This window comes from Campylobacter sp. CFSAN093260 (assembly GCF_012890095.1).
Taxonomy (GTDB): domain Bacteria; phylum Campylobacterota; class Campylobacteria; order Campylobacterales; family Campylobacteraceae; genus Campylobacter_D; species Campylobacter_D jejuni.
Genome location: NZ_CP040618.1, coordinates 517,686 through 633,028 on the forward strand (window position 1 = coordinate 517,686; position 115,343 = coordinate 633,028).

115 protein-coding genes, 2 tRNA genes and 6 pseudogenes (2 of these 123 cut by a window edge) are annotated in these 115,343 nt (G+C 30.1%); 82 read left to right on the forward strand and 41 right to left on the reverse strand.

Features of this window, described 5'->3' with window-relative positions; genetic code table 11:
* From FBF22_RS02695 to FBF22_RS02715, 5 genes are all read left to right on the forward strand, one after another.
* On the forward strand, positions 1-339 hold the end of the coding sequence (locus FBF22_RS02695) for a DUF969 domain-containing protein (protein WP_002884510.1). 354 nt of this gene lie to the left of the window's left edge; 339 of the gene's 693 nt are visible here — the last part of the coding sequence; its start codon lies off the left edge, out of view; the stop codon is at positions 337-339.
* The gene (locus FBF22_RS02700) at positions 326-1,279 is read left to right on the forward strand and encodes a DUF979 domain-containing protein (RefSeq protein WP_002859936.1); all 954 of its coding nucleotides are present in this window, start codon (positions 326-328) and stop codon (positions 1,277-1,279) included. Before FBF22_RS02695 ends, FBF22_RS02700 begins: the two co-directional genes overlap by 14 nt.
* 9 nt (positions 1,280-1,288) lie before the next feature.
* Positions 1,289-2,293 carry a DUF2891 domain-containing protein gene (locus FBF22_RS02705; protein ID WP_002884505.1) on the forward strand — a complete coding sequence of 335 codons (1,005 nt, stop codon included), beginning with the start codon at positions 1,289-1,291 and terminating at the stop codon, positions 2,291-2,293.
* Positions 2,294-2,408: 115 nt separating this feature from the next.
* On the forward strand, positions 2,409-3,701 hold the full coding sequence (locus tag FBF22_RS02710) for an SLC13 family permease (protein WP_079264881.1): 1,293 nt from the start codon (positions 2,409-2,411) through the stop codon (positions 3,699-3,701).
* A gap of 10 nt (positions 3,702-3,711) precedes the next feature.
* Positions 3,712-4,509 (forward strand): amidohydrolase, encoded by a 798-nt coding sequence (locus FBF22_RS02715; protein WP_002884503.1) that lies wholly within the window; start codon positions 3,712-3,714, stop codon positions 4,507-4,509.
* Here FBF22_RS02715 and FBF22_RS02720 read toward each other — a convergent pair.
* Together FBF22_RS02720 and FBF22_RS02725 are read right to left on the reverse strand one after the other, a co-directional pair.
* Complete coding sequence (locus FBF22_RS02720; protein ID WP_002859081.1) at positions 4,506-5,591, reverse strand: FUSC family protein; 1,086 nt, start codon at positions 5,589-5,591, stop codon at positions 4,506-4,508. The genes FBF22_RS02715 and FBF22_RS02720 overlap by 4 nt on opposite strands.
* Positions 5,588-6,820, reverse strand: coding sequence for a glutamate-5-semialdehyde dehydrogenase (locus tag FBF22_RS02725; RefSeq protein WP_002884502.1), 1,233 nt, complete (start codon positions 6,818-6,820; stop codon positions 5,588-5,590). The genes FBF22_RS02720 and FBF22_RS02725 overlap by 4 nt, the downstream gene beginning before the upstream one ends.
* A gap of 70 nt (positions 6,821-6,890) precedes the next feature.
* Here FBF22_RS02725 and FBF22_RS02730 point away from each other — a divergent pair, with 70 nt between their 5' ends.
* Together FBF22_RS02730 and FBF22_RS02735 are read left to right on the forward strand one after the other, a co-directional pair.
* Positions 6,891-7,826, forward strand: a complete 936-nt coding sequence (locus tag FBF22_RS02730; RefSeq protein ID WP_052777689.1) for an NAD(P)-binding domain-containing protein — start codon at positions 6,891-6,893, stop codon at positions 7,824-7,826.
* A gap of 180 nt (positions 7,827-8,006) precedes the next feature.
* Complete coding sequence (locus FBF22_RS02735) at positions 8,007-9,335, forward strand: MATE family efflux transporter (protein WP_002859084.1); 1,329 nt, start codon at positions 8,007-8,009, stop codon at positions 9,333-9,335.
* 47 nt (positions 9,336-9,382) lie between these two features.
* Here FBF22_RS02735 and FBF22_RS02740 read toward each other — a convergent pair whose 3' ends face one another.
* Positions 9,383-10,312, reverse strand: coding sequence for a DUF2860 domain-containing protein (locus FBF22_RS02740; RefSeq protein ID WP_002859085.1), 930 nt, complete (start codon positions 10,310-10,312; stop codon positions 9,383-9,385).
* A 153-nt stretch (positions 10,313-10,465) separates the two neighbouring features.
* Here FBF22_RS02740 and FBF22_RS02745 point away from each other — a divergent pair, with 153 nt between their 5' ends.
* The 8 genes and pseudogenes from FBF22_RS02745 (at position 10,466) to FBF22_RS02785 (ending at position 18,422) form a co-directional block, all read left to right on the forward strand.
* Positions 10,466-11,842, forward strand: coding sequence for a replicative DNA helicase (locus FBF22_RS02745; protein WP_165433252.1), 1,377 nt, complete (start codon positions 10,466-10,468; stop codon positions 11,840-11,842).
* 62 nt (positions 11,843-11,904) lie between these two features.
* A complete protein-coding gene (locus tag FBF22_RS02750; protein WP_079463169.1) occupies positions 11,905-12,507 on the forward strand; it encodes a hypothetical protein in 603 nt (200 codons plus the stop codon).
* Positions 12,498-12,703 (forward strand): annotated as a pseudogene (locus FBF22_RS02755) (hypothetical protein). Before FBF22_RS02750 ends, FBF22_RS02755 begins: the two are co-directional and overlap by 10 nt.
* Positions 12,704-12,781: 78 nt before the next feature.
* Positions 12,782-13,258 carry a DUF3944 domain-containing protein gene (locus FBF22_RS02760; RefSeq protein WP_015016437.1) on the forward strand — a complete coding sequence of 159 codons (477 nt, stop codon included), beginning with the start codon at positions 12,782-12,784 and terminating at the stop codon, positions 13,256-13,258.
* Positions 13,259-13,527: 269 nt separating this feature from the next.
* A pseudogene (locus tag FBF22_RS08445) lies at positions 13,528-14,994 on the forward strand (hypothetical protein).
* A 10-nt stretch (positions 14,995-15,004) separates the two neighbouring features.
* Positions 15,005-16,477, forward strand: a complete 1,473-nt coding sequence (locus FBF22_RS02775) for a hypothetical protein (RefSeq protein ID WP_038816745.1) — start codon at positions 15,005-15,007, stop codon at positions 16,475-16,477.
* An 8-nt stretch (positions 16,478-16,485) separates the two neighbouring features.
* On the forward strand, positions 16,486-17,553 hold the full coding sequence (locus FBF22_RS02780; protein WP_052777688.1) for an HP0729 family protein: 1,068 nt from the start codon (positions 16,486-16,488) through the stop codon (positions 17,551-17,553).
* Complete coding sequence (locus tag FBF22_RS02785) at positions 17,550-18,422, forward strand: YafY family protein (RefSeq protein WP_038816743.1); 873 nt, start codon at positions 17,550-17,552, stop codon at positions 18,420-18,422. Before FBF22_RS02780 ends, FBF22_RS02785 begins: the two co-directional genes overlap by 4 nt.
* A gap of 21 nt (positions 18,423-18,443) precedes the next feature.
* Here the strand turns inward: FBF22_RS02785 and FBF22_RS02790 are convergent.
* Positions 18,444-18,519 (reverse strand) — tRNA-Met (locus tag FBF22_RS02790).
* A gap of 33 nt (positions 18,520-18,552) precedes the next feature.
* Positions 18,553-18,627: transfer RNA gene (locus FBF22_RS02795), tRNA-Gln, on the reverse strand.
* A gap of 92 nt (positions 18,628-18,719) precedes the next feature.
* Between FBF22_RS02795 and FBF22_RS02800 the strand changes: the two genes are divergently transcribed.
* Genes FBF22_RS02800 through lpxD form a run of 5 tightly spaced genes read left to right on the forward strand, consistent with a single transcriptional unit; the run spans position 18,720 to position 23,335 of the window.
* On the forward strand, positions 18,720-19,739 hold the full coding sequence (locus FBF22_RS02800) for a bifunctional 3,4-dihydroxy-2-butanone 4-phosphate synthase/GTP cyclohydrolase II (RefSeq protein ID WP_002852104.1): 1,020 nt from the start codon (positions 18,720-18,722) through the stop codon (positions 19,737-19,739).
* An 11-nt stretch (positions 19,740-19,750) separates the two neighbouring features.
* Positions 19,751-20,194 carry a GatB/YqeY domain-containing protein gene (locus tag FBF22_RS02805; protein WP_002852081.1) on the forward strand — a complete coding sequence of 148 codons (444 nt, stop codon included), beginning with the start codon at positions 19,751-19,753 and terminating at the stop codon, positions 20,192-20,194.
* A 17-nt stretch (positions 20,195-20,211) separates the two neighbouring features.
* Positions 20,212-21,912: an acetolactate synthase large subunit gene (locus FBF22_RS02810; RefSeq protein WP_002852093.1), complete on the forward strand. Its 1,701-nt coding sequence runs from the start codon at positions 20,212-20,214 to the stop codon at positions 21,910-21,912.
* Positions 21,909-22,373, forward strand: a complete 465-nt coding sequence (gene ilvN, locus FBF22_RS02815; protein ID WP_002852211.1) for an acetolactate synthase small subunit — start codon at positions 21,909-21,911, stop codon at positions 22,371-22,373. The genes FBF22_RS02810 and ilvN overlap by 4 nt, the downstream gene beginning before the upstream one ends.
* Entirely contained in the window at positions 22,370-23,335 is a 966-nt protein-coding gene (gene lpxD, locus FBF22_RS02820; protein ID WP_002852180.1) for a UDP-3-O-(3-hydroxymyristoyl)glucosamine N-acyltransferase, read from the forward strand. Before ilvN ends, lpxD begins: the two co-directional genes overlap by 4 nt.
* Here lpxD and queA read toward each other — a convergent pair.
* The 4 genes from queA to hemW are packed head-to-tail and all read right to left on the reverse strand — an operon-like array spanning position 23,324 to position 26,616.
* The gene (gene queA, locus FBF22_RS02825; RefSeq protein WP_002884491.1) at positions 23,324-24,352 is read right to left on the reverse strand and encodes a tRNA preQ1(34) S-adenosylmethionine ribosyltransferase-isomerase QueA; all 1,029 of its coding nucleotides are present in this window, start codon (positions 24,350-24,352) and stop codon (positions 23,324-23,326) included. The two genes, lpxD and queA, sit on opposite strands and share 12 nt — an antisense overlap.
* The gene (gene tatC, locus FBF22_RS02830; protein WP_002856930.1) at positions 24,345-25,082 is read right to left on the reverse strand and encodes a twin-arginine translocase subunit TatC; all 738 of its coding nucleotides are present in this window, start codon (positions 25,080-25,082) and stop codon (positions 24,345-24,347) included. The genes queA and tatC overlap by 8 nt, the downstream gene beginning before the upstream one ends.
* On the reverse strand, positions 25,083-25,490 hold the full coding sequence (tatB, locus tag FBF22_RS02835; RefSeq protein WP_002870117.1) for a Sec-independent protein translocase protein TatB: 408 nt from the start codon (positions 25,488-25,490) through the stop codon (positions 25,083-25,085).
* Between the two features lie 58 nt (positions 25,491-25,548).
* On the reverse strand, positions 25,549-26,616 hold the full coding sequence (hemW, locus tag FBF22_RS02840) for a radical SAM family heme chaperone HemW (protein WP_002870118.1): 1,068 nt from the start codon (positions 26,614-26,616) through the stop codon (positions 25,549-25,551).
* A gap of 100 nt (positions 26,617-26,716) precedes the next feature.
* Between hemW and FBF22_RS02845 the strand changes: the two genes are divergently transcribed.
* The 10 genes from FBF22_RS02845 to cmoA are packed head-to-tail and all read left to right on the forward strand — an operon-like array spanning position 26,717 to position 35,881.
* On the forward strand, positions 26,717-27,187 hold the full coding sequence (locus FBF22_RS02845; RefSeq protein ID WP_002854797.1) for an RNA pyrophosphohydrolase: 471 nt from the start codon (positions 26,717-26,719) through the stop codon (positions 27,185-27,187).
* Position 27,188: 1 nt separating this feature from the next.
* Positions 27,189-28,391, forward strand: coding sequence for an aspartate kinase (locus FBF22_RS02850; protein ID WP_052777685.1), 1,203 nt, complete (start codon positions 27,189-27,191; stop codon positions 28,389-28,391).
* Positions 28,392-28,928 (forward strand): HobA family DNA replication regulator, encoded by a 537-nt coding sequence (locus tag FBF22_RS02855; protein ID WP_002852154.1) that lies wholly within the window; start codon positions 28,392-28,394, stop codon positions 28,926-28,928.
* A gap of 5 nt (positions 28,929-28,933) precedes the next feature.
* On the forward strand, positions 28,934-29,533 hold the full coding sequence (locus FBF22_RS02860) for a DNA polymerase III subunit delta' (RefSeq protein ID WP_002872578.1): 600 nt from the start codon (positions 28,934-28,936) through the stop codon (positions 29,531-29,533).
* A 1-nt stretch (position 29,534) separates the two neighbouring features.
* Positions 29,535-30,677, forward strand: coding sequence for a dihydropteroate synthase (folP, locus tag FBF22_RS02865; RefSeq protein ID WP_002894426.1), 1,143 nt, complete (start codon positions 29,535-29,537; stop codon positions 30,675-30,677).
* On the forward strand, positions 30,678-32,621 hold the full coding sequence (gene ligA, locus FBF22_RS02870) for an NAD-dependent DNA ligase LigA (RefSeq protein WP_052777683.1): 1,944 nt from the start codon (positions 30,678-30,680) through the stop codon (positions 32,619-32,621).
* Complete coding sequence (locus FBF22_RS02875) at positions 32,602-33,606, forward strand: hypothetical protein (RefSeq protein WP_165433258.1); 1,005 nt, start codon at positions 32,602-32,604, stop codon at positions 33,604-33,606. Before ligA ends, FBF22_RS02875 begins: the two co-directional genes overlap by 20 nt.
* Positions 33,603-34,364 (forward strand): TlyA family RNA methyltransferase, encoded by a 762-nt coding sequence (locus FBF22_RS02880; RefSeq protein ID WP_002854799.1) that lies wholly within the window; start codon positions 33,603-33,605, stop codon positions 34,362-34,364. Before FBF22_RS02875 ends, FBF22_RS02880 begins: the two co-directional genes overlap by 4 nt.
* Positions 34,330-35,184, forward strand: coding sequence for a bifunctional riboflavin kinase/FAD synthetase (locus FBF22_RS02885; RefSeq protein ID WP_052777681.1), 855 nt, complete (start codon positions 34,330-34,332; stop codon positions 35,182-35,184). Before FBF22_RS02880 ends, FBF22_RS02885 begins: the two co-directional genes overlap by 35 nt.
* Complete coding sequence (gene cmoA, locus FBF22_RS02890; RefSeq protein WP_002859101.1) at positions 35,171-35,881, forward strand: carboxy-S-adenosyl-L-methionine synthase CmoA; 711 nt, start codon at positions 35,171-35,173, stop codon at positions 35,879-35,881. Before FBF22_RS02885 ends, cmoA begins: the two co-directional genes overlap by 14 nt.
* Here cmoA and FBF22_RS02895 read toward each other — a convergent pair.
* The 5 genes from FBF22_RS02895 to nth are packed head-to-tail and all read right to left on the reverse strand — an operon-like array spanning position 35,871 to position 38,497.
* Positions 35,871-36,092: an EexN family lipoprotein gene (locus tag FBF22_RS02895; RefSeq protein WP_002859102.1), complete on the reverse strand. Its 222-nt coding sequence runs from the start codon at positions 36,090-36,092 to the stop codon at positions 35,871-35,873. The genes cmoA and FBF22_RS02895 overlap by 11 nt on opposite strands.
* Entirely contained in the window at positions 36,089-36,523 is a 435-nt protein-coding gene (locus FBF22_RS02900) for an EexN family lipoprotein (RefSeq protein ID WP_002884104.1), read from the reverse strand. Before FBF22_RS02900 ends, FBF22_RS02895 begins: the two co-directional genes overlap by 4 nt.
* A gap of 57 nt (positions 36,524-36,580) precedes the next feature.
* Positions 36,581-37,213 carry a trimeric intracellular cation channel family protein gene (locus tag FBF22_RS02905; protein WP_002852232.1) on the reverse strand — a complete coding sequence of 211 codons (633 nt, stop codon included), beginning with the start codon at positions 37,211-37,213 and terminating at the stop codon, positions 36,581-36,583.
* Positions 37,214-37,223: 10 nt separating this feature from the next.
* Complete coding sequence (locus tag FBF22_RS02910; RefSeq protein ID WP_002852117.1) at positions 37,224-37,874, reverse strand: DNA/RNA non-specific endonuclease; 651 nt, start codon at positions 37,872-37,874, stop codon at positions 37,224-37,226.
* The gene (gene nth, locus FBF22_RS02915) at positions 37,871-38,497 is read right to left on the reverse strand and encodes an endonuclease III (protein WP_002852225.1); all 627 of its coding nucleotides are present in this window, start codon (positions 38,495-38,497) and stop codon (positions 37,871-37,873) included. The genes FBF22_RS02910 and nth overlap by 4 nt, the downstream gene beginning before the upstream one ends.
* Positions 38,498-38,577: 80 nt before the next feature.
* Here nth and peb4 point away from each other — a divergent pair, with 80 nt between their 5' ends.
* The 5 genes from peb4 to FBF22_RS02940 all read left to right on the forward strand — a co-directional run bounded on the left by peb4 (position 38,578) and on the right by FBF22_RS02940 (position 43,812).
* Positions 38,578-39,399 carry a peptidylprolyl isomerase PEB4 gene (gene peb4, locus FBF22_RS02920; protein ID WP_002852119.1) on the forward strand — a complete coding sequence of 274 codons (822 nt, stop codon included), beginning with the start codon at positions 38,578-38,580 and terminating at the stop codon, positions 39,397-39,399.
* Positions 39,399-40,463 (forward strand): class II fructose-bisphosphate aldolase, encoded by a 1,065-nt coding sequence (fbaA, locus tag FBF22_RS02925; protein WP_002852272.1) that lies wholly within the window; start codon positions 39,399-39,401, stop codon positions 40,461-40,463. The genes peb4 and fbaA overlap by 1 nt, the downstream gene beginning before the upstream one ends.
* A gap of 94 nt (positions 40,464-40,557) precedes the next feature.
* Complete coding sequence (locus tag FBF22_RS02930; protein WP_165433251.1) at positions 40,558-42,000, forward strand: MotA/TolQ/ExbB proton channel family protein; 1,443 nt, start codon at positions 40,558-40,560, stop codon at positions 41,998-42,000.
* Positions 41,997-42,950, forward strand: a complete 954-nt coding sequence (locus tag FBF22_RS02935; RefSeq protein WP_002852313.1) for an OmpA family protein — start codon at positions 41,997-41,999, stop codon at positions 42,948-42,950. Before FBF22_RS02930 ends, FBF22_RS02935 begins: the two co-directional genes overlap by 4 nt.
* Positions 42,937-43,812, forward strand: a complete 876-nt coding sequence (locus tag FBF22_RS02940; RefSeq protein ID WP_002864519.1) for a 1-aminocyclopropane-1-carboxylate deaminase/D-cysteine desulfhydrase — start codon at positions 42,937-42,939, stop codon at positions 43,810-43,812. The genes FBF22_RS02935 and FBF22_RS02940 overlap by 14 nt, the downstream gene beginning before the upstream one ends.
* Here the strand turns inward: FBF22_RS02940 and FBF22_RS02945 are convergent.
* The 3 genes from FBF22_RS02945 to FBF22_RS02955 are packed head-to-tail and all read right to left on the reverse strand — an operon-like array spanning position 43,804 to position 47,566.
* Positions 43,804-45,147: a sodium-dependent transporter gene (locus FBF22_RS02945; protein WP_002864520.1), complete on the reverse strand. Its 1,344-nt coding sequence runs from the start codon at positions 45,145-45,147 to the stop codon at positions 43,804-43,806. The genes FBF22_RS02940 and FBF22_RS02945 overlap by 9 nt on opposite strands.
* A gap of 50 nt (positions 45,148-45,197) precedes the next feature.
* Complete coding sequence (locus tag FBF22_RS02950; protein ID WP_002864521.1) at positions 45,198-45,866, reverse strand: MOSC domain-containing protein; 669 nt, start codon at positions 45,864-45,866, stop codon at positions 45,198-45,200.
* Positions 45,863-47,566: a protein-disulfide reductase DsbD gene (locus FBF22_RS02955; RefSeq protein WP_002864522.1), complete on the reverse strand. Its 1,704-nt coding sequence runs from the start codon at positions 47,564-47,566 to the stop codon at positions 45,863-45,865. The genes FBF22_RS02950 and FBF22_RS02955 overlap by 4 nt, the downstream gene beginning before the upstream one ends.
* Before the next feature lie 94 nt (positions 47,567-47,660).
* Between FBF22_RS02955 and ppk2 the strand changes: the two genes are divergently transcribed.
* The 5 genes from ppk2 (at position 47,661) to FBF22_RS02980 (ending at position 54,289) form a co-directional block, all read left to right on the forward strand.
* Positions 47,661-48,542, forward strand: coding sequence for a polyphosphate kinase 2 (gene ppk2, locus FBF22_RS02960; RefSeq protein WP_002884106.1), 882 nt, complete (start codon positions 47,661-47,663; stop codon positions 48,540-48,542).
* Positions 48,543-48,550: 8 nt separating this feature from the next.
* Complete coding sequence (locus tag FBF22_RS02965) at positions 48,551-49,741, forward strand: M20 family metallopeptidase (protein ID WP_002864524.1); 1,191 nt, start codon at positions 48,551-48,553, stop codon at positions 49,739-49,741.
* Positions 49,742-49,819: 78 nt separating this feature from the next.
* Complete coding sequence (locus FBF22_RS02970; RefSeq protein ID WP_165433250.1) at positions 49,820-50,992, forward strand: efflux RND transporter periplasmic adaptor subunit; 1,173 nt, start codon at positions 49,820-49,822, stop codon at positions 50,990-50,992.
* Complete coding sequence (locus FBF22_RS02975; RefSeq protein ID WP_002852201.1) at positions 50,992-52,917, forward strand: ABC transporter permease; 1,926 nt, start codon at positions 50,992-50,994, stop codon at positions 52,915-52,917. Before FBF22_RS02970 ends, FBF22_RS02975 begins: the two co-directional genes overlap by 1 nt.
* Before the next feature lies 1 nt (position 52,918).
* Complete coding sequence (locus FBF22_RS02980; protein ID WP_002875371.1) at positions 52,919-54,289, forward strand: TolC family protein; 1,371 nt, start codon at positions 52,919-52,921, stop codon at positions 54,287-54,289.
* A 2-nt stretch (positions 54,290-54,291) separates the two neighbouring features.
* On the opposite strand, the gene FBF22_RS02985 is transcribed toward FBF22_RS02980, so the two are convergent.
* From FBF22_RS02985 to ctf, 4 genes are read right to left on the reverse strand one after another with little or no spacing between them, the layout of a single operon-like run.
* A complete protein-coding gene (locus FBF22_RS02985; RefSeq protein WP_002858547.1) occupies positions 54,292-55,470 on the reverse strand; it encodes an SGNH/GDSL hydrolase family protein in 1,179 nt (392 codons plus the stop codon).
* Positions 55,457-56,467 (reverse strand): GDSL-type esterase/lipase family protein, encoded by a 1,011-nt coding sequence (locus tag FBF22_RS02990; protein ID WP_002859968.1) that lies wholly within the window; start codon positions 56,465-56,467, stop codon positions 55,457-55,459. The genes FBF22_RS02985 and FBF22_RS02990 overlap by 14 nt, the downstream gene beginning before the upstream one ends.
* On the reverse strand, positions 56,468-57,844 hold the full coding sequence (locus FBF22_RS02995; RefSeq protein WP_002858515.1) for an MBOAT family protein: 1,377 nt from the start codon (positions 57,842-57,844) through the stop codon (positions 56,468-56,470). It abuts the gene before it with no gap.
* Positions 57,845-57,886: 42 nt separating this feature from the next.
* Positions 57,887-58,390, reverse strand: coding sequence for a non-heme ferritin (ctf, locus tag FBF22_RS03000; protein WP_002852256.1), 504 nt, complete (start codon positions 58,388-58,390; stop codon positions 57,887-57,889).
* Between the two features lie 179 nt (positions 58,391-58,569).
* Here ctf and FBF22_RS03005 point away from each other — a divergent pair, with 179 nt between their 5' ends.
* From FBF22_RS03005 to FBF22_RS03075, 16 genes and pseudogenes are all read left to right on the forward strand, one after another.
* Positions 58,570-59,565: a substrate-binding domain-containing protein gene (locus FBF22_RS03005; protein WP_002859112.1), complete on the forward strand. Its 996-nt coding sequence runs from the start codon at positions 58,570-58,572 to the stop codon at positions 59,563-59,565.
* A gap of 9 nt (positions 59,566-59,574) precedes the next feature.
* The gene (pstC, locus tag FBF22_RS03010) at positions 59,575-60,489 is read left to right on the forward strand and encodes a phosphate ABC transporter permease subunit PstC (protein ID WP_002776292.1); all 915 of its coding nucleotides are present in this window, start codon (positions 59,575-59,577) and stop codon (positions 60,487-60,489) included.
* Entirely contained in the window at positions 60,486-61,574 is a 1,089-nt protein-coding gene (gene pstA / locus FBF22_RS03015; RefSeq protein WP_002885789.1) for a phosphate ABC transporter permease PstA, read from the forward strand. Before pstC ends, pstA begins: the two co-directional genes overlap by 4 nt.
* Entirely contained in the window at positions 61,571-62,311 is a 741-nt protein-coding gene (gene pstB / locus FBF22_RS03020) for a phosphate ABC transporter ATP-binding protein PstB (protein WP_002776307.1), read from the forward strand. Before pstA ends, pstB begins: the two co-directional genes overlap by 4 nt.
* Positions 62,312-62,371: 60 nt before the next feature.
* A complete protein-coding gene (locus tag FBF22_RS08595) occupies positions 62,372-62,953 on the forward strand; it encodes a DUF2920 family protein (protein WP_165433249.1) in 582 nt (193 codons plus the stop codon).
* A gap of 7 nt (positions 62,954-62,960) precedes the next feature.
* Positions 62,961-63,608 carry a DUF2920 family protein gene (locus tag FBF22_RS08600; protein ID WP_002858554.1) on the forward strand — a complete coding sequence of 216 codons (648 nt, stop codon included), beginning with the start codon at positions 62,961-62,963 and terminating at the stop codon, positions 63,606-63,608.
* 88 nt (positions 63,609-63,696) lie between these two features.
* On the forward strand, positions 63,697-65,013 hold the full coding sequence (locus FBF22_RS03030; protein ID WP_002816766.1) for an MATE family efflux transporter: 1,317 nt from the start codon (positions 63,697-63,699) through the stop codon (positions 65,011-65,013).
* The gene (locus FBF22_RS03035) at positions 64,989-65,636 is read left to right on the forward strand and encodes a M48 family metallopeptidase (protein ID WP_002852366.1); all 648 of its coding nucleotides are present in this window, start codon (positions 64,989-64,991) and stop codon (positions 65,634-65,636) included. The genes FBF22_RS03030 and FBF22_RS03035 overlap by 25 nt, the downstream gene beginning before the upstream one ends.
* Positions 65,637-65,677: 41 nt before the next feature.
* Positions 65,678-67,198 (forward strand): hypothetical protein, encoded by a 1,521-nt coding sequence (locus tag FBF22_RS03040; RefSeq protein ID WP_002885455.1) that lies wholly within the window; start codon positions 65,678-65,680, stop codon positions 67,196-67,198.
* Complete coding sequence (gene hypF / locus FBF22_RS03045) at positions 67,179-69,368, forward strand: carbamoyltransferase HypF (RefSeq protein ID WP_002885456.1); 2,190 nt, start codon at positions 67,179-67,181, stop codon at positions 69,366-69,368. The genes FBF22_RS03040 and hypF overlap by 20 nt, the downstream gene beginning before the upstream one ends.
* A gap of 77 nt (positions 69,369-69,445) precedes the next feature.
* Entirely contained in the window at positions 69,446-70,189 is a 744-nt protein-coding gene (gene hypB / locus FBF22_RS03050) for a hydrogenase nickel incorporation protein HypB (RefSeq protein WP_165433248.1), read from the forward strand.
* The gene (locus tag FBF22_RS03055; RefSeq protein ID WP_002776342.1) at positions 70,189-70,470 is read left to right on the forward strand and encodes a HypC/HybG/HupF family hydrogenase formation chaperone; all 282 of its coding nucleotides are present in this window, start codon (positions 70,189-70,191) and stop codon (positions 70,468-70,470) included. Before hypB ends, FBF22_RS03055 begins: the two co-directional genes overlap by 1 nt.
* Positions 70,454-71,545 (forward strand): hydrogenase formation protein HypD, encoded by a 1,092-nt coding sequence (gene hypD / locus FBF22_RS03060; RefSeq protein ID WP_145620925.1) that lies wholly within the window; start codon positions 70,454-70,456, stop codon positions 71,543-71,545. Before FBF22_RS03055 ends, hypD begins: the two co-directional genes overlap by 17 nt.
* Positions 71,542-72,516, forward strand: coding sequence for a hydrogenase expression/formation protein HypE (gene hypE, locus FBF22_RS03065; protein ID WP_002776344.1), 975 nt, complete (start codon positions 71,542-71,544; stop codon positions 72,514-72,516). Before hypD ends, hypE begins: the two co-directional genes overlap by 4 nt.
* Complete coding sequence (gene hypA, locus FBF22_RS03070; RefSeq protein ID WP_002826529.1) at positions 72,516-72,860, forward strand: hydrogenase maturation nickel metallochaperone HypA; 345 nt, start codon at positions 72,516-72,518, stop codon at positions 72,858-72,860. Before hypE ends, hypA begins: the two co-directional genes overlap by 1 nt.
* A 359-nt stretch (positions 72,861-73,219) precedes the next feature.
* Positions 73,220-76,568: pseudogene (locus tag FBF22_RS03075) on the forward strand (autotransporter outer membrane beta-barrel domain-containing protein).
* 230 nt (positions 76,569-76,798) lie between these two features.
* Here FBF22_RS03075 and holA read toward each other — a convergent pair.
* Complete coding sequence (holA, locus tag FBF22_RS03080) at positions 76,799-77,764, reverse strand: DNA polymerase III subunit delta (protein WP_002884141.1); 966 nt, start codon at positions 77,762-77,764, stop codon at positions 76,799-76,801.
* Positions 77,757-79,691 (reverse strand): ribonuclease R family protein, encoded by a 1,935-nt coding sequence (locus FBF22_RS03085; RefSeq protein WP_002884143.1) that lies wholly within the window; start codon positions 79,689-79,691, stop codon positions 77,757-77,759. Before FBF22_RS03085 ends, holA begins: the two co-directional genes overlap by 8 nt.
* Positions 79,692-79,809: 118 nt before the next feature.
* On the opposite strand from FBF22_RS03085, the gene ilvC reads away from it, so the two are divergent.
* The 5 genes from ilvC to FBF22_RS03110 are packed head-to-tail and all read left to right on the forward strand — an operon-like array spanning position 79,810 to position 83,929.
* Positions 79,810-80,832, forward strand: coding sequence for a ketol-acid reductoisomerase (ilvC, locus tag FBF22_RS03090; protein WP_002858483.1), 1,023 nt, complete (start codon positions 79,810-79,812; stop codon positions 80,830-80,832).
* Positions 80,833-80,835: 3 nt separating this feature from the next.
* Positions 80,836-81,918, forward strand: coding sequence for a divergent polysaccharide deacetylase family protein (locus FBF22_RS03095; RefSeq protein ID WP_002874286.1), 1,083 nt, complete (start codon positions 80,836-80,838; stop codon positions 81,916-81,918).
* Positions 81,908-82,681, forward strand: coding sequence for a DNA-processing protein DprA (locus FBF22_RS03100; RefSeq protein ID WP_002859984.1), 774 nt, complete (start codon positions 81,908-81,910; stop codon positions 82,679-82,681). The genes FBF22_RS03095 and FBF22_RS03100 overlap by 11 nt, the downstream gene beginning before the upstream one ends.
* Complete coding sequence (gene ruvX / locus FBF22_RS03105) at positions 82,678-83,061, forward strand: Holliday junction resolvase RuvX (protein ID WP_002852281.1); 384 nt, start codon at positions 82,678-82,680, stop codon at positions 83,059-83,061. The genes FBF22_RS03100 and ruvX overlap by 4 nt, the downstream gene beginning before the upstream one ends.
* Before the next feature lie 28 nt (positions 83,062-83,089).
* Complete coding sequence (locus tag FBF22_RS03110) at positions 83,090-83,929, forward strand: RsmB/NOP family class I SAM-dependent RNA methyltransferase (RefSeq protein ID WP_002866496.1); 840 nt, start codon at positions 83,090-83,092, stop codon at positions 83,927-83,929.
* A gap of 175 nt (positions 83,930-84,104) precedes the next feature.
* Here the strand turns inward: FBF22_RS03110 and msrA are convergent, their stop codons facing one another.
* Genes msrA through aspS form a run of 4 tightly spaced genes read right to left on the reverse strand, consistent with a single transcriptional unit; the run spans position 84,105 to position 87,498 of the window.
* A complete protein-coding gene (gene msrA / locus FBF22_RS03115; RefSeq protein ID WP_002875505.1) occupies positions 84,105-84,602 on the reverse strand; it encodes a peptide-methionine (S)-S-oxide reductase MsrA in 498 nt (165 codons plus the stop codon).
* Positions 84,603-84,643: 41 nt separating this feature from the next.
* Positions 84,644-85,162, reverse strand: a complete 519-nt coding sequence (ppa, locus tag FBF22_RS03120; RefSeq protein ID WP_002867724.1) for an inorganic diphosphatase — start codon at positions 85,160-85,162, stop codon at positions 84,644-84,646.
* A 9-nt stretch (positions 85,163-85,171) separates the two neighbouring features.
* On the reverse strand, positions 85,172-85,750 hold the full coding sequence (locus tag FBF22_RS03125) for an adenylate kinase (RefSeq protein WP_002859580.1): 579 nt from the start codon (positions 85,748-85,750) through the stop codon (positions 85,172-85,174).
* On the reverse strand, positions 85,747-87,498 hold the full coding sequence (gene aspS, locus FBF22_RS03130) for an aspartate--tRNA ligase (protein ID WP_002875506.1): 1,752 nt from the start codon (positions 87,496-87,498) through the stop codon (positions 85,747-85,749). The genes FBF22_RS03125 and aspS overlap by 4 nt, the downstream gene beginning before the upstream one ends.
* A gap of 90 nt (positions 87,499-87,588) precedes the next feature.
* Between aspS and FBF22_RS03135 the strand changes: the two genes are divergently transcribed.
* From FBF22_RS03135 to mrdA, 12 genes are all read left to right on the forward strand, one after another.
* Positions 87,589-88,449, forward strand: a complete 861-nt coding sequence (locus FBF22_RS03135) for an NAD(+) kinase (RefSeq protein WP_002859582.1) — start codon at positions 87,589-87,591, stop codon at positions 88,447-88,449.
* Positions 88,449-89,972 carry a DNA repair protein RecN gene (locus tag FBF22_RS03140; RefSeq protein WP_002884144.1) on the forward strand — a complete coding sequence of 508 codons (1,524 nt, stop codon included), beginning with the start codon at positions 88,449-88,451 and terminating at the stop codon, positions 89,970-89,972. Before FBF22_RS03135 ends, FBF22_RS03140 begins: the two co-directional genes overlap by 1 nt.
* Before the next feature lie 105 nt (positions 89,973-90,077).
* Positions 90,078-91,322 (forward strand): bile resistance response regulator CbrR, encoded by a 1,245-nt coding sequence (cbrR, locus tag FBF22_RS03145; RefSeq protein ID WP_002870095.1) that lies wholly within the window; start codon positions 90,078-90,080, stop codon positions 91,320-91,322.
* Complete coding sequence (locus FBF22_RS03150) at positions 91,313-92,128, forward strand: TatD family hydrolase (protein ID WP_002852210.1); 816 nt, start codon at positions 91,313-91,315, stop codon at positions 92,126-92,128. Before cbrR ends, FBF22_RS03150 begins: the two co-directional genes overlap by 10 nt.
* Positions 92,128-93,246: a lytic transglycosylase domain-containing protein gene (locus FBF22_RS03155; RefSeq protein WP_002874294.1), complete on the forward strand. Its 1,119-nt coding sequence runs from the start codon at positions 92,128-92,130 to the stop codon at positions 93,244-93,246. The genes FBF22_RS03150 and FBF22_RS03155 overlap by 1 nt, the downstream gene beginning before the upstream one ends.
* Positions 93,206-94,033, forward strand: coding sequence for a septal ring lytic transglycosylase RlpA family protein (locus tag FBF22_RS03160; RefSeq protein WP_002852227.1), 828 nt, complete (start codon positions 93,206-93,208; stop codon positions 94,031-94,033). Before FBF22_RS03155 ends, FBF22_RS03160 begins: the two co-directional genes overlap by 41 nt.
* A 5-nt stretch (positions 94,034-94,038) precedes the next feature.
* A complete protein-coding gene (locus FBF22_RS03165; RefSeq protein ID WP_002872380.1) occupies positions 94,039-94,527 on the forward strand; it encodes an HAD-IIIA family hydrolase in 489 nt (162 codons plus the stop codon).
* Positions 94,518-95,033, forward strand: coding sequence for a hypothetical protein (locus FBF22_RS03170; protein WP_002859585.1), 516 nt, complete (start codon positions 94,518-94,520; stop codon positions 95,031-95,033). Before FBF22_RS03165 ends, FBF22_RS03170 begins: the two co-directional genes overlap by 10 nt.
* A complete protein-coding gene (locus tag FBF22_RS03175; protein ID WP_002859586.1) occupies positions 95,015-95,476 on the forward strand; it encodes an LptA/OstA family protein in 462 nt (153 codons plus the stop codon). The genes FBF22_RS03170 and FBF22_RS03175 overlap by 19 nt, the downstream gene beginning before the upstream one ends.
* Positions 95,473-96,069, forward strand: a complete 597-nt coding sequence (gene yihA / locus FBF22_RS03180; RefSeq protein ID WP_002859990.1) for a ribosome biogenesis GTP-binding protein YihA/YsxC — start codon at positions 95,473-95,475, stop codon at positions 96,067-96,069. The genes FBF22_RS03175 and yihA overlap by 4 nt, the downstream gene beginning before the upstream one ends.
* Complete coding sequence (locus tag FBF22_RS03185; protein ID WP_002859588.1) at positions 96,066-96,560, forward strand: hypothetical protein; 495 nt, start codon at positions 96,066-96,068, stop codon at positions 96,558-96,560. The genes yihA and FBF22_RS03185 overlap by 4 nt, the downstream gene beginning before the upstream one ends.
* The gene (gene mrdA / locus FBF22_RS03190; RefSeq protein WP_002875511.1) at positions 96,561-98,366 is read left to right on the forward strand and encodes a penicillin-binding protein 2; all 1,806 of its coding nucleotides are present in this window, start codon (positions 96,561-96,563) and stop codon (positions 98,364-98,366) included.
* Positions 98,367-98,486: 120 nt separating this feature from the next.
* Here mrdA and FBF22_RS03195 read toward each other — a convergent pair whose 3' ends face one another.
* The 14 genes from FBF22_RS03195 to FBF22_RS03255 form a co-directional block, all read right to left on the reverse strand.
* Entirely contained in the window at positions 98,487-100,277 is a 1,791-nt protein-coding gene (locus tag FBF22_RS03195; RefSeq protein WP_002884147.1) for an aminopeptidase P family protein, read from the reverse strand.
* A 15-nt stretch (positions 100,278-100,292) separates the two neighbouring features.
* Positions 100,293-101,846 carry a peptide MFS transporter gene (locus FBF22_RS03200; RefSeq protein WP_002867729.1) on the reverse strand — a complete coding sequence of 518 codons (1,554 nt, stop codon included), beginning with the start codon at positions 101,844-101,846 and terminating at the stop codon, positions 100,293-100,295.
* Positions 101,847-102,043: 197 nt separating this feature from the next.
* The gene (locus FBF22_RS03205) at positions 102,044-102,466 is read right to left on the reverse strand and encodes a hypothetical protein (protein WP_032582494.1); all 423 of its coding nucleotides are present in this window, start codon (positions 102,464-102,466) and stop codon (positions 102,044-102,046) included.
* Entirely contained in the window at positions 102,409-102,723 is a 315-nt protein-coding gene (locus FBF22_RS03210; RefSeq protein WP_002859995.1) for an amino acid transporter, read from the reverse strand. The genes FBF22_RS03205 and FBF22_RS03210 overlap by 58 nt, the downstream gene beginning before the upstream one ends.
* A gap of 38 nt (positions 102,724-102,761) precedes the next feature.
* Positions 102,762-102,962, reverse strand: a complete 201-nt coding sequence (locus tag FBF22_RS08455; RefSeq protein ID WP_032596815.1) for a hypothetical protein — start codon at positions 102,960-102,962, stop codon at positions 102,762-102,764.
* Between the two features lie 11 nt (positions 102,963-102,973).
* On the reverse strand, positions 102,974-103,114 hold the full coding sequence (locus FBF22_RS08460) for a hypothetical protein (RefSeq protein WP_237914546.1): 141 nt from the start codon (positions 103,112-103,114) through the stop codon (positions 102,974-102,976).
* A gap of 8 nt (positions 103,115-103,122) precedes the next feature.
* A complete protein-coding gene (locus FBF22_RS03220) occupies positions 103,123-103,533 on the reverse strand; it encodes an amino acid transporter (protein ID WP_032596812.1) in 411 nt (136 codons plus the stop codon).
* A gap of 126 nt (positions 103,534-103,659) precedes the next feature.
* The gene (locus tag FBF22_RS03225) at positions 103,660-104,208 is read right to left on the reverse strand and encodes a hypothetical protein (RefSeq protein ID WP_002885598.1); all 549 of its coding nucleotides are present in this window, start codon (positions 104,206-104,208) and stop codon (positions 103,660-103,662) included.
* Entirely contained in the window at positions 104,201-105,307 is a 1,107-nt protein-coding gene (locus FBF22_RS03230; RefSeq protein WP_079264895.1) for a hypothetical protein, read from the reverse strand. Before FBF22_RS03230 ends, FBF22_RS03225 begins: the two co-directional genes overlap by 8 nt.
* On the reverse strand, positions 105,294-106,169 hold the full coding sequence (gene era / locus FBF22_RS03235) for a GTPase Era (protein WP_002867648.1): 876 nt from the start codon (positions 106,167-106,169) through the stop codon (positions 105,294-105,296). The genes FBF22_RS03230 and era overlap by 14 nt, the downstream gene beginning before the upstream one ends.
* Positions 106,166-107,485, reverse strand: coding sequence for an ATP-dependent protease ATPase subunit HslU (hslU, locus tag FBF22_RS03240; RefSeq protein WP_002875198.1), 1,320 nt, complete (start codon positions 107,483-107,485; stop codon positions 106,166-106,168). The genes era and hslU overlap by 4 nt, the downstream gene beginning before the upstream one ends.
* Entirely contained in the window at positions 107,482-108,024 is a 543-nt protein-coding gene (gene hslV, locus FBF22_RS03245) for an ATP-dependent protease subunit HslV (RefSeq protein ID WP_002781630.1), read from the reverse strand. Before hslV ends, hslU begins: the two co-directional genes overlap by 4 nt.
* On the reverse strand, positions 108,024-108,467 hold the full coding sequence (gene rplI / locus FBF22_RS03250) for a 50S ribosomal protein L9 (protein WP_002875197.1): 444 nt from the start codon (positions 108,465-108,467) through the stop codon (positions 108,024-108,026). The genes hslV and rplI overlap by 1 nt, the downstream gene beginning before the upstream one ends.
* 12 nt (positions 108,468-108,479) lie before the next feature.
* Positions 108,480-109,700 (reverse strand): argininosuccinate synthase, encoded by a 1,221-nt coding sequence (locus FBF22_RS03255; protein ID WP_002867646.1) that lies wholly within the window; start codon positions 109,698-109,700, stop codon positions 108,480-108,482.
* A gap of 154 nt (positions 109,701-109,854) precedes the next feature.
* Here FBF22_RS03255 and FBF22_RS03260 point away from each other — a divergent pair, with 154 nt between their 5' ends.
* From FBF22_RS03260 to kdpA, 9 genes and pseudogenes are all read left to right on the forward strand, one after another.
* The gene (locus FBF22_RS03260; protein ID WP_002860004.1) at positions 109,855-110,100 is read left to right on the forward strand and encodes an RNA-binding S4 domain-containing protein; all 246 of its coding nucleotides are present in this window, start codon (positions 109,855-109,857) and stop codon (positions 110,098-110,100) included.
* Positions 110,097-110,504: a tRNA (adenosine(37)-N6)-threonylcarbamoyltransferase complex ATPase subunit type 1 TsaE gene (tsaE, locus tag FBF22_RS03265; protein ID WP_002858585.1), complete on the forward strand. Its 408-nt coding sequence runs from the start codon at positions 110,097-110,099 to the stop codon at positions 110,502-110,504. Before FBF22_RS03260 ends, tsaE begins: the two co-directional genes overlap by 4 nt.
* Positions 110,497-111,225 (forward strand): LPS export ABC transporter ATP-binding protein, encoded by a 729-nt coding sequence (lptB, locus tag FBF22_RS03270; RefSeq protein ID WP_002855252.1) that lies wholly within the window; start codon positions 110,497-110,499, stop codon positions 111,223-111,225. The genes tsaE and lptB overlap by 8 nt, the downstream gene beginning before the upstream one ends.
* On the forward strand, positions 111,225-112,475 hold the full coding sequence (locus FBF22_RS03275) for an RNA polymerase factor sigma-54 (protein WP_002885600.1): 1,251 nt from the start codon (positions 111,225-111,227) through the stop codon (positions 112,473-112,475). Before lptB ends, FBF22_RS03275 begins: the two co-directional genes overlap by 1 nt.
* Positions 112,476-112,638: 163 nt before the next feature.
* A pseudogene (locus tag FBF22_RS03280) lies at positions 112,639-114,059 on the forward strand (anaerobic C4-dicarboxylate transporter).
* 141 nt (positions 114,060-114,200) lie between these two features.
* Positions 114,201-114,384: pseudogene (kdpF, locus tag FBF22_RS03285) on the forward strand (K(+)-transporting ATPase subunit F).
* A gap of 9 nt (positions 114,385-114,393) precedes the next feature.
* A complete protein-coding gene (locus FBF22_RS08605; RefSeq protein ID WP_002864731.1) occupies positions 114,394-114,597 on the forward strand; it encodes a potassium-transporting ATPase subunit KdpA in 204 nt (67 codons plus the stop codon).
* Positions 114,598-114,622: 25 nt separating this feature from the next.
* Positions 114,623-114,910 carry a potassium-transporting ATPase subunit KdpA gene (locus tag FBF22_RS08610; protein WP_250499438.1) on the forward strand — a complete coding sequence of 96 codons (288 nt, stop codon included), beginning with the start codon at positions 114,623-114,625 and terminating at the stop codon, positions 114,908-114,910.
* Positions 114,910-115,343, forward strand: a pseudogene (gene kdpA, locus FBF22_RS03290) (potassium-transporting ATPase subunit KdpA) (it continues 757 nt past the right edge of the window). The gene FBF22_RS08610 and the pseudogene kdpA overlap by 1 nt, the downstream one beginning before the upstream one ends.

The window sequence follows — 115,343 nt, forward strand, 5'->3', positions numbered from 1 at the left end:
CAGATGATAAGACCTTTAATAGCCCCTATGGCAGAAGCTGCAGCTAAGCTTAAATTTAAAAACTTAACACATAAAGATAGTCAAAAAATCAAAGCTTTTTCTGCGGGAACGGATAATATTGCTGTATTTTTTGGAGAGGATATTTTTATAGCCGTGCATTCTATTTTATTTATTAAAGCTTTTTATGAGAGCAATGGTATTATTGTTGAGCCATTGCATTTATCAGTTTGGGCTATACCAACTGGAATTTTGGCTTTAATTATCCATTGCTCTAGACTTTATTTATTTGATAAAAGATTGGAAAAAACTTATAAAGGGTTGAGTGATGATAAGTCTTGATTTACTTTATTATATTGTAGGAATTTTATTTTTAGTTTTTGGAATTTTAAGTTTTTCTAATCAAGCTAAAGATATAAAATCAAGAATAAGCGGCGGGGTATTTTGGATAAGTTATAGTTTTACTTTTTTACTAGCAGGAGTTTTGCCTCATTTTGTGATGGGTTGTATAGTGATTTTACTAGCACTTATAGCAGGGTTTAATTTATTAAAACCAGCAAAGATCGAAGTTAGCAAAGAAGAAAAAGAATACGAGATAAAACATGCAAATATTTATAAAAATAAACTTTTTATTCCTGCTTTAATGGTTCCTTTGATTACGCTTATTGGGACTTTTTTATTTCCCCATTTGAGTTTTTTTGAAAATAAAAATGCTACATTGATGGCTTTGATTATAGGTATAATTATTTCTTCAATAGTTGCTTGTTTTATGTTTAAGGCTTCTCCTAAAAGAGCTGTTAAAGATGCAGCACATACTATGGATCACATTAGTTGGGCGGCGCTTTTACCGCAAATTTTGGCTACACTTGGGGTAGTTTTTGTTTCTACAGGAATGGGCGATCAAGTATCTAAACTTTTATCTAGTTATATTAGTTTGGATAATGCTTTTATTGCAGTAGCTGTGTATTGTATCGCTATGGCGCTTTTTACTATAGTAATGGGCAATGCTTTTGCAGCTTTTCCTGTGATTACTGCTGCTATTGCTTTGCCGATTTTAATCATACAAATGCATGCAAATCCTGCTATTATAGGTGCGATTGGAATGCTTAGTGGATTTTGCGGAACTTTAATGACGCCTATGGCTGCAAATTTTAATATAGTTCCTGCGGCACTTTTAAATTTGGATGATAAAAATGGCGTAATTAAAGCCCAGTTTATGTCAGGACTTGTTTTGCTTGTAGCTAATATCTTTTTAATGTATTTTTTAGCTTTTAGATTTTAAGGAGAAACAATGGAAAAATTTATAAAACAATTTAGCTTTATTGCACTAGAAAATATTTTTAGAGAATTGCCAAATAAAATCACACATTCTTTTAATGATATTAATGATATTAAACCGCCAAAACTTATGTATCCTATATTTTATGGTTCTTATGATTGGCATTCTAGCGTGCATTCTCATTGGCTTTTGGTGAAAATTTTAAAAGATTTTTCTCATTTTGCTCCAAAGGATGAAATCATCAAAGCTCTAGATTCTCAATTTAGCAAAGAAAAAGCAGAAGGAGAGCTTAAATATCTTCAAAACCCTGCACACAAAGGTTTTGAAAGACCTTATGGATGGGGATGGTTTTTAAAACTGACTTTGGAGATAAATTTACTTGCTAAAGAAAATGACAAAGCTGAAATTTGGGCTAAAAATTTAGAAGGCATAGCTGATTTTTTTGTTAAAGAATTTAAGGAGTTTTTGCCTAAGATGGATTATCCTATACGAGTTGGAACTCATTTTAATAGCTCTTTTGCTTTGTATTTTGCTTTAGAATATGCAAGATTTAAAAAAGATCAAGAATTGGAGTATTGCATCATCCAAAGTGCTAAAAAGTGGTTTTTAAATGATAAAAACATGCAAGCTTTAGAGCCTTGTGGAGATGAGTTTTTATCTCCTGTTTTGATGGAAGCGGTGCTTTTAAGTGCTGTTTTACCTAAAAATGATTTTGTAAAATTTTTTAAAGCATATTTGCCAAATTTAGAAGCAAAAGAGCCTGCAACTTTATTTACCCCTGTGAGTGTGAGTGATAGGAGCGATGGTAAAATAGCACATCTAGATGGGCTAAATTTAAGTCGCGCTTGGTGTTTTAAAATACTTTCAAATTTTTGCGATGAAAATTTAAAAATTCTTTTAAGAAACAATGCTACAGAGCATTTTGATAAAGCTATAGCTCATATAGAAGATGATTATCTTGGGTCGCATTGGCTAGGAAGCTTTGCCTTGCTTGCTATGGATGTGGATATTTTATAAAAATTTCATAAGATGAGTAAATTTGTTGCTAAATAGATATTTTTTAAATTTAGATTTTGTTTTTATGCTTTGAAAAATATATTTTTTGATATTAAGCCCTATAATATTTTAAAGGATGATAATGGTTTTTTTAATCATCTCTAGTATTATAGTGGCTATTATTTTGGGCTATATTACTAGACATAATGTTGGAATTTTTGCTATGATTTTTGCTTATATTATAGGAGCTTTTTTTATGGATTTAGCTCCTAAAAAAATCATAGCTTTTTGGCCTATTTCTATATTTTTTGTTATTTTTGCTGTCTCATTGTTTTATAATTTTGCAACCGTAAATGGAACTCTTGAAAAATTAGCTGGACATTTGATGTATCGTTTTGCTAATCATCCTTATTTACTTCCTTTTGTTATTTTTGTGGTTAGTGCTATTATAGCTGCTTTAGGAGCAGGTTTTTATACAGTTTTAGCTTTTATGGCACCACTTACTTTTTTACTTTGCGATAAAATCGGTTTAAGCAAAATTGCTGGAGCTATGGCTATAAATTATGGTGCTTTGGGAGGAGCAAATTTTATGACTTCTCAAAGCGGGATTATTTTTCGAGGATTGATGGAAAATTCAGGTATTGAAGCAAATGAAGCTTTTGCAAATTCTAGTATTATTTTTGCTTTTACTATAATCTTGCCTATTGTGGTATTATCTTTTTTTGTGTTTAATGCTTTTAAAAATAATATAAAAATTAGTGTTATTTCAAAACCTGATCCATTTGATTATAAACAAAAAACTACTTTAATTCTCATGTTTATGATGATTGTTGTTGTTTTAATCTTTCCTGTGCTAAATATTATTTTTCCACATAATGAGACAATTAGTTATTTTAATAAAAAAATAGATATAGCCATGATAGCCATGATTTTTGTTGCCATTGCTTTATTTTTAAAATTGGCCGATGAGAAACAAGTTGTTGCTTTAATTCCTTGGGGAACCTTGATAATGATTTGTGGAGTAGGGATGTTAATTAGCATAGCAGTTGAAGCAGGGGTTATAAAATTATTTTCAGATCTTGTAGAAAATGAGATTAATGTGATTTTTATTCCGTTAATAATGTGTGCTATTGCAGCTTTTATGTCGCTTTTTTCAAGTACTTTGGGTGTGGTTACTTCAGCGCTTTTTCCTATAGTTCCAAGCATTGCTGCAAGCAGTGGATTAAGCGAGGCATTGCTTTTTTCTTGTATTGTTGTAGGGGCTCAAGCTTCTGCTATTTCTCCTTTTTCTTCTGGAGGAAGTCTAATTTTAGGATCTTGCCCTGACAAATATAAGGAAAAATTATTTAAAGATTTACTTATTAAAGCTGTGCCTATAGGATTTATAGCGGCGATTTTAGCTACTATTATAATGAGTTTTATTTTATAAGGATAATTTAATGAAGATTGATACTCACGCACATATATTTTTGAAAAAGTTAAATACGGTTGCAAATGCAAGATATAAGCCTGATTATGACGCTAGTTTTAAAGATTATAAAGCAAATTTAGATCATTATGATTTTAATAAAGGGGTTTTAGTTCAGCCAAGTTTTTTAGGTATTGATAATGAATTTTTGCTTCAGAGTATAGAAAAAGATGAAAATATAAAAGCTATAGTTGTGGTTGATGAAAATATTAAATTTGATGAGCTTAAAAAACTAAAAGAAAGAAAAGCTTGTGGAGTTAGATTAAATTTAATTGGCAAAGAATTGCCAAATTTTAAAAGTATGGTTTGGACTCAATTTTTTGAAAATTTAAGTAAGCTTAAAATGCAAATAGAAATTCAAAGAGATTTAGATAATAATCTTGTTGATATTGTTGAAAATTTAATTCCTTATGGTTGTAATATTGTTATCGATCATTTAGCAAGAGCTAATGCAAACTTAACAAATTTAGAGGATTTAATTTGCTTAAAAAACTCTAGAATATTTTTTAAAATTAGCGGTTTTTATAGAGCAAAAATAGATTATACTAATAATGAACAAGCTGTAAAATTTGCAAAGAAAATATATGAAATTTTAAAAGAACATTTTCCACTTAGCAATTTTGTTTTTGGAAGCGATTGGCCACATACAAATTTTGAAGCAAATATTAATTTTTCATCGGCTCTAGTGGCTTTTAATGAAGTTGTCGTATCTAAAAAAGAACAAGAGCAAATTTTAGGGGATAATGCTTGTGCTTTATTTGGCTTTTAAGCTTTTTGTTTTATCCTAAAGATGTATTTTGCAATGCGTTCAAAATGCACTCTTAGATAAGGTTTGTAAATCACAAAACCACCTAAAAGCCCTAAAATGCTTCCTATTACAACATCAATTAAACGAGCGAGTATTAATTTATCTGCATTTTCACTCATAAAATTAGCTGCTTCCGAAAGATAAGTAGCATAAGGAGTAAAGAAAATCATAGCTAAAGCATAGTTTCGATTGACTAAAAATTGTCCTATAAAAAACAAAGACATCATAAGTAAAATAAGCTCTATATCGTGAAATTGTTTAGATAAAAGCCACCATGCAAAACATACTCCTAAGGCCGTTCCTATGATGCGCTGAATTTGTTTAATCCATATAGAATTTAAAGTTACACCTTGCATAATAGCTGTGCAAGAAATGGCTATCCAATAACTTCTTTCAAGTTCTAAAAAAGTTCCTATAAATATAGAAAAAGCCACAAAAGAACCCATGATCAAAGAATCCACAAAAACTGCATCAAAACCTATGTATTCTCTAGGTGGAATTTCGCTAGGTAAAGCATTTTTAAATCCATAAATCACAACGATAGAATATAACAAAGCCATTAAATTAGCTACCATTGCTCCAAGAAAAACAAGACCTACTAAAAAGATAAAATCCTTAGCTTCAAAAGGAGAATAAGCTCCTAAAACACAAGAAAATACAAAGAAAAAATATCCAGGTGCACCAATGTTATAGTATCTAATTAAAATAGAACTTCCCATGGCCATAATTCCTATAGGGATGAAGGCAAAAATTGCAGGCAAAAAATGAGTTAAAATTCCTAAGAAAAAACTAGAAACTATGCCAAAAGAACAGCACATCACAACAGCCATTCTATGATATAAAGGAGTGTTTGGAACATATAAAAAAGACAAAGCTCCTATCATGGCAATGAGTCCATAGTTTAATTTTCCAAAAAATACACTAAGCCCTAAAACTATACCCACGCCTAAAGCCGCAAAAAAAGGCATTTGCCAAACTTGTTCGCTTGAATTTAATTTAGCAATTTCTTTAAAGTGTTGCTTTAGTATTTCTATTTTATTCACTCTCGAATTTGTCCTTCCCCATTGATTATATATTTATAAGTGCAAATATCTTCAACCCCCATAGGACCTCTTGCATGCAATTTGCTGGTTGAAATTCCAACTTCTCCACCAAAGCCAAATTCTCCTCCATCGCTAAAACGCGTTGAAGCATTAGCATAAATACAAGATGAGTTTATAAGGCGTTGAAATTTAGCGATATTTGAAGCATCATTTGAGATAATGGTTTCAGAATGCAAGGAGCTGTGTTTATTGATATGCTCTATAGCTTCATCGCAATCTTTTACTAATTTTACACTTAAAGCAAAATCAAGCCATTCTGTATCAAAGGTATTTTCATTTGCTTTAAAAATTTTTAAATTTGAGTTGTTAAAATAAGCCAAAGCATTTTCATGGGCGTGAATTTTTACCTTAAATTTTTCAAATTCAGGTATTAAAAGACTTATAAAATTTTTAGCAATTTTTTCATGGATTAAAAGCGTTTCTAAAGCGTTACAAACACTTACTCTTTGACACTTTGCATTAAGGATTATTTTTAAAGCCATATCTAAGTTAGCACTTTGATCTACAAAAGCATGACACAAGCCTTTATTTTGCTTAATGAGAGGAATTTTGGTATTGTTTGCAATTTCTTGTATCATATTTGAACTTCCGCGAGGTATGATCACATCGATTAAATCATCAAAGGCTAGAATTTGCAAGATTTCATCTCTTTGGGTAAACATAGCAAAACAATCTTGCAAATCAAATTCCTTAAGTACTTTATTAACAAGAGTAAATATAGCCTCATTTGTAAATTTTGCTTCACTTCCGCCTTTAAATACACAAGCATTGGAACTTTTTATCATTAAAGCTGCGATTTCAGCGCTAAGACTAGGCCTTGCTTCGTAAATAACACAAATGAGTCCTAAAGGAATACTTATTTTTTGTATGTTTAAACTCGCATAATTTTTCCAGCCTTTAGAAATTTTGCCTATAGGATCTTCGATGTAAGCGATTTTTTCTAGGCCTTCGCAAAGAGCTAAAATACGTTTTTCATCTAACAAAAGCCTATCTTTCATTGCTCCGCTTTTTGTGAAATTTGCCATATCTTTTTTATTTGCTTCTAGGATAATTTTGAAATTTTCTCTTAAAATTTGAGCTAATTTTAGAATAATTTTTTCTTTATCTTTGGGCGTTAAGTTAAGTAGTTTTTGAGAATTTTTCTTAATATTTTCAAGCAAATTTCGCATTTTTAATCCTTTATTTACAAAAAACTTGATAAATTATACAAAAAAATTTAGAATTGAAAGGTAAATATAAATGAAAAAAATAGATTTAATTGTAGTAGGTGCAGGTCCAACAGGGATAGGCTGTGCAGTTGAAGCCAAGCTTAAAAACAAAGAAGTTTTGATACTAGAAAAATCAAATAACATTTGTCAAACTTTAATGCAATTTTATAAGGATGGCAAAAGAGTAGATAAAGCTTATAAGGGATGCGAAGGAACCAATCACGGACATGTTCCTTTTGAAGATGGCACCAAAGAAAGCACTATAGAAACTTTTCAAAACGCTTTAAAAGAGCACAATATAGAAGTTGAATTTGGTTCTGAAGTTGAGAGCGTTAAAAATGAAAATGGAGTTTTTTTAGTAAGTACAGCTAAAGGTGTTTATGAGTGTAAAAACATTATTGTTGCTATAGGTAGAATGGGTAAACCTAATAAACCTGATTACAAACTTCCTATGACTTTAACAAAAATCATTAATTTTAATGCCAATTCAGTTTTGGGAAATGAAAAAATTCTTGTTGTAGGTGGCGGAAATTCAGCAGCAGAATACGCTGTGGATTTGGCAAATTCAAATCAAGTTAGCCTTTGTTATCGTAAAAAAGAATTTACAAGATTAAATGATATAAATCTTAAAGATATTCATGAAGCTGGAAATTCGGGTAAGGTAGAGTTAAAACTAGGAATTGACATTAATGAAGTAGAAGATGATAATGGCAAAGCTAAAGTAAATTTTACCGATGGTACAAGCGATATTTATGATAGAATCATTTATGCTATTGGTGGTTCTACTCCACTTGATTTTTTACAAAAATGTGGGATTAATGTTGATGATAAAGGCGTGCCTTTAATGGATGAAAATAAACAAAGCAATGTTAAAGGCATCTTTCTAGCAGGAGATATTGCTACTAAAAATGGAGCAAGTATAGTTACAGGGTTAAATGACGCTGTGAAAATTCTTTCTGTGCTTTAAAATTTAGCCTTTGGGCTAAATTTTTATTTTAGTTTAATCTAGAAAATTCATATGCAAAATAAAATAAATATTAATAAACTTATTGCGAAATTACTTTATTTAAATTCTTACATACTAGGACTTTTGGCATTTTATTAGCGGTTTAAAATATTTTTAATTTTAAATATTTTAAGGATTATTATGTCAAGTATTTTTAGCACCTTAAGCCCTTTTAGGCTTTTTGTAAAATGTGCCGTGCCAAATGTTATAAGCATGGCTTTTATTTCTTTTTATTATATAGTTGATGGAATTTTTGTTGGAAAATATCTAGGAAGTGATGCTTTAGCGGCACTAGCCTTGATTATTCCCTTTATCATGATGTCTTTTGCTTTGGCTGATATGATAGCCATAGGATCAGCAGTGCAAATTTCTATGCATTTAGGTTTAGGCAAGAAGAATTTAGCTAGAAAGATATTTAGCTCAAGTATGTTGATTATCTTTATAATCTCTTGTTTTATCGGAATTTTGGAGTATTTTTTAGGACCTGTTTTGATTGATTGTTTAAATGTTAGCGATGAGATTAAAACGATGGCTAAAGAATGTATGTTTGTTTTTGCTTTGTTTGCACCCTTTACTATGCTTTCTTTTGCTTTGGATAATTATTTAAGAATTTGCGGAAAAACTGCTTATAGTATGGTAATGAATGTGATTATAGCATTAAGCAATATAGTGCTTGATTATATTTTTATAGTCGAGTTGGGTTGGGGCTTATTTTCAGCTGCTCTTGCAACTTGTTTGGGGCTTGTTTTAGGTGGTATTTTTGGAATTTTTCCTTTCTTGTTTCAAAATTTAGAGCTTAAAATTTCAAGCCTATACATGAATTTAAAAATTTTTAAAAATATTCTTTATAACGGAAGCAGTGAGTTTTTTGGCAATATTTCAGGATCTTTATATAGTATTTTTGCAAATTTTGTTTTATTAAAAATTTCTGATACTCAAGCCGTGGCAGCCTTTTCTATAGTTTTATATATTGATAGTTTTATTATAATGCTTATTATTGCTATGGGTGATGCAATGCAGCCTGCGCTTAGTTACAACTATGCTAAAAAAGATTTTTCAAGAATCAAAGCTATTGTAAAAGTGGTATTTTTTGCAGGGGGATTTTTATCTTTATTCTCTATAGTGCTTATATTGATATTTGGAGAAAATTTAATCACGCTTTTTACAAAAGAAAACAATCAAGAATTTAAAACTTTTGCTTATACAGCTTTGATGCTTTTTGCTTTTAATTATTTTTTTGCATGGTTTAATGTTCTAAGTGGTTCTTTTTTGACAGCTTTTAATAAGGCAAGCTTTTCTTTGGTTTTAAGTTTGGCGCAAAATTTATTTATACCTTTGTTTTTTCTTTTGTTTTTATCTTGTTTTATGGGTTTAAATGGAGTATGGCTAAGTCCATTTTTTGCTGAATTTTGTGTTTTGATTTTAGCTTGGATTTTTCTTAAAAGAATTTTTAAAGATCTATCTTTATAGGAGATAGATCTTTTTTAAATTTTATCAAAGGAGCTTTTTTATAATTTTTAGAATTTATATCCTATACCAGTTAGGACAATTTGATAGGTTTCATCATAAAATCCTATATCGCTATTTCTTTTTTCTATGCCATAATTTGCAAAACCATAAAGTCCGTTATAACCCAAAAATTGATTTTTAACAACTTTTAGATTAAGCTTAACTATATTACCATCTTGTTTTTTGTGGAAGATAGGATCAGTTCCTACTGCTTCATATTTGCTAAGATTTAAATTTGGAGTGAAGATGTAATCATTAGCAAAAGCCAAATTTGTTCCTATACTAAAACCATATCTTGAATAGCTTTGAGCTTTTCCGTCTGCATCATTGTAATCATAATTTAGTCCTAGGTTTAATAAGCTATAATTATAGTTTAATTCAATTTCGTGATAATATCCCTCCCTTTTTAAAGAGCTTTGTGCGATAGTGTCTTTATCATATTTGTTTTTGCTAAATAAATATGAAGTGGTAAATTTCCCAAAATCACTTTCATAAAGTTGAGAGATTTTAAAACCATATCTATCAACATCAGTTTCTTCTCTATTTCCTATTACATAAGGATTTGCATAAGCTTTTTCTCTTAAAGAGGAAATTACAGAAAAAGAAGTGCTAAAACGCTCTAAATAAGCTCTTTCGTAGCCTAAAGCTATACCGCTGATATCTCTTCCATTGTAGTTTTTAATAAAAATTCTATCATTATCTATAAGATTACCATAGTAAAGTTCTGCACCGATAAAAGGAATGAAAGAGGAGTCTGAATTATCAGCATTGTGACTGCTTAGATAATCACTGTTTGCCAAGGTTGAAATATTACTTTTAATATCCCTTGCACCCACACCTATGCTTAAATTTCCACTAAAACCTTCTTGAAATTCTACAGCCGTAGCTGATTGGGTTAAAATGGAGGCTAAAACACAGGAAAATAAATATTTTTTCAAATGTTCTCCTTGAAATGTTTGTTGTTTGTAATTAAATTACATTTATAATTGTAACTAATATTACATTAAATATTTATAAAAAAATTAAGTTTTATAATTTAAGTTTTTTTAGATAGAATTTTTAGAATTAATTTATATTTATAAGGAAATTTAGTGCAGCAAGAGTATTATGACTTGGATTTAGAACGAGCTATTTTAAGCAGTTGTATCATGAGTGAAGAAGCTTATGCTAGTATAGCAGGTGATATTAGCCCAAAAGATTTTAGTCTTAAAGCTCACCAAGATATTTTTAAAGCGGTTATAGCTTGTAGTAATAACAAAGAGCCCATTTCTGTAAGTTTTTTAAGAAAACATAAAAAAATAGATGAGCAAATTTTAGCAGAAATTCTTGCCACTCCTTCTATGATAGATTTGCCTGCTTATGTAAATGAACTTCACGAAAAGTCCGTAAAAAGACAACTCTTGAGTTTTGCACATCTTTTGCCAACTCGTATCAATAAAGATCGTGCTGTAAGTGAAATCGCAGATGAAATTGGTAAAGAAATTTTTAGCATTACAAATCGTGTGAATTCTAGAGATATTAAAGATGTTGATATGGTAATATCAGAACTTTTTGAAGAATTTAAAAAGCAAAAAACTTTAGAAAATAAAGGTATTATAGGGCTTGATACAGGTTTTGAAGGTCTAAATAAAATGACAAAAGGTTTTAAAGGGGGTGAACTTATAATAATCGCTGCGCGCCCAGGTATGGGAAAGACAACTCTTTGTTTAAATTTCATTGACAAGATTTTAAGACAAAAAAAAGGCGTGGCTTTGTTTTCTCTTGAAATGCCTGCAACTCAAATCATGCAAAGAATGCTATCTTCCAAAACTTCCATTCCTTTGCAAAAAATTTTAACTGCAGATTTAAATGATGATGAATGGGAGCGTTTAGGAGATGCTTGTAATGATTATAGTCAAAAGAAATTATATATTTACGATAGTGGTTATGCAACTATTGCTGATGTAAGGGCTATTTTAAGGCGTTTAAAATCTCAAGATGAAAGTATAGGACTTTGTGTGATTGACTATATAGGGCTTATGATGAGTAATTCAAATTTTAATGATAGACATTTGCAAGTTAGTGAAATTTCAAGAGGACTTAAGCTTTTGGCTAGGGAGCTTGATATACCTATTATCGCACTTTCACAACTTAATCGTGGCTTAGAGCAAAGGGCAAATAAGCGTCCTTTGATGAGTGATTTGCGAGAAAGTGGAGCTATAGAGCAAGATGCGGATGCTATTTTGTTTGTATATCGCGATGAGGTTTATAGAGAACAAGAAGAAAAAGAAAGAGAGAATAAAGCTAAAGCTGAAGGCAAAGCTTATCAAAGGCTTTTTATACCAAATCCTATGCAAGAAAATGCTGAAATTATTGTTGGAAAAAATAGAAATGGACCTGTTGGAACTATAGAAGTTGTATTTTTAAAAGAAAAATCTTGTTTTGTAGATAAACCTATAGGCTATGAAACTACTGAATTTACAGGCTAGCTTTAATAAAATAAGTTTTTAATATTTTAAAGTTATTTTTTACGACACAACCTGTCGCAAGGGTGTTTTATACTTTCTTTGTTATTTTAAAACAAGGAGAGAAAATGTTAAAACAAATCGCATTTGGTAGTATAGCTCTTACAGCTACAGGATATGGCATAAAAAAATTATACGAAAAATTATCCAAGCCAGAAAGAAAATTTGATACACATGCTATTGTTCCAAGCTGTAAGGATGTAATCAACACCGAAGAATATAAACTCAAAAGAGAGCTTGAAGTCGAACAAAAGAAAAATCAAATTCAAGAATTTCTTTGTGAATGCATGGAGTGTTATAGCGGCTTTTCAAAATATTTTAATTCTAAGGAATTTTTAGAATTTGAGCAAAATTTTACCTCTAAAAATAATCACAAAACAGAATTTCTTTTGTCGTCTTATAAAGATCAAATGATAAAAGTGATCGACTATGCTAAAAAATTTGAATGCTTAAGTGCTTTTTTGGAAACACAAAGCGAAAAAAATGACTTAGCGGTTGTAAAAATGATAAGTGAAAGCATGGAGAGAAAAACACAGAGATTTTATTTGCAAACAAAATTTCAAACTTTTCCTCAGTATATTTTTCCTTCTGTGTGGAGTTCTCCTATGTGGAATAAACAATGGGAATAATGCTTGGAATTTTAAGCCTTATAACTGGCTTTGTTGCCATAGTGTTGATGTGTAGTTTGTATTTTATAGCGTTTATGGTTTTTGTTGGCATAGCGATACTTATTTTTTTTCTATGCAACCTTATCCTTATAATATAATATTTTGTGCTATATATTTAATCACAATTTTAGCGCTAGTGCTATGGCGTAAAACTTAAAAATTTCACTTCTCCCTTGACTGGGGGGGGGGATTTGATAAAATACAAAGTTAAAAATTTTAAAAACAAGGAGAAAATATGGCCTACAGATATGATAAAGATTTAGAATTCTTAAAAGAATTAAGCAGTCCAGAACTCGATGAGCTTGTAAAAATTTTAACTCATGATAAAGACGGGAAAGTTCGTTTTACTGAAGAGTTAACCAATAATGATCTTTATAAAAAACATTATCCAGATCATAAAGAATATATCGAACTCATTTTAGAAGAATTTCAAAAATTTGGAGGAAATAGTATTCTTAATATATTTCGAGGTGGTGGAGTTTTATATAATGAAATTCTACGCGATGTTGCAAAAAAATTTGATGTAAAATTTGATGAAAATGAAAGCACAAACTCCATAGAAATATCACTTTTATGCAAATTAATAGAAGAAGAGTTAAAAAATTCTCAAGATGAAAATACATTAAGAGAACTTGTAAATATTTTCGAACTTGGCATTTCTAATATTAATAAACAAACAGTTGTAATGGGATTGCAATCTCTTATAAAATAGGTGGATTTAAAAGCTATCAAATTGCAGTAATAGTTGCAAATCAAGTTATGAAAGTTTTACTAGGAAGAGGTTTATCTCTTGCGGCAAATGCAACACTTACAAGAGCTTTAAGTCTTTTTTCTGGTCCGGTAGGTTGGACAATTATGACCACATGGACTGCATTGGATTTAGCTAGCCCAGCCTATAGGGTTACTATACCAGCAGTACTTCAAATTATAATTTTAAGACTAAAACACAATACAAAAAACTAAACACAAGGAAATGCATTAATGGAAAATATTTGCCAATTTATCATAGAAAATATTGATAAAAATTCATTAAATACAAAAAAATAAAACTTGTTTTCAATATGCAAGAGCAAGAAATTACAACAATTTCGAAGATATTTAAGGTATCTTCGGAACACATTATTGCTTTTTATGATACCTCAACATCCTTTAATTATTTTAGCAAAACTACCGGAATATGTTTTACTGGCAAAGAAGTTATCTTTAAAAGAAAAGAAGATGAAGTTTTAATGAAAATCAACTATGAAGATTTCAAAGAGGCAAATAAATCCTTACCTGAAAAAACAACAACTCTTCAAGACATCAAATTTCCCATATCTTTTCATAATCTTGGAACATCTTATCTTTCATTTGATGATTTCAAAAAGAAAAACTACATAGAAGAAAATGATGAGCTTATAATAAATTTTTTACACATCTTAACTTCAAAAAATAACATAGAAAGTTTTAAAAATGAAAGTATGTTTCCACAAGCCTTAGAAAAAACAAACGAAAGTATTAAAGAAAACTATATAAAAGTTATCATTAAAATAATATTAGATCAATACGGTTTTTTAGGATGAAAAAAGATCAATCAAATTTTTTGCTCTAATGAATAAAATTAATGTTGCTTCAGAAACAAGGTATAAAATACAAGATTTTTTACATAATAAACATTCTAGTTTTGAAGATTTGCTAAACATCATAAAACAAGAATCTAGATTTATGCAATTCAAATATATTTTAATTTCACTAATAAAAGACTTAATTGATATAGATTTTGAAGATAATAAAATTTATAATTTTTTGTATGAAAACAAAGACATTTTTAAAATCAAAGACCTTAAAGAAATCTATTGGATAAAAGAAATCATTAAAAAAGAATATCAAATAATATTAGACGATAATAAAGAAATTCAGCAAATTTTTAACTTTATATCCGAAACAGCTACAAAAAATAATATATCATTAAACGGTTTATATCTTTCAGGAATGACAATTGGCATGTCTGTATCAATTATGGAGTTACTAGGATTTGGGGAATTAATAAAATTACCACTAATTGATTCTTCAAAAAAATATCACAATAAAAACAAACAACAATTACGTCTTTTTATTATTCAAGAAATTCTCAAAGAAAATCAAAAAACAATTACCCAAATTATTGATATCATCAATAATTTAATTGAGCAATGTAATACAAATACACAAAATTTACAAGAATTAATAAAATTATTAAAATTGGCTTCAAAAAATAATGAAACTTTTAAAGAAAGGGAAAAACTTTTATATTGCCCAGAAACGCTTTCATTGATAACAATAAATAATCATCTAAAAGAAGATGATATTCAATTTATAGAACAATACTATACCTATAATCAAAATACTCATGAGTATGAGCGCAATGACAATCTTTCTTCGTCAGATTTAGAAAAACTTTCAAATTTTTTTAAATTAAAAAATCTATAAGGATAATTTTATGGATAAAATACAAGAAAACACCAAAATAGAAAAGGCTATATTAGCCGAAAAACAACAAATCTTTTTAATACAAAATAAATTATCCGAAATTGAAAAAAATATCAAAGAACAATGTTTAACCATAGAACAGATTCAAAATAGTATCACAGAAAAAAATCAAAATTTGAGCAATATAGAATATAAGGAAAATCAATCAATCGATTCATTGGAAAATTTTTTTAACACTTATAGCAATTGGGAAACATATTGTCAAGAAATTGAAAAATATTTAAACTTAAAAAAAATAAACTCAAATGAAGATTCTTTAAAATTTTTGATCACTTATTCAAATTTATCAGATGTTAAAAAAAGAATTGAAGATGAATTTACCCATAGAAATGCAGAGTGCGATAAGTATGATTATTTAATAGCAATAACATGTGGAGCAATAGCTGGCATTATGGACATTTTTTTAGTTGGAAATCCTAAAGATAGCTATCTAGGAAAAAAGGTAGATAAGACGGTAGAAAAAATGACTCAAAAATTTGCACAATTATGTGGTTGGGATAAGCAAAAAGCATTAGACAAAAACAAAGATTTAACTAAAAGTGCTATAGCGTTTTTGGAAAACAAATTTAAAATTAATTATGATCAAACTACTACAAACGGAAGAAATGGAACAAATGGAAAAGTAGATAATTTAAGTATGAAAAATCATCATTTAAAAAGCATAGGTCACTCTCCAGATATTTTCGGGTTATTTGTATCTATAGTAAATCAATTTACCAATACTTCAACTTTTGTTAGCAACGGAAAAATCATAACCATAGATACAAATACTTTTGAATTACAAGGGGGAAATTTTATTGCTAAAATATTTTGTGGATTTTTTAATTGGTTTGGACATTTAGCATCTGATTGGTGTGGATCTAGTGGAGGAAAGGAAAGAGGTGCAGGCATTCCTATGCCTTTTTATAATTTATTTTTACTTTGTGATTTTGGAAATTTTGGACAACATAGACAAACACTAGCACAAATTGCAACCCAAGTTTTTGAACAAGGATATGATCTTAGGCATGGAGTTACTATGTCTATTCCTGTTATGATTAATGAAATGCTAATTCGTTTTATGTATATAATAAAAGCTAAATTTTACCACAAAAAAGAATGGAAAGAATGTATACCAAAAGATGACATACCTGAATTAAATAAAATGCTTTTAATAGGATCTGGTACTTTTTTATTAATTGATACTGGTGGTGCATGGATAAAAAGTAAAAATCCTATAACAAATCCGGTAGTTTTCCTTTCTGAAATCAATTTAATTAATGTTATAAGATTTAGCACTTTAATTCTTAAAGAAATTTATATATTATATAATAATGGAAAAATAGATAATAAAAAATTAGAAAAATATCTAGATGACACTTGTAAAATTTTATTAATTGAAGCTCATAATAAATCTAAGCCTTTTAAAGAAATCCTAAAATAAGGCAAAGCATGAACCACCTTTTAATCCTTTATAATCCCTACTATCAAGAAGATGTCATCAAGCAACATTTAAGTATTTTACAAGAAAAATCCCAAGTTGCCTTTGGCAAAATCAAATCAAAACTCAACGATCAAGAAAAGCAAAATTTCTTAGAAGAAATTTACCAAAGTACAAATGAAGAAAATTTCTTGCAACTTTTTTTAAGCAATTATGCTAATTTATTTGTCGCTAAGGTGGTAAAAATTTCTAAAAATGTCGATGAAAGTTTGATCCCTAGTTATTATAAAGAAAAAAATTTAGAAGTGGAAGACTTTTTTATCATCAGTGATTTAAGAGAATTAGTCAGGGAAGATTTTAGTCTTTTAAGAGATAAATTTTTAGCCAATTTCATCACCCCAAACGATCACACCTATGCCATTTATGGCAATAATTACACCTATCCTTTGCCTGTGAGATTAAAAGAAGAGTGTTTTTATTTTTTAGGAGATGAAAAGCATTATCTAAGCGTGTATAAAAGCAAAGAATACCTAGCCATGCAAGAAAATTTCATACGCTTTGTTTTTGGCAAAAGGATTTTTTATCTCTTGCACCCTGATAGCATAAGCAATATCATTCATGCAGAATTAGAGCTTTTACAAAGCGAAAACGATCTTTTAAATGATTTTACAAGCATTGTAGTCAAATACTCCAAAACCTTAGAATATGAAATTTACGCTTTTGCCAAAAAAGTTCTTTTAAAAGCTTGTATGAAAGATCCTAGCCTTTATGATTTAACTTATAATGTCCAAGGCAAATCTTTTATGCTTAAAGATTTTTTTACCCAAAAACCCAATCTTGGAAGTATTAAATTTCTACTTAGACATGAAAATATCCAATATCATTTAGGAAAAAGTTTAACTCAATTTATCAATTATCCTTTTTCAAAAAGTCTTACTATCATTCAAGAAATCCGTAATGAAGCCGTTCATGCAAAAGCCCCAAGTTTAAATGAAGTCAAAAAACTTAGAAATGAAATTTTAGGCATAGAAGGCGTAAGTTTGTTAAAAAGAATTTTAACCCACAAGGAAATTTCATGAAAGAATACGACAAATTAAGCATACGCTTGGTGCAGATTTTATCAAAATTTAACAATGGGGAAAGTCTAAGCGCCCAAGAGCTTGCACAAGAGTTTAATGTCGATACAAGAACCATACAAAGGGATCTTAACGAAAGACTTACTTTTATGCCTATTAAAAAAGAAAATGGAAGATATGTTTTAGAAAGCTTTGCTTTGGAAAAATTAAGCTTTAAAGATATACAGAATTTCGCCACCTTAAGTGGCATTGCTGAGCTTTATCCAAAACTCGATCAAGGCTTTATAGTTGATCTTTTAAGCCATAGGGTAAATAAAGTTTTGATGGTAAAAAATGAAGGTTTTCAAAAGGTGGATTATGAGCTTTTTAAAGATCTTAGTGTGGCTATACTCAAACACAATGTATTAAATTTTTTCTATAAGGAAAAAGAACGCCAAATCAAACCTTACAAACTCGTAAATTACAAGGGAATTTGGTATCTTTTAGGGGATGAAAACGATAAATTAAAACATTTTAATTTAGATAAAATTTCAAAACTTCACACTAAAAATGAAAATTTTATCCCCGATGAAAAACTTGAGGAACAAATCCAAAATGATCCTAATATCTGGCTTGGAGAAAGCAAAGAAGTGATTTTAAAGCTTGATAAAAATGCTAAGGAATATTTTTTTAGAAAAGAAATACTAAGCAATTGTCAAATCATTGATGAAGATGAAACAAGCTATACTTTAAGCACTCAAGTTTCCTATGAAGATGAAATTTTACATTTGGTTAAACAGTGGATCCCCTATATAAAAATTCTAGCTCCTATAGAACTGAAAACACGGCTGGAGAATATTTTAAAAAGTTATTTAAACAATCTATCTAAATAAAATTTATTTTAAATCCATAACTGGTTGCGAAGGGGAGATTTGAACTCCCGACCTTCGGGTTATGAGCCCGACGAGCTAACCACTGCTCTACTTCGCGGCATATAAGATCTTTGAAATATAAAATAAGAAGTGGATGGGGTAAAGGGATTCGAACCCCTGAATGACAGGACCAAAACCTGTTGCCTTACCGCTTGGCGATACCCCAATAAATATTTTTTAAAAGTGTGATTATAATGAATTTTAATTTATTTGTCAAGCAATTTAAGTTATAATTTTAAAAATTTTGAGGAAATAAAAATGAAATTTGTTAGCGTAGAACAAGCGATTAAGGATTTACAAGCAGGAAAAATGCTTGTTATGGTAGATGCAGAAGATAGAGAAAATGAAGGCGATTTAATCTTTCCTGCGCAATTTAGCACTCAAGAAAAAGTAAATTTCATGATAAAAGAAGCTCGTGGTGTGGTTTGTGTAGCCTTAGATGAAACTTTGGCAAAAAAATTTGAACTTCCTTTAATGGTGCCTAAAAATACTTCAAACCACGAAACTGCTTTTACTATAACCGTAGATGCAAAAGATGCTACAACGGGAGTTAGCGCCTATGAAAGAAATATGACTATACAAATTTTTGCCGATGATAATGCTAAAGCGAGTGATTTTGTAAGACCAGGACATATCAATCCTTTAATCGCAAAAAAAGGTGGGGTTTTAGAACGCACAGGTCATACAGAAGGCACGGTTGATCTTTGTAAATTAGCAGGATTAAAAGGTGCTTGTGTGATTTGTGAAATTGTAAAAGATAATGGAGATATGGCAAGAAGAGAAGATCTAGAAATTTTTTGCCAAAAACATGATTTAAATATGATAGCCGTAAGCGATCTTATAGAATATCGCCTAAAACATGAAAGCCTTATTAAGCTTGAAGAAAAAAGTCAAAGTGTTTTAGCAGGCTTTAAAGCAGAAAAATTTATCTTTAGTGATCATAATCAAACCCAACACATAGCTTTTTGCTTTAAAGATATCAAAAAATGTGAAAATGTTAAATTTCATATCAGTGGTAGTGATTTTGAGCTTTTAACTTCAGATAAATTTTCAAAACTTTTAGAGCAAATCAAATTTCTTAGTGAAAATGGTGGCGTTATAGTTTTCATGCAAGGAGAAAAATCCAGTACTACTCAATACAAAAACTATGGTATAGGAGCACAGATTTTAAGATATTTTGGTATAGAAGAAATTAAACTTTTATCTCAAAGTTGTGATAAAGACTATATAGGCTTAGAAGGTTTTGGTTTAAATCTTAAAGCTTGTAATTTTAACTAAAAAGGAAAAAAATGACTTTAAAAGAACAAATTTTAAACGATATCAAAGAGGCAATGAAACAAAAAGATGATTTTAAAAGAGATAGTTTAAGAACTCTAAATGCAGCTTTTAAGCAAATAGAAGTGGATGAAAGAATAGAGTTGGATAATGAAAGAATTTATAAAATCATTGCAAGTGAAATCAAAAAACGCAAAGACGCAATCGAACTTTATCTTAAGGCAAATCGTGAAGATTTAGCACAAAAAGAACAAAATGAAATAAGTCTTTTTGAAATTTATCTGCCTAAACAACTAAGTGATGAGGAGTTAACTTTAGCCTTAAAACAACTTATAGAAGAATTGGGCGTAAGTTCACTAAAAGAACAAGGTTTGGTAATGAAAGAAGCTAAAATAAAATTAGGTGCGAGTGTTGATGGCAAAAGACTTAATTTAGCACTTAAAGAGCTTTTACAATAATTTTTTGGAGTGTTATTATGAAAGAGTTAAGCGGTTCGGCAATGATTTGCGAGGCTTTAAAAGAAGAAAATGTTAAAATTGTTTTTGGTTATCCTGGAGGCGCTGCGCTTAATATTTATGATGAAATTTACAATCAAAAGTATTTTAAACATATTTTAGTGCGTCATGAACAAGCGGCTTTGCATGCTGCTGATGCTTACGCAAGAATGAGCGGAGAAGTGGGCGTAGCTATAGTTACAAGCGGACCAGGTTTTACAAATACTATTACAGGTCTAGCTACGGCTTATAGCGATTCTATCCCTTTGGTGTTGATTTCAGGGCAGGTGGCAAATTCTCTTATTGGTACAGATGCTTTTCAAGAAATTGATGCAGTAGGCATTTCAAGACCTTGTGTAAAGCATAATTATTTAGTTACTTGTATAGAAGAGTTTCCACGCATTTTAAAAGAGGCTTTTTATATAGCAAGAAGTGGTAGACCTGGGCCTGTGCATATAGATGTGCCAAAAGACGTAAGTGCAACTTTGGGACTTTGGGAATACTCTAAAGAAATTTCCATGAAGACTTATAAGCCCGTTTATAAGGGTAACTCAAAGCAAATTAAAAAATTTGCAGAGCTTTTAAAAGAAGCAAAAAGACCTTTGTTTTACTTAGGTGGAGGTTGCATCAGTTCTAATGCAAGCGAGCAAATCAGAGAGCTTATAAAATTTACAAAAATTCCAGCAGTTGAAACTTTGATGGCGCTTGGAACTTTAAGAAGTGATGATGTTTTTAATCTTAAAATGGCAGGCATGCATGGAAGCTATGCTGCTAATATGGCTTTAAGTGAGTGTGATTTGCTTGTGAGTGTAGGAGCGAGATTTGATGATAGGATTACAGGAAAAACAAGTGAATTTGCTAAACATGCGACTATAGTTCATGTTGATATTGATCCTAGTTCTATTTCAAAGATTATCAATGCGCATTATCCTATAGTAGGAGATATTAAAGAAGTTCTTAAAGAGCTTTTAGAAGAGCTTAAAAAGGAAAATTTCAACACAACTTTTAAAGAATGGCACGAAACTTTAAAGCGTTATAATGAACTTTATCCGCTTTCTTATGAAGATAGCAATGAGATTTTAAAACCGCAATGGGTGATTGAAGAATGTGCGAAAATGGCTCCAGATGCAAGGATTATTACCGATGTGGGTCAGCATCAAATGTGGGTAGCGCAGTTTTATCCTTTTAATTATCCAAGACAACTTGCAACAAGTGGAGGGCAAGGAACTATGGGATATTCTTTACCTGCTGCTTTGGGTGCAAAGCTTGCTGTGGGTGAAGAAGTGGTGATTAATTTCGTAGGTGATGGATCGGTTTTAATGAATATCCAAGAGCTTATGACTGCTTATGAGTATGGTATAAAAGCTATAAATATTATTTTAAATAATGCCTTTTTAGGTATGGTAAGACAATGGCAAAGTATGTTTTATAAAGAGCATTTTTCACAAACTGATTTAAGCACTCAGCCTGATTTTATCAAAATAGCTCAAGGTTTTGGTTGTGAAGGTTATGAAATTTCAAACAAAGAAGAATTCATTCAAGCTTTTAGCCAAGCTTTAAAAAGTGATAAAACCTCTCTTTTAAATGTAAAAATTGATCGCTTTGAAGATGTTTTACCTATGGTGCCTGCAGGAGGTGCGATTTATAATATGATTTTACCAAAGGCAAAGGATAGACAATGAGAAGGGTTTTATCAGTAATTGTTTTAAATGAGCATGGGGTTTTATCTCGTATAGTAGGACTTTTTTCAGGAAGAGGTTATAATATTGACTCGCTTACAGTAGCGCCTTTGGAAAATAAAGAATTTTCTCGTATTAATATAGTCACCTCAGGAAATGAAAGAACTTTTGAGCAGATAGTCAAACAACTTCATAAGCTCATTCCTACTTATAAAGTGATAGAAAGTGAAGAATTTATTGACAAAGAAATGGCTTTGGTGAAAATTCCTTTAAATGAAAATTTAGGTGGACTTGATGCCGTTTTGAAAGCTTATAATGGTACTATTGCAAATAGCAATGAGAATTTTTTGTTTTTAATGGTTGCTGATGATGCAAATCGCATTGATAATTTTTTAAAAACAATTAAAAAATACAATCCTAGTGATATAGTTCGCAGTGGATCTGTTTTGATGGAGATTAAATGAAATTAAGTGAAATAGCAGAATTTTTAAGCTTGGAATATAAAGGCGAGGATATAGAAATCAGTGCTTTAAATTCTTTATTGAAAGCAAATTTTACAGAGCTTACTTATTGTGATGGTGAGAAAAATACCAAAGATATACCTCACACAGGAGCTGCTGCTATTTTAGTATCTAAAGAATATGAAAATTTAGTACCTAAAGATACTAAAGCTTTGATTACTCAAAGTCCACATTTGAGTTTTGCTTTTTTAAGCAAGCTTTTTGCTAAACCTTTGATAAGCACAGCTAAAGAAAAAGTACAAAATATCGCAAAAAGCGCAAGAATCATGCCTAATGTTTATATAGGTGATAATGTAAATATCGGTGAAAATGTAATCATTATGGCAGGAGCTTATATAGGCGATAATGTCAGCATTGGTGATGAGAGTATTATTCATCCTAATGTAGTGATTTATAATGATACTAAAATCGGTAAAAAATGTCATCTGCTTGCTAATTGTGTAATAGGAAGTGACGGTTTTGGTTATGCGCACAATAAAAACGGCGAACATTATAAAATTTATCATAATGGCAACGTGGTTTTAGAAGATTTTGTAGAAGTGGGGGCTTGTACAACTATAGATAGAGCAGTTTTTGATAGTACTATTATCAAAGCAGGTACTAAGGTAGACAATCTAGTTCAAATCGGACATAATTGCAATATAGGTCAAAATTGTATCATTGTGGCGCAAACTGGAATTTCAGGTTCAAGTGAGTTAGGACGCAATGTTATTATGGGTGGTCAAAGTGCAACGAGTGGACATTTAAAAATAGGCGATTTTAGCACTATAGCTGCAAGAGGCGGTGTGAGTAAAAATTTAGAAGGCGGGCGTGTTTATGGAGGTTTTCCTATCATGCTTCAAAAAGATTGGCTAAAACTTCAAGCTAAAATAGCAATAAATTTTAAAGAAAAATCACAAGATTAGCATCGCATCGCCATAAGAGTAAAAGCGATATTTTTCTTTTATGGCGAGTTCATAAAGTTTTAAACACTGTTCTCTACCGATAAAAGCTGAAACTAGCATGATAAGAGTAGATTTTGGTAAATGAAAATTGGTTAAAAGATGATTTTGTCTTATAGGTGGATTTTGCGGGTGTAAAAAAAGATCACAAAAACCATTTTTTGTTTTAGTTCTTGTATAATATTCTATGGTTCTTGTTACCGTTGTTCCTACGCCTAAAATAGCTTGTTTAGAATCTATAATTTCACATGCTTGCTGCGGAATATTAAAAAATTCGCTATGCATTTTATGCTCTTGTATATTTTCACATTCCACGCTTTTAAAGGTTCCAGCTCCTACATGCAAGGTTAAATGATAAATTTCGTGTTTTTTTCTTAAATTTTCAAGCATAGTCTCACTAAAATGTAAACTTGCAGTCGGAGCAGCCACTGCGCCTAAATTTTTTGCAAAGATACTTTGATAATCTTTCAAATCACTTTTTTCATCCTCCCTTTTAATATAAGGAGGCAAGGGTATATGTCCTATCTTGTCAAGCAGGTTGTAAAGATTTGAGGTGTCTAAGGTTTTATCATTTTGAAAAAATTGAACTTTTCGAAGACCATCATTTAAAAGTTCTACAACGCGTACTTTTAAATCATCTTTAAAATATAAGATTTCATCTTTTTTAACACGCCCTTTAATTTGAGCTAGAAAAAGCGGATCGTGAGAATTTAAAAAAGGTTGATGCAAGAAAAGCTCTATTTTTCCTCCGCTTGCTTTATTGCCATAAATTCTTGCTTTAATAACTTTGGTATCATTGAAAAAAATCGCGCAGTTGGGTAAAAAGTCTTGTAAATTTTTAAAAGTAGTATGAAAAATTTCTTTGTTTTTGCGATCAAAAACCAAAAGCCTAGCATCTTCTTTTGGATTTGTAGGATAGTTGGCTATGAGTTCATTAGCTAGAGTGTAATCATAGCTTGAAAGAAGTAAGTCTTTATTCATCACTTTCTTTATCTTTTGGAGCAGGATTTACCTTTTGAACAATTAAAATAGAAAGTCCATAAAGTCCGCAAAGTGGTCCTGCCATTAAAAATTGAGATAAAACATCAGGTGGAGTCATAAAGGCTGAAAAAACAAAAATAACTAAAACAGCTATGCGAAAATGGCGTTTTAAAAAACTATCATCTATAAGTCCGATTTTAGCAAAGAAAAAGGCAATTACAGGCATTTCAAAAGCTAAGCCAAAAGCCACAACAACTTTCGTAAAAAAATCTACATAAGTTCCTATGGTAATCACAGGATTAAAATCTTCATTTAAACCAAAATTAATTAAAAATTTAAAAGCCAAAGGCACTACAACAAAATAGCAAAAACAAGCCCCCAAGGCAAACATAATGCTTGCAAAGCTAACAAAAGGCACCACAAGGCGTTTTTCATTATCATAAAGTCCTGGAGCTACAAATTTCCAAAATTGCCAAAAAATTACAGGTAGAGAAAAGATAAAGGCTGCAAAAAAACTAACCTTCATTGCGGTAAATAAGGCTTCTTGTACTTCAATTACATTCACATGTTTGGCTACTTCGGGTAAAACAGCTATAAGTGGAGCTTTTAAAATATCTAAGATATAGCTTCGTAGAGCAAAACATACAATAAACATAACTACAATGCAAGCAACGCTTATAAAAAGGCGTTTTCTAAGTTCTATTAAATGAGGTCTTAATTCTTCAAACATTTATTTTTCCGTTTTATCTTGTGTTTCTAATTTGCTAAGATTTGGTTTTTCCTCTGTATTTAAATTTTGTCCGCTAAGGTTATTTTTTACTTTATCATCTCTGCTATCAAAGGTTAAATCTACCTTTGTTTTATCTAAAATATCTCTTTTAAGGTCATCAAATTCTTCAAAACTGAGTTTTTTGCGTATATTTTCATTAGTGCTTGAAAATTCATCTTTGTATTTCTTAGCTTCTTCTTTTAAGTCATTGATGCGTATTTCTTTTTCTATGCTTGATTTTGCATCATCTATGTTGCGTTTTACAGCCTTTAGAATTTTTGCTATTTGTACTATAGCTTCTGGAAGTTTATCAGGCCCTAAGACTAAAATCGCTACAACTAAAATAACTATAATTTCACCAAAACTCATTAATCGTTACTCTTTGATTTGATATTTTAAATAAATATTTTACTTAAAAAACTTAAATTTAAGATGAGAGATATAAAGCAAGTTCGTCGCTAATGAGAAAATTAGGATTAAAATATCTTTTATTTTTGTAAAAGAGTTTTTTTTCTTTTAATAATATATTTATTTTGTCTTTTTGCCATTGATTGAGTTTTGTTTCATCAATCCCTACTATACTTCTAAGTCCTAAAAATAGGTGTTCTAAATTCAAGTCTTTAGAGCTTAGTTGCTCTATAGATCTAAAAGTGGGATTTTCTATGTAATTTTTTAAATTTTTTGCTGTATAAAAACGCTTATTTTCATAAAATCCTACCGCACTTAATCCACAAGCTAGGTAGTTTTTTCCTTGCCAATAAGCAAGATTATGTTTGCAAATTTGGGCTTTGGTTTTTGAAAAATTGCTGATTTCATATTGAAAAAAGTCAAGCTCTAGAAGTTGTTTGATAAAAAATTTCATTAAATTAGGAGCATTTTTTTTGAAATGTTCTTTTTTGGCAAAGGCTGTGTTTGATTCTATGGTTAAATTATAAGCACTAAGGTGTGTGATTAAAGCCTTGATTTGTTTTAAGTGTAAGAGTTCAAATTCAAGCATTTTTTTATTGTCTAATTTTGTATCATAAATAAGATCTAAATTGATATTTTTAAAACCTACTTTATTTGCATTTTCTAATGCTTTGATAATCATTTCTTGATTGTGAATTCTTCCAAGAAAGTGAAGTTTTTTAGGATGAAAACTTTGAGCTCCAAAAGAAATGCGATTAACTCCTAGATTTTTCATATTTTTAAGCCAATTTAATGTTGCTGAGTTGGGATTAGCTTCGCATGAAATTTCTACATTTTTATCTAGTAAGGGATATAAAATTTTAAAAATATCTTCATAATTATACGCATCGACACAACTTGGTGTTCCTCCGCCTATGAATAAGGTTTTAATTTGATTTGATTGAATGTTAAATTGTTTTAATTGAAAAACAATATCTTCTTTTAAAGCCTGAAAATAGGCTTTTTCATAATCATTTTTTTTCAAACTTGTAAAAGCGCAATAATTACATTTGCTTTCACAAAATGGAATATGGATATAAAAATGCATAAAAACCCTAAAATATTTTATTAAATTTTTAATGTATTTTAATAAAAATTTGATTTGATTTAGGTTAAAATTATATCCTTGAGATTTAAGGAAAAATATTGTGGAAAACGAGAAAAATTATAGACCAAATGTTGCAGCTATTGTTTTATCAAGTTCTTATCCTTTCGAGTGTAAGATTTTTATAGCTAAAAGAAGTGATATGGATAATATTTGGCAATTTCCACAAGGAGGCATTGATAAAGGCGAAAGTGTCAAAAACGCTTTATTTAGAGAATTAAAAGAAGAAATAGGCACTGATGAGGTTGAAATCATTGCTGAGTATCCAGAATGGTTGAGTTATGATTTTCCGAGTAAAATTGTTAAAAAAATGTATCCTTATGATGGGCAGATTCAAAAATATTTTTTAGTGCGTTTAAAGCACGGTGCTACAATCAATATCAATACCAAGCATCCTGAATTTGATGATTATCAATTTGTGAGTGTTAAACAAATTTTTGAAATGATTAATCATTTCAAAAAAAATATTTATGTTAAAGTGATCAAATATTTTGAAGAGAAAGGTTATATCTAAAATGCTTATAGTTCAAAAATATGGTGGAACAAGCGTTGGAACACTTGAGCGTATCGAAGCAGTAGCCAATAGGGTTATCCAAAGTGTGCAACAGGGTGATCAACTTGTTGTTGTAGTATCTGCAATGAGTGGGGTGACAAATACTCTTATCGAGCAAGCTGAATATTTTAGTAAAACTCCTAATGGTAAAGATATGGATATGCTTTTAAGCAGCGGAGAGCGTGTAACAAGCGCTTTACTTTCTATCGCTTTAAATGAAAAGGGTTGTCCCGCTATATCGTTTTCTGGGAGAAAAGCAGGAATTATTACAGATAGTGTTTTTACAAAGGCAAGAATTCATCATATTGATACAAAAGCGATAAAATCAGAACTTCAAAATGGTAAAATAGTTGTTATAGCAGGTTTTCAAGGTGTAGATGAGGAAGGTAATGTAACTACCTTAGGGCGTGGTGGAAGCGACTTAAGTGCTGTGGCGGTAGCAGGTGCCTTAAATGCGGATTTGTGTGAAATTTATACCGATGTTGATGGGGTTTATACAACAGATCCAAGAATTGAACCAAAGGCAAAGAAATTGGATAAAATTTCTTATGAAGAAATGCTTGAACTTGCAAGTTTGGGTGCAAAAGTTTTGCAAAATCGCTCTGTAGAGCTTGCAAAAAAATTAAATGTTAACTTAGTAACTAGAAGTAGTTTTAACAATAACGAAGGAACAATGATAACAAAGGAAGATGGAATGGAACAAGCTTTAGTAAGTGGTATTGCTTTGGATAAAAATCAAGCAAGAGTGACTTTAAGAAATGTAGAAGATAAGCCTGGAATCGCAGCTGAAATTTTTTCTGTTTTAGCAAATGAAAATATTAATGTAGATATGATTATACAAAATGTTGGAGTTGATGGTGCTACAAATTTGGGTTTTACGGTTCCTCAAAATGAACTTGAATTAGCCAAAAATGCTATGCAAAAAATTTTAAGCTCAAAAACAACTATAGAAAGTGATAGTGCTGTAGTAAAAGTTTCTATAGTCGGCGTAGGTATGAAATCACATTCAGGAGTGGCAAGTAAAGCTTTTAAAGCTTTAGCTGATGAGGGGATTAATATCGGTATGATTTCTACTAGTGAAATAAAAATTTCAATGATAGTTCATGAAAAATACGGAGAACTTGCAGTTAGAGCACTACATGAGTGCTACGGACTTGATAAATAAATGAGTGATTTTTTAAGTTTTACTCTTGAAAATATTCGCAATGGCGGAGCTTTTATGGCATGGTTGGAGTCGCGTCGTTTAGAATGGGCTCCTTTGATGGCTGCAAGACTTAAATATCTTTTAGAAGGACGCACTTTTGTATTAATGTGTGATGAACAAAGATCTTGGTATGAAGAGTATTTTTTAAAAAATATAAATTCAAAAGCCACTCGTCCCATGCTCCCTTTTGTGTCGTTAAATTCTTTATGTAAGAAGAAAGTACAAAGTTCAGAAGATATAGCTTTACTTAATGACTTGCTTGACATTTCTTTTCCTAATGGTTATGTATATTTTTATATAGGAAGTGCTTCTGATAATAAATCTTTAATCGCTAAATCAAGAGATGATAGTTTATTGTGGCTTTTTGATGAGCAGTTACAAGATAGTTTTTATTTAAATTCTAAAGATAAAGACTTGGATATCAAGCTTATTAGTTTATATCAACTTTTTGATGTAAGTTTGGATGCAATATTATTTTCCAAGGTGCAATTAGGATAAATATTTTGTTTATTAGTAAGATTATTATCAGTGAAGATTTTTTAGGTATTAAGGAAGAAATGATTAATAATTTTGGTATTAAAAAATTAAGATTTTTTATACCACAAAATGAATTTTTACTTGATGATGCAAGAGCGGTTGAAAAAGAAAGCTATATCGCAGAAACTGAAGAAAAAATTATTGTTTTAATGGCGGATTCTTATAGGATAGAAGCGCAAAATTTTTTACTTAAACTTCTTGAAGAACCTCCAAAAAATATTAAATTTCTTATCGTGGTACCTTCTAAAAATTTACTTTTACCTACCATAAAATCGCGTCTTATTTGTGAAAAAAGAAAAGTTGAAAAGGAGGTTAAAAAACTTGATTTAGACCTTAAAAGAATGGATTTAAGAATGCTTTTTGATTTTTTGCAAAAAAATGAAAATTTGGATAAAAATGAACTTATGGATCAAATTGCATTACTTGCTAAAGAATGTGTAAAATATAAAGATTTTAATGCTGAAGAATTAGAGTTCTTTTATGAAAGTTATGAGCTTGCAAAATTAAATTCTAAAAGTGGGGTACTTTTGGCTACTCTTTTATTAAATTACTATACAAAGAAATAAAATGAAATTTTTTAAAATCAATCCAAATACCGATTTTAATTTACTTTGTTCTTTCATAAATCCCCATAAAATGGGGCAAAAGATCATGAGTGAAAAAACAAAAACTCATTTTATTTTTATCAAAGATATTTCTACTCCTGCAGCAAATATTTTAAAGCAAGATGCTTTAAGAGTAGGAGCTGAACTCATCACCCATAAAGAAGTAATTACTGCCAAAATTACTCATTCAAATGCGCTTTTAATGGCAAGTAAAGAGCAAATTCAAAAGCTTATTGTCAAAGAAAAACTTCAAGATTTTGGACTTAAAAATTTGGCTCTTTTTTTGCAAAAAGATTTTTTAAAACCGAAAAAAGCCGAGCTTATGGCAGTAATTAATGTCAATGAAGACAGTTTTAATGCAAAAAGTCGTGCGAGTGAAGAAGACTTTGAAAAAAGGCTTAATGACTTTCTTGCTTTAAAGCCTGAATATATCGATATAGGTGCGGTAAGTTCAAGACCTGGGAGTGAGTATTGTGGTAAGGAAGAGGAATTTAAAAGACTGAAAAAAGTACTTGACTTAATTTATGAGAAAAATTATTACGAACAAGCGATTTTTAGTTTAGATAGTTTTGATGAATATTGTCTAGAATATGCTTTAAATAAGGGTTTTAAACTCATTAATGATATTACAAGTTTAAGAAATCTTAATCTAGCCAAACTTGCAAGTAAATATGAGGCAAAATATTGCTTAATGCACATGCAAAACAATCCAAATAATATGCAAGATAATCCTTTTTATGAAGATTTGCTTGATGAGATGACTTTATTTTTTAAAGAAAAACTTGAACTTTTAGAAAGTTTTGGAGTAAAAGAAAGTATTTTAGATGTAGGTATTGGTTTTGGAAAGAGTGCGGGGCATAATATGATTTTAATCAAACACTTAGAACATTTTTTGCAATTTAATAAACCTTTACTTATAGGTGCGAGTCGCAAAAGTGTGATTAATGCGTATTTTCAAAGCGAGATTAAAGATCGTTTAGCAGGAACTTTGTATTTGCATTTAAAAGCTTTTGAAAATGGTGCTAGTATTATAAGAGTGCATGATTTATACGAGCACAAACAACTTTTTGCTTTAGCGCAGGCAATGGATAATATAGGAGTTTAGATGAAAAAAGAAGAGTATTTAGAAAAAGTTGCTTTAGCAAATTTGTGGATGAGGGTATATTATGAAAAAGATGAACCCTTGGCTAGCGATGAAGAATACGATGCTTTAATTAGAGAATTAAGAGCTTTTGAAGAACAAAATAAAGATGAAATTTCAAAAGACTCTCCAACACAAAAAATAGCTCCTATCATACAAAGCGAGTTTAAAAAAATAGCTCATTTAAGGCGTATGTGGTCGATGGAAGATGTGTTTGATGAGAGTGAGCTTAGGGCTTGGGTAAAACGCGCAAAATGTGAAAAAAACTTTTTTATAGAGCCTAAATTTGATGGAGCGAGTTTAAATTTACTTTATGAAAATGGTAAATTAGTAAGCGGTGCCACTAGGGGCGATGGCGAAGTGGGTGAGGATATAACGCTTAATGTTTTTGAGATAGAAAATATACCTAAAAATATAGCCTATAAAGAAAGGATAGAAATTCGTGGAGAAGTGGTGATTTTAAAAGATGATTTTGAGAAAATCAACGAAAAAAGAGCCCTTTTAAATCAAAGTTTATTTGCTAATCCACGCAATGCTGCAAGCGGGAGTTTAAGGCAGCTTGATACAAGCATCACTAAAGAAAGAAATTTGAAATTTTATCCTTGGGGAGTAGGGGAAAATACCTTAAATTTCACCAAACACAGCGAGGTGATGCAATTTATCAGAGAGCTTGGTTTTTTAAAGGATGATTTTGTAAGACTTTGCGCTAATTTAGACGAAGTTTTAAAAGCTTATGATGAGCTTTTAGTTCTAAGAGAAAAAAAATCTATGATGATGGATGGAATGGTGGTAAGAGTTGATGATCTTGCACTTTGTGAAGAATTAGGCTATACGGTAAAATTTCCAAAATTTATGGCAGCTTTTAAATTTCCTGCACTTGAAAAAACCACGCGTTTAATAGGGGTAAATTTACAAGTAGGAAGAAGTGGAGTGATCACTCCTGTGGCGGTTTTAGAACCTGTAAATTTAGATGGGGTTGTAGTAAAATCAGCCACCCTTCATAATTTTGATGAAATTGCAAGACTTGATGTTAAAATCAATGATTTTGTAAGCGTGATAAGAAGTGGTGATGTTATTCCTAAGATCACTAAGGTTTTTAAAGAGCGTAGAGAAGGTTTAGAGATGGAAATTTCACGCCCTAAACTTTGTCCTACTTGCCAAAGTGAGCTTTTGGATGAAGGAACTTTAATAAAATGTCAAAATATAGATTGTGAAGATAGACTTGTAAATTCTATCATTCATTTTGTTTCTAAAAAATGTCTTAATATCGACGGACTTGGAGAAAATATAGTAGAACTTTTATACAAGCACAAAAAAATCACTACGCTTGAGAGCATTTTTCATTTAAAATTTAGTGATTTTGAAGGTTTGGAAGGCTTTAAAGAAAAGAAAATCAACAATCTTTTAAATGCCATAGAGCAAGCCAGAGAATGTGAGCTTTTTCGTTTTATCACGGCTTTAGGGATAGAGCATATTGGCGAGGTTGCGGCTAAAAAATTAAGTTTAAGTTTTGGTAAAGAGTGGCACAAGCAAAGCTTTGAAGCTTATGCCAATTTAGAAGGTTTTGGAGAGCAAATGGCCTTAAGTCTTTGCGAATTTACGCGTGTTAATCATACAAGAATTGATGAATTTTACAAGCTTTTAAATTTGAAAATAGAAAAACTTGAAATCAAAAGTGATAGTATGATTTTTGGTAAAACTTTTGTGATTACAGGTACTCTTTCACGTCCAAGAGATGAGTTTAAGGCTTTGATAGAAAAGCTTGGGGGTAAGGTAAGCGGCTCTGTTTCTAAAAAGACTGACTATGTGCTTTTTGGAGAAGAGGCAGGTTCTAAACTTAGCAAGGCTAAAGAGCTTGAAGTAAAATGTATAAATGAAAGTGCTTTTAATGAGCTTGTTAAAGAATAGTTCTTATATTTTAACGCTTTTAAGCCTTTTTGGCTTTTTGCTAACTTGGCAAAGGAGTGCTTTTTCTTTATTTTTTTTAATTCCTATTTTTTTAACACTTTTTTGGGAATTCTTTTTATTTTTAAAGCTTAGAAAAAATATTATAAAAGAAGCTACTTTGATTAAGGGAAGTTTGTTTTATCGTATTAGTATGAGGGATTTTTATCTTTATATTTTTAGCTTTTTTTTGGCGATTTTTGGACTTGTTTCTTTATTTTTAAATTTTTTAAATCTTGAAAAAATTGATTTTGTTTTTATATTTATAATTTTACCTTTATTGATGATATTTTTAAAAAAAGAATTGCATTTGCAATTTGTAGATAATGCTTATAATGATTTTAGAATAGTTGTTATCGCTAGTTTTTTTACTGCTTTATTTTATGCATTTTATGGGTTTTTTTTTACTTACAATGAACTTTTAAATTTAGAACTTTTTTCTAGGAAAATCATTGCCTATAAGAGTGCTTCTTTTGTTTATTTTGATTTTTTATCTGAATTTTTACATTTTGTTTCAAATTTAAAATTTTTTATTTTTTCTTATTTTGGATATTTGGGGTTTAGGGCTTTAAATTTTATTTTTGATTTTTTTAATTTTTTTATGTTTTGTTCTCTTTTGGCTTTTGTTTTTAATTTTGTTTTGAAAATAAACATAAAAATAATTGTTTTATTTTTATGTTTTATCATGGTTTTAGGAAATTATTTTTTAAAAGAGCAAAGAAATAATGCCTTAAAATCCGAACAAGAGCAAATACTTTTATGGATGAATAATTTTAATTTTTTAAAAGATAATAACTTAAGTTTAATTCAAAAAGAAAAAGATCTTTTTGAAAAAGATCTTAAAGATCTTAGAGAAATTTTTAAAAAAAATGCTTTTGAAATAGGTATTTGGTGGTTTTCTAAAGAAAAAGAAGACTTAGAAAAAAGAATAAATGAGAGTTTAAAATGAGATTTGATTTTTTTGTTTCAAAGCGTTTAAATATCAGTAGAAATAAAGCCTTAGAGCTTATAGAAAATGAAGAGATTTTACTTAATGGTAAAAGTTTTAAAGCTTCTTTTGATGTGAAAAATTTTTTAGAAAATTTAAAAAAAACGCAAGATTTAAATCCTGAAGATATACTTTTAGCCAATGAGTTAAAATTGGATCTTTTAAGTGAAATTTATGTTTCAAGAGCAGCTTTGAAATTAAAAAAATTTTTAGAAGAAAATGATATTGAAATAAAACATAAAAATTGTCTTGATATAGGATCTAGTACGGGCGGTTTTGTTCAAATTTTACTTGAAAATCAGGCTTTAAAAATCACTGCTCTTGATGTGGGTAGTAATCAACTCCATCCAAGTTTAAGAGCAAATGAAAAAATTATCTTGCATGAAAATACAGATCTTAGAGCCTTTAAAAGTGAAGAAAAATTTGAACTTGTTACTTGTGATGTGAGTTTTATTTCTCTTATTAATTTACTTTATTATGTCGATAATTTAGCTTTAAAGGAAATTATTTTACTTTTTAAACCTCAGTTTGAAGTGGGAAAAAATATCAAAAGAGATAAAAAAGGTGTTTTAAAAGATGACAAGGCAATCTTAAAAGCAAGAATGGATTTTGAAAAAGAATGTGCTAAGTTAGGTTGGCTTTTAAAAAATACGCAAAAATCAAGCATTAAAGGAAAGGAAGGTAATGTTGAATATTTTTACTACTATATCAAAAATTAATATTACTTCTTTAGCCATAGGTTGTTTTGATGGTATGCATTTAGGACATCTAAAACTTGTAAAATATTTAGATGAGAATGGGGCTTTGCTAGTTATTAATAAATTTAAAGGTCAATTTCTTTGTTCAAATCGTCAAAAAGAAGAAATTTCAGGAAAAAAAGTTATAGAAGTGGATTTTGAAAGTATAAAATCTTTAGATGGTAAAGATTTTTTAAGCTTTTTGAAAAAAGAATTTGTCAATTTAAAATTTATAGTGGTGGGATATGATTTTTCTTTTGGGAAAAATAGAGCTTATAATGCTAAAGATATTGAGTCTTTAAGCGGGATAAAAACTATAATAGTTGATGAATTTAGCATAGACGGAATAGGTGTTCATGCAAGTTTAATTAAGGATTTTTTATCAAGAGCAAATTTGCAAAAAGCAAAAGAATTTTTAGGGAGAAATTATAGCATCAAAGGAAAGGTAATTAAAGGACAAGGCTTAGGTTCTAAAGAACTTTTTGCAACTATAAATTTAGATTGCGAAGGTTATTTTTTGCCTCAAAATGGTGTTTACGCTACTTTGTTAAAAAGTCAAAGAAAAACTTATAAAAGTGTGAGTTTTTTAGGTGTAAGATCAAGCGATGAAAATTTTGCTATAGAAAGTCATATTTTAGAAGAATTGGGTGAAAATTTCACGCAAGGAGAGTTTTTTGAACTCGAGTTTATATCTTTTCTAAGAGAGAATCAAAAATTTCAAGATCTAAAAAAACTTAAAAATCAAATTACTAAAGATATAGAACAGGCTAGAGAATTATTAAGGAAAAATGATGAAAGATGAACTTTTTAAACAAAGCCCTAAAAAACAATTTGAATTTGATAAAAGCGTGGCTAGTGTTTTTGATGATATGATCAATCGTTCTGTACCATTTTATAGAGAAAATTTAGAACTTTGTGGCAATTTATTGGCTAAAATTTTACCTACAAATGCAAGTGTTTGCGATTTGGGCTGCTCAAGTGCTAATTTTTTGATTTTTTTGGCAAATCTAAGAAAGGATTTTAAACTTTTTGGCGTGGATAATTCTGCTTCCATGCTTGAAGTTGCAAAATCAAAAGCTAAAGCTTATGGGCTTGATATAAGTTTTTTTGAAGCTAATTTATGCGAATTTGATTTTTTTACTTGCGATGTTTTTGTAGCAAATTATACCATGCAGTTTATTCGTCCTCCTAAAAGACAAGAATTGCTTGATCAAATTTATAAAAATTTAAACTCTAAAGGCATTTTGATTATGAGTGAAAAAATCCTTTATGAAGATGCTTTTTTGTCTAAAAATATCATAGAACTTTATGCTGATTATAAAGAAAAACAAGGCTATTCTAAGTTTGAAATCGCAGCTAAAAGAGAAGCTTTGGAAAATGTTTTAATTCCTTATAGTCAAAAAGAAAATTTAAATATGCTAGAAAAGGCAGGTTTTAAGAAAATAGAAAGTATTTTTAAATGGGCAAATTTTGAAACTTTCATAGCTTTTAAGGATTAGAAATATTTTCATCTTCCCATTCATCTTTTGGAAAACCTATCTTATATGCATTAACACAATCTTGACTAATGATAGCTTTGTGTCTGCATTCTAAACTTCTTTTTTTTGCTTCCTCGGGGTGATTTTGATAATATTCTACACTTTTGGTTTGTTCGCATGCTGCAAAAAATATACCAATAAGGCTTAAAAAAAGAGTTATTTTCATGGTCATTTTTCCTGTGTCATATTAACATCATCGCTAAAGATAGAACTTTGATTGTTTTCTGTTGTTTTGGAAGGATAAATTTCAGAAGGTGTTTCTGCTATAGGTGGTATTATAATACTTTCATTATTTTCTGAACTTTGGTTAATATCTTTTGTGGTTTTTTCTTTTTTTAAATCATTTTGTTTTAAAGCTTCTAATATTTGATTATCAGATTTTTTCGGTGTGTTTGGACTGTATTTACCCTCTTCATTTGTTGGTTTAACACCAACTTTTAATGCATTAATACAATCTTCGCTAAGAGTTCCGCTTTCTTTGCATTCTTTCGCTTTTTCTTTTGCTTCGCTAGGAAGATTTTTGTAGTAATTTTCTGTTTTACTATCACAAGCTGTTATATTAATAACTATTAAAATTGTAAGTAAAATACTTAGTCTTCGCATTTATCAATCTCCTAAAATTTTTAATATCTTAGCAAACTTGTATAAAGCAACGATAAATTATTTTTCTTCATTGTAAGAAAAAATAGGTAAAGACCATTGATATTTGATAGCTAAAAGCCTTGCAAAAACTCCTATAAAAAGAGTTAAAAGTGTGCAAACTAGGGCATTAAGCTCAAGCCAAATTATTAGAGAATAATAGATTGCTCCTGCAATTATGGCAATTCCTGCATAAATTTCTTTTTGAAACACCAAGGGGATTCTCATACATAAAATATCTCTTAAAATTCCACCAAAAACACCGGTAATTACAGCGGCAGCAACGGCTATGATAAAGCCATGGTTTTGATCTATAGCTATTTGAGCTCCAAGTATGCTAAAAACAACAAGTCCTATAGCATCAAGAGTTAGAAATAAAGTTTCAAGTTTGGTTACTACGCGCGGAATTTTTGTGGCTACAAGGGCGCAAAAACAGATTAAAATAATATATTCAGGATGTTTAACCCAAGTTAAAGGATAATGTCCTAAAAGCACATCTCGTATGCTTCCGCCTCCAATTGCTGTTACGAGAGCAATAAAAATAACTCCAAAAAGATCCATTTTGTGGCGTCCTGCAGCTAAAGCTCCTGTCATTCCTTCTGCGGAAATACCTATGATATAAAGAGTGGTTATCGTAAGAGCATTTATCTCCATAATTTATACCTTAAAATTTATCACAATTTATTTGATACTGTTTAATATTTTCATCATTTACTTCGTGGTTTGGTGCTTGATAGCATTCTTTAAATTTCGGAGTTTTAATAATTTTCACATAAAAACTTGGTATAGCAATACGGTTTTTAATGTATTGTGGTTCTTTATCGTAAAGTACTAAATTTAAAACTTCGATACTTTGAAATTCTAAAGCTAAATTTCTTTCTCTTTGTTCGATTTCATTCCAAATTTTATTATTTATTTGTGCATTTTGTGGGGTAATATTACTCATTAAAAATACTGAATTTTGAGCAGCTTTACTAAAGCTAAAAGAAGCATTGGGTGCAGTGTGTCCTCGTGTGTAACCACTGTTTTTATAATTACTCCAAGTAGTGCGGTATTTTTTAGGAATATTTGTATCATCTTCAAAGCGAGGGCGTTTTTTGATTTGTCTATCTTTCAAATTTGAAGCTTCTACCTTATAAGCAACAGCTTTTGTGCCTTTGAGTTTATAATCATAGCAATTTAGATAAAAAAACTTATCTAAGATTTGCGAGCAATTTATATTGTTAAAATAAGAAGAAAAATCAGCACTAGGCTTGTAAGGTTCTAAGGCAAAAATATTAAGAGATATAGTGAGTAAAAAGATGAAAATTTTCATTTAAGTTCCTTATCTTTACTTTTGCAAAGATGATTTAAAAAGCATTCTTTACATAAAGGTTTTTTAGCTTTACAGGTGTAACGTCCAAAAAGAACCATGGCTTGATGAAGATAGTTAAGATTATCTTTAAATGTGCGTGTTAAATCTTCTTCTGTAGCTTCTGGAGTTTTTGCTTTGCTAAGTCCTAAGCGGTGAGAAACTCTAAAAACATGAGTATCTACAGCCATGAAATTTGCTCCGCACCATTCTATTAAAACTACATGAGCGGTTTTTTGTCCTACGCCTGCTAAGGATTTTAAATTTTGTTCATCAAGGGGAATTTCTCCGTCAAAATTTTCACAAACTGCTTTTGCCATTTTTATAAGATTTTGTGCTTTATTATTAAAAAATGAACAAGTTTGTATATAGGTTTTAAGACTTGATAAATTTGCATTTGCAAGGGATTTAATATCAGGATAAGCTTTAAAAAGATCAGGAGTGATGAGATTAACTCTTTTATCAGTGCATTGGGCTGAAAGCATTACGCAGACTAAAAGCTCATATAAATTTGAAAATTTAAGCTCTGTTACAGGCTTGTCAAAATGTTTTAAAAAAAGTTCTTTGATTTCTAAATTTCTTTTCATTTTTTAATTTTAGTTAATTAGCTTTAAACCAAGTTTAGATATAATTGATTTTATATACATTTTATTAAAAAGGAAACCTAATGAAAAAATTTTCTTTAGTCGCAGCAACTTTGATTGCAGGTGTAGTTTTAAATGTAAATGCAGCTACAGTAGCTACTGTTAATGGCAAGAGCATTAGCGATACAGAAGTAAGTGAATTTTTTGCCCCTATGCTTAGAGGACAGGATTTTAAAACTTTGCCAGATAATCAAAAAAAAGCTCTTATTCAGCAATATATTATGCAAGATTTAATTTTGCAAGATGCTAAAAAACAAAATTTAGAAAAAGACCCTTTATACACAAAAGAACTTGATCGTGCAAAAGATGCAATACTTGTTAATGTTTATCAAGAGAAAATTTTAAATACTATTAAAATTGATGCGGCTAAAGTTAAAGCTTTTTATGATCAAAATAAAGACAAATATGTAAAACCTGCAAGAGTGCAAGCAAAACATATCTTAGTAGCGACAGAAAAAGAAGCTAAGGATATTATTAACGAACTTAAAGGTTTAAAAGGTAAAGAACTAGATGCTAAATTTAGCGAGCTTGCTAAAGAGAAATCAATTGATCCAGGTTCAAAAAACCAAGGTGGTGAGCTTGGTTGGTTTGATCAATCAACTATGGTAAAGCCTTTTACAGATGCTGCTTTCGCGCTTAAAAATGGTACTATTACTACAACTCCGGTAAAAACGAATTTTGGTTATCATGTAATCTTAAAAGAAAATTCGCAAGCTAAAGGTCAAATCAAATTTGATGAAGTAAAACAAGGTATTGAAAACGGACTTAAATTTGAAGAATTTAAAAAAGTTATCAATCAAAAAGGCCAAGATCTCTTAAATAGTGCTAAAGTGGAATATAAATAATGGGTGTTTTAGACATTGTAAAAGCAGGGGTGATTAGCGGAGATGAGCTTAATAAAATTTATGACTATGCTAAAGCAGAGGGTTTTGCTATCCCTGCTGTTAATGTTGTAGGAACTGATTCTATTAATGCAGTTTTAGAAGCTGCAAAAAAAGTTAACTCTCCAGTTATTATCCAGTTTTCAAATGGTGGGGCAAAATTTTATGCAGGGAAAAATTGTCCTAATGGAGAAGTTTTAGGTGCAATTAGTGGGGCTAAACATGTACATTTACTTGCTAAAGCTTATGGTGTACCTGTGATTTTACACACTGATCATGCTGCAAGAAAACTTTTGCCTTGGATTGATGGGCTTATTGAGGCAAATGCACAATATAAAAAAACCCATGGACAAGCTTTATTTAGTTCTCATATGCTTGATCTTAGCGAAGAAAGTTTAGAAGAAAATCTTAGCACTTGTGAAGTTTATCTTCAAAAACTTGATGCTTTAGGTGTCGCGCTTGAAATAGAATTAGGTTGTACAGGTGGCGAAGAAGATGGAGTGGATAATACAGGTATTGATAATTCCAAGCTTTATACCCAACCAGAAGATGTAGCTCTTGCATATGAAAGACTTGGAAAAATTAGTGATAAATTTTCAATCGCAGCAAGCTTTGGAAATGTACATGGAGTTTACAAGCCAGGAAATGTTAGCTTACAACCTGAAATTTTAAAAAATTCGCAAAAATTTGTAAAAGATAAATTTGCTTTAAATAGCGATAAGCCTATAAATTTTGTATTTCATGGCGGTAGCGGTAGTGAGCTAAAAGATATTAAAAATGCAGTAAGCTATGGCGTAATTAAGATGAATATTGACACAGATACTCAATGGGCTTTTTGGGATGGGGTGCGTGAATATGAACTTAAAAATAGGGCTTATTTGCAAGGACAAATTGGAAATCCAGAAGGTGATGACAAGCCAAATAAAAAATACTATGATCCGCGTGTTTGGTTAAGAAGCGGTGAAGAAAGCATGATAAAACGTCTTGAAATCGCTTTTGAAGATTTAAACTGTATAAACAAAAACTAAGCATTTTAAAAGCTTAGTTTTATTTTGTTTTAAAAATTTTTATCAAATTAAGTAGCAATCTTTAAAATAAAATTTTTAATGAGGTATTGGTTTCATGGATATTAAATCAGATGAAATTTCAGAACTTGTTTTGCCTGAAGGCAAAGATGCAAGAGGTTCTTTGGTTTATTTTAAAATTATTTTTATTCCAGCTTTTCTTTATATTTTGATTTTATTGGGTTATTTTAATGTAATTGACTTTAAGGTCGAATTACATACGGTTATTATGACAGGTGTGATTTTTTTTACAGCATTGATTTTTGCTAGACATAGTGCTGAGTATGCGTATAGTATTTTTGAACAACAAAAAGATGAATTTAAACAGGCTTTAAAAAGACATATTATGAGGCATTTTCTTGCCATAGGGAAAGACACGAAATCAAATGCCAATTTTGATGACTTTGCTTATACATATATTAAGGGTGCAAGAAATGAGAATTTTGCTAGTATAGGTTCGGCAATTTTTCCAATGATGGGAATTTTAGGAACTTTTATCAGTATAGCTTTTTCAATGCCAAATTTTAGTTCTAGTGATACAGCCGCTTTAGAACAAGAAATTGCAGATTTGTTAAGTGGAGTGGGAACTGCTTTTTATGTTTCAATTTATGGAATTTTTCTTGCATTATGGTGGATGTTTTTTGAAAAATATGGTAAAAGCAAAATAGATCGTTTGCTAAATCGTCAAAAAAACGCTACAAGTGGATTTTTTTGGACAAAAGAAGAGCTTGATCAAAGATATTTAACTGAAAGTTTGCAACATTTTGAAAAAATTGGAGCAATTTTTAAACAAGTTAGTAATGATGATTTTTTTGCAGAGCTTGATCATGCTATTGATAGAAAATTTGGTATTTTCCAAGATATGCTAAATGTAGAAGAAAAGGCTATTAGATTAAGTAGTGAACATATCAAACAAACCATGGGTGAGCTTAGTAAAGCACAAAGAGATCAACGCGATCTTGGAAAGCTTTATAGTGAAATGTTAAATGGTATAGGTTTGCTCAATCAAAATTTAAAAGAAATCAATACAAGAATGTCAGAACAATATAATCGCTTGCTTGATATCAGTAGTGATAAAATTCATCATCTTGATAAGACACTAAGTGCATTCGATGAAAAAATAGAGCGTTTTGGTAAAAATTTTGAACTTTATGAAAAAGCAATGTTGGAAAGTCAAGAAAAGGTTTTTGAGGGATTTAAAGCAAGCTTGTTTGAAGGTATGCATAAATTTAAAGAAGTATATGAAGAAGAAAAAAGTATTGATGCTAAAATCAAAATGATGGATGAGCTTAAAAAAGAAATGAAAGCACTTGATGAAGAAACAAGTCAAATGATGAGCAAGCTTTCTAGGGATGAAAATCAGAATAAAGAAAATGAAACCAAACAAATAGAAGATTTTTCAGAGTCTAAGACTGAAGAAAATCAAGATGAAATTCAAGCAGAAATATCTAAGCAAGAAAGCAATGATGAGCTAAAAAATGAAGATAAAGAAAATAAATGAAAAATGAGTCAAAAGAAGATAGCAATTTTTGGATAGCTTATGCTGATTTAATGGCAGGATTGCTGTTTGTTTTTATTTTGCTAATAGGTGCTATTGTTGTAAAATATGTTTTAACTCAAAGTGATTTAAAAGAAATCAAAGATAATCTCAATAAACAAGAGGCACGCTTAGAGGAGAGTAAAGAAGAGCTTAGAAATAAAGAAGCCATAGTGTTTAAACTAAGTTCTGATTTAAACAATGCTTCTAGTGCTTTAAATCTTGCTAATTCTCAAAAAGCAGAATTAGAGGCTAATATTACAAATTACAAGCAGTTAAGTAAAGATTTAAACTCAACTTTAGATAATAAAGATAAGCAAATTTTGATTTTACTAGGTCAACTAGAGAAAAAAGATGAAGAGCTTAAAAATTTACAAGAAGATTTTCAAAAAGCTAAAGAAAAGGTGCAAAATCTTGGTTTGATTCGTGAAAATTTAAGCAAGGAATTACAAAGTAAGCTTGATAATAATATCACTATAGATGAAAAGACAGGATCTATTTCTTTGCCCGCTGAAGTACTTTTTGATAAAGATTCTTATGTGTTAAAAAATGAGGCAAAGGCAAGTTTGAGAAAAATCTTAAGCGAATATTTTGATGCTATTCTTGAAGATCCAAAAATTTTTTCTAACATTGAAAATATCATTATTGAAGGACATACTGATAGTGATGGATCTTATATTTATAATTTAGATTTGTCGCAAAAAAGAGCTTATGAGGTGATGAATTTTATCTATACTTTTTATAAGAGTGATAAGCTTCAAAAGCTTTTAATGGCAAGTGGACGTTCTTTTTCAGATCCTGTGTTTGTCAACGGAGTTGAAGATAAGGATAAGAGTCGTCGCATAGAAATAAAATTTAGCATTAAAAATGATAATGCTTTAAAGGATGTAGAAAAATTCTTTGAATTTCATTAAAACAATTAGTCCTGTACAAAAAATCAATTTTAACGGATTTGAATTTTATATTAAAAGAGATGATTTATTAGGGGAAATTAATGGAAATAAAGCTAGGAAACTTGCTTTTTATATCCATCAAAGATATCCTAAAAATCAATCTTTTGTAAGTTATGGAGGAAGCCAAAGTAATGCTTTGGCGGCATTAAGTATTTTTGCTAAACAAAGATCATATAAGCTTGTTTTTGCTTGTGAAAAAATTTCTACTTTTCTTAAGAATAATCCTTGTGGAAACTATGCTTTAGCTTTAGAAAATGGTGTTGATTTTGTAGAAAATATCCATTCTTTATCCTTAAAGCAATTTGCTTTGTCTTTGTGTAAAAAAGATGATGTTTTTATAGAACAAGGTATAGCTAATTTAGAAGCTCAATATGGCTATATGGAACTTGCTCAAGAAATTCAAATGCAAAGTCAAAGTTTAAAGCTTGATTTTGATATTTTTTTACCTTCGGGTACAGGCACTTCGGCAGCTTTTTTGGCAAAGTATTCTAAATTTAAAGTATTTACTTGCGCTTGTGTAGGTGATATTAAATATCTTAAAAAACAAATTTTAACATTAGATCCAAGCTATGATTTTTCAAATTTAGAATTTTTAACAAGTGATAAAAAATATCACTTTGCTAAGCCGTATAAAGAATTTTATGAGCTTTATATGGATTTAAAGTTAAAGTGCAATATAGAATTTGACTTGTTGTATGATATTTTAGGATTAAGTATAGCATTAAAACAAGAGTGGAAAAAACCATTGCTTTATATACATCAAGGTGGAATTTTAGGAAATTCCACTATGTTAGAGAGATATAAATTTAAAAAATCAGTTTAAAATTCCATAGATAAAAATGATTAAAATAATCAAAGGTACTATATATTTTACATAATAAAACCAAATTCCAAACCATGAACTTTTAAGTGTATTGTTATTGCTAAGTTCTTTTAGACTTTCTTGTTTGCCTAAAATCCAACCTACATAAATACAGCAAAAAAATGCAGTTAAAACAAACAAAATATTTCCACTAATGAAATCAAAACTATCAAAAATGTTTTTTCCTTTGATGATAACAATATCACGCCAAGGCCCATAAGTTAGAATACAAGGAAGATTGCCAAGTATGAAGATAAACCCTAGAGTTAGGTTAATAGAAAGATTTTTAGAATATTTAAATTTTTCTTCTAATACGCTAATAATAACTTGATAAATTGGCAAGCTTGTGGTTAAAGCTGCAATCAAGAGTAAGACAAAAAATAAAATACACACAATAGTGCCAAAATGGATATGAGAAAATGCTATAGGTAAAGTTTCAAAAACCAAAGAAGACCCGCTATCTGGAGCAAGTCCCGCTGAGAAAAGTGCTGGAAAAATCATAAAACCAGCCAAAACAGCTATGATAGTATTTAAAACCCCTGTATAAATAGCGGTTTTTGCCATATTTTCATTTTTATTAAGATGAGATGAAAGTGTTATCATTACCCCAAAACCTAGGGATAAAGCAAAAAAGACTTGTCCTAAAACATCGATTAAAAGTTTTGGTGATAAAATTTTACTAAAATCAGGTTCAAGATAAAATTTAACTCCAGCCATAGCTCCATCAAGGGTTAAATTGCGTCCTACAACAATAATAAGACAGATAAATAATAAAGGCATTAAAAATTTTACGGATTTTTCTATACCATCTATAATGCCTCTTTTTAAAATAATATAATTAATAATTACAAAAACAGTGGTAAAAATACCAACTCCTAAAGGATTGAAGGCTATTTTGTCGTTAAAAAACTGATGAGTAAATTCTTTGCTTACTACATTGGCAAGACTAAAATTCCCTAGGGTTAATTCCCAAATATAAACTAAAACCCATCCTCCAAGTACCATGTAGTAAGCCATTATGCCAAAGCTTCCTAAAAGTCCCATATATCCAATACTTTGCCATTTTTGTTTGAAAGCATCTACGCTATTTGTCATCGCTTTTCTGCCTATGACATTTTCAACTAAAATAACAGGAATGCCTATGATAATCATGGCTATACAAAAAACTAATACATAAGCACCGCCACCATTTTCTCCTACAAGATAGGGAAAACGCCAAGTTGCTCCAAATCCTATGGTTGCTCCAGCAACTGTTAGAATATAAGTTAGTGTGCTACTCCATGTTTGTCTTTGCATGATTATCCTTTCGAAAAAGAATTATTTTACCTAAAAATAACTTTAAAAACTTATAAGCTATCCATATAGCTTATATCGTAAGTATTTTTTAAGCGTTTGTGTATCGTTTCGTGCCAATTTTGAGATATGAGAGAGTTTAATTTTTCTAATTTATCTAATAAATTCGGATTTTGCTTAAGAATTTGATGCGGGGAGTAAAAAAGTTGATTGAGTTCAAATACACTAAGTGAAGTAGAATTTTTTTCTAAAATTTTAATGTTTTCATGCTTTCGTATTTGTCCAACTTGTAAAACTTTACAATACCATCCACTCAAGCCCGTTTTAAAAATTTCATGTGTAAAATTTGGATTATTGTGAATTTTAGAAATTTTTACACAAGGTTTTCTAGGTTCGCTTACTTGCAGTATTGCATTTGAAAATTGATGTATATCACCTATGCAAACATTTTGTTCACAAAGCCCATCGATGCTCAAATTTTCACCCATTGAGCCAAAATTTAGCTTTTTATTAAGAAATCTTTCCCATATAGGATAGTTTTGACAAGAGTTGGCAAAAATAGCCTTATGGTAGCCTCCATGATGAATTTTATCAGCTATTTGATCATCTAAAACACCTAGAAAATCAATTTGTGTTTCTTCTAGGTAAGTATCTTTAATAAATGCGCTTTGGAAATTTTTATAGTTTTTAATTTTCCCTATTTGCAAACTTTGAATTTTCATGGTTCTATTTTTTTTAATAAATCATCAGCACTGATAAAACCCGTGATTTTTAATTTTTCTTTTCCATTTTCAAAGAAAATTAAAACAGGTGGACCAAAAACATTAAATTCTTTCATGGTTTTAATTTGTTCATTATTATTTTCGCTTACATCAACTTTGATAAGTTTGTAATTTTGCATTTTTTGTATGATTCTTTCATCGCTAAAGGTTAATTCATCTAAAAGTTTGCAATTTTCACACCAAGATGCAGTAAAATCAAGCATTATAGGCTTTGTATTTGTTTGTATTTCTTGCTTTAATTGTTCAAAATTGTTGATATAATCATAGCTTAAAGCATGTTTTGAGGCAGATATAGTATTGAAATTTAAAGGATTTAAGAAATTTTTAGCCCCAAAAAGTCCTCCTAGGAAAATACTTAGAGAATAAGCTAAAATAAGAATTAAAATACTTTTTTTAATTTTAGAAATTATTGTAAAACTTTTTTCAAAAATTCCCATAAAAACACTAAAAAATACACCTAAAATTCCATAGGCAATTAAAATGTAATTTTCTTCAATAATTCTAGAAAGTATCCAAATAGCCATAGCCAACATAACAAAACCAAAGAAAATTTTTACTTTTTCCATCCAAAAACCAGGTTTAATAAAACCTAATCCTAAGCCTATGAAAAGCAAAGGTATACCCATGCCAAAACTCATGATAAAAAGTGCACTACCACCTAATAAAGCATTGCCTGTATTGGCTATATAAATTAAAGCACCTGCTAAAGGAGCTGCTACGCAAGGACCTACTATTAAAGCAGATAAAAATCCCATGATGGCTATACCTACAACTCCCTTCCCTTTTTCGCTTTTTTTATGTATAAAGGTTTGAAATCTTAATGGCAATTCAAAACGAAAAGCTCCAAACATAGCAAAAGCAAAAGCTATGAAAATTAGAGCAAAAAGAATTAAAATAATAGGTTTTTGTAAAATTCCTTGAATACTTGCTCCTAGAAAACTTGCTATAACTCCAGCAATAGCATAGGCTAAAGACATGAAAAAAACATAGATAAAAGAGAGAAAAAAACTATATTTTTTTGAAAATTTAGCATTACTTTTTGCTACGATAAGAGAAGATAAAATCGGAATCATAGGTAAAATACAAGGTGTTAAGGAGAGTAAAAGTCCATAGCCAAAAAAACTTAGCAAAATCCAAAAAAAGTTATCTGTTGCTAAAAAATTTGCTATAGAGCTTTCTTCAGATTCAATTTTAGTTTTTTTATCTGTTTTTTGAGCTTTGTAAGGTTTTGAAATTTCAAAAGCATCTTTTTTAGAAATGAGATCAAAGTGCCAAGTTTGAGGATTATAACACAAGCCTTGTTCAGAACAGCCTTGAAATTCGAGTTTGATTAAATTTGTGGTATTTTTTGCAAAGCGCTCTAGTAATAAATTTGGCAAAGCTAAATTTAATTTTTGATAATAAACATTTTCATTACCTCTTGTAGAACTTTGAGGTAGATTAATCAAAGAACTTATATCTTTTTCGTTTATATATAATTTAAGTTTATTAGAATAAAGATAAATATCTTTTCCAAGTTCAATATCAATTGAGATAGAGTTATTATAAGAGTTTGATTTTACATTAAAAGCTTCATTTAAAGATAATATAGAAGCAAAACATAAACAAAAACTTAATAAAATAATACCAAAAATACGCATAAATTTCCTAAAAACTTATTTTTTCCTTTATTTTTAACTTCAATTATAATTTATTATGGTAAATTTACTTTAAATACTTTATAAAGGTTTGAAAATGCAAGAAAATAATTCTCCAAAAGCGCAAGCGGTTGTTAAAAAGAATGAAATTTATGTTTCTGTTAAAAGAAAGAAAAGTGCAATAGAATATGAAAAAGATTTAAAGAATTTGCAAATTGAGCTTTTGAAATTTCAAAATCATGTTAAAGCCAAGGGTTTAAAGGTTCTTATACTTATAGAAGGGCGTGATGCGGCTGGAAAAGGTGGGGCGATTAAACGTTTGATTGAGCATTTAAATCCGCGTGGTTGCCGCGTTGTGGCTCTTGAAAAACCTAGTGATGTGGAAAAAACACAGTGGTATTTTCAGCGTTATATAGCACATTTGCCCTCAGCCGGTGAGATTGTGATTTTTGACAGATCTTGGTATAATCGTGCAGGAGTAGAACCGGTTATGGGTTTTTGTACACCGCAACAACATAAAGATTTTTTAAGAGAAGTGCCTTTGTTTGAAAATATGATTTCAAATAGTGATATTATTTTTTTTAAATTTTATTTTTCAGTATCAAAAGACGAGCAAAAAAAACGTTTTGAAAAACGCCGAAGCGATCCACTTAAACAATATAAATTATCTCCTGTGGATCAAAAATCGCAAGAATTATGGGATAAATATACTTTAGCTAAATACTCTATGCTTTTAGCATCTAATACTTCAACTTGTCCTTGGACTATTATTTCTTCTGATGATAAGAAAAAAGCAAGATTAAATTTATTGCGTTTTATACTTTCTAAGGTAGAATATCCAAATAAAAAAACTGGAGATTTTTCCAAAATTGATGCAAAATTAGTGCGTAGTGGAGAAGAAGAAATACGAAAAATGGAGGCGAATTTGGAAAAACTTGACAGTAAAAAAGCAGATGAGAAAATAAAAGATTTAGATTAAGGAAAAGAATGCAAAAGCTGGTTGAAAATTTAGCACTAAAGTACTATGATAAAGTAGTTGATTTAAGACATCAAATTCATATGCATCCTGAGCTTGAATTTGAAGAAGAAAATACAACCCATTTAGTGTGTAAAATTTTAGATGAGTTTGGCATTAAATATCAAAAAAATATTGCAAAAACAGGAATTTTAGCTATTATAGAAGGAAAAAAGAAGAGTCAGAAAAAACCAAAATGTGTTCTTTTAAGAGCGGATATGGATGCTTTGCCTGTGCAAGAAAAAACTAATCTAAGCTATGCTTCAAAAATTGATGGTAAGATGCATGCATGTGGACATGATGGACATACAGCAGGGCTTTTGGGAGCTGCTTTGATATTAAATGAGCTTAAAGATGAATTTTGTGGCACGATTAAATTTATGTTTCAGCCCGCAGAAGAGGGAAGCGGTGGAGCTAAACCTATGATAGAATCAGGTGTATTGGAAAATCCTTATGTTGATGCAGTTTTTGGTTGTCATTTATGGGGGCCTTTGCTTGAAAATACTGCTCAAATTGTAAGTGGTGAAATGATGGCTGGAACGGATATTTTTGATTTGGAATTTATTGGCAGAGGAGGGCATGGAGCTCATCCGCACACTTGTATAGATCCTATAATTATGACAACGCAATTTGTAAATAATATACAAAGTGTTATTTCTAGACGTTTAGCCCCTTATGAAGCAGGGGTGATTACCGTAGGTCAAATTTGTGCAGGAACTACTTATAATGTTATTCCTACAAATGCTTATTTAAAAGGAACTGTGCGCTTTTTAAATGATAAAACGCAAGATATTTTAAAAAGTTCTTTAGAAGAAGTGGCTGCTGCTACAGCAAAATCCAATGGCGGAGATTATAAGCTTAAATATACTAAAGAATTTCCTCCATTGATTAATGATGAAAAAGCTGTTTTAATAGCAAGAAAAGCTTTTGCAAAGGTCTTAGGAGAAGAAAATATCATTGTTTCTTCTAAACCTGACATGGGGGCTGAAGATTTTGCTTTTTTAACACGAGAAAGAATGGGGGCTTATGTATTTGTTGGAATTTCAAAGGATTTAAATCATCCAGCTTTGCATCATAGTTCTACTTTTTGTTGGGATGATGAAAATTTAAAAGTTTTAATGCAGGGTGATGTGATGATGGCTTTAGAATTTTTAAATTTATAAAATAGAATTAAAAATTCACAAAAAATTCACAAAAAATGAGTAAAATTTAATCTTGATTTTTCTTTAGGATTTGTTATTATGAAAAAGAAGATTGTTTTAATCATTTTAATTGCAATACTTGGAAGTGTTGGGGCTTATTTTATTTTTTTTAATAATGATGAAAAAATCAGCTATTTAACTCAAAAAATACAAAAAAAAGATATATCTCAAACCATAGAGGCAGTAGGAAAGGTATATGCCAAAGATCAAGTCGATGTGGGTGCTCAAGTTAGTGGACAAATTATAAAACTTTATGTTGATGTGGGAACTCATGTAAAGCAAGGTGATTTGATCGCTCAAATTGATAAAGATAAACAACAAAACGATTTAGATATTACAAAAGCTCAGCTTGAAAGTGCTAAGGCTAATTTAGAGAGTAAAAAAGTTGCCCTTGAGATTGCGAATAAGCAATATCAAAGAGAGCAAAAACTTTATGCAGCTAAAGCAAGTTCTCTTGAAAATTTAGAAACTCAAAAAAATAATTATTATACTTTAAAAGCCAATGTTGCAGAGCTTAATGCTCAAGTAGTTCAGCTTGAAATCACTCTTAAAAATGCACAAAAAGATTTAGGTTATACAACCATTACTGCTCCTATGGATGGTGTTGTGATTAATGTAGCTGTAGATGAAGGACAAACAGTTAATGCTAATCAAAACACTCCTACTATAGTCCGTATAGCTAATTTAGACGAAATGGAAGTAAGAATGGAAATAGCAGAGGCTGATGTGAGTAAGATAAAAGTAGGAACAGAGCTTGATTTTTCTTTGCTTAATAATCCTCAAAAAACTTATCATGCTAAGATTGCAAGTATAGATCCAGCTGATACTGAAGTGAGTGATTCTAGTACAAGCTCAAGCTCATCAAGTTCGAGTTCTTCAAGCTCAAGCTCATCAAATGCTATTTATTATTACGCAAAATTTTATGTAGCCAATAAAGATGATTTTTTGCGTATTGGTATGAGTATACAAAATGAAATTGTCGTAGCGAGTGCAAAGGCTGTTTTAGCAGTGCCAACTTATGCAATTAAAAGCGATCCAAAAGGTTATTATGTTGAAATTTTAGAAAATCAAAAAGCTGTTAAAAAATATGTCAAACTTGGCATTAAAGATTCTATCAATACTCAAATTTTAGAAGGCGTAAATGAAAATGAAGAATTGATAGTAAGCTCAAGTGCTGATGGCTTAGCCACTAAAATGAAGTTGAGATTTTAATGATTTTTCTTAAAAATATTTGCAAGAATATAGGTGAAAATGCCATTTTAAAAAATGTAAGTTTAAGTATAGAAAAAGGTGAATTTGTTGCTATTATAGGACAAAGTGGAAGTGGTAAAACTTCACTTTTAAATATCATAGGAACATTAGATACGCCAAGTAGCGGAACTTATGTTTTTGATGAGTATGAAGTCACTAAACTTAATAACGATGAAAAAGCAAGATTAAGGCGTGAAAAAATAGGCTTTATATTTCAAAGATATAATCTTTTAAGCTTGCTTAGTGCTAAAGAAAATGTTTCTTTACCTGCAGTTTATGCGGGAAAAAATTTACAAGAAAGAAGTCAAAATGCTAAAAAACTCTTAAATGATTTAGAATTAGCTCACAAGTTAGATTCTAAGCCAAACGAATTAAGCGGAGGGCAGCAACAACGCGTTTCTATAGCAAGAGCTTTAATCAATGGCGGAGAGCTTATTTTGGCTGATGAGCCAACGGGAGCTTTGGATAGTAAAAGCGGTATTATGGTGCTTGAAATTTTACAAAAACTTAACGAGCAAGGTCATACTATAGTCTTAGTAACTCACGATCCAAAAATTGCAGCACAAGCTAAAAGGGTTATAGAGATTAAAGATGGAGAAATTTTAAGCGATACTAAAAAGGAAAAAGCTCAAGAAAAACTTATTTTAAAAACAATGCCCAAAGAGAAAAAAACACTTACTTTGCTTAAAAATCAAGCCTTTGAATGTTTTAAGATAGCTTATTCTTCCATACTTGCACACAAACTTCGTTCTATTTTAACTATGCTTGGAATCATCATAGGTATTGCTTCTGTAGTTTGTGTTGTAGCTTTAGGATTAGGCTCTCAAGCTAAAGTGCTTGAGTCTATTGCAAGACTTGGGACAAATACTATTGAAATTCGCCCTGGAAAAGGATTTGGGGATTTGCGTTCGGGTAAAACAAGGCTTAATTTTAGTGATTTAGAAACGCTAAGATCTTTAGAATATTTAGAAGCAGTTGATGCTCATTCAAATACTTCAGGAGTGGCAACTTATACCAATATTTCTTTAAGCGCAAGAGCTGAAGGAGTAGGGGTAAATAATTTTGCTATAGAAGGTTTAAGGATAGATGCGGGAAGAATTTTAAATAATGATGATGTAAAAAATAGTACCAATGTTGCTGTATTGGATTTTAATGCTAAAAAAAATCTTTTTCCTGATGAAAAAAGTGAAAATATTTTAGGTCGTGTGGTGCTTTTTAATTCTCAACCTTTTAAGATTATAGGAGTTTTGCAAAAAGATACAGACAAGCCTATAGAAGATAATGTAGTACGTCTTTATATACCCTATACAACACTGATGAATAAGCTTACAGGAGATAGAAATTTGCGTGAAATCATAGTTAAGGTTAAAGATGATGTGAGTTCAACTTTGGCTGAAAATGCTATTATAAGAATTTTAGAAATTAAACGCGGACAAAAGGATTTTTTTACTTTTAATTCTGACACTTTTAAGCAAGCTATTACAGCAAATAAACGCACTACAACCATACTTACCGCTTGTGTGGCTGTGATTGCTTTGATTGTTGGGGGTATAGGAGTGATGAATATCATGCTTGTTTCTGTAAGTGAAAGAACAAGAGAAATAGGCATACGCATGGCTATAGGGGCTAGAAGAGAAGATATTATGATGCAGTTTTTAATCGAAGCGGTTATGATTTGTACTATAGGGGCGATTTTAGGTGTGATTTTATCGATTTTTGTTATTTTTGCTTTTAATACTTTAAGTACGGATTTTCCTATGATTTTAAATGCCTATTCTGTGCTTTTGGGACTTTTAAGTTCTATGTTTATCGGTGTGGTTTTTGGTTTTTTCCCTGCAAGAAATGCAGCAAATTTAAATCCTATTAGTGCATTATCAAAGGAATAAAATGAAAATAATACTTAGCATTTTTTTAGCATTTTTCTTGAGCGCTTGTGGTGTAAAACTTAGCTTGCCTAAAGAAGTTGATTTAACTCAAGAACAAATGAAAGATTTAAATCTTACTTATGATTGGTATAGATCTTATGATAATGCAAAATTAAATGAATTTCTAAATTTTGTTTTATTGAATAATAGTGATATTAATATTGCTAGAAAAACTTTGCTTTCGGCTTTGGCTAGAGCTGATTTGATTGATTATGATTTATATCCGACTTTAAGTGGAAATTTGGGTTTTGGTGCGGATAAAGATTTAAATTCAGGCAAACAAAGTAAAAATTTCAATAATTCTTTAAATTTAAGCTATGAGCTTGATATTTATGGCAAATTAAGAGATAGTGCAAGTGCGAGTGAATTTAGTGCAAAAGCAAGTGCTTATGATCTTGAAAATTTAAAAATAAGTATGATCAATACAGCTTTAAATGATGTGTTTGAGCTGGCTTATTTTAACGATGTAGATAAATTACTTCGAGCTTATCTTTCAAATTTAGAACAAATGAAAGAGCTTTATAACTATAAATACAAGCTTGGAAAAATAGAAGAATTAGATCTTTTAAACATAGAACAAAGCTTATTAAGAGCTAAACAAAATTTATTAAGCAATGATCAAAATCGTAATTTACTCATAAAAAATTTACAAGATTTATTGGCAAGGCAAGAAGGTTTTGCTTACATAGAGTATTTTAAAACTTTATCTTTAAATGATTTTAAAACCTTAAGTCCTGATTTTAATATACCTTTAAAAGCTTTAGCGTACCGTGCAGATGTGAGATCTAAACTCAATAGCTTAAAATCAGCTTTTAAGGATTATTCTTCCATGCAAAAATCTATTTTGCCTAGTATTTCTTTAGGTGGAGCATTAAGCGGAAGTGATAAAAAAATCGATGATAGTTTTAAATTTGAAATTTTAAGTGGCAATGTTAAGATTTCTTTACCTTTCTTAGATTATGGTAGAGTAAAGCAAAATATCAAAATTTCACAATTTACCTATGAGCAACTTTTAATTTCTTATGAGCAAACTTTGCAAAGCGCGATGAATGAATTTGCGTTAAATTATAAAGATTATCAAAGCGACACCTTGCTTTTACAAAATTTGCAAAATATTAACATTAAACAAGAGCTTATCACTAAGGCGTATTATGAAAAATATATTTTAGGAAAAAGTGAATTAAAAGATTATTTGGATGCAAACAATACTTTAAATTCTACCCAGCAAGAATTTTTAAGAGCTAGATTTAATCTTTTAAAAACCATTAATTCTTACTATCAAATCACAGCTTTAAGTTTTAATGATAAAAACTTAGAATTTCCTAAGTATTAAATTTAATAATCGATGATATTTTTTAAATCCTCGAGTAACTTTTTAGCCATTAGCTCATAGCCTTTTATAGTAAGATGTACATCATTGAGCGAAAGCTTTTGTTCTATCCATTTGTTTTTTCCCCCACTATCTTGCATAAACTGATGCATATCAAAAATAAGAGTTTTTTCTTCTTTAGCAACTTCATATAATGCTTTGCGTATGGTAAAAAAATCAGGAGCAAGCTTGTAGTTTTTACCTTGTTTTTGAACTACAGTTGGTGGAGAGATTAGCATGATAACAGCGTTTTTATTGTAAGTTTTTAAAATACTAATCCATTTTTTTAAATTATTTTTGAATTTTTGTTTTTCAAACCCTTTAAAGAGTGCATCATTAGAACCATAGGCAAGAATAATTAAATCATTGTGTAAAAGTCCTAGTTCTTTTTTTACAACTGTTTGATTCCAAGAGAGCCATAAATCACTTTTGGCACCATTGATTGCAATGGTATCTAAGAAAACATTATTATCTTTATTTGTGATGAAATATCCTCCTAGCTCAGCATCTTTTTGTAAGGCTGAAATTTGCAAAGGAAGATCAAGTTCTAGTTCTTTATAAGACCATTTGTTAATTTGTGTAGTTCTTAACTCATAGCTTTGGTTTTTTGCATCTTTGATGCTAAAAGCATTGGTATTTTGTTTGGCTTTAAATAAAAATCCTATCTTGAATTTTTTTTTATCTAAGGTTGTATCAAGGTTGATTTTTGCGCCTTTGATTTTTGCTTTGGCTATTATCCCACCTAATGGAAAATTATGTCCAGCATTAGCAGGATTTCTTGAGTTTAAAATTTCAAAGTTTTTATAAGAATAAACAAGATTAAGATTTTGTTGATATTTGGGCTGTAAAGGATAGGCAAAACCTATAGAGTTAGAGCGGATTAAATATCCTCTTATGACACGCGGAAAGAAATCAGCCGCCATATGAGAATCTCCATAAATTCTAATTCCTATGTTTTGATTTTTTTCTAATTTTTTTTCTAGATTTTTAAGATCTTTTTTTAATACATAACTTGTTAAAGCAGAGTGATTTTTGTTTTGATTGAGTATGGAATCTATTGTGTCATTTGTATTTAAATTTTGTGCATAAGAGCTAGTAAAAATAATAAAAAACAATAAGATAATTTTAAATTTATTTACTAGCATTTTCTTCCTTAAGTTTTATGTGTTCCAATAAAAGTTTAGACATTTCTCTTGCGCCACTTGGAGTAAAATGAACCCCATCATCTGTTCTTACTTTTATACTTCTATTGTTTTCATCTTTTATATAAGCTGAGTATTCATCATTGACACTAAAAAATAGCTTAGTGTTGATAAAAATTTCTTTATTTTTAAGAATTTCATCGCTGTAAATTTTATTGAGCACTTGTATTTTTTTGTTCAAATCTTCTTTTTTTACAGGAGGGATTTCAAACCAAAAAACTTTGGCTTTATGTTTTTTAGCGATTTTAATGATTTCATCTACACGACTTGTGTAAATATCTATCCAAGAAGGGGAGCCAAAACGATGGTAATTTCCTCCTTTTTTAATATCCCAAGGATCATTAGCGCCAAGAAGAACAACAAGATATTTAATATTTGAGTTTTTAATAAAAGCTTCATTGGTGGCTTTTGACCAGTCAAAATAGGATTTATAAGAAAGGCCTGTATTTTGTTTGCTAAGATCGGTTACCTTAAGATTTAAATTTCTTAAATCTCTATTTAAGGCTATTGCAACACCTTGCATTAAAGAATCTCCGATAAATAAAAACTCATCTCCATTTTGTAGTTCTAATTTGGTATTGTCGATAAAACTAATATTTGCATCTCGGATTAAGGTTGGATTTGTTTCTTTATGAGAAGTGTTTTCATCATTTTCTAAAGTGTTTAGAACTTTATCTATTTTACTTAAGTTTTCATCTATTGATTTATTTTCTTGATTTGTAGTTTCTTCATTAGTTTGAGGCAAGGGTTCGTTGCTTAAAATTGCACGAATTTGTTCTAATTTAATTTTGAAGCCATTGGCTTCTTTTAAAAGATCATTATGAGGATAGAATGCAAAGTGATATTTTTGTTCTATATAAGAGCTAATGCTCTGATTCATAACTACAACAACCAAGCCAAGCACTATAATCAAAATAAAGAAAAATCTAACCACACTCATCTAAAAACTCGAATAAATAAAATCAGGAATTCCATCTGGCATAAAAGCAAAAACCAAAAGTAAAATAAAAGCTATGATAAAAGGTTTTAGTAAAAATGGAGTAAGATTTAAAATCTTAATGCAATATTCTTTAAAATTAATAAATAAAGGATAGATCATAAAAAGAACCCCAAAAGCAACCAACATATAGATATCGTTATAAGATGGAATTTGGAAGAAATTATAATAACAAGCTTTAAAATATTCTATTGCATCTTCTAGATTTTTGCTATAGTAAAAGAAAATCCAAGTAAAACATACAAATTGAAAGGTTAAAAATCTTCCTAAAGCTGGAATTTTTTGTAAACTAAATTTGCTTAAAGCTAGCAAATGTATAAAAACTATGCCAATACCATGCAATAAACCCCAAACAATAAAAGCAAGTGTATTGCCATGCCACATACCTGAAAGTATAAAAGCGATGAGTATGTTAACTATAGTGCGTGGCATTCCTTTTCTATTGCCCCCTAAAGGTATATAGATATAATCTCTTATAAAGGTTGAAAGACTGATATGCCATCTAGCCCAAAAATCTTTTAGGTTTTTTGCAAGATAAGGCATGTTAAAGTTAGATGGAAGGGTAAAACCTAACATTAAAGCAAAAGCACAAACTAAATCAACATATCCGCTAAAATCGCAGTATATTTGAATCGCATAGGCGTAAATTGCGCTTAAAAGTTGTATGAAATTATAAGATTGTGGAAAGTCTAAAATACTTTTAGCATAAATTCCAAGGTAATTGGCTATTAAAACTTTTTTAACTATACCAAAAACAAGCAAGATGATGATTAAATTTGCATGTTTAAATTCGCGTTTTTGATAGGCCTGCTCAAAGAAAAAAGAACTTCGCATAATAGGCCCTGAAAGTAGTGTTGGAAAAAATGATAAGAAGGTTGCTAAATTTAAAAAACTTTCTAAACGGCGTTTTTGATAAACTTCTACAAGATAGGTGATAGAAGTAAAGGTATAAAAACTAATTCCTATTGGTAATACTAAATCAATATTTAAAAATTCTAAACCGAAAAAATTTAATATCTCATCAACACTTCCTTTGATGCTAGGAAAGTATTTAAAAAAACATAAATTTAAAATAATAAAAGCCATGCAAGTAGCGAAAATATAACGCTTGCGACGCACAAAAATTAGCAAGGCAAAATAGTGTATAAAAAAGGTATATATAAATAAAACTAAGGCGAAATAAGGATTGATTAAAATATAAATAATATAAGAGAAAATTAAAATTAAAATATTTTGTATTTTGTAATCATTTTTAAAAGTCCAATAAATAGCAAAAAAAGCTATCATTAAAATACTAAATTCTAGAGAAAAATAAGTCATACCTTCAATCCAAAGCGAGATTTGCCCATAGTAGGGCAAAGATTATTTTTTTCTGCTTAATGCAATATTTTTGATGTATTGATCAGCTAAATAAAGTCCATTTCCGTGTTCTCCGATTAACTTAATCTTGTCAACTATACCGCGGAAAAGTGCTTCTTCTTCGTGTTGTTCGCTTACATACCACTGTAAGAAATTAAAAGTAGAATAGTCTTTATGTGTTAGCATGTGTTCAACTAAAGTATTGATTGATTTTGTGATAAATTGCTCATGTTCATAGGTTTTTTCAAAAACATCAAGTAAAGATTTGAAATTTTGTTCAGGCTGTTTTACTTCTTGAAGCTCTACATGAGAATCTGTTTCATTAAGATAAGTGATAAGCTTTTTAGCATGATCGCTTTCTTCGCTTGCATGTGCAAACAAGAAGGCTCCAGCTCCATCAAGACTGTTTTCATAGCACCAAGAACTCATACTAAGATATAAGTTTGCCGCATACATTTCTTTGTTTATTTGTTCATTGAGTAATTTTACAACTTCTTTAGAAAGCATTCTTATCTCCTTATTAAAATTTAAAATGTTTTATAATGATATATTATTTTTTTAAAAACAAGCTAAATTTTTTGATAGTTAAAAATTATATTTAAGAAAAATACAAAATAAAAAATGTTTCCAAAATGTTTCCAAGTTTTTTTAAACTTCCATTGCTTTTTTAAAGTTAAGGAGAAAAAATGAAAAAAATTCTATCTTTAAGTGTGGCAAGTCTTGCACTTTGTGGTGCTTTAAATGCAGCAGATTTAAAAATCGCAGGTTCATCGACTGTGTATCCTTTTACTTCTTTTGTAGCTGAAGAATATGCTTCGATTAAAAATACAAAAACCCCTATAGTAGAGAGCTTGGGAACAGGGGGTGGATTTAAGGTATTTTGTGAAGGAACTACTGATATTTCTAATGCTTCAAGACCTATGAAATTAAGCGAATTTGAAACTTGCAAAAAAGCAGGGGTAACTGATATAGTAGGGATGATGATAGGTTATGATGGTATAGTTTTAGCTCAAAATAAAACCAATGCTCCATTAAATATCACAAAAAAAGAACTTTTCTTAGCATTAGCAAAAGAAATTCCACAAAATGGAAAACTTATACCAAATCCTTATACAAACTGGAATCAAATCAATAAAAATTTACCAAATCGTAAAATTAGTGTTTATGGTCCACCATCAAGTTCAGGAACAAGAGATACTATAGAAGAGCTTGTAATGAGTGATGTGTCTAAAAAAATTCCTGAGTATAAAGGCGAGTATAAAACCATACGCCAAGATGGTGCTTATATCCCAAGTGGTGAAAATGATAATCTAATCGTTTCCAAACTTACTATTGATAAGGATGCTTTTGGAATTTTTGGTTATAGCTTTTTAGTGAGCAATTCAGACAAAATCAATGCTGCTAATATCGATGGTGTTACGCCAAGCGAAGAAAGCATCGCAGATGAAAAATACGAACTTGCAAGAAGTTTGTTTATTTATATCAATGCTAAGAAAAATCCAAAAGAAGCCTTTGATTTTGCAAAAATTTATATGAGTGATGATTTGGCAAAAAGTGGTGGAGAGCTTGAAAAAATAGGACTTGTTCCTTTGAGTGATGATAAATTAAAAGCTTCTCAAAAACACGTAGAAGATAGAAAAATTTTAAATGATGAGCTTGTAAAAGCTGGAAAAGTTTTTTAAGGAAAAACTTTGTTAAAAGAAAAAATAATCAAATTTGCACTTTTTTTATGTGCTTTTGTAAGCGTGATAGTAAGTTTTGCTATCATGCTTACAATTTTAATTGAAGCTTTAAAATTCTTTCAAAAAGAAAGCGTTGTTACCTTTTTATTCTCAAGTCAGTGGGCAGCTGATGCAGCTTTTATGAATGCAGATGGCACGAGTAAACAAGGTGTTTTTGGGGCGCTATCGCTTTTTTGGGGAACTTTTTATATTTCATTGATTGCTATGCTAACGGCTTTACCTTTAGGGGTTATGTGTGCTATATATTTAGGTGTTTTTGCTGGCAAAAAATCTAAAAATTACTTAAAACCTATTTTAGAAATCATTGCAGGGATTCCTACTGTTGTTTTTGGATTTTTTGCGGCTATAGTTGTAGCGCCTTTTATAGTGTGGTTTTTTTCTTTATTTGGCATACAAGCAAGCTTTCAAAGTGCTTTAGGCGCAGGTTTTATCATGGGGATCATGATAGTACCTATAGTGGCTTCTTTATCTCAAGATTGCATTGAAGCAGTAAGCGAGAAAAGGATTAATGGCGCTTATGCTTTAGGTATGACAAAAAAAGAAGTGGTTTTTGCCGTGATTTTACCTGAGGCTATTCCTGGTATAGTTGCAGCTTGTCTTTTAGGACTTTCAAGAGCCTTAGGCGAAACTATGATAGTGGTGATGGCAGCTTCTTTGCGTCCAAATTTAACTTTAAATTTTTTAGAAGATATGACAACGGTAACGGTAAAAATCGTAGAAGCTTTAAGTGGAGATCAAGCTTTTGATAGTTCTTTGGCTTTAAGTGCTTTTTCTTTAGGTTTGGTGCTTTTTGTCATCACTTTAATCATCAATATGTTTAGCGTTTATCTTATCAATCGCTTTCACAAAAGGAAAAATTTATGAAAAAACTTTTTAAAAAAAGACAAAAAGCTTCAAAGTCTTTTAAAAGACTTTGTAAAATGGGGCTTTATATTAATTTAATTTTTCTTTGTATCTTTTTAGGAAGTGTGGCTTATCTTGGATTTCCTGCTTTTAAGCAAACCTATATTTTTGTAGAGGCTAATAGAAATTCTCCTGCTTATGATCTTTTATCTCGCGCAGAACAAAGAAAAATAAGAACAGGACAAATCGCTGAAAAATCTTGGCTTTTGGCAAATTCAGAAGTAGATCAATATATGAAGCAAAAATATAATCGCCTTAGTGAAAAACAAAGAACTTTAGTCGATGATCTTGTGCAAAAAGGCGAGATAGAGCTTAAATTTAATAGCAATTTCTTTTTAAATGGGGACTCAAAATCTCCTGAAAATTCAGGAATTTTATCTTCAGTTGTAGGGACTTTGCTTGTTATGCTTGTTTGTATGGTTGTGAGTGTTCCTATAGGCGTTGCAGCGGCAATTTACTTAGAAGAATTTGCGCCACAAAATATCCTTACACATTTTATAGAAGTGTGTATTAACAACCTTGCAAGTATTCCAAGTATCTTGTTTGGACTTTTAGGACTTGGAGTGTTTATCAATCTTTTTGGAATGCCTCGCTCAAGTGCTTTAGTGGGTGGGCTTACTTTGGCGATCATGAGTTTACCTATTATCATTGTTTCAACTAAGGCAGCTTTAAAAAGTGTGGATATTAACATGAAAAATGCCGCTTATGCCTTAGGTATGACTAAGGTTCAAATGGTAAAAGGCATTATGCTACCTTTAGCTATGCCTATGATTTTAACAGGTTCTATTTTGACTTTAGCAGGGGCTATAGGCGAGACTGCACCTTTGATGATTATCGGTATGATAGCCTTTATCCCTGATGTAGCTAGTTCGATTTTTGATTCAACTAGCGTTTTGCCTGCTCAAATTTACTCATGGTCGGCTATGCCAGAGCGTGCATTTTTAGAAAGAACCGCAGCGGGTATTATTGTGCTTTTAGGACTTTTAGTTGTGTTAAATCTTAGTGCAATATTATTAAGAAAATATTTTCAAGGAAAATTAAAGTGATAGCAAAAACAACAAATTTAAATTTATTTTATGGAAAAAAACAAGCTTTATTTGATATCAATATGCAAATAGAACAAAACAAAATTACTGCACTCATCGGTGCTTCAGGATGTGGTAAATCCACTTTTTTGCGCTGTTTTAATAGAATGAATGATAAAATTGCAAAAATCGATGGTTTAGTGGAAATTGAAGGAAAAGATGTTAAAAATCAAGATGTAGTAGCCTTGCGTAAAAATGTAGGCATGGTTTTTCAACAACCTAATGTTTTTGTAAAAAGCATTTATGAAAACATCTCTTATGCACCAAAACTTCATGGTATGATTAAAAACAAAGATGAAGAAGAAGCTTTGGTGGTGGATTGCTTGCAAAAAGTGGGGCTTTTTGAAGAGGTTAAAGATAAATTAAAGCAAAATGCCCTAGCTCTTTCAGGCGGACAACAACAACGTCTTTGTATCGCAAGAGCTTTAGCGATCAAACCTAAACTTTTGCTTTTAGATGAGCCAACTTCTGCACTTGATCCTATAAGTTCAGGCGTGATTGAAGAGCTTTTGAAAGAATTAAGCCATAATCTTTCTATGATCATGGTTACGCATAATATGCAACAAGGCAAACGCGTAGCTGATTATACAGCATTTTTTCACCTAGGTGAGCTTATAGAATTTGGAGAAAGCAAGGAATTTTTTGAAAATCCAAAGCAAGAAAAAACCAAAGCTTATTTAAGTGGTGCTTTTGGGTGAGATTTATTTTTTGGAAATTTGATGATATAATTAATTAAAAATTTCAAAAAAAGGTTTAATATGATTATAAACCAAATTTATTCTATAGATTCTTGTGATGATGTAGAATTAAATATCAAAAGGGGAAGTAAATTAGAATTTAGATTGACTTATGATGATAGTAAAGAAATAGAAGCTATTGTTTGTATTATTCCAGGTGGTGCTGAAGATATGAATAGTTATATTTATATTGATGATTATTTGACTAGAAATTATAAAGTTGCTGTTATTAATATTAACTATCATTGTATAGGAAATAGACCTCATTTGGGTTCTAGTTTTTATTTGGATGATATAGATAAATTCATTTTAGATACTAGTTTAAAGGCTATAAATTTAAAATGTATAAATGTTTATGGTATAAATTCTTATGAAAATCTAAATAATGCTTTTATAAGAATAGATCAAGAAATTCAAAAATTAAAATTAAATCAACAATTACATCAAAACTATAAGTTAAAAACACATGTAAGTTTTTTACCATTTAAAAATGAATATCAAAATTTTGGTATAATGCAAGCTATGGATATTTTAAATGCTATTTTTTATATAAAAGAAAATTCTCCATTTAAACTAATGAAAAAAAAAGGGGGGGGGTATTAGAACGATTTTGTTTGGAAATTCATATGGCGGATATTTAGCAAATTTATGTGCAAAAATAGCTCCTTGGAGTATTGATTTTATATTAGATAATTCTTCTTTTGTTAATTTGTTTGGAAATATTTTTAGACTTATAGGTTTTGGAAAAGAAATCGATTTTACTAGATATCATGGAACATATGATGATACTTTATTTAAAAATATATTTTTATATTTAAGTGATAAAACTTATTGGAATAATAATAAATTTTCAAAAAATTATTTTTCAAATGCTAGAAAAATCATAAGAGAACCATTAAACAAAGAACATCTAATAATACAAAGCTTATACCCAAATCCAAAATATATTTTATATCATAGTATTTTTGATGAAAGATCTCCTTTTAAAAATAAGGAAAATTTTGTACATATTTTAAAAGAATTAAATTTTAAAGTAGAATTTTTTGCTATTTCACAAGTTGATAATAAGTTTATTAAAAATTTAAATCATGGAATGGGATTGAGCACAAAATTATTTTTTAAAAAACATTTATTGCAAATATTAAAAGAACCTTTGCAAGATAAAATTTGCAAGAAGGAAGTCTCATATAAATGTGATGAGCTAGTGTATACTTTCAAAGAAGAAAATCATCAAATTATTTTAAATATAACAAATTGAGTATATTAAATGTTTATATTTAAAAAAGTAATTTTTAAGTAGAATTGTTTTTTAAAAAAATATTTAAAAAAAGAGATAAGATAACATCATGGCAAAAAAACAACTCTCCTTAACAAGACTCAGTTTTCCTATATTTTGGGATTTGCTTTCTAAGTATTTAACCGTGATTATCAATACCGCTATGGTGTCGCATTATTCTAATTTTCTTGTTGGTGCTATGGGCGCTGGAAATCAAATTTTAGATCTTTTTATCACTATTTTTTCATTTTTAAGTGTGGGTTGTAGTGTGGTGATCGCACAAGCAATTGGTGCAAAAGATCATGTTTTAGCAAGAAAAGTGATTCATCAAAGTTTGTTCTTAAATGCACTTTTAGGCTTTGTATGCGGTGTGCTTATTTTATGGCATGGGGAGTATTTGCTTTATCTTTTAAAAATTCCACAAGAATTGCTCAAAGATAGCGAAATTTACTTACATATGCTTGCAATTTGTTTGTTTTTTGATGCCATAGGTATTGTTTTAGCTGCTATTGTAAGGGTTTATAATATGGCTTATTGGGTCATGTTTATAGGTTTTTTGATGGATATAGTGGTGATTTGTGGAAATTATTATGTTTTGCATTATACAAAGTCAGAACTTTTTGGAATAGGGCTTAGTAATATTTTTGCTCGCATTGTTGCTATAGTTGCTTTGTTTGCGATACTTTTTTATAAACTTAAAATTCATCTTAAAATCAAAGAAATGATAAAACTTGAAAAAGAAGTTTTAAAAAAGGTTTTAAATATAGGAGGATTTTCAGCAGGGGAAAATCTTTTGTGGATAGTCCAATATACTATAGCTTTTGCTTTTGTAGCAAGCTTAGGTGAGGCGAGTTTGAGTGTGCAAACGATTTATTTTCAAATTTCAATGCTTATCATGCTTATAGGACAAGCTACGAGCATAGCTAATGAAATCATAGTAGGTAAATTAGTCGGTGCTAGGTATGAAAATATCGCTTATAAACATGCTTGGCGTGCTTTATATTTTAGTGTAATAGCGAGTGCTTTAGTGGCGTTTTTAAACTATCTTTGTCAAGATTTTACTATGCAAATTTTAGGGCTTAAAGAAGAGCTAAAAAATTTAATGATACCTTTATTTGCTCTTTCAATCTTTCTTGAAATTTCACGAACTTTTAATATAGTTATGGTTAATTCCTTGCGCGCAAGTGGCGATGCTAAGTTTCCATTTTTTAGCGGACTTGTTTTTATGATGGGGGTATCTTTGCCTGTGGGTTATGTGCTTTGTTTTCATTTTAATCTTGGAATTTTAGGGGTTTGGATAGGGTTTTGTGCAGATGAGTTTTTGCGTGGAATGGTAAATTCATACAGATGGAAAAGTAAAAAATGGCAAGGCAAAGCTCTAGTTTAAAATCATTTATTTATAAAGATGAGTGCTATTTTTATTCTAAAAAATGCATAAAAACTTTAAGATTAAGGCTAAATGAAAAGGGTGAATTTGTTCTTAGTATTCCTTATTTTTGCACCTTTAAAAGTGTTTATGAGTTTTTAGATAAATCAAGTTCTTGGATGAATGAGGCAAAAACAAGATTTGAAAAAAAAGTTTTAAAAGATGATGAGTTAATCTTTTTAGCTAAAAAATATCAAATCATTTTTGATGAAAATGCCAAAAAAATTTATTTTGATAAAGATAAAATAATTTGTCAAAATAAAGCAAAATTGGATTTATTTTTAAGACAAAATGCTAAAAAGATTTTTACTTTTTATCTTAAAAAATGGAGTAAAAAAACAGGCTTATTTTACACGCATTTAAGCATTAAAAATATGAAAACACGTTGGGGTTCTTGCAATCACAATAAAGCTTATATTAATTTAAATTTAAAACTCATTCAAAAGAGTTTAAGAGCTATTGAATATGTGATTTTGCATGAAATTAGCCATTTAAAATTTCCCAATCATAGCAAAGAATTTTATACTTTTATAGAGCATTTTATGAGTGATTTTAGGCAAAGAGAGAAAGAATTTTTAAGTTAAAAATGTTATATTTATAGTTTATTTTTCAAAAAAGGCATAATATGACTTTGGATTTTGATTTTATTTATAATGCAGATAATGATATTTTTGAATATTTATTGCGTTTTTATGCGAAAAATTACAATTATATCCTTAGTAAAGAAGAAAATACTTATCATTTTTCTATCGATGCAGATGAAGAAAATTTAAAGACTTTTTGTGATTCTTTGAATTTCATGAGTCATAGCGTTTTTTTGAAAAAATTTGATGTAAAAGCGGGGCAGGGTTTTAACCCTTGTATACCAGAAGATAAAGAATTTTCAAGATTTTCTTATATTACTCATTTAAATTCTAATGCTTATCAAGAAAAAAAACTTTTAAACAAAAACGAATGGGGCGTGTTTTGTGAGTGTGAATTTTCAAGCAATTTATCAGAATTTGAAAAAATCAATGAAGAAAATTTCAATACTTTTTTAAATCTTGCCTTTGATTTGTTAAGTCAAGAAAAAAAGATTTATTTGAAAGATAAAAATGGCATTTATGAATTTTCTTTGTTTAAGAACGAATTTATAGGAGATTTTTTACTTCCTTGTGATATTAAAGCTATAAATTCAGTTTTTGTTTGTTCAAATGAAAATTTAAAACTTCTTGCAAGTTTAGAAAAACCTTTGATGAAACTAAGGCTTAATGCCATATTTAGAAAAAATCACAATCTTGATTTTAGTGATTTTAAAATTAGACTTGCTAGGGATTTATTTTGTTTTGCTTTAGGTTTGAAACTTTTTGAAAATGAGTATAAATTTTTAAGCGTAAAAAAGATAGAAGAGTATCAAAAAGATTTTTATATCAGTGCTTTAGATGAGCAAGTGGTGGTTTTGGAAGGCTTTGAATTTATCAATACTAAGGCAAGAGAGCTTATTTTTTCTAAAGAAGATAAAAATATGGCAAGAATTTCTTATCTTGTAAGCCGTTATAAAGAAAAGGCTTTTATTTTAGAGCTTAGTAAGGATTATGAAGATATTTTGCTTGTCAATAAAGAGCTTAATTTGCTTAAACTTTCCTTGCCAAAACACAGCAAAGAACTTTATGAAGAAATTAAAAAAGATGAAATTGGTGCAAGGCTTTTAGAAAATTTTAGCAAGGAATTTCCTCTTTTAGATGAAAATTTTGAGCTTCAAAACAATTTTTATTCTTTGCTTGGGTTAGTAGGTAGAGTGCTAAATTTGGGTAAAAATTTACAAGAGAGTGCTAGCGAGCTTTTAAAAATCGCTGATGAGTCAAAAATGCCTCGTGGAGTAAAGATTGATTATCGTTTGAAAGAAGATAAAAGTTTTGATTATACAAGAACCTTAAGATCTGCTATGAGTTTTATGTTAGCAGGTGTAGATAGTGCTAATATCGCTTATGGAGCGGTTGAGAGTTTGGCTTATTTCTTGCGTGATACTTATGATGAATTAAGAGAGAAAAAGCAAAGTGATTTAGCACTTATAAGTGGATCTTTGTTTGAACATAAATCTTTACTTAAAAATACTTTAAAACATCTTAAAAATTGTCAGTTAAGCGATGCGCCACTTAGGGTATAAGATCAAAATTTCAGGTCTAGTTCAAGGGGTGGGTTTTCGCCCCTTAGTTTATGAACTAGCTTTGAAATCAAAGCTTTTTGGAGAAGTAAGAAATGATGGTTTTGGGATAGAAATCATCCTTGCTTGCACTCAAAAAGAATGTGAAAATTTCATAGAAAATTTAAAAAATCATCTTCCACCTTTAGCAAGAATAGATAAGCTTATAATCACGCAAATTTCTATTTCAAACTATGAGAATTTTAGCATTACTCCTTCTTTAGAGAATACAAAAAGCACGCCTATGTTAAGCGATTTTGCGCTTTGTAAGGAGTGTAAAAAAGAATTTTTTGATGAAAAAAATCCACGCTTTTTATATCCTTTTATCACTTGCACACATTGTGGGCCACGCTTTAGTATTATAAAAAGTCTTCCTTATGATAGATTTAATACCTCTATGCAAGAATTATTGATGTGTGAGTTTTGTAAAAGCGAATACGAAGATCCTAAAAATAGGCGTTTTCATGCCCAGCCTATTAGTTGTCCTAAATGCAAAATCAATGTTTTTCTTAAAAATCCAAAGGGTGAAATTTTAGCCAAAGATCAAGAAGCTTTTATACAAAGTGCGAAGTTTTTAAAGGAAGGTAAAATTTTATCCATAAAAGGCATAGGTGGTTTTCATCTCATGTGTGATGCGTTTAATGAAGAAGCTTTAAAAACTCTAAGACTTAGAAAAAATCGCCCTAAAAAACCCTTTGCTTTGATGTGTAAAGATTTACAAAGTGCTAAAGAACTTGCCTTTATAGATGAAAAAGAAGAAGCTTTGCTTGGTGGGGTTTTAGCTCCTATTGTGATTTTAAAGGCAAAAAAAGCCTTTTCTTTAATCGCTCCTGATGTTGATAAAATCGGTATTATGTTAGCTTATACACCTTTACATCTTTTGCTTTTTGAGTATTTTAAAGGAAGCCTTGTAGCAACGAGTGCAAATTTAAGCGGAGAAAGTATTATTAAAGATGAGTTTAATTTGTGTAAAAAACTTGATAAAGTTTTTGATTTTTATTTGGATTATGATAGGGAAATTATCAATGCAAGTGATGACAGCATAGCTCAAGTGGTAAATGGTGAAACTATGTTTTTGCGTACTTCAAGGGGTTTAAATCCTTTTTATTTGGAAAGAAATTTTAATAAAAAAGGCACTTTTTTAGCTTTAGGTGCGGAACTTAAAAATGAATTTGTGATTTTTTATGAAAATAAACTTTTAATTTCTCCTTATATAGGGGATTTGAAAAGTCTTGATGTGCATGAGAGATTTTTTAAACTTTTAGAATTTTTTAAACAAAATTATGATTTGAAATTTGATGCGATTTTGTGCGATAAACACCCGCATTTTAGCTATGCAAAAGAATTTGAAGAAAGGATTAAAATTTCTCATCATTATGCGCATTTTTGTGCGGCTTATTTTGAATACGAAGAAAATTTTGCAAAAGATGAAAAGGCTTTAGCTTTTATTTGTGATGGAACAGGTTATGGCGAAGATGGTAAAATTTGGGGTGGAGAAGTTTTTGTAGGAAATTTAAAAGAATATGAAAGAATTGCACATTTTGAAAATTTCACTCTTATAAATAGTGATATTAAAAATATACAAAATTTAGCCTTAAGTCTTATTTTTCATTATGATTTAGAAGATAAGGCTAAGGATTTTTTAGCAAAAATTCCAAAAATTAAACTTAAAAATCTTAAAAAAATTTATTCTCATTCTAACTTACAAACAAGTTCTTTAGGACGCATTATCGATGCTTTTGGAAGTATTGTTTTTAACTTAGAAAAAAGTTCTTATGAAGCTCAAGTTGGCTTAATGTGTGAAGCTTTTTATGATAAAAATCTTGATTTTTCTTATAAGCTTTTTGTAGAAAAAGGGCAGGTTAATTTTAAAAATTTAATCCTAGGGGCTTTGCAAGATGAAAAAACTAAGGCGATTACAGGTATGTTTAATGCCTTGGCAAATTTTATCATAGATTTTAGCAAAGATTATGATTTAAAAGTGCTTTTAAGCGGAGGGGTTTTTCAAAACAAAACCTTGCTTGAAATTTTAAAAGCTAAAAATTTTGATTTTTTTATACCTTTAAAGTACCCTTGTAATGATAGCTCCATAGCCTTAGGACAAATGGTGCATTTTTTAAATTTAGAAAAATAAAGCAAATATTCTAAAAACTCATAATTTTTTAATGCTTTTAAGGTTAAAATGAAACAAAAAATATATAAGGAAAGAAAATGTGTAAAGATTGCGGCTGCTCTATAAATTCAAGCCATACGCATGGTCATCATCACGACCACCATCATGAAAATCCAAGTTTAAAAGAAAGCAAAACCATAGAAGTGATTTCTAAAATTTTAAGCAAAAATGATGAAAAAGCTAAGCACAATAGAGCGCATTTTAATGAAGCTAACACGCTTTGTATCAATTTAATGAGTTCTCCAGGTAGTGGAAAAACCACGCTTTTAGAAAGCACGATTAAGGCTTTGAAAAATGAACTTAAAATTGCTGTGATTGAAGGGGATTTAGAAACCAATAATGACGCTCTAAGGGTAAAAAATGCCGGAGCTTTGGCGTATCAAATCACTACAGGACAAAGCTGTCATTTGGACGCTTTTATGGTGCATGAGGCTTTGCATCATTTAGCCATTGATGATGTGGATTTGCTTTTTATAGAAAATGTTGGAAATTTGGTTTGTCCTGCAAGTTATGATTTAGGAGAGCATTTAAATGTGGTTTTGCTTTCTGTTACCGAAGGAAGCGATAAACCGCAAAAATATCCTGTGATGTTTAAAAAGGCTGATATAGTTTTAATCACAAAGGCAGATTTAGCTCATCATTTTGATTTTGATGTTAAAGAGGCGACTAGGTTGATTAAAGAATTAAATCCTAGAGCAGATATTATCACCCTTGATGCAAAAAATGGCACCAATATGGAGCTTTGGTATAAGGTGCTTAAACTTAAAAAGGAGCTTTTTTAATGTGTTTGTCTATACCTTCTGAAATTTTAGAAATCGATGAGTTAAACAATGCTTTAGTGCAAACTTTAGGCGTGAAAAGAAAAGTGAATTTAGATTTGATTGATGAGCCTTTAAAACAAGGCGATTATGTCTTAATCCATGTAGGCGTTGCCATGGAAAAAATCGACAAAGAAGCTGCACTAGAAAGCATTAAAACCTATCAAGAAATAGTAGAAAAAATGAATAGTGGAGAGATAAAAAGTGATGAAGGGGATTTAGGTTTAAATGAATTTCATCGATGAATTTAGAGATAAAGAAAGCATTTTAGCTTTAAAAAAACTCATAGAACAAGAACTTAAAAATCCTATTAATATCATGGAAATTTGCGGTGGGCATACGCATAGTATCATGAAATATGCTTTGCCTTCTATTTTGCCAAAGGAAATTAACTTTATCCATGGGCCAGGATGTCCTGTTTGTGTTATGCCAAGAGTTCGCATTGATACAGCTATCAAGTTAGCCTCCATGAAAGATACGATTTTTTGTACTTTAGGGGATCTTTTAAGGGTGCCTGGAAGTGAAATTTCTTTACTGGATTTAAGAGCTAAAGGGGCTGATGTTAGAGCGCTTTATTCTCCGCTTGAGGTTTTGGAAATTGCTAAGCAAAATTTAAACAAAAATATCATCTTTTTTGCTATAGGTTTTGAAACTACTACGCCTATGAGTGCTTTACTTCTTCAAAAGGTTATAGAAGAAAAAATAAATAATGTCTTTTTTCATATCAATCATATCACAGTTCCAGCACCTGTAGAAGCGATCATGAATGATGAAAATGTAAAAATCAATGCTTTTTTAGGTCCTTCTCATGTGAGTGTGATAACAGGTTATGGTATTTATGAGCCTTTAGCAGCAAAATTTAAAACCCCTATAGCGGTGAGTGGTTTTGAGCCAGTTGATATTTTAGAAAGTGTGTTAAATATCATAAAACAAAGCAATGAAGGCACTTTTAAAGTGTATAATCAATACAAAAGAGCCGTAAGCAAAGAAGGCAATGTTAAAGCACAAAATTTAGTAAAAAAATACTTTAGGGTGTGTGATTTTGAATTTCGTGGCTTAGGACTTATTAAAGATGGAGGCTTGGAGTTAAAAGAAGAATTTAGCGCTTACGATGCGAGTAAAAAATTTGATTGTACGGTGCAAAGTAAAAATGAAAGCAAAGCCTGTATTTGTGGGCAAATTTTAAGAGGTTTGGCCAAGCCTTATGATTGTAAAGTTTTTGGCAAGGTTTGTACGCCAAGAAGTCCTATAGGAAGTTGTATGGTTTCTGGCGAGGGTGCTTGTGCGGCGTATTATAAATACTCAAAGGTGAATGCATGAAAAATATTTCCTTAGCCCACGGAGGCGGTGGAGAAGAGATGAATGAGCTTTTAACTAAGCTTTTTAAGATCTTTGATAATGAAATTTTAAACGCAAATAATGATGCAGCGATTTTGGGAAATTTGGCTTTAAGCACGGATTCTTTTGTTTTAAGTCCGATTTTTTTAGATGAAGAGGTTAATATAGGTAAACTTTGTGTTTGTGGTTCTATTAATGATGTTTTGATGGTGGGTGCTAAGCCAAAATATCTAAGCTTAGGGCTTATCTTAGAAGAAGGTTTTGAGCTAGAAAAATTAGAACGTATTTTAAAAAGCATTAAAGAAGAATGTGAAAAATGTGGAGTTATGTTAGTTTGTGGCGATACTAAAGTTGTTCCTAAGGGTAAAGCAGATGAAATTTATATCAACACTACAGCCTTAGGTGAAATTATTTCTAAAAAAGAAAGTAAAAATATCAAAGCAGGGCTTAGCATACTTCTTTCAGGCGATATAGGAAGGCATGGAGCTAGTGTTTTAATCAAAAGAAATGAGCTAGAAGCTGATATTAAAAGTGATTGCAAGGCTTTGAATAAAGAGGTTTTAGAGCTTTTAGAAAAAGATATAAAGGTTGTGGCCATGAGAGATGCTACTCGCGGGGGGCTTAGTGCGGTTTTAAATGAGTGGGCAAAGCAAAGTGGAAATGATCTTTTGATCTTTGAAGAAAAAATCATCGTTCAAGATGAGGTTTTAGGACTTTGCGAGCTTTTTGGTTACGAAGCGTATGAGCTTGCAAATGAAGGCACTTTTATACTTTGTGTGGAAAAAGAAGATGAGTTAAAAGCCTTGGAAATTCTAAAAAAATACAATGTAAATGCGAGTATTATAGGAGAAGTTTTAGAAGAGAAAAAAGCACGCGTGATCTTACAAAACGCTTATGGAGCAAAACGCTTTTTAGAAAGTCCTAAAGGCGAACTTTTACCAAGAATTTGCTAATGCACGAATTAAGTATAGTAGAATCTTTAATCGAACTTTGCGAAGAAAATGCCTTAAACAATAAGGCTTGTAATGTGCAAGAAATTTATGTAAAAATCGGGCGTTTAAGCGGTATAGAAGTGGATCTTTTTAAGCGTTGTTTTGAAACTTTTAAAGAAAACTCAAATATTTGCAAAAATGCTAAACTTTTTATAGAGCTTGCTCCGCTTGAAATTTTATGCTTAAAATGCGATCAAACAAGTATTTTAGAAGAAAATGTTTTTAAGTGTCCTAAATGTCAAAGTATAGAATATAAAATCATACAAGGTGAGGACTTACATCTTATGCGACTTGTGATGAAATAATATATTTGGCGTTTTTGTTACAATAGTAAATATTTTATCGATATTATTATTTTAATATTTAACAACCAAGCTAAAAAATCATAAATTTTGAAATTTTATCTAAAAATGCAAAAACTAAAAAAAATATATTTTTAAATTTATTTTAAATAAAATTTAAAAATATTATAAAAATATTGATAATATTTCATACAAATTTATTCTTATTAAGATATTTTAATTTAAACTAAAAATTTAAACCAAAATTTTAATAATAATTTAAGTATAATTATTATATAGTCTTCACTATTTTCTTATTATAGTTTTATATTATTTTTAAATATAAACAAGAAAATATAAATATAAAAGGAAAGGGAATATTTATGAATAAAACTGCATTAACTAAAACATACACAAAAGATATACAAAATTCCTGTTTAAATTCTAAAAAGATAGTTTTATCTTTAGCTACTATTTCTTTTTTGGCAAGTTGTACTCATGCTACACTTACTCCTGAAATAGAAACTTACGAAGAGGCAACAAATAGACATACTAAAGCTAGGTCAGGTGTTCGTTCTACAAATTCGAATAATAAGACTATAAATAATTTACAAACTTCAACTAAAACTATAAGTGGCACCGGCAATACTCTAGTTATAGAAAGTAGTGGAACTATTACTATTTCTAATGGTGGGCAACAAGCAGTAAACTTTCAACCAAATTCTTCAACTTCTACCTTTTTAAATAAAGGAACTCTTATAGGTGGAAATAATACTGCTAGTGTTCAACTAGGAGCAAATGGAAATAACGGTGTTAACATAGAAACCTTTGATAATCAAGGTACCATAGGCAATGGTTCTTCTAAATTTGGAGTAACAGTTTGGGGGGGGGGGTAAAGATAACTCTAAATCTATAATCAATAATTTTAGTAATAGTGGAACTATTCACTCTAATGCTGGTGAAAGTATTTATTTTGGTAACGCCAAAATATCAAGTTTTGTTAATAGTGGGACTATTAAGAGTAATCAAGGTGCAGGAGTAAATATATCTCAAGGAACAAGTATAGAGAATTTTAACAATACCGGAACTATTGAAGGCAAGAAAGATGGAATACAGATAAATACAAATGTTAATGTAAAAACATTAAAAAATACGGGAACCATAAAAGGACATGCTATATCTATAAGATTAAATGGAACTATAGACCAATTGATCAATGAAGGCATTGTGGATGGTGAAAGTGCTGGTATTTACATGAGCGGAGGTCGTGTTAAAACTCTTACAAATAAAGGTACCATTAATCAAAACAATTCGGCAAATTGGGCTGCTGGTATAAAACTCCAAAATAACAGTACCATAGAAAATATCATCAACACAGGATCTATCCATTCTAATGCTTTTGGAATATCTGTAACTGGTGGTAAATTTGGAACACTTACTATAAAAGATGGAGGTCAAGTTTATGGAAAATACTCGGCAATAGGAGTGGGTCAATCGCAAACTCTAGGAGATTTATATATAGATGGAAGTTCAAGTAAAATTTATGGAGAAGAAAATGGAATTGTATTAGATGCTAACTCACGAACTCAAAAAATAGAACTTAAAAATGGTGGCATTATAAAAGGTAAGATCCATGGTATAAGATTGGATAATGGTGCCTCTTTAAGTGGAGAAATGATTTTATCTGGCGAAGGTTCTAGGGTAGAAGGTGGAAGTGGTGCTGGTATATTGAATCGAAGTGGAAAAATAGAAGGCTCTATAACCATAAAAGATGGAGCAACTGTTACGGCTACTTCGAATCACGCCATAGCTAACTATCGCTCAGGAAGTATAACAGGTGGTATTACTGTTAGTGGGAAAAACACTAAACTTCAAGGAAATATAAGCAATATAGGTAATGCTTCTATAGGTAGTGATATCAAGATAGAAGATGGAGCTAAGGTAGAAGGTGGTCTTGTTAATCAAGGTAATGGAAGTATCTCAGGAAGTGTTCAAGTAAGTGGTGGTAGTAGTATTGATTCCATTACCAATGAGGGTAATGGAGTTATTTCTGGTTCAATTACTGTAGATAAAGATAGTAAACTTGATTCTATCACTAACACTTCTACATCATCTACAGGTATAAGTGGTTCTATTACTAACAATAGTGATAATAAACTTGAAATTTCTAATTCAGGTAATATCGGTGGTAAGATTGAAAGTACAGGTAGTGCTGATATGGTGATTAGCAATAGTAATGGTGGAACTATTAGTGGCGGTATTAGTTCTTCAGGAAGTGGAAGCACTAGTATTTCCAATTCACAAGGCTCAACCATAAATAACGGCATCACTATTTCAGGATCAGCACAAGTTGAAATCTCCAATCAAGGCTCAGTAGGTAAAGATGAAAATGGTAATACAGTAACTAACAATGGTAGTGGTAGTGTTGGAATCAAAGATTGGCTTGTTTCTACAGATAAAAACACAGGTAAATTAAACACTGTGGTTATAGGTGGAAGTAGAGCTTTTAATGTAAAAGTAGAAAACATCACCGTAGATCAAAGCAATGTTGATCTTGAAGAGCTAAACGATATAAACAACATCATCTCAGGTGTTAATCAAAACAATATTGGCAATATAGGAACCAATGGAAGTGGAGAAATATCTTTAAGCTTTGATCCAATAACAGGAAAGCTTACTACAGATTTTAATCTTAATGCTTCCATATCAGGTGCAACCTTTAGATCTTTAATCTCTACTACTTCAAGAAGATCAACCTTTATAGATAATGTTATGGGTAATTCTATGCAAAGCTTTGCTTTAGCTTCTTCAAGTAAATCTCAAAGCATCGCTATGTCTGAAAAGGGTAATTTATATGCAGATGCAAGTGATTATATAAAGAGTGATTTAAATAATGGAAGCTATGGTTCTAATAAAGAACATTCTTTATTCATCCTTCCTTATACTTCTTCACAGAATGTTGAACTTTCTTTAAATGAAGAAAGTAAAGGACACACTAAAGGAACCATTATAGGTTATTCTACTTTAAAAGACAGTGGAATATATGGTGTGTATGCAGGTTATGAAGATACAAAAATGGGTTCAACTTATTTTGATATTAATAATAGAACCTATTATGCAGGTTTAAAATACTTTAATACCTTATTTACTACAGAAAAAGGTCAAGAAGTTTATATCAAAGCTCAAGGTAAAGCTGCTTTGATTAAAAATGATTTAACTGAAAAAATAGGAAATAATGAAGCTAAAGCTGAACCTAATTCTTATGCTTATGGAGTCAATACAGCCTTAGGTATGAATTTTATTTCTAATAAAGATATATTCTCTCCTGAAATAGGTCTTGCTTATGAAGGAGGTTATACTGAAGCTTTTTCTATGAAAGACACCATAGGACAAGCAACAGTTAAAGGTGGAGAAAGAACCTATGCAAACTATTTAAATCTTTTCTCTACTAAAACAAGTCTTACTTGGTTTAGAGATTGGTTGCCTAATTTAAAAACTTCAGTAGAACTTGGAGCTAAGTTTAATATCAATCCTAAAGTAGAAGCTGAGGCTAGATTTGGTAATATAAAAGTAAGTGATGAGTTTGATTTACCAAGAGTACAAAAATTTGTAAGCACTTCTTTTATCGTTCCTGTTAATGAAGCTTTCTATTTTAGTTTAAGCTATAATGGAATGTTTGATAAAGATGGCAATACCCATACAGGATTTGCTCAGTTTAATTATCTTTGGTAATCTTATAAAAGATAATACTTAGTTTAATTAGTTTACTCTCCTACTTGTTAAAAATTTCATCCTGATAATTTTAAAATTATTAGGATGGATGTTTTTAAGGTTATTAAACTCTTTTTAGATTGCAATCATTCTTTTAAAGTATTTTAAAAACTCAGTTAAGATTAACAATACAATCATTTTAAATTATTTTAATACGATTAAAAGAAGTGAAGAGGATTGAAGAGTAAAAATTAACTTTTTAAAATCCTTGCAAGTTTAAGCAAATTTGAAATCAAAAATTCTTTTTTTACGAGCTTAGAATTGGTTTTAAGCTCGTATTCGCATTTAAGCAAAAGAGTGAAAATTTCTTTATATTGTTCGATTTTTAAATTAAAGGCTTGAGAGCTTAAATTTTGTCCCACTTGAGGAGGTGGAGTATAGCCTAAAAGATCTTTAAAGTCAATTTTACCATTGACTTTAGCATAAAGTGCGATTTTAAACAAACGATAAAAAGAATTATACAAAGAGTTGATTAAAGCAATTTCATTAAAATTATCTAAAATTTTTTCAAGTTCGCTTTTAAAGTCTTGTTTTTTTAAAATTTTCTCAAAAAAGCTTTCAAAACTTCCTGTATTCAAACTATAGCAGTATTGTTCTATGGTTTTTTCATCTACTCTTAAACCACTAAATTTATTAAGCTCACTCGCAGCAAGATATAAGTTTTCATCAAAACTTGTAAAAAGAGTAAATAAAGCATTTTGAGTGATTTCAACCCCTAGTTGTTTTGCTTTTATGCTTAAAAGCTCCACGCCTTCTTTAGCTCCGTTAGCTTTAAAAAATCTTACAAAATGAGGAGAGAAAATTTTTTCTATATCGCTTTGTTTAGAACTTTCATCATAAAGCTCTAAAAGAAAGAAATTGTCCGTATTGTTTTTACAAAGTTCGACTAAAACTTTAAGATCTTTTGTTGGAATTTTTTTAGAAGTTTTAATTTCGAGTAATTTTTTTTCACTAAAAAGCGATCCTGCGCTTAAAAAATCACTCGCACGAGTGAAGTTGTATTCTTCAAAAAAAAGTTTCAAAGTTTCATCGGGCTTATATTTTTCTTTTATAAATTCAGCATAAAGTTCGCTTTGAAAATTATCTGCTCCATAAAGAAAGAAAAAATTAGGTATTGAATCTTTAGAAAGTAAGATTTGAAGCTCTTTTCTATACATTTTCTTCCTTTATAAGTCTTTGGGTGATTTTAGCATAAATTTTTGCCATAACTATATCCGCTTCCATGATTTGTACTTCAACATTTTCTAGCAAATTTACACGCGTATCATAAAGGATTATATCCGCTCCTTTGATTTCATCATCTAGTTTGGCTATGCAAACTCCATCATTTTGGACAACTAAAGCTTTAAATTTTTTGCCTATATTTTTAGCTGCCCATCTAGCAAATTTTCTATCCATAAAATCAAAAGCAACCTTATCCGCCTCTCTTTCAAGTGTGCTAAGATTCTCACAAGTGCTTTCTATGTTTAAAAGTAGATAATTAAAAAGTTTTTCATCGTTTTTTTGCTTGGCTTTTAAAAGTCTGTGCAAAATAAGATCAGAATACCTTCTTATAGGGCTTGTAAAATGTGAGTATTTATCAAAACCTAAGCCAAAATGTCCCGCATTGACGCTAGAATATTCCGCTTTTTTTTGTGCTTTGATGATGAGTTTATCTACTTCTGCTCTTAAATTTAACTCATCAGCTAAAGCTTGTATGTCGCGTATGAGCTCAGGAAGATTGGGCTTAAAATTTACATCGATGCCTAATTCGCGTAATTCATTTAAAAGCTTATCGATTTTTCTTACATCAGCACTTAAGTGATTTCTAAAAACACCTATATCTATGAGTTTTGCTGCGGCTTTATTGGCTAAAAGCATACAATCTTCGATCAAATTATGCGAAGGCGTGTCTTTTTCAAAAACTGTACTTTTTAGACTTAAATTTTCATCTAAATTCATTCTTAATTCTTCGGTGCGAAATTCAAAGGCATTTTTAAGACGCATTTTGCGTAAATTTTTTGTGATTTCAAAAAGCTCATAAAGCCATGAAAGCTCTTTTAAATCAGGTTTTTGTATTAAAATTTCATCAACTTCATCATAATTAAAACGGCGTTTTGAGTTGATAATACCTTCAAAAAGTTCTTCTTTTATGACTTTATTTTCATGATTGAGTGTGATTTTAAAACAATACGCTAAGCGATCTAAATGAGGTTTTAAAGAACAGATATTTTCACTTAAAGGACGAGGTAGCATAGGTATAGCAATATGTGGAAAATAAATAGAAAATCCACGATTTCTTGCTTCTTTATCTATAGCACTATAAGCATAAACATATTCGCTAACATCAGCAATAGCTACATAAATTTCTCGTTTTTGAGTGTCAAAATAAATCGCATCATCAAAATCTTTTGCATGTATAGGATCTATGGTGCAAAAAGGCAAGGCTCTTAAATCCATGCGATTTTTATACATACTCGCATCAACACTATCACCGTTTGCTAGAGCTTCTTTAATGCAAGCATCGCTAAATTCGTTGTTTTTATTGAAAAGGGCTAAAGAGATTTTTTCATCTACGCTTTCATCATCGATATGTCCTAAAACTTCTATGATATTGTTATTTTCATTTTCTATTTTTAAAATTGTCCCTAAAGGTAGTGCTTTTAAGGATTTTTGAGAAGCTTTTAAGGTGGTGCTTAATCCTGTTTTGATATTCATTCCAAGCACGGCTTCGCCATACCTTTTGGTGATCACTAAAGAGGTTTCATTGGCTCTTTTTAGAACCAAAATCACCTTTGCACTGGGGCGTTTTTTCTTTAAAGGTAGAAGTTTTACTGCAACTATATCTTTATAGTTTGCGCCTTTTAGGTTTTTGTTTTCTATCAAAAGATCTTTTTTGAAACTTTCATCAAAGCATTGTAAAAAACCTGTGCCTTTACTCGAAATATCAAGTACTCCAAAGGCAAAACCATTGTTAAGATAGTATTTGTTTTTGTGTTCTTTAATGATATGATTGGTTAAAAGTTCTCTGAAAATTTGTTTAAATTCATTGTTTACTTCGTGAGAGCTAATGCCATAACTAAGACTGTTTAAAAATTCTTTCACTTTTGATACTTTATGATTTTTTGTAAAATTCTTACATAAAGTTTATAAAAAAAATATGAAATTTATACTTTAATTGCTATAATAATACCTTTAATTTTTGAATTTTTAAGGAGTGAATATGGCTATTACAGTATATTATGATAAAGATTGTGATTTAAATTTAATCAAATCAAAAAAAGTAGCAATTATAGGCTTTGGCTCTCAAGGGCACGCTCATGCGATGAATTTAAGAGATAATGGCGTAAATGTAACTATCGGACTTCGTGAAGGTAGTGTAAGTGCTGTTAAAGCAAAAAATGCTGGTTTTGAAGTGGTGAGTGTGAGTGAGGCTTCTAAGATAGCGGATGTGATTATGATTTTAGCTCCTGATGAAATTCAAGCAGATATTTTTAATGTCGAAATAAAACCAAATTTAAGTGAAGGCAAGGCTATAGCTTTTGCACACGGTTTTAATATCCATTATGGTCAAATTGTTGTTCCAAAAGGTGTAGATGTTATCATGATAGCACCTAAAGCACCAGGTCATACAGTAAGAAATGAATTTACTCTAGGTGGTGGCACTCCTTGTTTAATAGCTATCCATCAAGATGAAAGCAAAAATGCTAAAAATTTAGCCTTAAGTTATGCAAGTGCGATCGGGGGTGGACGTACAGGTATTATAGAAACAACCTTTAAAGCCGAAACAGAAACAGATCTTTTTGGTGAGCAAGCTGTGCTTTGTGGTGGACTTAGTGCTTTGATTCAAGCAGGTTTTGAAACTTTGGTTGAAGCAGGTTATGAACCTGAAATGGCTTATTTTGAGTGTTTGCATGAAATGAAACTCATTGTGGATTTGATTTATCAAGGTGGTATTGCAGATATGCGTTATTCTATTTCAAATACTGCAGAATACGGCGATTACATCACAGGGCCAAAGATTATCACTGAAGAGACTAAAAAAGCGATGAAAGGTGTTTTAAAAGATATACAAAATGGTGTTTTTGCAAAAGATTTTATCTTAGAACGCCGTGCAGGTTTTGCTAGAATGCATGCAGAACGCAAAAATATGAATGATTCTTTGATAGAAAAAACAGGACGCAATTTGCGTGCTATGATGCCTTGGATCAGTGCTAAAAAATTAGTAGATAAAGATAAGAACTAAACATTGTCAAAGAAAAAATTAGTTCAAATTCAGCGTTATTTAATCATAGCTATACTTTTTTTACTTTGCATAGCTTTAGCTTTGGGAATTTTAGTAAAATATCAAAATTCCCAAGATGTTTCTTCTGTTAAGCCGGATTATTTTATTGATAAGCAAGAAGATTTAATTTCATTAAATAAAGATCATTATGAAATTGGTATTTTTCAAGAGAATGAGTTTGATAATAATAAATCTGTAAGTATTTTAGAGCAAAAAATTCAAGAAATTGATGATTTAAACACAAGTTTAAATGAGCAAAATTTAAGCAATGTAGAGCAGAATTTAAGTTTAGAGCAAAATCAGAGTTTAGAACAAAATTTTATTCCAAAAGATACAAATTTAACCCAAGATCAAAATTTAACTTTTGATGAAGATATTCATTTAAATAAAATTTCTAAAAAACCAAAACTTGCTATTATTATCGATGATATGGCAAATGCAAGTCAGGTTAGAGGTTTAAAAGCTTTAAATTTAAAGTTAAATCCTTCTTTTTTTCCGCCAGATAAAAACCATAGCGAAACGCCAAAACTTGCTTTAAAATTTGATTTTTATATGGTGCATTTACCTTTAGCAGCGATTAATTACAATAAACCTGAGCTTGATACTTTAAATCCAAATGATAGCAAAGAAAGAATTTTTAAAAAAATCAAGCAAATTAAAAAAGATTTTAAGGATTTAAGATACATCAATAATCACACGGGAAGTTTATTTACAAGCAATGAAGAAGCTATGAGAAAGCTTTATGAGGTTTTAAAAAATCAAAATATATTTTTTGTAGATTCTAAAACTATAGGAAATTCTAAAGCAAATAAAATAGCCAAAGAGTTAAATGTTCCTTATATACAAAGAGATGTGTTTTTGGATAATGAAGATGATGTTAATTATGTTAAAAAACAACTTGAAAGTGCGGTAAAACTTACACAAAAAAAAGGTTTTGTTATAGCCATAGGACATCCTAGAAAAAATACTTTTAAAGCTTTAGAGCAAAGTAAAGATTTGTTAAAAAGCGTTGATCTTGTGTATTTGAGTGAAATTTATGGCAAGTGAAATTTTGCCTGATGAATTTTTAGAGCTTTTTCAAGATTTAAAAAAGCCTCCTAAAAAATTACACTATAAAGGAAATTTATCTTTATTAAAACAAGATAAAATCGCTATTATAGGTTCAAGGCGTATGAGTGTTTATACGAAAAATTGTGTTTTTTCCTTAGCGAGTATGCTTAAAAATGCTCATCTTTGCGTGGTAAGTGGCGGTGCTTTGGGTGTGGATATCACCGCAAGTATGGCAGCTATGCCAAATACTATAGGTATTTTTGCCAATGGTTTAGATCAAATTTATCCAAGAACTAATGAAAAAATCATTAAACAAATTTATGAAAATGCTTTAGCTTTAAGTGAATACGAAGATGATTATTTGCCAAAAAATTATGATTTTTTACTAAGAAATCGTTTGGTTATTGCTTTAAGTAAGGCCGTTGTGGTTGCACAAGCAGATATAAAAAGTGGTTCTATGCAGAGTGCAAAACTTGCTTTAGAACTCAATAAACCTTTATATGTTTTACCACAAAGACTAGAAGAAAGCACAGGAACTAATTTTCTTTTAAAGGAAAATAAAGCAAAGTTAATTTGTGATTTTAAAGAATTTGTAAGTGAGTTTGCAAGTATAGATATAAATCAAGATGAGTTTTTAGAGTTTTGTAAAAAAGGTGTGAGTGTTGATGAGGCTTTAAAAATTTATGGACAAAAAGTTTATGAATATGAACTTGAGGGAAAAATTTCCATAGAAGGGCTTTTTATAAGGGTTTTAGCATGAGAGCTTTGGCTTTAGATGTAGGTTTAAAACGCATAGGTGTAGCGCTTTGCATAGATAAAAAGATCGCTTTGCCTTTAGATGCAGTTTTAAGAAAAAATCGCAATCAAGCCGCTAATGAAATCAAAAATTTACTTAAAATACATGAGATTTCTTTACTCATTGTAGGCATTCCTAAGGGTGGATCAAGTGAAGAAGAAATGACAAGACGCATTAAGCATTTTGTTTCTTTGCTTGAATTTGATAAAGAAATTTGCTTTGTAGATGAAAGCGGAACAAGCAAAGAAGCTTTAGGATACGGCGTAGCCAATACACGCAAAAAAGATGGTAAATTAGACTCTTTATCCGCTTTTATCATGATAAAGGATTATTTTGCTCTCTAGAATAGAAAAACTTTATACCAAAGATGAAATGCAAAATATTTTATCTTCTTTTACTCAAGAAAAAAATGTTTGTGTATTTGCAAATACTTTAAAAATTAGCATTGAAGAATTAGAAAAAGAATTTTTAAAACAAAAATTAAAATTTAAAAAGATCAATGCTTATTGTTATTTGTTTGATGCCAAAGATAAGGCTATCTTAAGTTCTATGAAAGCTTTTAATGAGGCGCACTTTTATATACAAAATTATTCTTCTTATTTGTGTGCTTTAAATTTAGAAGTCAAAGCAGGGCAAAGGGTTCTTGATATGTGTGCAGCTCCGGGTGGTAAAAGTATCAATCTTGCAAATTTTATGCAAAATACAGGTTATTTAGCTTGCAATGAGATGAGTAGGGATAGATTTTTTATTTTGCAAAAAAATCTTAAAAATTACGGCGTGAATGCTAAAGTTTTTATGAAAGATGGTAAAAATATAGGCAATTTATGTCCTTTAAAATTTGATAAAATCTTACTTGATGCACCTTGTTCGACTTTTGCTAAAATAGGTTTTGATTTGGAAAAAAGTTATAAAGAAATCAAAAATATTGCAAAAACTCAAAAAAAACTTCTACATTCTGCTTTAAAGGCATTAAAAATAGGTGGAGAGCTTGTATATAGTACTTGCACCTTTACCAAAGAAGAAAATGAAGAAGTGATAGAGAATGCTTTAAAAAGTGAGTTTAAATTAGAGCTTTTAGATATTGATTTGGAAAATGTTGAGGCTAAAGCAGGGCAAAGTGAAGAATTTGCTGAAATTTCAAAATGCAGACGGATTTTACCAAGCTTAGACTATGATGGATTTTTCATAGCTAAACTTAGGAAATTATGTTAATTAATAAAATTATTCACATTTAAATACAAATTCATAAAAAAACTTAAAAAACAATAAATAATTTTTTCTTTATTTTAAAGCTTAAAGTTCTATTTTTAAGTACTTTGAAAAGAAAATCACAGCGTGAAAAGGCTGTGAATAAAGTTGAATTTTTTTTAACCTTAAAAAGATGAAATTAGTCTGATTGTATTTTTTGCAGTTTTGGAGCTATTACAGCTTGACAATATCCTTGATCGGGATTATTTATAAAATAATGTTGATGATAGTTTTCAGCTTTATAGTAAGTTTGCAATCTTGAAATTTTAGTAACTATTTTTTTACTAAATATTTTTTGCTGTTCTTCAATGAAATTTTGAGCTAAAATTTTATCTTCTTCATTTTCGTAAAATATTATTGAGCGATATTGTATGCCAATATCTTCACCTTGTTTATCTATACTTGTTGGATCATGAATTTTAAAAAAGAGTATTAGGATTTCAAGAAGAGAGATTTGTTTTTCATCGTAATTTATTTTGACAACTTCTATGTTACCATCACCATTACACACGCTTTCATAGCTAGGATTTGTTTTTCCTCCGCTATATCCAACTTCAGTATTGATTACACCTTTTAGACGTTCAAATACGGCTTCAATACACCAAAAACAACCACCACCTAAAATGATATTTTTCATTGCGAGTTTTCCTTAAGCTTAGCCCTTTGAAAGGGCTAAGATTATTTATAGTTTTTGATTGCTTTTTCTAAAATTTCAATTGCGGCTTTTTCATCTTTGAAGTCTTGCACTTTAACCCATTTATTTGGTTCTAAAATTTTATAAGTTTCAAAGAAGTTTTTGATTTTATTCAAAGTTGCCTGTGGTAAGTCTGTATAAGTTTTTATATTATCATATCTCGCATCTATTTTTGAATTTGGAACTGCAAGAAGTTTTTCGTCCATTCCACTTTCATCTTCCATGATTAAAACACCGATTAAGCGGCAAGGAATCACAGCTCCAGCTTGGATAGGATATTCATTAAGCACTAAAATATCTACAGGATCACCATCATCAGCCAAAGTATTAGCAATAAAACCATAGTTTGCTGGGTAAAACATCGCGCTAGCCATAACGCGATCTACCATGATAGCACCGCTATCTTTATCGATTTCGTATTTTATATTTGAGCCATATGGAATTTCAATTACGGCATTGATTTTATTTGGAATATCTCCGATTTTGATTTTGTTTAAATTCATTTTTTCTCCTTATATACTTTGAATTTTTTTAATCAGTTCTTTCATGTCTGCAACGATAGGTTCGATAGCGCGCTCTCCATCGATAATAAAATGAAGTTTTTTCTTTTGATAAAAATCTAAAATTTCATTTAAAGGTTCTGTATAAACTTTCATTCTATTGTAAAACACTTCTTCATTATCATCTGCGCCACGATTTCTGCCTAAAACTCTTTCTTTGGCAACTTCTTCGCTTACTCTTACTTCTATGACGCCTTTAAGACAAATTTCATTTTGCTCACTTAAAACCTTATCAAATTCCATCATTTGCTCTACGCTTCTTGGATAGCCATCGATGATGATAGTTTTAGTTGGAGCAGCTTTTAGAGCACAAACTATAGTATTTATAACAACATCTAAAGGAACAAGATTGCCTTTGGAGATAAAACTATCTATAGTTTTTCCAAGCTCGCTCCCACTTGCTACTTCAGCTCTTAAAAGATCTCCTGTTGAATAGTGTGTAATATTTGTCGCATCTGCTTGTGCAATTAAACTAGCATCGGTAGTTTTTCCACTACCTGGTGCACCTATGATTAAAAACAATTCTTTCATTTTATATTCTCCCTTAATTTGATTCCTAATTCTCTCATTGCTTCATTGCTAGCAGGCGATGGTGCATCTGTCATTAAGCATTGCGCTCTTTGGGTTTTTGGAAAGGCTATAACCTCTCTTATGTTGTTTGCTCCTGTAACTAGCATGATGAGTCTATCAAGTCCTATAGCGATACCTCCATGTGGTGGAGCACCAAAACTTAAAGCATCAAGCAAGAAGCCAAATTTTTCTTTTTGTTGTTCTTCATCGATATTTAAAAGTTTAAATACTTTTTGTTGAATATCATTTTTATGGATTCTTATACTACCTCCACCTAGCTCAACGCCATTTAACACTACATCATAAGCAATAGATGAAATTTCTTCTAAATCAGTCTCATCAATATTTTTTGGCATGGTAAAAGGATGGTGCATCGCAGAATAACTTCCGTCATCATTTTGCTCAAACATAGGAAAATCAACAACCCATAAGAATTCCAAGGCATTTGGATCTATAAGTTTTAACTCGTTGGCTAAGAAAATTCTAAATCTTCCCATATAATCAAGCACGGTTTTTTTAGCTCCTGCACCGAAAAATACCACATCTCCTACTTCAAGCTCACAGCGTTTGCTTAGCTCATTTAAATCTTCTTCGCTAAAGAATTTACAAAGTGGACCTTTAAGCCCATCTTTTTTAACTTGTATGAAAGCTAAGCCTTGGGCGCCAAATTTACGCACAAATTCTTCAAATCTTTGCATTTGTCTTTTTGAAAAAATAGTATCGCCTTTTGGAACGCGTATGGCTTTGATGCGATTTTTCTTTGTATCTTTGGCAATATTTGCAAAAATTTCATTATTTGACTTAGTGAAAATATCAATCACATCAATAAATTTAAGATCAAATCTTAAATCCGGCTTATCAGAGCCATAATTTTCCATAGCGTCTTTGTATTGCATTTGTCTAAAAGGGGTTTGAATTTCTTTGCCGCAAGCTTTGAAAATATCTTTTAAAAAAGTTTCAGCTACCTTGATCACATCTTTTTGTTCGCAAAAGCTCATTTCAACATCAATTTGTGTGAATTCAGGTTGGCGATCAGCTCTTAAATCTTCATCTCTAAAACATTTTGCAATTTGAAAATAACGATCAAAACCGCTACACATTAAAAGTTGTTTGAAAAGCTGAGGGCTTTGTGGAAGAGCATAAAATTCACCCTGATGCACACGAGAAGGCACGAGATAATCTCTTGCGCCTTCGGGAGTAGCTTTGGTAAGAATAGGGGTTTCAACTTCTAAAAATCCCATATTTGCCAAAGAATTTCTAGCTGCTATACAAGCTTTAGAACGCAAGGCAAAATTTTCATAAAGTTTAGGATTTCTTAAATCTAAAAAGCGATATTTTAAGCGTAATTCTTCATTTACACTTTCATCAGCGATAGCAAAAGGAGGTACGGCACTTTCATTTTCTATGGTAAGTTTAGAAACAACTACTTCGATTTCTCCTGTTTTTAATTTAGGATTTACAAGTCCTTCACCACGCGGACGAATAGTGCCTTCTGCAATAAGTACAAATTCATTTCTTGCATTGGAAGCGATTTCATGAGCTTCTTTGCTATCATTTGGATCACAAACAAGTTGGATAATACCACTTCTATCTCTTAAATCTATAAAAATAACTCCACCATGATCGCGGTAGCTATTTACCCAACCGCAAAGTTTAACGCTTTGACCAACATGGGAAATTCCCAAGTCTGTATTATAATGACTTCGCAAATTTATTCCTTGAAAAAGATTTTTTAAGATAATGAGCAAAATTATAGTATTTTTATTCTTTTGCTTTGCTAAGATTTGATATAATTTTTTATGCAAAATAAAATAGATTATAAAAATATTAAAAAAATTGGACTTGTTACGCGACCCAATGTGAGTTTAGATAAGGAAATTTTAAAACTTCAATCGATTTTATCTATATATAAAGTTGAACTTATATTGCTTAAAGAAAGTTCTGAAATTTTAGATTTGCCAAAGTATGGATTGGATGATTTGTTTAAAATATCTGATTTTGTTATTTCTTTAGGTGGAGATGGAACTTTGATTTCTTTATGCCGTAAAGCTTGTGAATATGATAAAGCAGTTTTAGGAATTCATGCTGGACATTTAGGTTTTTTAACAGATTTTAAAGTTGATGAAGCTGAAAATTTTTTTCAAGCTTTTTTTCAAGGAGAATTTAGAATAGAAAAGCCTTATTTGTTAAGTATTTTTTTAGAAGATAGGCAAGGAAAAATTTTAGAAAAATTGGCTTTTAATGATGTGGTTATCAGTAAAAACAATCAAGCTTCTATGGCTCATATAGAAGTTTTTAGAAAAGAAAAGAAATTTAATGAATATTTTGGAGATGGGCTTATTGTTGCAACTCCTGCGGGTTCAACAGCTTATAATTTAAGTGCAAATGGACCCATAGTTTATACTTTAGCTCAAGCTTTTATCTTAACTCCTGTTTGTTCTCATTCTTTAACACAACGCCCTATTGTCTTGCCAAAAGGTTTTGAAATAGAGATTATGGCAAAGGATTGCATGCTTTGCATTGATGGGCAAGAAAATTATAAAATGAATGATTTTAAAAGTATAAAAGTGGGTTTAAGTGATAAAAATGTGGCTTTAATTCATCCAAAAAATAGGGATTATTTTCAAATTTTAAAAGAAAAATTACACTGGGGAAATTGATGATAAATAGAATTTTTATGAAAGAAAATCTTGGTTTTAAAAAGGCTGAGCTTGAAATTTCTAAAGGGCTTACCGTTTTTACAGGCCTAAGTGGAGCTGGAAAATCGGTCTTGTTTAAAGGAATTTTATCCGCATTTTCTTTGAGTGAAAGTGAGGCTAAAATTGTCGAAATAGAAGTAGATGATAAGTTGGATTTAGAAAGTTTTGGTATAGAAAGTGAAGAGGAGAATGTTTTTAAGCTCTTAAAAGAAAAAAACACAAAATATTTTATTAACAATCAAAGCATAGCGAAAAAAAGTTTGCAAAATTTAAGTAAAACTTTTATTAAGTATTTAAGCGCAAAGGAAAATAACGAATTTGGAAATGAAAAATTTTTAAATCTCTTAGATGCCTTGGAGATGCAAGAAAATACAAATTTTGTTTCCTTTTTAGAAGATTTTAAAAAAGATTTTAATGCTTATAGTCAAATTTCTAATGAGCTTAATGCAATTTTAGAAGAAGAAAAAAAAGTAGAAGAATTAAAAGAACTAGCTAGAGCACAAATTGAAAAAATTTCAAGCATTAATCCTAAAATAGGTGAGTATGAAGAGCTTTTAATACTTAAAAAAAAGCTTTCTAAAAAAGATAAATTAGAAGAAGCTTGGAGTAAGGCAGAGCGTATTTTTGAGCTTGAAAAAGTTGTTATTGAAGCTTTAAATTTAAGCGAAGTTGATGCGAGTTTTTTTAGTGAATGTTTAAATGAATTGCGTGTGATTTGCGAAAATCAAAAAATGGAAGATTTGGATTTTGATGTGGAGGCGCTTTTAGATCGCATTGAAAATTTATCCTATCTTATCAAGCGTTATGAAAGCATAGAAAATGCTTTAGAAGTTTTAAAACAAAAAAAATATGAGCTAGAGCATTATGAAAATTTAAGTTTTGAAAAAAAAGAACTTGAAAAAAAATTTCAAGAATTAAAACAAAAATTAGAAGAAAAAGCACAAATTTTAACTCAAACAAGAAAGAAAAACCTTAAAAAATTAGAAAAATGTTTAAATAATTATCTTAAAGATCTTTATATGAAAGATGCAAGTTTGACGCTTAAAGAAAATGAAAAAATTTCAATTTTAGGCAAAGATGAGATAATGCTAGATATTAATTTAGCTCATTTAAAAAATTTAAGTTCGGGTGAATTAAATCGCTTAAGACTTGCTTTTATAGCCACAGAATGTAATATTTTAAATACAGGCAAAGGGATATTATTTTTAGATGAAATTGATGCAAATTTAAGCGGAAAAGAGGCTATGAGTATAGCTAAGGTTTTAGAGGAACTTTCTAAGTTTTATCAAATTTTTGCTATTTCTCATTTGCCTCAACTTTCCTCTAAGGCACATAATCATTTTTTAGTTGAAAAAAATGGTGAAGAAAGTAAGGTAAAAAAGCTTGATCAAGAAGAAAGAATTAAAGAACTTGCTAGGATGGTAAGTGGAGAGCTTGTTAGTGATGAAGCGATCGAATTTGCTAGGACCTTATTTAAGAATTAAGCGGATTTTTTATTTTGCTATGTTAAAATATATAACTATAAAAATTTCCTTTCTTTTGAAACAAATATAATAAAAAATTTTAGATATAAAGGTATTTTACACACTATGAATAAGAAAATTTTAATTATTGATGACAATAAAATGCTCGGCAAACTTTTGGCTAAAAAAATTCAAATGACTTTAGATTATGAGGTAGATATTGCTTTTGGTTTTGCTGAAGCTAAGGAGTTAATGAATAATGATTATTTTTTAGCTTTTGTGGATTTATGCTTGCCAGATGCCCCAAATGGTGAAGTTGTGGATTATGTTATAGAAAAGAAAATTCCTGCTATTGTTCTTACGGCTAGTGGTGATAAGGCTACTAAAGAAAAATTTATGGATAAAGATATATTAGATTATATTTTTAAAGAAAGTGAAACTTGCATTGATGAGATTATTAGTTCTATTGTAAAACTTAATCAATATGCAAAAACTAAAGTGATTGTAGCTATGAGCAAGCTACCTGAACGTAATGAAATTAAAAAAATACTTACTCAAAGACAATTTAATGTTTTAGCTGCGGCTCATGGCGAAGAAGCAATGAGTTATTTAAATGATAATAATGATGTTAAGCTTATTATAGCAGATGTCAATATGCCAGTAATTAGCGGTTTTGAGCTTTTGACTCAAGTAAGAGAACGTTTTAGTGATGATGAATTAGGTGTGATTCTTTTGGGGGATCATAATGATTCATTTGAAGCGAATTCTTTTAAAAATGGAGTTAATGAGTATTTGTTTAAGCCTTTAAGCAAAGAAAGTTTTAATTGTCGCTTAGATCGTTGTTTATCTTACATGGATGATAAAAAATTTTTAAGCACTTATAATGTTTTAGATCTTGTATCTGGGGTTAAAAATTATAATGCTTTAATCGATGGAATAGATGATTATTTTAACGAAATAGCAACAAAAGACGAGGAATTTGCTTTTGCTTTCTTAGATATAGATAATCTTCAAATGATTAACGATGAATACGGCCGTGAAGTTGGTGATGAAGTAATTAAAATCTGCGCCAATGAAATAGTTAATGAAACTAAAGGAAGAGATCTTGTAGGTAGATATAGTGCAGAAAAAATTTGTATTTTGCTTAAAAATATATCTCAAGAAAGAGCGATTAAAATCTTTTCTCGTATACGAGTAAATATAAAAAAAGCTGGTGTTTTAGTTAATTTAGATGAAGTCTTTTTTACAGCTTCTATAGGCGTGGTTTTTGGAAAAAGTGGAGATAAGATTGATTCTTTGGTTGATAAAGCAAGTAAAATATTGTCTCAAGCAAAAGATAACGGCAAGGATAGAGTTGAAGTATGTTCTTAAATCTTGATTTTCAAGATGGTTTAAGGATTGTTGATACGCATTGCCATCTAGACAGTGAAGCATTTAAAGATGATTTAGATGAAACTTTAAATCGTGCTTTTAAAAATGGTATAGAGAAAATCATCATACCTGGTGCTGATATAAAAGACTTGCCTTATGCAGCTACAATTGCTCATAAATATAAAAATATTTTTTTTGCAGCAGGGGTGCATCCTTATGAAATTGATAATTATGATGAGAAAATTTTAAGGCAGTATTTATGCGATGAAAAGTGTGTAGCTGTAGGTGAATGTGGGCTTGATTATTTCCGTTTTAAAAGTGATCTTGCTGAAGAAATTCAAAAAGAAAAAGAAAATCAAAAAAAGATTTTTATCGCACAGCTTGAACTTGCTATTGAATTTAAAAAACCTGTTATCATTCACTCAAGAGAAGCAAATCATGATACTTATGAGATTTTACATGGGTATTCTAAGGATCTTGTAGGAGGAGTTTTACACTGCTTTAATGCAAGCGAACATTTACTAACTCTTTTTGAAGATGGATTTTATTTTGGTATTGGGGGAGTTTTAACTTTTAAAAATGCTAAGAAATTAGTTGAAATTTTACCTAAAATTCCAAAAGATAGACTACTACTTGAAACTGATGCTCCATATCTTACTCCAGAGCCTTATCGCGGTAAAAGAAATGAACCTTTGTTAACTCAATTTGTAGCAAACAAAATGTGTGAAGTATTGAATTTATCAAGAAAAGAACTTCTAGAAATTTGTTTTAACAATTCTGAAAAATTATTTTTTAAAGGTTATTAATGAAAAAAATTTTATTGTGTTTTTTAATATGTTTTAATTTTCTTTTTGCACAAATTAATACTCCTGAATTTTATGAAAGACAAATGAATGTTTTAAGAAATTTAGATATTAATCCAAGTTTTATCAGTGATTTGATTTTTGTGCAAACTCAACAAGATATAAAATCAAAACATGCTCAAACTTTAATAGATAGTATGCAAAATTTTTCAAAAGTTACTCCTATGATAAGAAAAATTTTAGCCCAGCAGGAAGTTCCTGATGAGATTTTGTATCTAGCTATGGTTGAATCAGGCTTGAAAACTCATAGCGTTTCTAATGCCAAGGCTGTAGGGGTTTGGCAATTTATGCAACCAACAGCTAGAAATTTGGGTTTAAGAATCGATGCTTATGTTGATGAAAGGCGTGATCCAGTCAAGTCAACTTATGCCGCTACAAATTATTTAAAAGAGCTAAAAGAAGAATTTGGCAAATGGTATTTGGCACTTTTAGCTTATAATTGCGGAAATGGCAAGCTAAGACAAGCTATCAAGCAAGCAGGAAGTGATGATTTAAGTGTTTTATTGAACCCTGATAAGAAATATCTTTCTTTAGAAACTAGAAATTTTATAAGAAAGATTTTAACGCTTGCTTTTTTAGCTAATGATAGGGATTTTTTACTAGATAAAGATGCGTCTTTAATGAATTATGCTTTAAGCAATGAATTTGCAAAAGTTGATGTGCCTTCTTCTGCATCTTTAAAAGAAATAGCTAAAAATTTAAATATGGATCTTGTAACTTTTAAGAAATATAATCCACAATTTAAACATAATTTTACGCCTCCTGGTAAAGGGTATTATATGTATATACCACTTAATAAAGTAGCATTTTTTGATAAAAATTTTAAAGCAGAAAAACTTGCAAAGGTTGATACAACTATACCTATGACAAGAACTTATACCGTTAAGTCTGGTGACTCTTTATATAAAATAGCAAAAAATTATAATATAAGTGTTGATGAAATTCGAGAATTCAATAAAATAGCAAAAAATCATCTTAGCATTAATCAAAAATTAATTATACCAATCAAGGAGAATAAAAATGCAAATAAAAACAATTACACTAAAGTTGTCAGCCGTTAGTCTAGGGGCTTTATTTTTTAGTGGTTGTTTAGGCACTAGTTTTTTTTCTAGCTTGGATAATGCTCAAGTGTATTATCCTTCAAATGATTTTAAAAGCAGTCCTAGTTCTTCAGGGACTAAAGGAACAATGAAGCCTTATACTATCAACGGTAAAACTTATTATCCTACTGTTGTAGCAGTAGGCGAAACTGCTGATGGTATTGCGAGTTGGTATGGGCCAGGCTTTCACGGCAAGAAAACCTCTAATGGCGAAACCTATAATCAAAATGCTTTAACCGCGGCTCATAAAACTTTACCTATGAATACCATCTTAAAAGTAACCAATCTAAATAACAATCGTCAAGTTACCGTTCGTGTGAATGATAGAGGTCCTTTTGTAAATAATCGTATTATAGATTTATCAAAAGGAGCTGCTAGTCAAATTGATATGATTGCTTCAGGAACAGCTCCAGTAAGGCTTGAGGTTATAGGGTTTGGATCAAGTAATTCGGGTAATAATATTGTACATTCTAATGTAAACTATGGAAATAGTGGAGAGATTGCAAATAATGGACAAATTTATGAAGGTGGAAATTTCATGGTTCAAATTGGAGCCTTTAAAAACCCAGCTGGAGCACAAACGATAGCAGCAAGATATAAAACTTATAGAACTTATAGCTCTACTATACGCACAAGTTCAGTGGATGGGTTAAATCGCGTTTTCTTAACAGGCTTTAGAAGTGAAGATGAAGCAAGGGATTTTGCTGCAAGTGGTGCATTTGCAGGTGCATTTGTTGTAAGAGAGTAGAAATTATGACAGAATTGATTTTTTTGGATGTAGATGGCTGTTTAACTGATGGAAAAATTATTTATACTTCTAATGGAGAATTTATTAAAGAATTTGATGTAAAAGATGGAGCGGCTATCGAGGCTTGGCTAAAGCTTGGTAAAAAAATTGCTATTATTACAGGTAGAAATTGTCCTTGTGTTGAAAAAAGAGCTAAAGATTTAAAAATAGAAATTTTATATCAAGGTATCAAAGATAAGTTAGCTTGTGCAAAAGAAATTTTACAAAAACTTAATTTAGATTTTTCTCAGTGTGCGGCTATTGGGGATTATTTTAATGATAAGGCTTTACTTGAAAGTGTAGGACTTAGTTTTAAGCCAAAAGATGGTCATAAAGATTTAAATGTAGACATAGTGCTTAGCAAAAAAGGTGGTAAGGCTGCTGTAGCACAGATGATAGAAATTTTAGTAGAAAAAAATCATCTAAAAGAAGAATGGAATAAGCTTTGGCTATAAAAATTTTTGGAATTTTAATTGCTCTTTTTACAATTACTTTTACGATTTTAAGTTTGCAAGATCCATATTCTTTGAATTTGCAAACTAATGCTTTAAATTTTAAAAATATTGAGGCTAAAAATTTGAAAGCTTATGAGAGTAATGCTAGTACAATTAAGGCATATTATAAGGCAAATTCTTGGGTGAGATATGCAGATAGAGATGAATTTAATGATTTTATTACTTTAAATTTAGATTTTAATCTTAGTGCGAATCGTTTAGAGTTTTTCAATAAAGATATGAGCAAGGTTTTGTTTGAAGGAAATGTTACTTATATAGGTTCTAATAATGTCAAAATTATTTCTCAAGAGGTAGAATACCAACCTAAGGATAAAATTTTACACACAAATACTAATTTTAAAGCTCTGATCAATGGAAGTATTATTAACGGAAATACTTTAAACTATGATGTAAAAAACAAAATTTTAAATATCCAAGGAGTAAATGCGTGGTTGCAAGACAAATAATTTTATTGTTAGCTTGTGTAAGTGTAACTTGGGCAACTCAAATTGAAGTAAAAGCTTTAAATTTTTACTCAGATGAAAATAAGGGTGAAAGTATTCTTAGTGGAAATGTAGAAGTAATTAGAGGTGATGATATTTTAAATTCTGAAAAATTGATTATTTATACGGATAAAAATCGCAAACCTATTCGTTATGAAGCAATGCAAAATGCTAGGTTTAAGATTGTTTTAAAAGGTAAAACTTATAAAGGTAGTGGAGATAAATTTATTTATAATGTTATTAAAGATACTTACGAGATTAATGGTCATGCTTATATAAATGAGCTTGGAAGCAATCAAAAACTTTTTGGTGATAAAATAATAGTCGATAGAAAAGCTAATATTTATCGAGTAGAGAGCAAGGATCAAAAACCTGCTCGTTTTGTGTTTGATCTTAAAGACAAATGATAATTAGTGCTAAATTTATCACTTCTTTAGTGAAATTTGATGAGAATTTGAGCTCAAATTTTAGTGAAGTAGCATTTTTGGGGCGTTCCAATGTCGGAAAAAGTTCTTTAATCAATTCTTTGTGTAAACAAAAAAATTTAGCCAAAAGTTCGGCAACTCCTGGAAAAACTCAGCTTATAAATTTTTTCGAAGTAGCTTGCAAAAGAAATGAAGAAAAATTTAATATCAATTTTATCGATTTGCCAGGGTTTGGTTATGCAAAGGTTTCTAAAAATTTAAAAGAAATATGGAATCAAAACTTAGATGAATTTTTAAAATTAAGAACCTCGATAAAGTTATTTATACATTTAATCGACTCAAGACATACTCATTTAGAGATCGATGTAAATTTAAATGACTATTTGAAAAGATTTTTACGACCTGATCAAAAAATTTTAAAAGTTTTTACCAAATGCGATAAATTAAATCAAAGTGAAAAAGCTAAGTTAAAAAATGAATTTAAAGACTCTATTTTAGTTTCAAATTTGAATAAATTTGGCCTTGATTCTTTAGAAGATATTATTATCAATCAAACTTTAGGTCTTGATAAATGAGAAGAAATTTAAGTGCTTATAAAGCAAAATTTAATGGAGCTTATGTCTTTTTAGGATTTTTTTTTCTAATTTATCAGATTCTTGGTTCGACTTTTGTATATACCCCGTTACTTTATGGGATTTTTTTCTGTTATATGTTTTGCTTATTAGAAGAGAGAGAGAGAACTTTTTCAAAGCTTGATTTTAGATGGTATTTTTCTTTATTTTTTTTATTTTTTACTGATATAACTTATAATTTTTTTATTTTTTCATCTTGGTTGGCATTTTTTATTTTTTATTATCTTTGTGCAGATTGGATTAAGACAAATTTAAAAATTGGTAAATTTATCCCTGTTGTTTTTGTGCTTTGTGCTTACGGCATTATTTTGTTTTTGGATATGATATTGTTTTATATTGGAGATGAAAAAATTAAAATTTTAGGATGGGCGTATATTGTTTCAGTTTTTATAGAATGTTGTTTAGCTTATGTGTTTTTTAAAGGTAAAATTTAAATGAGAATGCGTCTAGTTGTTGGATTTATACTATTGTTTTTTATATTTTTATTAAGTCGTGTGTATTATTTGAGTATAAAATCAAATGTATATTATGAAGAGCTTGCTAAACAAAATGCCATAAAAACTGAATTTTTACCACCTGTTAGGGGTCAAATTACAGATAGAAATGGAACTTTATTGGCTATTAATGATTTGGGTTTTAGTATTTCTATTAAACCTTATTTAAGTATTAAAAAGTCAAATAAAGGAATTTTAGATAAAGAATTATCTGAACTTACAAATTTATTTCCTGATTTAAATGCTAGTAAATTAGCAGAAATTTATAAGAGAAATGATTCTTACTATAATCAAGATTTTATTAAAGTTGTAGATTTTATACCCTACGATGAGATTATTCCGCATTATTCAGAGTTAAATCTTAATAAAACAATAAAAATAGATCCTGTTGTAAAAAGAAAATATCCTTTTGGAAAATTGGCTTCGCATATTATTGGGTATGTAGGTAAGGCAAATTTGCAAGATGTTCAAGAAAATGAAATAGCAAAACTTTCTAACTATACGGGAAAAAGCGGTATAGAACGCTATTATAATGATATTTTACAAGGAGAAAAAGGAACTAGGGTTTATAAGGTTAATGCCTTAAATCAAGAAGTAGAACAGCTTTCTTACACTCCTGCTATGTCTAATGATATAGAACTTACGATAGATATAGAGCTTCAGTCTTATTTAACTTCATTGTTTGAAGGGAATGCTGGAGCTGCTATAATTATGAATGTAAATGATGGATCTATTTTAGCTGCAGGGAGTTTCCCTGAATATGATCTTAATCCTTTTGTAACAGGGATTTCTTTTAAGGATTGGGATGAGCTTTCAAATAGTCTTGATCATCCTTTTACAAATAAACTTATAAATGGATATTATCCTCCAGGTTCTGTTGTAAAAATGGGAGTAGGGCTTTCTTTTTTAAATTCTAAAAATATTAGCCCGTCGACTCAATATGTTTGCAATGGAAGCATTGAGCTTGGAGGCAGGTTTTTTAGATGTTGGAATCGATCAGGCCATGGACCTGTGGATTTAAAACATGCGATAAAATATAGTTGTGATGTTTATTTTTATAATGGCAGTTTGCAAGTTGGAATCGATCAAATAAGTGAAACTTTATCTCGCATTGGCTTTGGAGCGAAAACAGGGGTAGATTTACCTAGTGAATTTGTAGGAACTTTACCAAGCAAAGAATGGAAGATGCAAAGATATAGACAATCTTGGTTTCAAGGTGATACTTTAAATACAGCTATAGGTCAAGGTAATTTTCTTGCAACACCTATGCAAATTGCTAGATATACGGCTCAAATCGCAAAAGGTGGAAAGGTTATACCTCATTTTTTAAAAAGCATAGAAAATAATAATACAACTATAGAAAATCAAATGGATGAAAATAAAAAAGAAATTTTTACTTTGTTTGAAAAGAGTCAATTGCCTTATATAAGAGATGCAATGTATGCTGTTGCTAATGAGCAAGGAGGAACCTCTTATCGTTATTTGCATAACCTTGATGTGAAAGTTGCAGCAAAAACAGGAACTGCTCAGGTTGTGGGATTTTCACAAACAGATAAAAATAGGGTTGATGAAAAACAATTTGAGTATTATACTAGATCTCATGCGTGGCTTACTTCTTATGCTCCTTATTCTAAGCCAAAATATGTAGTTACCGTTCTTTTGGAACATGGTGGGAGAAATATTACTTCAGGGGCAACTGTAGCTAAAATTTATCAAAAAATGATTGAACTTGGATATTTTAAATAATTTTTAGTTGTAAATTGAGTTTTTCAAAAAAAACTTTTTTAGCAATTGGTTTAAAAATCTTGTATTAAACAAATTATAAGTTTAATACAAGGAAAATTTATCTATGTTAACAAAAGTATCTTAAAAGATGGCTTTTGTTCTTTTTTCAAGCCAAACTAGAGCTTTTGGATAATCACCTAGCTTAGGAGAAAGTTTTTCAAATACTTCTTTGTGATAATTGTTTAACCATTCTTTTTCTTTTTCATCTAACATTTTTGTATCAATACAAGATATTTCAAAAGGACAAAGAGTAACAGGTTTAAAGTATAAAAACTCTCCAAAATCTTTATTTTTAGGATTTTCTACTTTGGTATGAATAACTAAATTTTCAAGTCTTATGCCCCATTTACCTACTTTATAAATACCTGGCTCTATGGAGGTTAGCATACCTTCTTTGGCTTTTGTTTTTTCAAGCACAGGGGATAGATAAGATAAAACTTGTGGACCTTCATGGACATTTAAAAAATATCCCACGCCATGTCCTGTGCCGTGTATATAGTCAATTTGTTCTTTCCATAAAGGTGCGCGTGTGATTGCATCAAGTAAGGGCATAGCTATATCTTTTGGAAAAATTGCACTGGAAATGGCAATATGTGCTTTTAAAACCAAGGTATAGTCATGAATTTGTTCTGCATTAGCCTTTCCTATTGGTACAACGCGTGTAATATCTGTTGTGCCGTTTTTATATTGTCCACCAGAATCAATAAGTAAAAGCCCATCTTTTTTAAGATAAGCAAAACTCTCTTTTGTGGCTTTATAATGTGGATATGCTGCATTTTCGTTAAAGCCTGCTATAGTGGCAAAACTATCACTTATGTAGTACTTGCTTTGTGCTCTAAATTCGCTTGCTTTAACATCTATGTCTAATTCGCTTATTAGTTCTTTATTTTCTATCGCTTCTTCAAGCCAGGCAAAAAATTTACATAAAGCCACTCCATCTTCTATCATAGCATCTTGTATATGCGCTATTTCTTTTGTATTTTTAGCTGCTTTTAAGTGAGTGCTTGGATTAATTTCTTGAATGATTTTTACGCTTTTATCTAAAAAATTTATGAGTAAAGCGGTCATTTTTGAAGGTTCAATAAGCAAATTTGTATTTGCAAGTTTTTCAAGCTCCATGATGATTTCATCATAATTTTTAAGCCAAAACCCATCTAAATTTAATTTTTTTTCAAGTTCTGAATTTACTTTTTTCTGATCAACAAAAAGCAAGGCTTTGTCTTCCAAGATTAGCAAATGACTTAAAAATACAGGATTATAATTTACATCATTCCCTCTTAAATTTGTAAGCCAAGCTATATCATCAAGGCTGGAGATTAAATGAGAGGTAACATTTAAATTTTTCATTTTTTGACGCACTAATGCTAATTTTTCTTTTCTTGAGTAAGAGCAGTATTCTAGTTCGTGTTCATAAATTTTTTCTTGTGGTAAAGTGGGACGATCTTTCCAAAGTGGACTTATCAAATCTATATGTTTTAAATTTGCCTTGCAATTAATCTTTAAATCTTTTTGCAAAGATAAAGGTAAAAGTGCAAAATCGATGCCTAAAATTTGATCTTCGCTTAAATTTTTTTCCAACCATTTGGTAAAAGTATTTTTAGCATCTTGCTTTTGTAAAAGTATGCCACTACCTTCTAATTCCTTTTGTGCTTGAAGCCAATATCTTCCATCTACCCACAAAAAGCCCTCTTCTTGTGTGATAAGAACTGTTCCAACAGAACCCTTAAAGCCACTGATAAAGACTCTGTTTTTGTAATATTCTGGTAAATATTCGCTCAAATGCGGATCCGCGCTTAAGATGAGATAGGCGTCAATATTATTTTCTTTCATTAATCTTCTAAGTTCTAATACTCTTTGTTTGTAAATACTCATATTTTCTCCTTAATATTAATTTTTTAGTATTTTATTGATAGGTTTTTTGAGTATAAGTAAAATTATAACAGCACCAAGTAATATCCACATACATTGGTAAAATAAATTTGGCAAATAAGCTATATTTTCTTCACTTGCTTTACCACCTATGAATCCAGCTAAAGCATTGCCTAATGCACTTGCTACAAACCAAAGTCCCATGACTTGAGATTTAATTAAATTAGGTGCAATTTTTGTCATTATAGAAAGTCCCACAGGGGAAAGGCAAAGCTCTCCTAAAACCATAAGCAAAAAGCTACTGACAAGCCACCAAGGTGAAACTAAAATAATTTGTGATGAATTTTCTAAATTTTCTCTTAATGTATTAGCATCGCCATTTAAACTAATTGCATGATTTGAAGCTAAAGCCATTATTAAAAATGCCAAAGCTGCGCCCAAAAGTCCTAATGCAAATTTAATAATAGATGAAATTTCTTTATTATTTTTGGCACATATAGTCCATATAAAAGCACTAAAAGGTGCAAAAAGTATAACAAATAAACCTCCAAGAGATTGAAACCATATTGTAGGAATTTCATAATTTAATATGGTTTTATCTGTTAATTTTTCTGCAAAAAAATTAAAAGAAGTGTATTGTTGCTCATATACTGACCAAAATAACGCAGCCGCTAAAAATAAAACAATAAAAATAATTAAATTTCTTTTTTCTTCTATTTTTAAAGAAGTAAAAGCGAAAAGATATAAAAAATAAATTCCAGCACAAGCTAAGATAGTTAGAATAATATTTTTATTAATAACTTGTGCATCTAATTTTATAAAACCACCAAGGATTAAAAATATTGCTCCAAGCAAAACAATACCTGATACAATGATGATGTAAAATGCGTTTTTGCTTTTTTTGCTTGGTCTATCCCAAGTAGAGTCTATGCCAACTTTTTCATCAAATTCTTTTAAATCAGGCATAGTTTTTAGGTAGAAAATAATTACCGCTAAAAGCATACCAATCCCACCTGCACCAAAACCAAAATGCCATCCGTATTCTTTTTGTAAAAAGCCGCAAATTAAAGGAGCTACAAAAGCACCAAAATTAAAGCACATATAAAAAAGAGTAAAACCAGAGTCACGCCTTGCATCATTTTTTTTATAAAGCATTCCAACCATTACAGAAGCACAAGTTTTAAAAAGTCCTGTACCTATAACCAAAAAAACCATACCAACAAAAATCATTTTATTGTTAAAATAAGAAAAGGCTATGCACAAATGTCCAAATGCTATAGTTAGAGCACCTAGTAAAATTGCTCTTTTTTGTCCTAAGTAATTGTCCGCAAGCCATCCACCTGGCAAAGCAGCAAGATATAAACAACTTGCAAAAATTCCCATAATTGCACTTGCTTCTTCAGGTTTTAAGTTCATTCCACTTTTTTCAAAACTTGCTATCATAAAAAGGTAAAGCAAGGGACGAATTCCGTAAAAAGAAAATCTTTCCCAAAGCTCAGTAAGTGAAAGAGATAAAAGTGGTTTTGGATGTCCAAAAAATGAAGTATCTAAATTTTTTACATTTTTACTCAATTTATATCCTTTGTGTATTTTTATTTATAAATTATAGACAAGAAATTAAAAAATATGTATAACTTTGTAATATTTTTAAATGATTTATATCATAATGTTACTTTTTTGCAAATATAAAAAAAGAAATATTAAGATCAATTTTCAACTTTGGTGTATTTTGTATTTTAAGTTTAGTTAGATAATTGCTTATTTTTTTGTTAAGATGGTTTTTTAGCAATAAAAAGCAAAAGTGCTACAACAAAAAGCATCCACATGCATTGTCTAAAAATATTAGGAAGTTGATCGATGTTTTTAATATTGACATTTCCTCCTATAAGTCCTGCAACAAAATTTCCAAGCGCACTTGCTACAAACCAAAGTCCCATGATTTGATTTTTGATTAAATCAGGGGCAACCTTAGCCATTATAGAGAGTCCAATAGGAGACACGCATAGTTCCCCAAGTGTTAAAAAGAATATACTTATGATAATCCAAGCCATGGATATTGGTAAACCATTGTTGTTTATTAGATTTTGTGAAGCAAAGGTCATCATCATAAAGCCAATACCGGCAAATAATATTCCTAAAGTAAATTTTCCAATGGAAGAAAAATATATATTTTTTTCTCTAAAAATATCCAAATATAACTTGCTATAGGAGCAAGTATGATGATAAAAATTGGATTAAAAGATTGAAACCAGTTTGTTGGAATTTTCCAATCAAAAATATTTCTATTTGTAAAATCTTGCGCAAAAAGATTATAAGCGGTAGGGTTTTTGTTTAAAAGTACTCCAAAAAAAGTGGCTGCAAAGAATAAAACAATTAAAATTATTAATTGTTGTTTCTCTCTTTTATTTAAGGCTTTAAAAACAAAAAGATATATGAAATAAATTACCAAGCATAGTAAAATTACAATTAGAAGTTTTTTTGATAGTATTATATGGGATTAATATTTACAAGATTAATAAACATTAGAAAAAATCCAATAATACTTAACAAGCTTATACTTAGTATAAGAGTTAAATTTTTTACTTTTTTAAATGGTTGTTCCCAGTTTTGCTTTAAGGTGCAATTTTTATGAAATTCTTCAAGCTCAGGGGCAGCTTTAAAATATAAAATAAGCAAAGAGATTAGCATACCTAAACCTCCTAGCCAAATCCTAAATGATAATTCCATTTTGCTTGAACAAAACCACATATAAGAGGAGCAATGAATGCTCTAATGTTAATTCCTATATAAAAAATCGTATAGCCAGTATCGCATCTTGTATCATTTTGTTTATACAACATTCCAACTGTTACAGAAGCGCTAGTTTTAAAAAATCCAGTACCAATAACGATAAAAGAAGTCCTAGGAAAAATATAGGTGTGCTTAAAATAGATAAGGCTATGCTAATATGTCCTAAAGCTATAATAAAAGAACCTAAAAATAAAGCCTTTTTTTGCCCTAAATAATTATCAGTAATCCAGCCTCCAGGAAGTGCTGCTAAATACAAGCATCCTGCAAAAATGCCATAAATTGCCGAGGCGTATTCAGTGTTTATTCCAAGTCCACCTTTGCTTATGGTTGTTGCCATGAAAAGCACAAGTAAAGATCGTATGCCATAAAAAGCAAATCTTTCCCAAAGTTCTACCATTGATAGAGAGAATAAAGGCTTGGGATGACCTAGTAAATTTGTATCGAGTTTTTGTATTTCTTGTTTAGTCACTTCCCAATACCTTTCTTTTTTATGCTTAAAATATTTTAACTAATAGTAATAGAAAAATAATTAAATTACAATATTTTTAAATATTTTTTTTATAATAATATTTAAAAATATAATATTTTAATATTATTATAAATTAACAAATTTGAACATTAAATCAAGCTTTAATTTTAAACTCTGTGTATTGTATAGTTTTATTTTATCAATTTTTAAAGCTATAGGAAGATTTTCTAAATTTTGTATAAAATTGAGTAAGTCTTTAAAGTTGCTATTTAAACTTAGAGAAACATAATTATAGTGGATAAAATTTTTGTTTTCTTGGGAAAATTTTATTTCATTAATGGTTAAATTTTTGGATAAATTATTGATTTTTTTATTGAAAAAATCTTTATCATAAGAAAATAAATGCAATTTTTCTTTATAGTATTTTAATTTTTCTTCCTCTGTTTTTATCTGTTTTGTTAGCTTTGTCTCTATTTCTTTAAGATGTGAATTTTCTATTTTTGCTTCATTTAATGCAAGGTAATTATGTTCTACTAATGTTTTTTGAAAAATATCTTCCAAAAAGCGATCGTGAATTTTAAAAGCTAAAAACAAAGCACAAAGGCAGATAAAAGAAATAAAAAGAAATTTTTCCCTAGGATTTAAATTTTGCAAAAATACTTCTATTTTATTCATGTATGACTTCTAATATGATATTCAATGTTTCTTCATTTTTATCAAGGAATTTAAAAGTAGAATTTAGATTTTCTAATGCTCTTTTAAAGTGGTTTTCATCGATAAAAGAAAGAATGATTTTTGTTTGTTCAAATTCAAGATTTGTGATTTTAAGTTCATTGGAATTAAGCCATGATATGATTTGATTTAGAATGATTGCCTTATTTTTATCTAAATTGATTTCTTTTGTTATGGTGGATAAAATATGAAATTGTTGTTGTGTAGATGATATTTTATTGGAAAGAGTAAAGTTTAAATCTTGTATGTTTGTTAATAATTTTTGCTTATCTTGTTTTAGTTTAGAAATTTCTTCTTGTATGATAAAATTTTTATTTTGAATTTCCTTATTTTGTTTGTACTCTATAAAATCTTTAAATAATAAAGTCATCATGCTAAGACTAAAGCTAAAAATAAATATTAATATAATTTTAAAAGAAATAGATATTTTTATTTTATTATGCTTGATAAAATTACAATTTTGATCTAGATTTTTTATACTATATGAACTTAATTTCAATAAACTATTTTTATCAAGAATATCATTTAGATTTAAACATTTTATTTGAGATGAGAAGTAATGTTTGATTGTATCCAAATCTTGATAAAGTAGCAATTTGCTTTCATAGTGTTTTAAAAGTTCTGTAAATCGATTTTGTTTAAAAAATAAATCCATATTACCTGGGTTGAAATTTTCGATTTTTTTAAGATTGATAAATTTTCCTTCTTGGTAAAAATATAAATATAAAGTTTGATCATATAAATTTAAAACACAATAATCACTTTCTTCAATCAATCTTTCATCAAATAAAGCTTGAAAAATTAAAGGTTCAGGAAAGCAAAAACGACTTTTTCTCAATTTGCAAACAGGTGCTAAAAAACAATGATAAATTTCACTATGTTTAAAAAAAGCTATTTGATAGTCAAAGGGTTTGCTTAGCTTAAAATCTGCGGTTAAATTGTTAAAAAGTTCGTCTTCTTTGGATATTCCCGTTCTTTGAGCATAAAGTAAATCTGTAGATTTTATAAAATTTATTTTATTTAATGAATTAATTTTCATCATTTAGAAGTTTTTTTAAAAATTCTTCATCTTTTTGCCAGTTTTTTTTCACTGTTACAAAAAGCTTTAAAAGTACCTTTTTTTGGGCAAGTTTTGAAATTTTAAAGCGTGCATCTTTGCCTATTCTTTTTAAAGTTACCCCTTCTTTTCCTATAAGCATACCCTTGTGAGAGTTTGTATCTGTGATGATATTGGCTTCTAGGATTAAAAGATTAGGTGTGTCTTTGGTGCGATTGATAAGCACTTCGCTACTATAAGGAAGCTCATCGCTTAAATTTTCATAAATACTTTCAAGTATGAAATCTCTATAAAGTTCTTTTTCGCTACTCGCACTTAAAAATTCAGGATTATAAAAATATTCATGTTCGTCAAGATATTTGACTATCTCATCTAACAAGCCTTTTTTATAGCTTTTTTTCTTAGAAGAATAAGGAATGATAGCCTTAAAATGTTGGCTAAATTTTGCATATTCGCTAAGTTTTTTTAAAAGCGTAGCATTGTCGGTTAAATCTACTTTATTTAAAGCGATGATATGTGGTACTTGTGGGTTTAGACTAAGGAAATTTTCATAGTCTTTTGTACTATCAAAAACACTTGCCACAAATAAAATCACATCACAATCTCCCATGGATTTAATAGCACTTTGGACAAGCAGTTGATTAAGCGTAGCACCGCTTTCGTGAAGTCCTGGGGTATCGATGAAAATGATTTGATTTTTTTCATGCATCACTATGGCTTTGATTTTACGCCTTGTGGCGTTTTGTTTGTGAGAAACTAGGGCGATTTTTTCTTCTAATAAGGAATTGATTAAAGTACTTTTTCCTGCATTAGTACGCCCTATGATACTAACAAAGCCACTTTTCACAAAATATACCTTGCAAGATCTTTATTTTCTATGATATCTCCGAGTTTTTCTTCTACCATTTTTTTATCCACTACGAATTTTTTACCCGCATACTCATCAGCTTCAAAGCTTAGATCTTCAAGTAATTTTTCTATTACAGTATGTAAGCGTCTAGCACCTATATCTTGCATTTCTTCATTGGCTCTTGAAGCTATTTTTGCTATTTCTTTAATAGCTTCATCATTAAATTCAAGTTCTAAATTTTCAGTTTTTAAAAGCTGAGAGTATTGTTTTAAAAGTGAATTTTTAGGGCGTGTTAAAATTTCATAAAGAGCTTTATCATCAAGACTATCTAATTCCACTCTTAAAGGAAAGCGTCCCTGAAGTTCAGGGATAAGATCACTTGGTTTGCTAAGATGAAAAGCCCCTGCAGCGATAAAAAGAATATGATCGGTTTTTAAAGTGCCTATTTTTGTTTGTACATTTGATCCCTCGACTATAGGAAGTAAGTCTCTTTGCACCCCTTCTTTACTTGGATCTTGGCGGTTTGAATTTCCGTTTGAAACAGCGATTTTATCGATTTCATCAATAAAAATAATACCTTCATTTTCCGCTCTTTTTAAGGCTTCGCTTTTGATGCTTTCTTGGTCTAGGATTTTTTCTCCTGCTTCATTTTTTAAAGCATTTTTAGCGTCTTTGATTTTCATTTCTTTTTTGACTTTTTTACTGCCAACGCCTATAACCTTAACTATATCTTGCATTGCACCCATTTCAGGAGGTAGGTTAGGATTGGTATCGAACATATTTTGTGAAATTTCTATCTCTATGGTGCTTTCATCAAGATCGCCATTTCTTAGTTTAGTTCTCATTTTTTCAAGACTGTTTTTATATTCTTCTTGTTTTTCATCGCTGATACCCTTTGGTAAAGGTGGCAAAAGTTTTTCTAAAATTTTATTTTCTATAAATTCATCGATTTTATCTTTGTTTTTTTCTCTTTGCTCATTTTTTACCAAATTTAAAGCTGCATTGGCAAGATCTCTTACCATGCTTTCTACATCACGACCTACAAAACCTACTTCAGTATATTTACTCGCCTCGATTTTGATGAAAGGAAAGCCCATCATTTTAGCTAAACGCCTAGCGATTTCTGTTTTTCCTACACCTGTAGAACCTATCATCAAGATATTTTTTGGCACTATATCATCTTGCAACTCAGGGCTAAGTTGCATTCTACGGTAGCGATTTCTTAAAGCTATAGCTATGATTTTTTTAGCTTTTTTTTGTCCTATAACATAATCATCTAAAAATTTAACAATTTCTTTTGGAGTTAGATTCATTTCTCATCCTCGATTACATAAGTTTTGATATTGGTATTGGTATAAATGCAAATTTCACCTGCGATTTGAAGGCTTGATTTTACAAGTTCTTCTTCATCTAAATCGGTATGTTTTGCTAAGGCTCTAGCAGCTGAAAGTGCATAGTTTCCACCACTTCCTATAGCTGCGATTTGCCCATCTTCAGGTTCGACCACATCGCCTGTACCAGAAAGTAGAAAAATGTGATTTCTATCAAGTACGAGCATCATGGCTTCAAGTTTTCTTAGGTATTTGTCTTTTCTCCATTCTTTAGAAAAGTCAATCGCTGCTTTTAAAAGATCGCCTTTAGAACTTTGAAGGAGATTTTCAAACATATCAAAAAGATTAAAAGCATCAGCTGTTGATCCTGCAAAACCTGCTAAAACTTTGCCATTGTTGAGTTTTCTAATCTTTACAGCATTGCCTTTTAGCACCGTATTTCCAAAGCTTACTTGTCCATCTCCGCCAATTACGGATTTATTTTTACCTTTGTAAGCTAAAATCGTTGTTGCGTGAAACATTATTCTGCCTTTATATTTATGTTAAATTTAGCATGGATTGCGTGTCCAAGTTTTACGCTTACTTCGTGGATTCCTAAGCTTTTTAAGGTATCACATTCTAAACTTTTTTTATCGATTTCTATATGGCTTTGTTCTTTTAGGGCGTGAGCGATTTCATCTTTGGTTACGCCACCAAACAAACTTCCATTTGCACCTACGGGTTTTGAAATTTCAAGAGTGATTTTGCTAAGTTCTTCTTTGAGTTTTTCTAAATTTACGATTTCAAAGCGTAAATTTTCAGCCTCTTTTTTCTTGTCGCTTTCATATTTTTTTAAAACTTCATTAGTAGCTGCTTTAGCAAAGCCTTTAGCGATTAAGAAATTTTGTCCGTAGCCGTCTTTTACTTCTTTTATTTCTCCTGCTTTTCCAAGTGCTTTTACATCTTTGATTAATAATACTTTCATTTTATTCCTTTATTAAAATTTTCTTCCATTTTTTCCTGCGATGATAAAACGCAAAGCATTAAGCTTGATAAAGCCTGCTGCGTCTTTTTGATTATACACTTCATCTTCTTCAAAAGTACAATAAGCTGCGTTAAACAAGCTATCGTTCGAACTTTCGCGTCCTATAACTATCACATTGCCTTTATAAAGCTCGAGTTTTACTCTGCCATTGGCGTGAATTTGAGACTCATCGATTAAGGCTTGAAGCATCATTCTTTCAGGCGAGAACCAATAGCCATTATAAATTAAACTCGCGTATTTTGGCATGAGTTCATCTTTTAAGTGTGCTGCTTCTCTATCAAGCGTGATGCTTTCAAGCGCTCTGTGTGCTTTTAAAAGTATGGTACCACCTGGTGTTTCGTAACAACCACGGCTTTTCATACCTACATAGCGATTTTCTACTATATCAAGGCGTCCTATACCGTGTTTGCAGCCTAGTTCGTTAAGTTTGGTTAAAAGTCCTGCAGGACTTAGTTTTTCTCCATTTATCGCTACTAAATCTCCTTTTTGGAAATCAAGTTCTATAATTTCACTTTCATTTGGAGCATCTTTTGGGCTTTTACTCCATCTCCACATATCTTCTTCAGGTGCGTGTGCAGGATCTTCTAAGACAAGTCCTTCGTAAGAAATATGAAGTAAATTTGCGTCCATAGAATAAGGAGATTTTCCTTTTTTCTTAGAAATATCAATACCGTGTTTTTGTGCATAAGCAAGGAGCTTTTCGCGACTGTTTAAATCCCACTCACGCCATGGAGCGATGATTTTTAAATCGGGATTAAAAGCAAGATAACCAAGTTCAAAACGCACTTGATCATTTCCTTTACCTGTGGCACCATGACTTACTGCATCAGCACCTGTTTGCAGGGCGATTTGTGCTTGAGTTTTTGCTATAAGTGGTCTTGCTATACTTGTTCCTAAAAGATATTCTCCTTCATAAATCGCATTGGCTCTAAACATAGGAAATACATAATCTTTAACAAATTCATCTCTTAAATCTTTAATGAAAATATTTTCTTCTTTTATGCCTAAAGAAAGGGCTTTTTTTCTTGCAGGTTCGAGTTCTTCACCTTGACCAATATCTGCTGTAAAAGTTACAACTTCACAATTATACTCATCTTGAAGCCATTTTAAAATAATGCTCGTATCAAGCCCCCCAGAATACGCTAAAACTACTTTTTTTACTTCATTTTTCATAAGATATCCTTTGTTAAAATAGATTTGAAAATTGTAAAATTGTATCCAAATTTCATTAAAGAAAAGTTTTTACTTGCTATTTTCTTAAAAAATAAAGCAAAGGCGTAAGCAAATTTTGTTCCAAAAATTGATTTTTTTTGCTAAAATTGCTTTTATGAGAGTAGATAAATTTTTAAATGTAGTTAATATCACGAAAAGAAGAGCTATTTCTGAAGATATGTGTAAAAGTGGTGTAGTGGGGATTAATGGCGTTATTGTTAAAGCGAGTAAAGAGGTTAAGGTGGGTGATATTATCACTTTACATTTTACTGAATACACTCAAAAATATAAAGTCCTAGCTATACCTAGTACGAAAAGTATTCCTAAAAACGCACAAAATGAATATGTGGTAAAATTATGAAAGAATTTATTTTAGCAAAAGATGAGATCAAAACGATGCTTCAAATAATGCCTAAAGAAGGTGTTGTTTTACTTCAAGGAGATTTAGCTAGTGGAAAAACAAGCTTAGTGCAAGCTTGGGTTAAATTTCTTGGTCTTGATGCAAGGGTGGATTCTCCAACTTTTTCCATTATGCAAAAATATGAAAATCATGATATTTGCATTTATCATTATGATATTTATCAAGAAGGTTTAGAAGGACTTTTAGCAAATGGTTTATTTGAAAATTTTTTTGAAAAAGGTTTACATTTGGTTGAATGGGGCGGTGAAAATTTGAAAAAAACTTTAATGAAATTTGGAATTTCTACTATCCAGATTAAAATTAGCATTAAAGATGACAAAAGAAAGTATGAAATTTATGAGTAAATTAGAAATTGTAAATTTAGAAAAAATTATTAAAAAAACTAAGATTATACATGGAATTTCTTTAGAGGTTAATAGCGGAGAAGTTGTAGGACTTTTAGGGCCAAATGGTGCAGGAAAAACGACAACTTTTTATATGATATGTGGACTTATTTCCCCAAGTAGTGGAAAAGTTCTTTTAGACGGTTTAGATGTGACAAAAGATCCTTTAAACAAAAGAGCTAGATCAGGGATAGGTTATTTACCTCAAGAAAGTAGTATTTTTAAGGATTTAAGTGTAGAAGATAACCTGCTTTTAGCGGCTCAGATTTTTTATAAAGATAAAAAAATTTTACATGATAAAGTTGAGCAAATGCTTGAACTCTTAAGTATAGAGCCTATTCGTTTAAGGAAAGGTTTAAGTTTAAGTGGAGGTGAAAGAAGGCGTTGTGAGATCGCTAGAAGCTTGATGTGTGAACCTAAGTTTTTGCTTCTTGATGAGCCTTTTGCAGGTGTTGATCCTATAGCAGTGGCTGAAATTCAAACTTTAATTAAAGAGCTTAAAAGATTGGGGATTGGGGTTTTAATTACCGATCATAATGTGCGTGAGACTTTGGCTATTTGTGATAGAGCTTATGTTATAAGATCAGGTTCTTTACTTGCTAGTGGGAATGCTGATGAAATTGCAACCAATAAAGATGTGAAAAAGTATTATTTAGGAGCGGAGTTTAAACTCCTTGATTGATGTTAAAGCAAAAAATCACCCAAGCACCCAAGACTAAAATTTCCCAAACTTTACGCTCTTGGTTGCCGATTTTACAAGCAAACATAGAAGATTTAAAAGAAAATTTAGATAAATTTGCTGAGGATAATCCTTTCTTAAATGTTCAAGATTCGATACAAACTCATGATAAGGGTAAGAATTATTTTGATTCATTTTATAAACATAATGTAAATTCGGCTTTTGTGGATAGTAAAGGACTTGCCAAAAAAAGTGTTTATGAGCTTTTAAATGAACAGATTCTTCCTCCTTTGTTTCCTACAAGCAAATCTCAAGAACTTGCAAAAAAAATTATAGAATGCTTAAATGAGGAAGGATATTTTGAACACGATGAAGAATTTTTAAAAGAGTATTCTTTGGAAGAAATTGAGCGAGTAAGAGCAAGATTTAAATTTTTAGATCCTGTAGGAGTGGGAGCTAAAGATTATAAAGAAGCATTTTTATTTGCTCTTGAAAATATGGAGTTAGATGAAGATATTGATGAGTTTTGTAGAATGTTGATTATGGATTTTGAAAATATACAAAACTATACCAAAGAGCCTTTATATAAAGAAGCATTAGCTGTACTTAAGCGCTTTAGCACTCCCCCTTTTTTGGAATATTTTGAAGATTCTCGTATAATTGTTCCTGATATTTTTGTTTATAAAGAAAATGGTGAAATTAAAGCAAAAATCAATGATGATTATTATCCTGAAATTTCAATCCAAACTGATGGTTTAGAGCATGATTTTTTAAGTCATTACATCAAAGAAGCAAAAAATTTAGTTGATGCTTTAGCGATGAGAAAAGCTACTCTTTATAAAATAGGGCTTATGATAGTAGAATATCAATATGATTTTTTCATGGGAAAAGAGATAAAACCTATGACTTTTAAGGATTTAGCACTTGATTTAGAACGCAATGCTTCGACTATATCAAGAGCTGTGGCAAATAAATATTTAAGTTGTGAAAGAGGACTTATCCCTTTGCGTGATTTTTTTGCTTTTGCTCTTGATGAAGAGGGAGAGACTTCAAATGTAGGTGTTAAAGAATTTGTGGCAAATTTAGTAAAGAATGAAGATCGCAATAAACCTTTAAGCGATAGTAAAATTTTAGAATTAATCAAAGAAGAATTTAAAGTCGATATAGGGCGAAGAACTATTACAAAATATCGCAAACATCTTAATATAGCAAGCTCTACAGATAGAAAAAAATTATATGAACTTGAAGGATAAAATTCTATCAATCTATCAAACCCATTACACTTTTGTTTTATATTTAAATTTAATTTAAATAATATAAAAAATTATTGTTTTATTTTTAGAAATATTATTCTTTAATTTAAAAATATGATACAATAATAACTGTTTTTAAATATTAATTTTCAAAGGAGTTAAAATGGACTTTTTAACAAGCCTTAGTGAGGGAGGGCAATTTGCAATCCAAATCATTATCGTTTTAATTTGTCTTTTTTACGGTGCAAAAAAATGCGGCATAGCGCTTGGTTTACTTGGTGGTATAGGTATTTTAATGCTTGTATTTGCTTTTCATATAAAGCCTGGAAAACCAGCCATAGATGTTATGCTTACAATTTTAGCGGTAGTGGTTGCGAGTGCAACTTTGCAAGCAAGCGGTGGTTTGGATGTTATGCTTCAAATAGCAGAAAGAATTTTAAGACGCAATCCTAAATCTTTAACAATATTAGCGCCTTTTGTAACCTGCTTTTTGACTATACTTTGTGGAACAGGACATGTGGTTTATACTATTATGCCTATTATTTATGATATAGCGATTAAAAACGGTATTCGTCCTGAGCGTCCAATGGCGGCAGCTTCTATATCATCACAAATGGGTATTATTGCATCTCCTGTATCTGTGGCTGTTGTGAGTTTGACTGCTTTGCTTTTAAATGCTAATCATAAATTAGCAGGTTTGGCTATATCAATCTTCTTCAAATTACTATACCTAGTACGCTTTTTGGTGTTTTATGTGTGGGAATTTTTTCTTGGTTTAGAGGAAAAGATTTGGATAAAGATGAAGTATTTCAAGAAAAACTTAAAGATCCTGAATTTAAAAAATATGTTTATGGGGATTCTAAAACACTTTTAGGTGTTAAACTTCCAAAAAGCAATTGGGTTGCAATGTGGATTTTCTTAGGAGCTATTGCTTTAGTGGCTTTATTAGGTGTATTTGATTTCTTGCGTCCAAACTGGGGACAAGTTGTAAAAAATGGCATTCCTCAAGTAGACGCTTTAGGCAATCCTAAAATGGATGTTTTATCCATGGTTTCAGTTATTCAGATGTTTATGCTTTTAGCAGGTTCTTTGATTATCATCTTTACTAAAACAGATGCAAAGAAAATCGGCTCTAATGAAATTTTTAAATCAGGTATGATAGCACTTGTTGCGGTTTTTGGAATTTCTTGGATGGCTGATACTATGTTTGCAGTTCACACTCCTATGATGAAAGCAGTACTTGGAGATATAGTAAAAGAGCATCCTTGGACTTATGCTGTAATGCTTCTTTTAATTTCAAAATTTGTAAACTCTCAAGCAGCGGCTATTTCAGCTTTTGTTCCTTTGGCTTTAGGAATTGGTGTTGAACCTGGTGTGATTGTTGCTTTTGCGGCTGCTTGTTATGGATATTATATTTTACCAACTTATCCAAGCGATTTGGCTACTATACAATTTGACAGATCAGGTACTACTCACATTGGTAAATTTGTTATCAATCATAGTTTTATTTTACCAGGTCTTATAGGTGTAATCACTTCTTGTATAGCAGGATATTTTATCGCTATGGCAGCGGGTTATCTTTAACAATTTTTAGCAGGATTTTTCCTGCTAAATTCTTCATTTGTCTTTTTATTTAATATAGATAAAAATTATAAATAAATCATAAAATTAGTATTAATCAAAATATAAGCTTAACAAGGATAGAATAAATCCTATTTTGAATCAATGAGAAAGGGCTATCCTATGGATATTATCTTTGCTTCTACTTTTAGCTTTTGGTAGTTTATGGTTTTTTATCCGTTTTTGTGAAATTCAAACTTAGGACATGTGGATGATATTTTTACTAGTTTTAAGCTTAATACTTGCTCTTTATTTATTTTATGCTCTATTATATCCTGAAAAATTTTAAAGGAAAAATATGCTAGAAATTTTAATAACACTGATTATAGCTTTTATATTGGCTTTAATTTTTGGAAACTATCTTTATAAAATTGCAAGCTGTAAAAAAACTATTTTTGATTTTATTTTTAATCCAATTGATAACTTAATTTATAAAATTTGTGCAATTGATAGAAAAAATATGACTTGGCAAAAATTATTCTTTGCATTTAATTGCTTTTAATGCCTTAGTGGCTATTTTTTCTTTCGTGATTTTTTATTTGCAAGATAAACTTTTTTTAAATCCCAATTCGATAAATTCTATGAAAGGGGATTTGAATTTAAATACTGTAATTAGTTTTATTACAAATACAAACCTTCAGCATTATAGTGGAGAGAGTGCTTTAAGTTTGCTTTCGCAAAATACAGGCATTTTACTTGCTATGTTTGTTTCAAGTGCGAGTGGATATTCTGCTTGTATGGCTTTTTGTCGTGCTTTATGTAGTATGCAAATGGGAAATTTTATGAAGATTTTACGCGTATTATTACGCGTTTGATGTTGCCTTTAAGTTTTATTTTGGCTGTAATTTTTATCTCTGAAGGCGTGGTGTAAAATTATCACGCAAATTTTAGCGTGCTTACTTTAGAAAATAAATTTCAAAGCATTGCCACAGGTCCTGTTGCAGCTCTTGAGTCTATAAAACATTTAGGAACAAATGGGGGTGGTTTTTTTGGTGCTAATTCAAGCATGCCTTTTGAAAATCCTGCTTTACTTACAAATTTTTTGCAAATTTTATCCATGATGCTTATTCCTAGTGCCTGTGTTGTAGCTTTTGGATTGATGGTTTATCATAGAAAAGAAAGACAAGGTTTTGCTCTTATGGGAAAAGAAGGGGGAGTTATTTTTGGTGCAATGGGGATTATTTTTATCATTTCTTTGCTTTTAATTTATTTTAGCGAAAAAATGTCAAATCCAAATTTGGATTCTTT

Coding starts and splice junctions, on each gene's coding strand:
- FBF22_RS03005 (WP_002859112.1), top strand. CDS start 58,570: ATGAAAAAAATTCTATCTTTAAGTGTGGCAAGTCTTGCACTTTGTGGT.
- hslU (WP_002875198.1), bottom strand. CDS start 107,485: ATGAATCTAACTCCAAAAGAAATTGTTAAATTTTTAGATGATTATGTT.
- FBF22_RS02760 (WP_015016437.1), top strand. CDS start 12,782: ATGGCCTACAGATATGATAAAGATTTAGAATTCTTAAAAGAATTAAGC.
- hemW (WP_002870118.1), bottom strand. CDS start 26,616: ATGCATTTTTATATCCATATTCCATTTTGTGAAAGCAAATGTAATTAT.
- hypF (WP_002885456.1), top strand. CDS start 67,179: ATGCGCCACTTAGGGTATAAGATCAAAATTTCAGGTCTAGTTCAAGGG.
- hypA (WP_002826529.1), top strand. CDS start 72,516: ATGCACGAATTAAGTATAGTAGAATCTTTAATCGAACTTTGCGAAGAA.
- FBF22_RS08605 (WP_002864731.1), top strand. CDS start 114,394: ATGCTAGAAATTTTAATAACACTGATTATAGCTTTTATATTGGCTTTA.
- FBF22_RS02950 (WP_002864521.1), bottom strand. CDS start 45,866: ATGAAAATTCAAAGTTTGCAAATAGGGAAAATTAAAAACTATAAAAAT.
- FBF22_RS02775 (WP_038816745.1), top strand. CDS start 15,005: ATGGATAAAATACAAGAAAACACCAAAATAGAAAAGGCTATATTAGCC.
- FBF22_RS02895 (WP_002859102.1), bottom strand. CDS start 36,092: ATGACCATGAAAATAACTCTTTTTTTAAGCCTTATTGGTATATTTTTT.
- FBF22_RS02780 (WP_052777688.1), top strand. CDS start 16,486: ATGAACCACCTTTTAATCCTTTATAATCCCTACTATCAAGAAGATGTC.
- ppk2 (WP_002884106.1), top strand. CDS start 47,661: ATGCAAGAAAATAATTCTCCAAAAGCGCAAGCGGTTGTTAAAAAGAAT.
- cmoA (WP_002859101.1), top strand. CDS start 35,171: ATGATGAAAGATGAACTTTTTAAACAAAGCCCTAAAAAACAATTTGAA.
- FBF22_RS02735 (WP_002859084.1), top strand. CDS start 8,007: ATGTCAAGTATTTTTAGCACCTTAAGCCCTTTTAGGCTTTTTGTAAAA.
- FBF22_RS03035 (WP_002852366.1), top strand. CDS start 64,989: ATGGCAAGGCAAAGCTCTAGTTTAAAATCATTTATTTATAAAGATGAG.
- FBF22_RS03150 (WP_002852210.1), top strand. CDS start 91,313: ATGTTCTTAAATCTTGATTTTCAAGATGGTTTAAGGATTGTTGATACG.
- FBF22_RS02800 (WP_002852104.1), top strand. CDS start 18,720: ATGAAATTTGTTAGCGTAGAACAAGCGATTAAGGATTTACAAGCAGGA.
- FBF22_RS02805 (WP_002852081.1), top strand. CDS start 19,751: ATGACTTTAAAAGAACAAATTTTAAACGATATCAAAGAGGCAATGAAA.
- FBF22_RS02935 (WP_002852313.1), top strand. CDS start 41,997: ATGAAAAATGAGTCAAAAGAAGATAGCAATTTTTGGATAGCTTATGCT.
- ruvX (WP_002852281.1), top strand. CDS start 82,678: ATGAGAGCTTTGGCTTTAGATGTAGGTTTAAAACGCATAGGTGTAGCG.
- FBF22_RS02980 (WP_002875371.1), top strand. CDS start 52,919: ATGAAAATAATACTTAGCATTTTTTTAGCATTTTTCTTGAGCGCTTGT.
- ilvC (WP_002858483.1), top strand. CDS start 79,810: ATGGCTATTACAGTATATTATGATAAAGATTGTGATTTAAATTTAATC.
- FBF22_RS02710 (WP_079264881.1), top strand. CDS start 2,409: ATGATAATGGTTTTTTTAATCATCTCTAGTATTATAGTGGCTATTATT.
- FBF22_RS02900 (WP_002884104.1), bottom strand. CDS start 36,523: ATGCGAAGACTAAGTATTTTACTTACAATTTTAATAGTTATTAATATA.
- FBF22_RS02705 (WP_002884505.1), top strand. CDS start 1,289: ATGGAAAAATTTATAAAACAATTTAGCTTTATTGCACTAGAAAATATT.
- FBF22_RS03225 (WP_002885598.1), bottom strand. CDS start 104,208: ATGAATAAAATAGAAGTATTTTTGCAAAATTTAAATCCTAGGGAAAAA.
- hslV (WP_002781630.1), bottom strand. CDS start 108,024: ATGTTTCACGCAACAACGATTTTAGCTTACAAAGGTAAAAATAAATCC.
- FBF22_RS02700 (WP_002859936.1), top strand. CDS start 326: ATGATAAGTCTTGATTTACTTTATTATATTGTAGGAATTTTATTTTTA.
- yihA (WP_002859990.1), top strand. CDS start 95,473: ATGATAATTAGTGCTAAATTTATCACTTCTTTAGTGAAATTTGATGAG.
- FBF22_RS03135 (WP_002859582.1), top strand. CDS start 87,589: ATGCAAAATAAAATAGATTATAAAAATATTAAAAAAATTGGACTTGTT.
- FBF22_RS03110 (WP_002866496.1), top strand. CDS start 83,090: ATGCAAAATATTTTATCTTCTTTTACTCAAGAAAAAAATGTTTGTGTA.
- FBF22_RS02880 (WP_002854799.1), top strand. CDS start 33,603: ATGAGATTTGATTTTTTTGTTTCAAAGCGTTTAAATATCAGTAGAAAT.
- hypB (WP_165433248.1), top strand. CDS start 69,446: ATGTGTAAAGATTGCGGCTGCTCTATAAATTCAAGCCATACGCATGGT.
- FBF22_RS03100 (WP_002859984.1), top strand. CDS start 81,908: ATGGCAAGTGAAATTTTGCCTGATGAATTTTTAGAGCTTTTTCAAGAT.
- hypE (WP_002776344.1), top strand. CDS start 71,542: ATGAAAAATATTTCCTTAGCCCACGGAGGCGGTGGAGAAGAGATGAAT.
- FBF22_RS03040 (WP_002885455.1), top strand. CDS start 65,678: ATGACTTTGGATTTTGATTTTATTTATAATGCAGATAATGATATTTTT.
- FBF22_RS08460 (WP_237914546.1), bottom strand. CDS start 103,114: ATGTTGTATAAACAAAATGATACAAGATGCGATACTGGCTATACGATT.
- mrdA (WP_002875511.1), top strand. CDS start 96,561: ATGAGAATGCGTCTAGTTGTTGGATTTATACTATTGTTTTTTATATTT.
- FBF22_RS02970 (WP_165433250.1), top strand. CDS start 49,820: ATGAAAAAGAAGATTGTTTTAATCATTTTAATTGCAATACTTGGAAGT.
- FBF22_RS03030 (WP_002816766.1), top strand. CDS start 63,697: ATGGCAAAAAAACAACTCTCCTTAACAAGACTCAGTTTTCCTATATTT.
- fbaA (WP_002852272.1), top strand. CDS start 39,399: ATGGGTGTTTTAGACATTGTAAAAGCAGGGGTGATTAGCGGAGATGAG.
- FBF22_RS02945 (WP_002864520.1), bottom strand. CDS start 45,147: ATGCAAAGACAAACATGGAGTAGCACACTAACTTATATTCTAACAGTT.
- ppa (WP_002867724.1), bottom strand. CDS start 85,162: ATGAATTTAAACAAAATCAAAATCGGAGATATTCCAAATAAAATCAAT.
- FBF22_RS02785 (WP_038816743.1), top strand. CDS start 17,550: ATGAAAGAATACGACAAATTAAGCATACGCTTGGTGCAGATTTTATCA.
- FBF22_RS02930 (WP_165433251.1), top strand. CDS start 40,558: ATGGATATTAAATCAGATGAAATTTCAGAACTTGTTTTGCCTGAAGGC.
- FBF22_RS03230 (WP_079264895.1), bottom strand. CDS start 105,307: ATGATGAAAATTAATTCATTAAATAAAATAAATTTTATAAAATCTACA.
- ilvN (WP_002852211.1), top strand. CDS start 21,909: ATGAGAAGGGTTTTATCAGTAATTGTTTTAAATGAGCATGGGGTTTTA.
- FBF22_RS02995 (WP_002858515.1), bottom strand. CDS start 57,844: ATGACTTATTTTTCTCTAGAATTTAGTATTTTAATGATAGCTTTTTTT.
- tatC (WP_002856930.1), bottom strand. CDS start 25,082: ATGTTTGAAGAATTAAGACCTCATTTAATAGAACTTAGAAAACGCCTT.
- lptB (WP_002855252.1), top strand. CDS start 110,497: ATGAGTAAATTAGAAATTGTAAATTTAGAAAAAATTATTAAAAAAACT.
- rplI (WP_002875197.1), bottom strand. CDS start 108,467: ATGAAAGTATTATTAATCAAAGATGTAAAAGCACTTGGAAAAGCAGGA.
- FBF22_RS02985 (WP_002858547.1), bottom strand. CDS start 55,470: ATGCTAGTAAATAAATTTAAAATTATCTTATTGTTTTTTATTATTTTT.
- msrA (WP_002875505.1), bottom strand. CDS start 84,602: ATGAAAAATATCATTTTAGGTGGTGGTTGTTTTTGGTGTATTGAAGCC.
- FBF22_RS03255 (WP_002867646.1), bottom strand. CDS start 109,700: ATGAAAAATGAAGTAAAAAAAGTAGTTTTAGCGTATTCTGGGGGGCTT.
- FBF22_RS08595 (WP_165433249.1), top strand. CDS start 62,372: ATGATTATAAACCAAATTTATTCTATAGATTCTTGTGATGATGTAGAA.
- peb4 (WP_002852119.1), top strand. CDS start 38,578: ATGAAAAAATTTTCTTTAGTCGCAGCAACTTTGATTGCAGGTGTAGTT.
- FBF22_RS03125 (WP_002859580.1), bottom strand. CDS start 85,750: ATGAAAGAATTGTTTTTAATCATAGGTGCACCAGGTAGTGGAAAAACT.
- hypD (WP_145620925.1), top strand. CDS start 70,454: ATGAATTTCATCGATGAATTTAGAGATAAAGAAAGCATTTTAGCTTTA.
- cbrR (WP_002870095.1), top strand. CDS start 90,078: ATGAATAAGAAAATTTTAATTATTGATGACAATAAAATGCTCGGCAAA.
- FBF22_RS02875 (WP_165433258.1), top strand. CDS start 32,602: ATGAGCTTGTTAAAGAATAGTTCTTATATTTTAACGCTTTTAAGCCTT.
- FBF22_RS03275 (WP_002885600.1), top strand. CDS start 111,225: ATGTTAAAGCAAAAAATCACCCAAGCACCCAAGACTAAAATTTCCCAA.
- FBF22_RS08455 (WP_032596815.1), bottom strand. CDS start 102,962: ATGCTAATCTCTTTGCTTATTTTATATTTTAAAGCTGCCCCTGAGCTT.
- FBF22_RS03260 (WP_002860004.1), top strand. CDS start 109,855: ATGAGAGTAGATAAATTTTTAAATGTAGTTAATATCACGAAAAGAAGA.
- FBF22_RS03160 (WP_002852227.1), top strand. CDS start 93,206: ATGCAAATAAAAACAATTACACTAAAGTTGTCAGCCGTTAGTCTAGGG.
- FBF22_RS02885 (WP_052777681.1), top strand. CDS start 34,330: ATGTTGAATATTTTTACTACTATATCAAAAATTAATATTACTTCTTTA.
- folP (WP_002894426.1), top strand. CDS start 29,535: ATGAAATTTTTTAAAATCAATCCAAATACCGATTTTAATTTACTTTGT.
- FBF22_RS02715 (WP_002884503.1), top strand. CDS start 3,712: ATGAAGATTGATACTCACGCACATATATTTTTGAAAAAGTTAAATACG.
- FBF22_RS02905 (WP_002852232.1), bottom strand. CDS start 37,213: ATGGAGATAAATGCTCTTACGATAACCACTCTTTATATCATAGGTATT.
- lpxD (WP_002852180.1), top strand. CDS start 22,370: ATGAAATTAAGTGAAATAGCAGAATTTTTAAGCTTGGAATATAAAGGC.
- FBF22_RS03195 (WP_002884147.1), bottom strand. CDS start 100,277: ATGAGTATTTACAAACAAAGAGTATTAGAACTTAGAAGATTAATGAAA.
- FBF22_RS02855 (WP_002852154.1), top strand. CDS start 28,392: ATGAGTGATTTTTTAAGTTTTACTCTTGAAAATATTCGCAATGGCGGA.
- FBF22_RS03140 (WP_002884144.1), top strand. CDS start 88,449: ATGATAAATAGAATTTTTATGAAAGAAAATCTTGGTTTTAAAAAGGCT.
- FBF22_RS02810 (WP_002852093.1), top strand. CDS start 20,212: ATGAAAGAGTTAAGCGGTTCGGCAATGATTTGCGAGGCTTTAAAAGAA.
- FBF22_RS02850 (WP_052777685.1), top strand. CDS start 27,189: ATGCTTATAGTTCAAAAATATGGTGGAACAAGCGTTGGAACACTTGAG.
- FBF22_RS02910 (WP_002852117.1), bottom strand. CDS start 37,874: ATGAAAATTTTCATCTTTTTACTCACTATATCTCTTAATATTTTTGCC.
- nth (WP_002852225.1), bottom strand. CDS start 38,497: ATGAAAAGAAATTTAGAAATCAAAGAACTTTTTTTAAAACATTTTGAC.
- ligA (WP_052777683.1), top strand. CDS start 30,678: ATGAAAAAAGAAGAGTATTTAGAAAAAGTTGCTTTAGCAAATTTGTGG.
- FBF22_RS03185 (WP_002859588.1), top strand. CDS start 96,066: ATGAGAAGAAATTTAAGTGCTTATAAAGCAAAATTTAATGGAGCTTAT.
- tsaE (WP_002858585.1), top strand. CDS start 110,097: ATGAAAGAATTTATTTTAGCAAAAGATGAGATCAAAACGATGCTTCAA.
- tatB (WP_002870117.1), bottom strand. CDS start 25,490: ATGAGTTTTGGTGAAATTATAGTTATTTTAGTTGTAGCGATTTTAGTC.
- FBF22_RS02725 (WP_002884502.1), bottom strand. CDS start 6,820: ATGCGAAATTTGCTTGAAAATATTAAGAAAAATTCTCAAAAACTACTT.
- FBF22_RS03055 (WP_002776342.1), top strand. CDS start 70,189: ATGTGTTTGTCTATACCTTCTGAAATTTTAGAAATCGATGAGTTAAAC.
- FBF22_RS02730 (WP_052777689.1), top strand. CDS start 6,891: ATGAAAAAAATAGATTTAATTGTAGTAGGTGCAGGTCCAACAGGGATA.
- queA (WP_002884491.1), bottom strand. CDS start 24,352: ATGAATAAAGACTTACTTCTTTCAAGCTATGATTACACTCTAGCTAAT.
- holA (WP_002884141.1), bottom strand. CDS start 77,764: ATGTATAGAAAAGAGCTTCAAATCTTACTTTCTAAAGATTCAATACCT.
- FBF22_RS02955 (WP_002864522.1), bottom strand. CDS start 47,566: ATGCGTATTTTTGGTATTATTTTATTAAGTTTTTGTTTATGTTTTGCT.
- FBF22_RS03165 (WP_002872380.1), top strand. CDS start 94,039: ATGACAGAATTGATTTTTTTGGATGTAGATGGCTGTTTAACTGATGGA.
- ctf (WP_002852256.1), bottom strand. CDS start 58,390: ATGCTTTCTAAAGAAGTTGTAAAATTACTCAATGAACAAATAAACAAA.
- pstA (WP_002885789.1), top strand. CDS start 60,486: ATGAAAAAACTTTTTAAAAAAAGACAAAAAGCTTCAAAGTCTTTTAAA.
- FBF22_RS02990 (WP_002859968.1), bottom strand. CDS start 56,467: ATGAGTGTGGTTAGATTTTTCTTTATTTTGATTATAGTGCTTGGCTTG.
- FBF22_RS02965 (WP_002864524.1), top strand. CDS start 48,551: ATGCAAAAGCTGGTTGAAAATTTAGCACTAAAGTACTATGATAAAGTA.
- FBF22_RS02975 (WP_002852201.1), top strand. CDS start 50,992: ATGATTTTTCTTAAAAATATTTGCAAGAATATAGGTGAAAATGCCATT.
- FBF22_RS03155 (WP_002874294.1), top strand. CDS start 92,128: ATGAAAAAAATTTTATTGTGTTTTTTAATATGTTTTAATTTTCTTTTT.